The following is a 112398-nucleotide window of genomic DNA, read 5'->3' as shown; positions in this document are numbered from 1 at the left end:
TGCCCCGTGCAGACAATATCCACTGGCTGGGCGGCAGGGATTACGCGCAGCTTCCCGATTATGCGGTGCACTGGGACATTGCGCTGATGCCCTTTGCGCGCAATGCCTCCACCCGCTTCATCAGCCCGACCAAGACACCCGAATACATGGCGAGCGGCCTGCCGGTGGTCTCCACCCCGATCAAGGACGTGGTCGACAGCTATGGCGCGCTCGCCAGCATCCGCATCGCCGACGATGCCGCGGGCTTTGTCGCTGCGTGCGAGGATCTGCTGGCAGCCACCGACGAGGATCGCGCTGCGTGGGTGGCAGAGGCGGGCGCATGCCTGGCCGACAAGAGCTGGGATGGCATGACCGGCCGCATCGCGCAGCAGCTGCATGACGCACTGATCGCCCGCCAGGTCAGCCGCATCGCAACATCGCGCCTGCCTCCGCGCCGGCGGCATTATGACGTGCTGGTGGTCGGCGCGGGCTTTGCCGGTGCAGTGATGGCCGAACGGATCGCGGCGGGATCGGGCAAATCGGTGCTGGTGATCGACAAGCGCGATCATATCGGCGGCAATGCCTATGATCATCGCGACGAGGCCGGGATCCTGGTGCACAGATACGGGCCGCACATCTTCCACACCAACAGCCGCGACATCCTGGACTATCTGTCGCGCTTCACCGGATGGCGGCCCTATGAGCACCGCGTGCTGGCCGATGTCGACGGTCAGCTGGTGCCGATGCCGATCAACCGCACCACGCTCAACAGGCTCTATGGCCTCGACCTCGCCGATGATCAGGCGGCAGCGGACTATCTGCAGTCCGTTGCGGTCGATGTCGGCGAAATCCGCAACTCGCGCGACACGGTGGTCGCGCAGGTGGGCGAGGACCTCTACGCCAAGTTCTTCCAGGGCTATACCCGCAAGCAATGGGGCGTCGATCCCAGCGCGCTCGACAAGAGCGTCGCGGCGCGAGTGCCTGCGCGCACCAACACCGATGACCGCTATTTCACCGACAGCTTCCAGTGCATGCCCGACCAGGGCTATACCGCGATGTTCGGTGCGATCCTCGACCATCCGCAGATCGATATCCTGACCGGGGTCAGCCATGCCGACCTGCCAGACGATATCAGCTGGGACCATCTGGTGTGGACCGGGCCGATCGACGAATATTTCGGCCACGAACTGGGCCGGCTGCCCTATCGTTCGCTGCGATTCGAGCACGAGACCCTGGCGACCGAACAATCGCAGCCGGTGGCGGTGGTCAACTATCCCGATTTCGACACGCCCTATACGCGCATCACCGAATACAAGCATCTGACCGGGCAGGAGGCCCCCGTGACCAGCATCACCCGCGAATATCCCGCAGACGAGGGCGATCCCTATTACCCCATCCCCAATCCGGCGGCGCAGGAGATGTACAGGCGCTATGCCACGCTGGCGCGCGACTGCGAGGACGTGACCTTTGTCGGGCGGCTGGCGACCTATCGCTATTACAACATGGACCAGATCGTCGGTCAGGCGCTGGCGACATGGCGGCGGCTGGATGCGCGCTGGCGGCTCGATGCGCTCGCCCGGCTGGGCGTGGTGGCGGCCGAATGAAGCACGCCGCCGCCCTGGAGCAGACCGCGATCCGCAAGGTCGCGGCCCCTCACCCGGCTGCAAACTGGGTGCGCTGCGCCGATGGCGCGCCCTATTTCCAGACCGAATCGGGTGCGGCCTGGGCACCTGTAGGACACAACGAGGCGATCACCTGGCCCAATATCGAACCGCTTTACGCGCGGCGCGATCCGCAGGCCGTCGATCGGCATTTCGCCATGCTCAAGGCGAGCGGGGTGACCTGCCTGCGGCTGATGCTCGACTACAGCCAGGTGCGCCACCGCCATCTGGAAAGCCGCTGCGGCCGGTTCAGCCCGCAGATGGTGCGGCTGTGGGATGATCTGATCGCGCTGGGCGAACGTCACGACATCCGCTTCCTGCTCACCCCGTTCGACACCTTCTTCATGGCGCGGCGGTGGAAGACGCACCCCTATTCCCACGCCATGGGCGGGCCATGCAAATCGCCGCGCCACATGTTCACCTGCGCGGCCACCCGGGCGGCGATCATCGAACGGATGCGCTTTGCCACCCGCCGCTGGGGCCACAGCCAGGCGGTGTTCGGCTGGGACCTTTGGAACGAGATCGACAGCTTCTACGCCGGCGGCGACATGGCCGCAGCGCACGCCTTTGTCAGCGACCTGTCCGATGCGCTGCGCGCCGAGGAAATCGCGCTGCATGGCCGCGCGCACCTCCAGACGGTCTCGGTCTATTATCCGGTGCTGGTCGAGCGCCCGGCGGTGGGAGATATCGTCTTCCGCCATCCCGGGCTCGATTTCGCCAGCGTGCACCTGTACGAGAAAGGCACGATCGACCAGCCACGCAGCAGCCTGGCACCGGCCGAGGCGACGAAGCGGCTGATGGCTGCGGCGCTGGCGCAGTGCCCGGCGGAGCGTCCGCTGCTCGACACCGAACACGGGCCGATCCACGCGTTCAAGGACCGGCACATCACCCTGCCCGACGATTTCGACACCGATTGCTTCCGCCGCACGCAATGGGCGCATCTGGCGAGCGGCGGCGCGGGCGGCGGCATGCGCTGGCCCTATCGCCATCCGCATGTGCTGATCCCCGCGATGCACGAGGCGCAGGCGGTGCTGGCGCGCTTCCTGCCGCTGATCGACTGGCAGCGCTTCCGCCGCCAGCCGCTGGCCGACCGGCTGAACGCGCGCAGCTTTGACGGGCTGGTGCTGGGATGCGGCGATGACGCGCAGGCCATCGTGTGCCTGATGGGCAGCCGCGCGCAGTGCGGCCATGGCTGCGCGGTGGATATCGCCGGGCTTCTGCCGGGGATCTACACCGTCACGCAGATGAACATGGTGACGGGCGAGCAGGAAACGAGCCAGCTGCAGACCACGACCGATGGCACGCTGACGGTGCTGGCGGGCAGCGGTGCGCCCGATATCGCGCTGGCGGTGGTCCGCTCGGGCGATCCGGACTGACCGATCACTGCCGGAAGGACCGCAAGCTCCCCGGCATCCTGCAGCGCGCTCCCCCGAGCGGCCGCAGGATGCCGGGAAACCGGATCAGGCAAGCATCAGGCCGGCCATGTTCATTTCGCGCGACAGTTTGCGGTTTTCATCCTCGCTCAACCGCTCGCGCAGCGCCGGGAACAGGCTGTCCTCTTCCTCGCGCATATGTTCCTCGAGCGCGCTGCGCAGCTCCCCCAGCGTGGTGACGAAGGCCGGGTTGCCCTTTTCCATATGGTTCAGCTCATAGAGCATCGCCTTGACCTGACCGTGCTCGCGGTTGAGCGCATCGGCGGCCTCGGCGCTCTCACCCCGCCGCAGCATCGGGTAGATCACGTTTTCTTCCTGCATCGCATGCTTGGATATCATGTGGGTCAGGCTGATCATCATCATCGTGCGGCGCTCGGGATGCTCGGGCGAGACCGCCTGCAGCTTGTCGATCACCGCGAGCGTCGCCTTGTGCTCCCTGGCCAGCCCCGCGCACCAGTCATCTGCCATCGCAGTGGGGGCCTGCACCGCCGTCTTGCGGCCGATGTTGGCGATCGCCGCGACACCGGCGGTGAGCAGCAGCCCCTTGATCGAGGTTCCCAGCACCGAACTGCCGTTACGGGGAGCCTGAGTGCGCGAATGAGCCATATGCAATATCCTCGGATGACGTCGCCGAATCGGCAACAGCGTGGCTCCCAGTGTCCCCCGGCAGGGTCGGCCCTGCTCACGCCTATGTTATGGGCCGGGCGAAATGCCGGTCCTAGGCTTGCGGCTTCACTCATCCACCAGAGGGAGCCATCATGGCAGACGAGCGTATCCCGGCAGTCGATGCCGCATCATCAGACGACATGAAGCAGCTGACCGGCAAGGGCGGCGGAGGGGAATCGGGCGGCGGTGCCTATCCCAATCCGCACACCGGCAAGGAGCTGCGCGGCGAAAAACAGGGATTCATCGAAGGTGGCCAGAGCGAAAACCGATATTACGGTCCGAAGGACGCACAGGCCAATTCCGCCAAGGGCGCAGGCCGTGACGATCTGGCCGGTGACAGGGACGGGGACGACACCGCCGTCTGACGAGCCTGTCCTGCCCGCAGCTGCCCTGTGACCGCAGCGGCCATGGCCCCGGAAGGGGATGATCCGCTGGTCTTCACGCAGGACGACAGCCCCGGGATCGAGCGGGTGCGGCGCGGGCGGGGCTTCAGCTATCATGACAGCGCGGGCAAGGTCATCCGCGACAAGGCCACGCGCAGCCGGATCGCGTCGCTGGCGATTCCGCCCGCCTATACCGATGTGTGGATCTGCGCCGATGCCAACGGCCATCTGCAGGCGACCGGGCGCGATGCGCGCGGGCGCAAGCAGTACCGCTATCACCCTGCCTTCCGGGCCCGGCAGGATGCGGCCAAGTTCGCCCGGCTGGCAAAGTTCGGTGCGTGCCTGCCCGCTTTGCGCGCACAGGTCGAAAAGGACATCAGCGCGCGCGGAACCTCGCGCCGCTGCGTCATCGCCACGATCATCCATCTGCTCGACTGCACCGCGATCCGGATCGGTAACGAGACCTATGCCAGGCAGAATCGCTCCTACGGCCTGACCACGCTGACCTGCCGGCATGTCCAGCTCGATGCCTCGGCAATCCGCTTTCGCTTCACCGGCAAGGGCGGGCGCAAATGGGATGTGTCGCTGCGGCACCGCCGGGTCGCCAAGGTGCTGCGCGGGCTGCAGGATCTGCCCGGCCAGCAACTGTTCCGCTATCGCGATGGCGAGGATCTGCGCACCGTGACATCGGACGATATCAATGCCTATCTGCGCGAGATCGGCGGCGAGGCGTTTTCCGCGAAGGACTTTCGCACCTGGTGCGGAACGGTGACCGCGACCGCTGCGCTGTGCGAGCTGCGCCAGCAGGACGCGCCGCCTGCGACCGAAAGCGCGATCCGGCAGGCGGTGGCCACGGCGGCCGATGCCCTTGGCAACACGCCCACGATCTGCCGCCAGTCCTATATCCATCCCAGGGTACTGGACGCCTATCGTGACGACGACCCGATGTTCCGGCGAACCGACCCGGATGCGGCAGAAACGGCCGTGCTCAAGCTGCTGCGACGGCGGAGATAAGGGAACCATCGCGGCTCCCGAGCGTGACTCCCTGCATTACCCCCATCGACAGACCCCAGCCATTGGAGCCGCTTCAGCGTGCGAGACAGCCCTGCGCAAACCACCGACCGGATTGACACCAGCACCGGTGTCACCGCCGCCGCCTCGACCCGCGAACGCCCGATGAGCCTGTTGCTGGATTTCGATGGCACGCTTGCGGAAATTCGCAGCACCCCCGATTCGGTCGCAGTCGACGATGCCATGGCGCAGGCACTGGCAAGCGCCGCGCGGCAGCTCGACGGACGGCTGGCGATCGTCAGCGGGCGGTCGCTCGCCCAGCTTGATGCGCTGCTGCCACCCGGGGTGGCGTCGTGCGTGATCGCCGCCAGCCACGGGCAGGAACTGCGCGTCGATGGCGTGGTGCAGGCGCCCGCACAGACCCGGCTGTTTGCCGACATGGCGTTCGAGGCGACGCTGCACTTCCAGCACACACCCGGCATTGTCATCGAGGAAAAGACCTATGGTCTGGGCGTGCACTACAGGCTGGCGCCCGAGCAGCGCGGTCAGGTCGATGACTGGACGATGGCGCAGGCCGCGCGCTACGACCTCGCCATCCAGCATGGCGACATGGTGTTCGAACTGCGCCTGCGCGGACCCGACAAGGGCGATGCCGTGCGTGCGATCATGGCATTGCCGCGCTTCGGTGGCAGCAGCCCCGTTTTCATCGGCGACGATCTGACCGACATCCCCGCATTCCAGGCAGCGCAGGCCCTGGGCGGTCGCGCAATCAGCGTCGGTCCGCGCACCGCGGCGCATGCCGATATCCAGCTCGACGATGTTGCCGCCGTGCGCACGCTGATTGCGGAGATCACGGCATGAGCGAGGCGATGAACCTGTGGCCGATCGGCAATTGCGAGATTGCAGCGCTGGTCGATGCCAAGGCGTCGATCTGTTGGGGCTGCCTGCCGCGCTTCGATGGCGACCCGGTCTTCTGTTCGCTGCTGGAGCCCAAGGAAGAGCATGGCTTCTGGGACATCGTGCTGGAAAACTGCACCCGCACCGAGCAGCATTACATCCGCAACACGCCGGTGCTGGTCACCCGGATGAGCTGCGATGCCGGCAATGCGATCGAGATCATCGATTTCATGCCGCGTTTCCCCCGCCATGGCCGGATGTTCCGGCCGATGGCGATCGCCCGCATTGTCCGCGTGATCAGCGGAAGCCCGCGCATTTCTGTGCGATTGCGCCCGGCGTTTGGCTGGGGCGAGGGGAAACCGGTCAGCACGTCGGGCTCCAATCACATACGCTATATCCTGGGCGAGCATACCCAGCGATTGACCTGCAATGCCCCGTTGGGCTGGATCAGGGACGAACGCATGTTCAGGGCAGAGCGCGACCTCTATTTCTATTTCGGGCCGGACGAGGGCTTTGATTCCCCTCTCGAAGCCACGCTCGAATCGATGCTCGACGAGACCGTCTCGACCTGGCAGCACTGGGTGCGCGGGCTCAATCTGCCGCTCGAATGGCAGGATGCGGTGATCCGCGCCGCAATCACGCTCAAGCTGTGCCAGTACGAACAGACCGGCGCGATCGTCGCAGCCCTCACCACGTCGCTGCCCGAGCATGCCGATTCGGGGCGCAACTGGGACTATCGCTTCTGCTGGATCCGTGATGCCTATTTCACGGTGCAGGCACTGAACCGGCTGGGCGCGCTCGACGTGCTCGAATCCTACCTGCATTATCTGCGCAACATCGTCGATGCGGCGCGCGGCGGGCATATCCAGCCGCTCTATGGCATCGGCGGCGAAGCGATCCTGACCGAGCATACCATGCCGGCGCTCGATGGCTATCAGGGCATGGGCCCGGTGCGCAGCGGCAACCAGGCCTATGAGCAGATCCAGCACGATGCCTATGGCCAGATCGTGCTGTCGAGCGTCCAGGCGTTCTTCGACCAGCGGCTGCTGCGCAGCGCCACGATCCAGGATTTCGAGGCGCTCGAGGCGGTCGGCCACCGTGCCTTCGCGATGTTCGACCAGCCCGATGCGGGCCTGTGGGAGCTGCGCACCCGCGCGCATGTCCACACCTATTCCGCCGCGATGTGCTGGGCGGCATGCGACCGCCTGGCCAATGCCGCAGGCACCATCGGACGCCCCAAGGTGTCGCAGTTCTGGGCCAACCGCGCCGAGCATATCCGCGCGCACATCGACAGCAACGCCTGGAGCCATGACGGCAACCATTATTCGGCGGTGCTGGGCGAGCGCACGCTCGACGCCAGCCTGCTGCAGCTGCTCGACCTCAAGTTCATCCGCGCCGACGATCCGCGCTTCATCGCGACGCTCGACGCCATAGAGGCAGGGCTGCGCCGGGGCAGCCACATGCTGCGCTATGCCGACGAGGACGATTTCGGCATGCCGGAAACGGCGTTCAACGTCTGCACCTTCTGGCTGATCGAGGCGCTGCACGCCACCGGTCGATACGGCGATGCGCGCGCCCTGTTCGAGGAAATGCTCAGCCGCCGCACCCCGGCCGGGCTGCTCTCCGAAGATATCGACCCCAGCACCGGCGCGCTCTGGGGCAATTACCCGCAAACCTACTCACTGGTCGGGCTGATCCAGTGTGCAGGCCTTCTCTCCCGGCCATGGAATGACGCAAGATGAACCGTCTGATCGCGATATCGAACCGTGTGCAGGCCGCCAATGGCGGCGAAAACAGCAACCGGGGCGGGCTGGCGGTAGCGCTGTCTGCGGCGCTGAGGGAAAGCAACGGCATCTGGTTCGGCTGGTCGGGCGAACAGACCGACGAGTTCACCGGCCAGATCAGCTTTCGCCGCGAGGCGGGCGTCGCCACCGCGACGATCGATCTCGAAGCGCAGGATATCGAGGAATATTACAACGGCTTTGCCAACCGCACCTTGTGGCCGCTGTTCCACTATCGGCTCGACCTGACCGAGATCGCGCGCGATTTTGCCGGGGGCTATGCGCGGGTCAACGAACGCTTTGCCGAGACCGTCGCGCCGCTGATCGAGCCCGACGACCTGATCTGGGTGCACGATTATCATCTGATGCCGCTGGGACGGCGGCTGCGCGAGCGCGGCTTCGAAAACCGGCTGGGCTTCTTCCTGCATACGCCCTGGCCGCCTTCCAGCCTGATGGTGTCGCTGCCCGGCCACCGCGATCTGGTGCAGAGCCTGCTCAGCTATGACGTGATCGGTTTTCACACCGACGAATGGCGCGCGTCGTTCATCGACTATATCAAGACGCATCTGGGCGCGGAAATCCGCGGCGAATATGCGCATCTGGCCGGTCGCACCACCCACCTTCTGATCTGCCCGATCGGTCTCGACACCACCGAATTCACGTCCGCGCTGGGCAGCAAGGCTGCGCGCGAGGCCGAGCAGCGGCTGATCACCAGCGCCGTGGGGCGGCAGGTGATCGTCGGCGTCGATCGGCTGGATTATTCTAAGGGTCTGCAGGAGCGGTTCCTGGCCTATGAGCAGCTGCTGGCGACAAGGCCAGATCTGCGCGAAAAGCTGTTCCTGCTGCAGATCGCGCCGCCTTCGCGCGGCGATGTCGCCAGCTATCAGCAGATTCGTGCCGATCTCAACAGCCTGTCGGGCGGGATCAATGGCGAATATGCCTCGATCGACTGGGTGCCGGTGCGCTATGTCAACAAGGGCTATGCCCGCGAAGAGCTGTTCGGCATCTACCGCGGCTCGCGGGTCGGTCTGGTGACCCCTCTGCGCGACGGGATGAACCTCGTCGCCAAGGAATATGTCGCGGCGCAGGATCCGGAAGATCCCGGCGTCCTGGTGCTGTCGCGCTTTGCCGGTGCCGCCGCGCAGCTCGATACCGCGCTGATCATCAACCCGCACAGCAGCGAGGACATGGCCGATGCCATCGCCCGGGCGCTGGCCATGCCGCTGGAAGAGCGCAAGGAGCGGCACGCCGCGATGCTGAAATCGGTGGTCGAAGAGGATGTCCGCTGGTGGAGCGCGCGTTTCATCGCGGCGCTGACCGAACCCGAACCCAGCGAGAGCCGGCCGCCGCTGACTTTGGCGTCGAGCCAGTCCTGACCTGAGCGCGGCCAAGCCCGGACCGCGCAGCTATCGCCGTACAGCACAGCCTCCCCCAAAAAAATGGCGGCCCCGCAGGGCCGCCAGTGAGTGGAGAAGAAAGCCCCAGGGCCGTTATTGATCCGAAACCGTCCCCGTCGCGCGCGGCTGGCGGTTGGTGCTGGCGCTGCCCCCGGTGGAGCCGGGCTGGGTATCCATCGTGCCGGTCGTCTGGCCCGATGCCGTGCCCCCGGTCATGCCGGAGCCTGCACCCGTGCCGCTGGCGGCCGTACCGCTGCCGTTGCGGCTGAGCATGTCATGATGCTTCTGGACGACCGGCGTCACCTTGGCGGCAAAGGCCTTGAGCCCGGCATCGTCGCCGTTCTGCGCATAGCCCTGATGCAGCGCGAGGGCCTTGCGATGGGCGGTCATCTGCTGCGCCATGTATTCGCGGTCAAACGCCTCGCCGCTGGCCTGTTTCAGCCGATCGAGCATCGCCTGGTGTTCGGCATCCAACCGGGTCGGGACCGGGACGGCAAAATCGCCCTGATCGACCAGCATCTTCATCTCCTGCGAGGAGCGGGTGTGATCTGTCACCATCATCCGGCCGAAATCCTTGACCTGCTGCGACTGGCCATTCTTGCTGGCAAGTTCGCCGGCCTGGATTTCATAGAGATCGGAATTGGCCACCTGCGCGATATAGGTGCCGGTGGGAACCGCCGCCGTTGCCATGTCGGTCTGGCCATCGGTCATCATGCCATCGTCCGTGACGGCGACACCGTCGCCTTCCATCGCGCCGGTGGGCTGGGTTTCGGGCGCATCGCATGCCGCAGCCAGCAGGGCTGCGGACAGTATCATCATGTTTCGCATCGTCACATCCTTTCGGTGGGCTGTCGATGCGGTGTCTTACGTTCGGGGTCGCTTGCGCGAACTTACATAGGCGAGTCTGTCGGCACTTCCGAAGCAGCACGGGCCGCGCGCTGGCGATGCAGCTGCGCAAGCTCGCCCAGCATGTCTGCAAACCCCTGCTGCGAGAGCGGCTTTTCGAAGCGGGCGATGCTCTTGAAGCATCCCGCCATCGGATCGTCGCCATAGCCTGTGCAGAACACGAAGGGGATGCCGTCGCGCTGCAGCTGCTCGGCAAGGGGAAACACCGGCGTGCCGCGCAGGTTGATGTCGAGCACCGCCACATGCGGCACAGGCTGCTGGCGATAGAGTGCGAGAGCAGATTCCAGGGTTGCGGCAGGACCCAGCACCCTGGCGCCGCACAGCGAGAGCCGCCGGGTAAAGTCGTCAGCGATCAGGAAATCATCCTCGACCACGAGCACGCGGCATCCTTGCAGAAGATCGTCCTGGCACCTGCTTCCCATAGACTCCTCCGATAGACTCCTCATGGGTCTGCGGCGACCGGTCACCGCCAACGGTCGCTCATGCGTCATGCAACATACCCGCAAGGCATGCGTACGTTCCCTCGACGACACAGCGACACCCCAGCGGAGATGTGTGCCTTGACGCCTCACGTCACCTATAAATTGCGCGGCTTCGGACCCATGGAATGCGCATCGGAGGACTGGCTGAGCGATCTGGCATCGCGCAACATCCGAACGCTGCCGCCCAGGATTGACCTTCTGCGCCAGGGGGACGGCACCGGGCCGATGCACATCCTGCTCGACGGCTGGGCGATCCGCTACAAGATGCTGGTCGATGGCCGGCGGCAGATCCTCTCGATCCTGTTGCCGGGCGACATCTTCGACATCAACGGATTCATGGCCAAATCGATGGACCATTCGATCGCGTCGCTGACCGGCGTGAAGCTGGCCGTGCTCGACAAGGACGTGCTCGCGACCGCGCGCAGCGACTATCCCGATGTCGAAAAACTGCTGTGGTGCGACATGCACGTCTCTGCCGCGATCCAGCGCGAATGGTCGACCTCGCTGGGCCAGCGCACGGCGCGCGAGCGCATGGCGCAGCTGTTGTGCGAACTGTACACACGCCAGACATCGTCGCATCTGTGCGAGGGCCAGGCTTGCGCCTTCCACCTGACGCAGACCGAGCTCGCCGAAACCCTGGGCATGACCCCGGTCTATGTGAACCGCACGCTGCAGGATCTGCGACGCGAAGGGCTGATCCAGCTCGAAAACCGGACACTGACGATTCACGACCTTCCCAGCCTTGAACAGCTTGCGCTGTTCGATCCCGGTTACCTGAGGATTTGCGAAAGCGACGGCGGGACGGACTTAAACAAGGAGAGAGCCGATGTCCTCTAGCTGGTCAGGCCCTGTCCAGACGCTCAACCACTTTATTGCTACGCTGCCGCTGCTCGTCTGGCGCGCAGAGCGCAGCGGCGCGTGGGTGTGGGCCAGCCCGCGATGGCAGGCGTTCACCGGCCAGAGCGAGGCGGACTATGTCGGCGATGGCTGGCTGGACGCGATTCACCCCGACGACCGCGAGGCAGCGCAGACTGCCTGGCATCTGGCACCCGATCGGCAGAGCTTCGAGGTCGAGTTTCGCGTCCACAACATCGCACAGGACCGCTATTACTGGCACAAGACACGCGCCGGACCGGTGTTCGGCGAAGATGGCACCCTGCTCGAATGGCTGGGCACCTCGACCGATATCGACGACCTCAAGAGATTGCGCGACCAGGAGCGGTCGCTGCTGGGGGAGTTGCAGCACCGCGTGCGCAACATGCTGGGTGTGGTGCGCGCGCTGTCGCGGCGAACGGCGGATCACTCCGCCACGATCGACGAGTTCGTGCTCAAGTTCGACGGACGGCTCAACAGCTTTGCCCGCACCCAATCGCTGTCGACCCGCTCGCCAGCCGGGCAGGTCAACCTTGCCGATCTGGTGTTCGATGAGCTGATGCTGCACCATCTGCAGGACGAGCAGCAGGTCAGCGCCGAGGGACCGGACATCCCCCTGGGGGTCAAGACCGCCAACCTGCTGGGGCTGGCGATCCACGAGCTGGCAAGCCATGCCGTGACGTTCTCGCCCGATTCGCAGACCTTGCCCCGCGTCATCGTACGCTGGGGGATCGATGACAGCGCCGCAAAGCCGATGCTGGCGCTGACCTGGCGGGAGGACGGGCGGACGCTGGACGATCCCGACCAGGCGCTGGCCGCGCTGGCGCGCGATCTGCTCGAACGCGCCCCGCAGTACGAGCTCGATGCCGAAACCCGGCTGGAATCGCGGCCATCCGGGCTGGAGTTCCAGGTGCGGGTGCCGCTGGCGCGCGCGCAGGACCGGGACAGTTGACGCGACCGAACCTGAAGACGGGCCCGGAAGCGCCGCCGCCGAGAATTCTCGCGCCATACCAACCCATGTGATGATGGCGGCGTCCGGGTCGCTCTAGGCGTGGTGCCGACACGGTGCCTGAACCCACCCCCCGACAAGCCTTGACGGCACCGTGTCACTATCGGGGGCATCCTGGAACGAACCGACAAGGACTTTGCAAGCCATGAACCTTGCCAACTGGGCCCGTTATGGACTGGCCGCCACGCTGGCCACCGCCGCAGGCAGTGTCCTCTTCTACAACCGCCAGGCCGATTCCAGGCAGCGCGATGCCGCGCCGGCTCGCTCGGCGCGCCGCGCGCGGCATATCGATGGCTATCGTGTCACCGGCGCGGTCGTCTCGATCCGCGCCACCGCAGAGCAGATCATCGATTGCTGGCAGACCAATGCCGACCTTTGGTCGAAGCTGGAATACCTGCCCTTTCCCGAAGGCAACCAGCCCGATCTGCTGCTGCCGCCTGCCGAATTGCGCGACATGGCATCGCTTCCGATGCTGATCCGCATCGGGACGACGCGCCCGGGCGAGCTGATCGCCTGGCGGTCCGAAGGCGAAGGCTTTGCCGACATGCATGGCCGGCTGAAGCTGACCGACAATGGCACCAAGGGCATGGCTGTCGAGGTCACGATGGCGGTGCGCCCGCCGGACTTTGGCTCGGCGCTCAAGACCGAGGCGATGATGGCCGAGGCGCTGGAGCTGGGCCTGTTGCGGGACCTCAGGCGCCTGAAGATGCTGATCGAGGCGGGCGAGATCGCCACCGCGAAGATGCGCCCCGACGCCGCCTGACACCGGGCCGGCCCCACCACTGAAATTTTGAGGAACTCCCCATGCGAGCAGCCACCTTTCAGGGCAAGGGCGACATCGATGTGCGCCACATGCCCGACCCCAAGATCGTCAATCCGCGCGATGCGATCATCGAAGTCACCTCGACCGCGATCTGCGGATCCGACCTGCATCTGTACGATGGGGTGATCCCCGGCGTGGAGAAGGACGACATATTGGGCCATGAATTCATGGGCCGCGTCGTCGATGTCGGCCGGGAGAGCACGCTCACCATCGGCCAGCGCGTCGTCGTTCCCTTCACCATCTTCTGCGGCCATTGCTTCCAGTGTTCCGAGCAGCGCTACAGTGCCTGCGACAACAGCTGCCCGGTCGAAGATCAGGAGGTGGCGGAAAAGGCCTTTGGCTATCCGCTGGCCGGCATGTTCGGCTATTCGCATCTCACCGGCGGCTATGCCGGCGGGCAGGCCGAATATGTCCGCATCCCCTGTTCCGACGTGCTGCCGCTGGTCGTGCCCGAGGATATTCCCGACGAACGGCTGCTGTTCCTCTCCGACATCCTGCCCACCGGCTGGATGGCGGCACTCAACGCGGAGATTGCGCCGGGCGATACCATTGCCGTCTGGGGCTGCGGCCCGGTCGGACTGTTCACCATCCTCAGCGCCTTCCAGCAGGGCGCCGGGCGGGTGATCGCAATCGATGGCGTGCCGGGTCGGCTCGCCATGGCAGAAACCCTCGGGGCAGAGCCGGTCAACTTCCATGAGACCGACATCCTCGATGCGCTCAAGCAGATGACCGGCGGGGTCGGCCCCGATGCGGTGATCGACGCGGTCGGCATGGAAGCGCACGGCTTTTCGGTCGACAATATCGCCGACAAGATCAAGCAGACGGTCGGGATGGGACAGGACCGCGCGCATGTGCTGCGCCAGGCGATCATGGCCTGCCGCAAGGGCGGACGCGTTTCGGTCCCCGGCGTCTATGGCGGCAAGGCGGACCTGTTTCCGCTGGGCGCGATGATGCAGAAAGGCCTGCAGCTGCGCACCGGACAGACGCATGTGCGCCGCTATACCGGCGAGCTGCTCGAGATGATCGAGCGCGACGTCATCGACCCCAGCTTCCTGATCAGCCACCGCCTGCCGCTCGACGATGCGGCCAGGGGTTATCGCAATTTCCGCGACCATCAGGACGAATGGATCAAGGTCGTTCTGCAGCCCTGATCTGGCCCCTTCCCACCCCCTTCGGAGACCCAATATGGACTATATTTTCGGCGTCATCATCCTGATCCTCGACATTATCGCGATTCTTAGCGTCTGGTCGAGCGGCGCCAGCATGGTGTCCAAGCTGCTGTGGACCTTGCTGATCCTGATCCTGCCGGTGATCGGCCTGATCGCCTGGTATTTCCTCGGCCCCAAGCGCGGGCGGATCTAAACCGCAATCGCGTCCCCGCGGCCTGGCGGCCTCTCGACAAAGGCCGCCAGCGCTCGCCATGCCTGCGCCTTGTCGGCAAAGGAAAGCGTGTACGCCGGGCTGCTGGACGGCAGCGCCACGATGGGCAGATCGCGGCCGCCCAGCAGACGCTGCGCGGTCGCCGCCGATAGCGCACCATTGCAGGCGATCGCGCGCAGATCGGGCAGCCTGTCCACCAGGTTGGCGAGCGGGTTGGCAACCGCCGCGCGGATATCCGCATCCAGGCTCGATTCCCGCCGCGCCGACGCAATGACATCCCACAGCCCGATCCCGCAGCCACGCAGCTGTGCCAGCCGTTCGGGGTAATCCAGCGCCTGCAGCGATTCGCCGGTCGCCGCTTCCATCAACCTCCAGAACTGGTTGCGCGGATGCGCGTAATAGCGTTGCGCCGCCAGCGAGGCCCGGCCGGGCAGGCTGCCCAGCACCAGCAATGTGCAGCGCTGTGGCAGCACCGGGGGAAGACCGGTGACCGCCTCGGGAATCGGTGATGTCATGGACGAACCCTATCCACCCATGCGCCCGCACCCAAGGCAGCAGCCCACACCGGTGCGTGGGACCGGGTCAGGCAAGTGATTCGCATGGCGTAAAAGGCTGGGAATGGATGCCCCCCAAGGATTCGAACCTTGATTAACGGAGTCAGAGTCCGTGGTCTTACCATTAGACGAAGGGGCAATAGAGGCGTGGCAAATAGGCGTGTCGGCAAAACCGGTCAAGACCCAAAAAGCGCCTATCGGGCGGCGCGCTTGCGCGTTCATCGCAAATTGGCTAACCTTGGTCCCAAGTACCGGCGATGTGCGGGCGTTTTGGCTGCGCGGGACCACCGGATGAGAAAAAGAGCAACTTGGCATGGTGGAGCGACCCACACCGTTGCCGCAGCCCGGTCCGCAGGTGACCCCGCCCCAGGATGGCGGATCCGTCTCCGGCAATCAGGCAAAACCCGCCGTGAACGGCCGGAATGCGGCGAGACAGCGAGGCAGACGGCAGGCAGGCGCCGCCGCTGGTCCTTCCGGATCCAAATCCGGCAACACCCCTTCCAGCGCGCAGCCCGCCAGCGGCCCGCGTGCGCGCAGCGCCGACAAGAACGACCGGGGCGGCTGGAATGCCCGCCGCGCCTATGCCGCGATCGACCTTGGCACCAACAACTGCCGCCTGCTGATCGCCAAGCCCGCGGCTGACGGCTTTGTCGTCGTCGATGCCTTTTCGCGCGTGGTCCGGCTCGGCGAGGGCCTGGGCCAGAGCGGACGGCTGAGCGATGCCGCGATGGACCGCGCAGTCGCTGCGCTTTCGATCTGCGCCGACAAGCTGCGCCGCCGCCATGTCGCGCTGGCGCGTTCGGTCGCGACCGAGGCGTGCCGCAAGGCGACCAATGGCCCCGATTTCATCGAGCGGGTGCGGCGCGAAACCGGCATCGTGCTCGACATCATCACCGCCGAAGAAGAAGCACGGCTGGCAGTCTTGGGCTGCCATATCCTGCTCGAGCCCGGCGACGGCCCGGCGCTGATCTTCGACATCGGCGGCGGATCCACCGAACTGGTGCTGGTCGACAGCTCCGGCCCGGTGCCCGATATTCTCGACTGGAAAAGCGTGCCCTGGGGCGTGGTCACCCTGACCGAGACCGAGCGGTTCGATCCCGACGATTCGGTCGAGCGCGCCGCCGCCTATGCGCGGATGCGCACCCGGGTGATGGACGGCTTTGCCGATTTTGCCGCGCGCCTGCCCGATCTGCCCAATGCCGAACGCCGGCTGCTGGGCACCAGCGGCACGGTGACGACGCTCGCCAGCCTGCATCTCGACCTGCCCTGCTACAACCGCGATGCGATCGACGGGCTGATCGTGCCCTCCGAATCGATGCGCGCGATCAGCACACGGCTGGCTGAAATGAGCCTGCAGCAGCGCCGCGACCTGCCGTGCATCGGCAAGGAACGCGCCGATCTGGTGGTCGCGGGCTGTGCGATTCTCGAATCGATTCTCGACATCTGGCCCGCGGTGCGGCTGGGCGTGGCCGATCGTGGCATCCGCGAGGGCATCTTGCGCGCGCTGATGGGCCGCGATGCCCCGCACCCCGTCCCCGGCGTCACCAGCACCAGACAGGAGCACCGCGCATGAGCGGCGACGATAAAGGCAGCGGCGGCGGAAAGGACGGCGGGGGCAAGATCCCGGGCGACAGCCGTCGCAAGGCCAGCGGCCGCTATGGCGATGGCCTCAAGCAGCGGGTGAAGACCGCGCGTGGCCGCACGGCCTCGTCCAACCGCTGGCTCGAACGCCAGCTCAACGACCCCTATGTCCGCAAGGCCAAGGCGGAAGGTTATCGCAGCCGCGCGGTCTACAAGCTGGTCGAGCTCGACGAGAAGTTCGCGCTGGTGCGCAAGGCCCGCCACGTGATCGATCTGGGCATCGCGCCAGGCGGCTGGGCGCAGCTCGTCCGCCGCATCAACCCCAAGGCGGCAGTGGTGGGCATCGATCTGCTGCCGGTCGACCCGATCGAGGGGGTGACCATCTTCCAGATGGATTTCATGGCGGATGATGCGCCCGATCGGCTGATCGAAGCCTTGGGGGCGCAGCCCGACCTCGTCCTGTCCGACATGGCCGCCAACACCGTGGGCCACAAGCAGACCGATCATCTGCGCACCATGGGGCTGGTCGAGGCGGCAGCGCATTTTGCCGTCGAGCATCTGGCCGAGGGCGGAGCCTTCGTTGCCAAGGTGCTGGCAGGCGGCACGGACAACGACCTGCTCGCGCTGCTCAAGCAGCATTTCAAGACGATCAAGCACGCCAAGCCGCCTGCCAGCCGCAAGGGCAGCAACGAATGGTATGTCGTCGCGCAGGGCCGCAAGCGGCGCACGGCAGACACAGGCTCCGAAGAGGAATAACGCCAGCGGGGGCGGGGCAGCACCGTCCGCGGAAGATCGCGCCTGCCCGGCTTGACGCACGTCGGTGTTGCCGCTCTTTTCATCTCCCTGTTGCTGGGAGGGCGTGCCGTGATCAATCGCAACCTGATCGTGCTGGCTTCGATCGTGTTCATCGACATGGCCGGCATCGGGCTGATCGTCCCGGTGATGCCATCGCTGATCCAGACGCTGACCGGCGAGGGCATCGATCGCGCCGCGACCTGGGGTGGCTGGCTGCTGTTCACCTATGCCGCGATGCAGTTCCTCTTCGCCCCCGTCATCGGAGGGCTGAGCGACCGGTTCGGCAGGCGGCCGGTGCTGCTGGGGACACTCGCGCTGCTGGGCGTCGATTACGCGCTGATGGCCGCCGCGCCGAACATTACCTGGCTGTTTTTAGGGCGTCTGGTGTCGGGGATCATGGGGGCCAGCTATGCCGCCGCCAACAGCTGCATCGCCGACAGCATTCCACCTGACCGCCGCGGCGCGGCCTTCGGCATGCTGGGCGGAGCCGGTGCAGCGGGCTTCGTGCTGGGACCGGCGATCGGCGGGCTGATCGGCCAGTTCGGTGACCGGCTGCCGTTCGTCGCCGCAGCCGTGCTGTGCATGCTGGGGGTCCTGTTCGGCCTCGCCAATCTGCACGAGACGCTCGATCCGGCGCGGCGGCGGCGCTTCGATCCGTTCCGCTCCAACCCGTTCGGCACCCTGGCGCGGATGGCGCGGATCCCGCTGGTCATCGGCTGCCTGGCCGCGATCTTCCTGATGCAGCTCGCCAGCCAGTCGCAGCTGTCGGTCTGGGCCTATTACGGCACGGCGAAGTTCGGCTGGACCCCCGCGATCACCGGGATGACGGTGGCCTTGTTCGGCAGCCTGCTGGTGCTGACCCAGGGCGTGCTGTCGGGCCGGATGATCGCGCGCTTCGGCCCGGTGCGCACCGCCACGGTGAGCCTGGCCTTCGCGGTGCCCTCGTTCCTGATCCTCGCCTTTGCACCCAGCACGCCGGTGGTGATTCTGGGCATGATCATCGGGTGCGTTCCGGGCATGTGCTTTCCCGCGATGCAGCAGCTGATGAGCCCGCGCATTTCCGAAGACGCGCAGGGCGAACTGCAGGGCGCGATCGCCAGCGTCATCAGCCTGACCGCGATCATCGGCCCGCCGGTGATGACCGGGGTGTTCGCCGCCTATGCCGACGATTCCGGGCTGCTGTTTCCCGGAGCGCCCTTCATCCTGGCCGCCGCTCTGATGGCAGGCGCGGTCGCCGTGCTGACGATCACGCTCGCGCGTCACGGTCAGGCCCAGGCAAGCGCTTAGCGCAGACAGCAAAAGGCCCCGCTCGCGGCTGCGAACGGGGCCCTTTGTGCTTATACTGCCTGCTGGATCAGAAACGTCCGCGCAGGGTCAGACCGTACGTCCGCGGTTCGGCCAGGAACGCCGAGAAGATCTGGCGACCACCGGGGAACTGCGGATCGACAAACGGCGCACTGGTCGTGCCGGCCTGGAACGGCGTGTTGAACGCAACCTGCGTGTAGTTCACGTCGAACAGGTTCTGCGCCCAGAGCTCGACCGCCCACTTCTGGTCGGGACCGCGGATGCCGACGCGGGCGTTGACCAGCACGAAGCTGGGCTGTTCCTTCTGGCCGAACAGGTCAGAGCCGGTGTTGTAGCCTTCGGTCATGCGGGTATCGACATAGACCAGGCCAGACAGGCCGCTGTCGCCGATATCGGGGGTCCAGGCCATCGAACCGGTGAAGGTGAGTTCCGGTGCGTTCGACAGATTGTCGCCCGGCAGCTTGCGCAGAGCGGGATCGAGCGGTGCACCGTTCTTGTTGCCGACCAGATTGTCGCGATATTCGGTCTTGGCATAGGTGAGACCCGCATTGACGGTGAAGTCGCGCGCCGGACGCACCGATGCTTCCAGTTCGACACCCTGGGCCCGGACACCGTAGCTGACGTCGCCAGCAGCGCAGCGACCGGTCGTGGCGCTGAGATCCCGGTCACCGCCAGCCAGATCGGCGGTGCAGCCATTGACCGTCTGCACCAGGAACACGGTTCCGTTGAAGGTGTTCAGCTGGAAGTTCTCGAACTCCTGACGGAACAACGCGACGTTGATGGTCAGAGGTCCGCTCGAATATTTCGCGCCCAGTTCATAGGCATCGACGAATTCGGGATCGAACTGCAGGCCCTGGACCAGCGCCTGGGCACCGCCGACCGAAGCAAAGGTCGGGATCGGGCTCTTGAGCGCGGAGCGATCCAGGTTGAAGCCGCCTGCCTTGTAGCCGCGCGAGAAGCTGCCATAGAACAGCAGGTCGTCGATGGGCTTCCACGAGAGGACAGCGGTGCCGGTAAATTCGCTTTCCTTGCGGCGATCGTTGATCGAGACACCGTTCAGTTCAGCCGTCGAGTTGCCCTGGCAGGACAGGCCGATGATGCCACCCGCCGTGGCAGCCAGCGCCGGATTGGTCAACAGGCTGCTCAATGCAGCCTGATTCTGCACGCAGGCAGTGTTGTCATTGCTGAAGGTAGCGGTGAAACGCTTGCGCTCGTTGGTATAACGCAAACCCAGCGTCAGATCGAGCTTGTCGGTAAAGTGGATGATGTTGTGCGTGAAGAACGCATAGTTGCGGCTGTTCTGGAAATAGCGGTCGCTGAGCGATCCTCTGTCGTTGATGCTGTCCAGCCGGTCGATCCCGGCATAGATAAGCGGTGAAGCAGCACCGAACAACGCCGGGCGGGCCGCAAGGCATCCTGCCGAACCTGGGGAGTACAGCGCGCCCAACGCGCCCGAAACCAGGCGGCAACTGGCAAATCGGCCATATTGCGAACCAAAGCGCAGGTTGTCGCGCACGGTCAGGTCTTCATCTGCATAATAGGCGCCAACCAGCCAGTCGAGTGCACCGTCGAATGCTTCGCCCTGCAGGCGCAGTTCCTGGCTGAAAGTCTTGAACTGACGGAATTGGGCATCCTCGTCATCGGCGCGGTACAAGATGTCCACAGCACTGTAATCGGTGTCCGATGCCTGGCTGTTCTTGTACTCGCGATAGCCGGTAATCGACGTCAGGCTGGCTCCGCCCATATCCCAGTTCACTTCGAGCGACACACCGCCGTCGGTCGTGCTGCCATCATAGGTCCGGCCACGCGTGACGAAGGTCTGACGATTGAACGGATTGTTGAACGAAGACAGTGGCTGTCCCATGTCGCGCAACACATTGATGATATTATTGCCGTTTGCCTGCAATGGAGTGAGAGGCGTCGACGGCTCGTTGAGATCACCGATCAGCGGGTTGAAGTCACGGCCGAGATAGACCGCGCCGCAGCAGCGCTCGTCACGATTGGTGTAGTCGGCGATGAAGCGGAACGAGACGGTGTCGACCGGCTCCCAGAGCAGCTGACCCTTGACGAAATACCGGTCACGGTTGCCGAGATCGACATTGTTGGTGACGTCCCGCAGGAAGCCGTCGCGCTTTTCGTATACGCCGTCCATACGCGCCGCGAGCGTTTCGCTGATCGGCCCGGTGATGCCGCCGGCAACGCGGATGTTGTCGTAATTGCCATAGGTGGCTTCGCCGAAGCCGCCGAACTCGAATTCAGGCTTTTTCGAATAGACCGAGATCAGACCTGCCGAAGCGTTGCGGCCGAACAGCGTGCCCTGGGGTCCGCGCAGAACCTCGACCCGGTCGATTTCACCCAGTTCGTTGAGGCCGATACCCGAGCGCGAGCGGTAGACGCCGTCGATGAACACCGCGACCGAGCTTTCGAGGCCGGGGTTGTCGCCCACCGTACCGATACCGCGGATACGCGCCGAACCATTGGCTTCGTTGCCGGTCGACGACACGAGCAGCGAGGGGACCACCTGGTTGAGCTGGCGGATGTCATTGGCGCCGGTGTTTTCCAGCGTCTCGGCGTTGACCGCGGATACCGCGACCGGAACATCGGAGAGCAATTGCTCGCGGCCCTGCGCGACGACGACGATCGTGTTGCTGTCATTGGTCTGGTCATCTGCCGCTTCCTGCGCCAGCGCCGGGCTGGTCATGGCCACGAGGCCTGCAGAAAGCATGAAGGACAAACGGCTGGTCTTGCCGAAGCGCTTGGGCATATCTCTCTCCTGATGTTGGTCTTGTATGACGGTCATTTTGCCGTCTTGACGTGAACGTTAGACCAAACTTGCCAGGTTTCCAGCGTTTGCGCGGGGTCCCCACAAAAATGCAGGGGATTGTCGCAAAAACGCAACACCGGTTATCTAGTCGATGTCAGGCCCGCAATTCTGGGGTTTTTTGCAAGTCGAAGGCAAGCGCCTTGCTTTCCGTAGCGACAATCGCCTGCGGCGCAGGCCCCATCACCCCCAGAATGGCCGAATCATCGGCATCCAGCCCGCCGGTGAGCGATCCGAAGGCCGGCAGGATCAGCCGACCCTGGCAGCGCACGAAACAGGGTCGCGAGACGCTGCGCCCGCGCAAACGCACCCTGAGGCGCGGGTGGAAATGCCCGGAAAGCTCAGGAACGCTGGCGTGCGATTCGGCCCGGTGACGCAGCGCCACCCCACCCAGCACGGCCTCTTCTGCCACCCGCCCGCCAAAGCCCCGCTCGAGCGCGCTGTCATGGTTGCCGGTGATCCAGTGCACCGCGACGCGGCGCGACAGCGCTTCGAGCCGCTCGGCGAGGGCCGGGTCGAGGCGAGAAGCACCGTCGCTGTCGTGGAAATTGTCGCCGAGGCACCACAGGCTGGTGGCGCCGGACGCATCCAGCGCGCGCTCCAGCCGGTCGAGCGTGGCGGCGCTGTCATAGGGCGGCAGCATCTGGCCGCGGCGCGCGTACCAGCTCGCCTTTTCGAAATGCAGGTCGGCAACGAACAGCGCTCCTTCGCCCGGCCAGTAAAGCGCCGCGCGATCGACGATGACGAAATCCTGCCCGGCGAACGAAAGGGGAACCATGGACCCGCCATGCCGCAGTCCGGCGAGCGGCGCAAGCCTGAGCATTGGCATCGGGCGGCGGTGTGGATTATGGGCGGGGCATGACCCAATCTCCCGACTATCCAATCACCGTGGCGGCGCTCTATCATTTTGCACGGATCGAAGACCCTGCCGCCGTCCGCGCGCCGATCGAGGCGCTGTGTGCGCAACACGGCCTGTGCGGCACGCTGCTGCTCGCGCACGAGGGCATCAACGGCACCATTGCCGGATCCGCCGTCGGCGTTGCCGCCGCGACCGACCACATCCGCAGCTTGCCCGGCTTTGCTGACATAGAGGTCAAGTATTCCGGCGCGCACGCCGCGCCCTTCCGCCGGATGAAGGTGCGGCTGAAGCGCGAGATCGTGACGATGGGCGTGCCGGACATCGATCCCGTCCACGGCCAGGGCGCCTATGTCGCACCGGCAGACTGGAACGCGCTGATCCGCGATCCGGACACGGTGGTGATCGATACGCGCAACCATTTCGAGGTCGAGCAGGGCAGCTTTGCCGGCGCGGTCGATCCCGGCACCGAACGGTTCAGCGAATTTCCTGCCTGGTTCGATGCCGAAGCCGAAGCGCTGCGCGCCTCGGGCAAGAAGATCGCAATGTTCTGCACCGGCGGAATCCGCTGCGAAAAGGCGACCGCCTATGTTCGCGCCCAGGGCTTCGACAAGGTCTACCACCTCAAGGGCGGCATCCTCAAATATCTCGAGGACGTGCCGCAGGAGGATTCGCTGTTTTCCGGCGGCTGCTTCGTGTTCGACGAACGTGTCGCTCTGGGTCAGGGCCTGGCTGTGCTGGGCGATCCGGTGGCGCCCGAAATGGTCGACCGCCAGCGCAAGCCCCGCAAGCGGGGCCTAGCGGGTCGCGCTGGTCCGGAAGGTGCTGCGGACGAGGCGACCGATCAGGCCTGACAGGCTGCGATAGTTCGCCAGCGCATAGGTCGAACTGCCGGTCAGTTCGCGCGCCAGTCGCCGATGCGCCTCGGGCAGCGCGTGATAGGGCACGCCGGGCAGCAGATGGTGCAGCGCGTGATAGCGCAGACCCACCGGCGCCCACAGTTCGGGCAGCAACCCGGGCGGCGGCACGTTGACGCTGTCGAGATACTGCGCGGTGACGCTCATCACCTCTTCTTCATTCTCCCACAGATGCGCGACCAGCGTGCGCACCTGGTTGAGCACCATCGTGCCCGATGCGACAGCAAGGCCGATCAGGAAGGCACGCAGCGGAATGGTCCCGGCGGCGACCAGGGCGATGAGGCTCATCGCCCAGGCGCTCGCCAGCACTTCGAGCGCCAGCCAGTGGCGGCGCGCCGCGCCTTCGGGCATCACGCGGCGGAAGGCAGGGTTGATCACCAGCCCCGAATAGCGCTCGACCACGATCCGGCGCAGCGGCGGGATCAGCGCCGACAGCGGCGAGAGCACGCCGTAGCGGATGATCAGACCGACAGGGCCGAGCGCGGCCACCGCAACGAACAGCGGCACGGTCCACGGCTTCATCAGCGCGAGCGGCAGATATTCGGGGTCCTTGGCGGTGCCATAGCGGATCCGCTGATGGTGCAGGTTGTGCACCCCTTCGTACATGAAGCTGGGGATCAGCAGCGGAATACCGACCAGAGCGTTCCACCCGGCATTGAACCCGGGGACGGCATCGGGCCGCAGGTGCGTGAGTTCGTGGATGAAGCTACCCGCACGGTATAGTGCCAGCACCGCGACCAGCCCGCACAGCACGGCCAGAGCCACGCCATCGGCGAGGATGGCCCCTGCCAGCGCGCCATAGCCGATCGCGACCGAAGCCAGCATGTCGGCCCAGTAGATGCCCGGCCGTGCCGCGTTGAGATCGCGCGTCAGCGAGGCTGCGGCGCGGATCATCGCCATGTCATCGGGAACCTGGCCGACGACGCGCGCATGGGCGGTGCCCTGCGCAGCAGTGCCGTCGGGTTCGGCGAGGGGGAAAGTGCTAGCCATAAAAATCCTATACTGGTGTCACGCTTAAGCCAGAGCAACGTGGCAGCAACATGGCAACATCTGGCCCGCAATTCCTTGACACAGATCATGTCGCAGCGACAAAAGGCGCGCCGTTCAACAGCGGGCTGACAGGCGAAGGAAACAGTTTTGGCGGACCAGCAACAGATAAGCGTCACGCCCGTCCACGACAAGGCAGGGCTCAAGGCGTTCATCGAAATTGCTTATGAGCTGAATGCGCACGACCCGAATTGGGTCGCGCCGCTGCGCGCCGAAGTGCGGGAGATGTTCAACCCCGCCAAGAACCCCTTCTACGGCCACGCCACCGTCCAGCCGATGATCGCCAGGCGCGGCGGCAAGGTGGTCGGGCGGATTTCGGCGCATATCGATCACCTCGCGCTGACCCAGCCGGCCAGCCAGGGCATGGGCCCAGGCACCGGCAATTTCGGCATGTTCGAAGCAGCGGACGCGCAGGTCGCCCACGCCCTGCTGGCCGCGGCCGAACAGTGGCTGCGCGATCAGGGCATGACCCGCGCGCTGGGTCCGCTCAGCCTGTCGATCTGGGACGAGCCCGGGCTGCTCACGGCCGGTTTCGATTCGCCGCCGATGGTGATGATGGGGCACCACAACCGCGCCTATCGCGGCTGGATCGAGGCGGCGGGCTATACGGTCGCCAAGAAGCTGCTGACCTACGAACTGCCGATCGTCGAGGGCTTTTCCCCGCTGATCCAGCGGATTGTCGCCACCGGCCACCGCAACGAGCGCATCCGCATCCGCAAGGTCGACAAGAGCCGCTTCGACGAGGAATCGGCGATCATCCTGGAGATTCTCAACGAAGCCTGGGGCAAGAACTGGGGCTTCGTGCCGATCACCGATGCGGAGATCGCCTATATCGGCAAGAAGTTGCGCCCGCTGGTGCGCGAAGACCTGATCATGATCGCCGAATATGACGGACGTCCGGTCGCGTTCCTGATGACGCTGCCCGATATCAACGCGGTCATCGCCCCGCTCAAGGGATCGCTGCTGCCGTTCGGCTGGGCCAAGCTGCTGTGGTGGCTGCGCCATACCCGCTCGCCCAGCGTGCGGGTGCCGCTGATGGGCGTGCGTACCGAGCTGCAGAATTCGCGCCTGGCCGCGCAGATGGCGTTCATGATGATCGAGACGGTACGGATCGAGGTCGTGGGCCGCTATGGCGGGGTGCGCGGCGAGCTGGGCTGGGTGCTCGACGACAACCAGGGCATGGTCGCGATCGCCGATGCGATCAACAGCAAGGTGAACCGCGAATATCTGATCTACGAAAAGCCGCTGTGACCCTGAGCGGCATGCGGCCTTCCGTTCAGATCATTGCAACATTCCTGCCGTATCAGCACCCGCCACGGCCCGCCTGACGAATGTTTGACGCCCCTGTTGGCGCCAACTAGACGGGGCACAGACGTTCTGGAGCACTCCTGACATGAAAATTGCGATGATTGGTTCGGGCTATGTCGGCCTGGTATCGGGCGCCTGCTTTGCCGATTTCGGTCATGACGTGGTGTGCGTCGACAAGGATCCGGCCAAGATCGAATCGCTGCTCGCCGGGATCATGCCGATCTACGAGCCCGGGCTGGAATCCCTGGTCGCCAAGAATGTGCGCGCCGGACACCTGTCGTTTTCCACCGATCTGCCGTCGAGCGTGGCTGATGCCGATGCGATCTTCATCGCGGTGGGCACGCCCTCGCGGCGCGGCGATGGCTTTGCGGACCTGAGCTATGTGCGCGACGCCGCGCGCGAGATCGGCGAATCGATTGCCAAGCGCTGCGTCATCGTCACCAAGTCGACCGTGCCGGTGGGCACCGGCGACGAGGTCGAGAAGATCATTCGTCAGACCGCGCCCGATGCCGATTTCGAGGTCGTCTCCAATCCCGAGTTCCTGCGCGAGGGCGCGGCGATCGGCGATTTCAAGCGCCCCGACCGCATCGTCGTCGGCACCGAGGTCGAATGGGCGCGCGGCTATATGCGCGAGATCTACCAGCCTTTGTACCTCAACGAATCGCCGATCCTGTTCACCTCGCGGCGCACGTCCGAGGTGATCAAATACGCCGCAAACGCCTTTCTTGCGACCAAGATCACCTTCATCAACGAGATGGCCGATCTGTGCGAGAAGGTCGACGCCAACATCCAGGACGTCTCGCGCGGCATCGGCCTCGATGGCCGCATCGGGTCGAAATTCCTCCACGCCGGCCCGGGCTATGGCGGCAGCTGCTTCCCCAAGGACACGCTCGCGCTGATGAAGACCGCGCAGGACCATGAAGCGCCGCTGCAGATCGTCGAGGCGGTGGTGCGGGTCAACGACCTGCGCAAGCGCGCGATGGCGCGCAAGGTGATCGCGGCGATGGGCGGCGATGTCGAGGGCAAGCGCATCGCGATGCTGGGCCTGACCTTCAAGCCGAACACCGACGACATGCGCGATGCGCCTGCAATCGTGATCGCGCAGGGGCTGATCGACGCGGGCGCCGAGGTCGTGGCTTATGATCCCGAAGGCATGGAGGCGGCAACGTCGCTGATGCCGGGCGTGACCATGGCATCGGGCACCTATCAAGCGCTCGATGCTGCCGATGGCGCAGTGATCGTCACCGAATGGGACGTGTTCCGCGCGCTCGATCTGCCGCGCGTGCTCAAGACGATGAACGGGAACACGCTGGTCGACCTGCGCAACATCTACAAGCCCGAGCAGATGAAGGCCGCGGGCTTCCATTATGTCAGCGTCGGCCGCTGACCGGCTGAGCAGGGGGCAACAGACAATGGCACGGCGCATCATGGTGATCTTCGGCACCCGTCCCGAAGCGATCAAGCTGTTCCCGGTCATCGCCGCGCTGAACGAGGCTGAAGGGCTCGAGCCGATCGTGCTGGTCACCGGGCAGCACCGCGAAATGCTCGATCAGGTGCTCGAGATTGCAGGGCTGGTCCCCGATCATGATCTGGCGCTGATGCAGCCGGGCCAGAGCCTCGACGAGATCAGCGCGCGGCTGCTGACCGGGATCGGCGGCGTGCTCGACGCGGAAAATCCCGATATGGTGATCGTACAGGGCGATACCGCCACCGCGATGTGCGGCGCGCTCGCCGCCTATTACCGCAAGATTCCGGTGGCGCATGTCGAAGCGGGACTGCGCAGTGGCAATATCTATCATCCCTGGCCCGAAGAGGTGAACCGCAAGATCATCGGCGGTTTTGCCGATCTGCATTTTGCGCCCACCGAAACCGCCGCCAATGCGCTGCGCCGCGAGGCGGTGGCCGACGACAAGATCCTGGTCACTGGCAACACCGTGATCGATGCGCTGCACTGGGTCACCGCGCAGCTCGCGGACGACCCCGCGCGTGCATCGGTGGTTGCGCCGGTCGAGGCGCGCTTTGCCGGCAAAAGGATCATCGGTGTCACCACCCACCGGCGCGAGAATTTCGGCAGCGGCATGGATGACATCGCGCATGCCATCCGCGACCTTGCCGGGCGCGAGGATGTCGCGATCATCTTCCCGGTGCATCTGAACCCGCAGGTGCGCGCCGCGATGCTGCCGATCCTGGGCGGGCTCGATAATGTCGCGCTGCTCGAGCCGCTCGACTATCTCAACTTCACCCGGCTGCTGCAGATTGCCGAGCTGATGCTGACCGACAGCGGCGGGGTGCAGGAAGAGGCGCCGGCGCTCGGCAAGCCGGTGCTGGTGATGCGCGACACCACCGAGCGGCCCGAGGGCGTCGCGGCAGGCACGGCCAGGCTCGTCGGCACCGACCGCGCAACGATCGTCACCGAGGCTACGCGCCTGCTCGATGACGCGTCTGCCTATGCCGCGATGGCGCAGGCGCACAACCCGTTCGGCGACGGCCACAGCGCAGGCCGGATCGCCGATGCCATCGCCCGCTGGTTTGCCACGACCGGATCCGTGCAAGCCGATTGAGTTTCTTTTTCATTGCCGATAGTGCGGATGGCACGGTTCGCGCCCTCAGACGTAATCTCACCACGATCGCCTGTCTTGTTCCGGAAGACTTTTCGCCCATGACCCATCCGATTTGCTCCACCATCTTCTGCGAACAGGACGTGCGCGGCCATGATGGCGGAATGATCGGACGCTGAGCCAGGTCATGTCAGCATTTGCACAACGGTCCGCTGCATGCGGCATGGCGGTCCACCAGGGCACGCCTCCCAACGCCCGGCCGATGATGGCCCGGCAGCGGAGCGATGTATCCGGATGACGCGTCCCACCGCCACCATCAAGCTTGCCACGCGCCAGGTCATCAAGCCCTGGGGTCGCGAGCGGCTGCCTGCGCCATTTTCCAACCCGGGCAGCGACCGGATCGGCGAGATCTGGTTCGAAGCCGAAACCGGGCCCGAGCTTGCGCTGATGGTCAAATACATCTTCACCAGCGAGAAGCTGTCGATCCAGGTGCATCCCGACGATTCGCAGGCCCATACCCGCGGCCGTGCGAGCGGCAAGGAAGAATGCTGGCTGGTGCTCGATGCCGAACCCGGCGCACGGCTGGGGATCGGCACGCTTGGCCCGCTGAACGAGGACGAACTGCGCAGCGCGGCACTTTCGGGCGAGATCGAGGCGCTGATGGACTGGAAACCGGTCCAGCGCGGCGATTTCTACTATATTCCGGCGGGCACGGTGCATGCCATCGGCGCGGGCGTCAGCCTGATCGAGGTGCAGCAGAACGCGGACATCACCTACCGGCTCTATGATTACGGCCGCCCGCGAGAACTGCATCTGGATGAGGGCGTCGCGGTCTCCAGAGCCGCGCCCTATGATGGCAGCCTGCATCGCACGGTGGACTTCGCCGTCGACCAGATGCTGACCGATGGCCCGCATTTCCATCTGGTGCTGACCGGCAGCGGTGCGATCGACCTGCCCGGTCACGGCCCGTTGATGATCGTTCCGATCGACGGAAGGGTCGAGGTGGCAGGCGATGACGGCACGATCACGGCCGAGGCCGGCGAATGCCTGGCGGTGGCGCCCGATACCGTGATTCAGACAAGCCCCGGCGCGCGCCTGCTGGCCGCGCGGGCGTGCAGCGCAGGAACCGCATGACACATATTACCCCTGTCATCCTTTCGGGCGGATCGGGCACCCGGTTGTGGCCGCTGTCGACCGATGCCAGCCCCAAGCAGTTCCTGCCGCTGGCCTCACCCAGGACGATGTTCGCCGATACGCTGGCGCGCACCGCCGATGCGGATCGCTTCGGGCCGGCGCTGATCATCGGTGCAGAACGGCACGCCGCGCTGATGGAGGCGGAACTGGCCCAGCCAGGGTTCGAAGATGCGCGCATCATCCTGGAACCCAGCGCGCGCAACACCGCGCCTGCGATCGCGCTGGCGGCGCTGGCAGCGGGCGGCGGCGATGCCATTATGCTGGTGATGCCGAGCGACCATGTCATCGGCGATCTGCCCGCTTTTCTCGCTGCGGTCGATACCGCATTGCCCGCGGCGGAGGCCGGATGGCTGGTCACCTTCGGCATCACGCCGACGGGCCCTGAAACCGGTTTCGGCTATATCCGCATGGGCGACGACCTGGGCGATGCCGCCGGGGTGCGCAAGGTCGAGCGGTTCATCGAAAAGCCGCCGCGCGACAAGGCCGAAGCGATGCTCGCCGAGGGCAGCCATGCTTGGAACGCGGGCATCTTCCTGATGCGCGCCGACCGTTATCTGGCCGAACTGGCAGCGCATGCGCCCGAGATGGACCGCGCCGCGCGCGCATCGCTCGAGAGCGTCGATCTTTCCGCCCGCTATATCCGCCCGGATGCCGACCAGTTTGCCGCCTGCCCGTCCGATTCGATCGACTATGCGGTGATGGAACGCGCACGGCAGGTGGCGATCGTCCCGGTCGCGTGCGGCTGGTCCGATGTCGGCAGCTGGGATGCGCTGGCCGAGATCGGCACGCGCGATGGCGATGGCAACACGCAGTCGGGCCATATCGTGCTGCTCGACAGCCGCAATACCCATGTCCATGCCGACGGCATCACGGTCACCGCATCGGGCATCGAGGACCTCATCATCGTCGCCAATGGCAGCCATGTGATGATCCTGCCCAAGGGCCGGTCGCAGGATGTGAAAAAGATCGTCGCCGCGCTGCAGGCGGGCGACAAGGCCTAGGCCGAGCCCCAACCCGCGCGGCGCAGCACCGGTTGCATCGCGCGGCTGACCGGGGCGGTCTGGCCCCCCGTCAGGGCTAGCTCCATCCGGCCCGATTGCGCGGATGCCGTCACCACCGCTGCCCGCGCCACCCACCAGCTGCGATGGACCCGGGCACCCTCGGCCTCGCCCAGCAACGCGCAGGCATCGGTCATCCGCATCAGGATGAGATCGCTGCCAAGATCGGTGTGCACCCGCAGATAATGGTCCTCCGCCTCGATCCCCAGCAGGCGACCGGCGCGCAGCCGGTGCGGTAGCTTGTCGGCCAGCAGCGCAGGGATCGCGGGAAGCGCCGGGCCGGGATTCGCTTCGGGCGGGGACGCGATGGCCGCTGGCGCAACCGCTGGCTGCATGATCGGCGGCGGCGCATCCTGGGGCGTGGGCAGACCCTCCGCCTCCGGGGCGGGCCCTGCCGCCGGATCACCCGAACGGGGGTTGGCGAGATAGTTGATCACGGTCATCACCAGCGCAATCAAGAGCACCGCCAGCCAGAACTGCAGCACCACCATCGGCGTGATCATGCCGATGCCGAAGAACATGGCGCTGACCACGATGACGACAAAGCAGTGCGGCACCGACATCAGCAGCGCCACCGCCAGCAACTCCAGCCATCGATGCGCGGACAGCCGCCCCCAATGGCGGACCAGCACGAGCGCGCCCGAGCCGAGCAGCGAACCCGGAACGATCACCGCCGCCCAATAGGCAAGGCGCTGGAGGAACGGCGCGTCCTGGGTTCCCAGCGCACCCAGATAGGCCAGCACCACCGCGGCCACGCTTGCGATCGCCAATCCGCGAAGTGCCTGCGATGACAGCGAAAATGCATTTCGCGAAGCGTGAACGGCTGGAGGCGACAACTCACGCATGGGGCACGGCAACTCGCGTATCTGGGCAAGACAGCGCCGATCTAGCCGGGGCAAAGGGAACGGGTCAATGGCGGCTGGCCCGCCATCACCCAGCAGGAGAGCAGACCCCATGAAAACCCTTGTCGCCATCGCCGCCCTTTCGCTTGCCAGCATCGCCTCGGCACAGGCGCCCACCCCCGCTCCGGCCCCGTCGGCAACCACCGGGACCGCGAGCCTCACCGTGCGCTTCGAGCAGGTCGTCGCCCCCTCTGGCCAGATCCTGATGAGCCTGTTCGACAGCGAAGCTGCGCATGATGCAGGCGGCAAGCCGGTCCGCGTCGGCATGGTCAAGGTCGAAGGCACCAGCGCGATCGTGACCTTCACCGACCTTGCCCCCGGCCGTTATGCGATCAAGACGTTTCACGATGTCGATGGCGACGGCAAGATGAAGACCAACCCGTTCGGCATGCCGCTGGAGCCGTTCGCGTTCTCCAACGGCGCCACGGCACAGGGTGGCCCGGCACTGTGGAAGGCGGCCAGCTTTGATGTGCCCGCCGGTGCCAGCGAAACCCGGATCAGCTTCCAGTGAGCGGCGCCGGCCTGAACCGCCGCGACCTGCTGCTGCGCGGCACGCTTGCCACCGCCGGTGCCCTGGTGCCCGGCTGGGCGAGCGCGGCGCTCGCGGCGACTTCGCCCGCCGCCGCCCCAGGCCTTGCGCCTGCCGCGCTCCCCGACTGGACGCTGGGCGTCGGCGATGTGCTGGGCGATGTCGCGCAGCAGCCGCTGACCCGGCTCCACGGCCGTGCGCCTGATCTGACCGGCACATTGTACCGCAATGGCCCGGCGCGCTTCCGCCGCGGCGCGAGCGCTTCGGGTCACTGGTTCGACGGCGATGGCCTGATCCGCGCCTGGCGCGTGCAAGGCGACAAGGCCAGCCTGGCCGCCCGCTTCGTCGATACGCCCAAGCGCCGGCTCGAGGAAAAGCTCGGGCGGATCGTCCAGCCGGGCTTCGGCACGCCTGCGGGGCCGGGTGCGGTGGTGGCAGGTCCCGATGATACCAACCCTGCCAACACGCATGTCATCGCTACCGGAGGCCGCCTGCTGGCCTTGTGGGAGGCAGGTTCTGCCACCGCGCTCGACCCGCAGACGCTGGCGACGCAAGGCGTGGTCACCTTCCGCGAGGACCTGGCGCAGATGCCGTTCCTGGCGCACCCGCGCATCGAGCCATCGGGCCAGATCTGGAACATCGGATCGGGGGGCAAGAGCGCCTATATCTGGCGGCTGTCGGCCGATGGCCGGTTCGAGGCCGGGCAGGCGATCACGCTTCCGATGGCGAGCTACATGCACGATTTCACCGCGACCGAACGGCATCTGGTGATCCTGTGCCAGCCCTGGGTGTCGGATCAGCTACGGTTGCCGTTCTCGCAGAGCATGAGCTGGCGGCCCGAGCGCGGTTCGCGCGTGCTGGTGATCGACAAGGACGACCTGTCACGTCGCCGCGAATACGAGCTGCCGCCGCTGTTCTTCTTCCACCTCGGCGATGCCTGGGAGGAGGCCGATGGCACCATCCGCTTCGACGGCTGCTTCCACAACGATCCGACGTTCGCGGTGCTGGGCGCGCCGGCCCTCGTCGAGGGGCGGCACGAGCATTCCGAACGGCCGCTGCTGCATCTGGTCAGCCTGCACCCCGATGGCCGGGCCGACATGAAGCCGGCGGGCATCACCGCCGAATTCCTGCGCAGTGCGCCCGAGACCGCAGGGCTGCCGCGGCACCAGACCATCCATGTCGGTGGCTATCGCGCGGACCGGCCGTTCGCGCGCAGCGTCGGCATCTGGGATTGGCGGTCAGGCCGGGAAGACAGCTTCGATTTCGGTGCGCGCCAGCTGGTCGAGGAATTCGTCCCCGCCGGGCGCTATCTGATCGGCACCACGCTCAATCTCGATGCGCGCGCGACCGAGCTGCATGTGTTCGATTCACGCCGCGTGGCCGATGGGCCGATGGTGAGCTGGCGCAGCAGCGTGGCGCTGCCGCTGAGCTTTCACGGCAGCTGGGTCAGCTGAAACAGCAGCGCGCCGATCCGGGCCTGAACGGGTCCGGATCGGCGCGCCTGTGCGTCAGAATTCGCTCCAGTCGTCCTCGTCGGCGGTGGCGCTGAGCGCCAGGTTGCCGACCACCCGCGGCGCTGGCCGCGCCTTGGCGACCGATCGCGAGGCGCGCGAGGGCGCTGCCGAGCGGCTGATGTGCGCCTGTCCCGACCGCAACCGGAAGCGCCCGACCAGGGATGCCAGTTCGTCGGCTTCCGATGCCAGCGTGCGGGCGGCTGCGGTGGTCTGTTCGACCATCGCGGCATTCTGCTGGGTCATCTTGTCCATGTCGTTGACCGAGCTGTTGACGCTGCGCAGGTTGGACGACTGGGTTTCGGCCCCGTCGGCAATCTCGGCGATCAGCGTGCTCACCTCGCCGATCCGGCCCATGATGCGGTCGAACATCTTGCCGGTTTCGGCAACGAGGCCGACGCCTTCCTGCACCTTTTCGGACGAGGCATTGATCAGCGCCTTGATGTCCTTGGCGGCATCGGCGGACCGCTGCGCCAGGCTGCGGACCTCGTTGGCGACCACGGCAAAGCCCTTGCCCGATTCCCCGGCACGCGCGGCCTCGACACCGGCGTTCAGCGCCAGCAGGTTGGTCTGGAAGGCGATGGCATCGATGACATTGATGATCTGGCTGATTTCCTGCGAGCTCTTTTCGATCGCATCCATCGCCTTGACCGCCATGTCGACGACTCGGCCGCCCTCGTTGGCATCCTTGTGAACGGTATCGATCTCGCTGCGCGCGTTCTTGGCGCTGGCAGCCGATTCGCCGACCATGCCGGTGACCTTGTTCATCGCGGTCGATGCACCTTCCAGGCTCGCGGCCTGCGCTTCGGTGCGGTTCGACAGGTCTTCGGAGGCTGCGCGGATTTCCGACGAGCCGTTGTGCACGCTCTGAGCAGAGCTCGACACGCTCGACAGGCTGCTTTCCAGGCCTTCCACGGTGCGGTTGAAGGTCATGCGCAGCGCGTCATATTCCGCCGCAAAGGGTTCGGTGATGGTGTAGGTCATGTCGCCCGAGGCCAGCGCTTCGAGCCCCTTGCCGAGCGCCGAGACGACGTTGGCCTGGTTCTGGTCGGACTGCGCCTTGGCCACGGCCGCATCGCGGAACACGGTGACGGCACGCGCCATGTCGCCCAGCTCGTCGGCGCGGTCGATATTGACATCGACGTCGTTCTTGCCGGCCGCGAGGCTCGCCATGGCGTCGGTCAGGCGGGTGATGGGCAGGGCGATGCTGCGGCTCAGTGCCATGGCGAGCGCGATGGCAATCCCGATCAGCGCGATGCCGCCCACGACCAGCGCGATGACGGCCGAGGTCAGCGCCGAATCCTGCCGCGCCGAGTTGCGCTCGATCGCGGCGAGTTCATGATCGCGAATGTCGCGCAGCGGGAGCACGGCCTTGCTCACGAGAACCGCCTTGCCCGCATCGCGCACGGCCGCGACCGCATCTTCACGGCGACCCTTCTGGGTCCAGCCGATCAGCTTGTCGCCCCAGTTCTTGCGCCAGGCCAGGGTTTCCTTGCGCGATTCCTCGAGCAGCACCTTGTGCTTGGGGTTGGTCAGCAGGGAGTTCAGCTCGCTCGCGGCGGTGTCATACTCGTCACGGCCCTCGTAATAGGACTTCAGGTAGCTGTCGTCACCGGTGACCAGATAGCCGCGGAACTGGCTGTTCTGGCGCAGCAGCGACGTTTCCAGCGTCTGCACCTTGCCGTAGATCAGCTGCGAGTGGTTGTTCTCGTCCGTCGATGACTGGATCATCCACAGATTGACCGCAAACACGATCATCATCAGTGCAGCCGAGCTGCAGATCAGCAAGAAGGACAGGCTGAGCTTCCTTGGAATGTTCAATTTGGTCAGCATGATCAACCCTTTGTGACTTTGACTTGTTGAGTGCTACCCGCGAGCGCGGAAGAGAGGGGGCGAAGCGAACGCATGGAGGCACGCCCCCGGGTGTTGGTGCGGGTGCACCGTCTGCCCGCAAGGCGAACCAAAGTTCGGCGACCACGCGCCGGCCGGCCTTGCAGGCAGATGCGCATCAGAAGAAGAACCGTGCCGATGCAGAGACCGTGCGGCCATACATCGTGCGCGCCATGACCACGCCCGAAGCCGGGATCGCGCCTTCCGACACGCTGGTGATGGCGCGTTCGTTCAGCAGGTTGCTGGCATTGACGCTCAGCTCGACCCGTTCCATCGGACGGAACTGTGCAAACGCCCCGACCGTGGTGAAGGCCGGCAGACGCAGCTGGTTGACGTCCTGGGCAAAGCTGCCGGTGGTGCCGATGACATTGGCGCCGATCGAGAACATGTCGCTGTCATACTGCGGGCGCAGGCCCCACAGCAGCTTGGGCTGGCCGCGCGGAATGTTGCCGACCAGGGCCGGGTTTTCCGCTGCGTCGATTTCCGCTTCGGTATAGGTGGCATGCGCGGTCAGGCTGAACGGGCCGCGGCGGATGCCGCCTTCGAACTCAAGACCATAAGCCTTGTACGAACGGGTGACCGCAGCCAGCTGGGCCAGGCCCGTTGCAGGGTTGGTCGTGATCTGCGCGTTGGTCTCGTCGGTCAGCGCGTAGAAGCCGGTCAGGTTCAGCACGATACCGTCCTTGCGGTACTTCAGCCCGACTTCAGCCTGGCGCAGGGTGTCGTGACCCGCCACGCTGTTGACCAGGGCACCGGTGACGGTGCTGACTGCAGGCGTGAACAGGATCTTGTCCGCCCCGGCCCGTCCGCCGCGGCTGTACCGGGCAAAGACCGCGAACGGTTCAGACACGCGATAGTTGGCGCTCAGCGAGTAGGACACGTAATCGTGGTTGTAGTTGACCGGGAAGGTCACGCCGACAGGCACGAAGGTGACCCGGCTTTCGGGGATCGAGATCGAACCGTTGCCATTGATGTCGAACGGCTTGGTCCCGCTGTCGTTGATGATGCTACCACGCACCCGGACGTTGTCCCAGCGCACCGATCCGCCGATCGCGAACTTGCCCTTGGCAAAGTTGAACGAGCCGAACGGCGCGGTTACCTGATAGTTGAGATCGGTGTTCTTGGTGTTGCCGTTGCCCGTCGGGGTTCCGTACACCAGGACGCCGCCCTGCGTGACCGGAATGCCGGTCGCGGTGGTCAGGTTGAGCGGCACCGACTGGCCGCCGCCGACGGCATCGTGGAAGAAGGTGGTGAAGCCGATTTCCGACACATATTCCTGGCTGGACCGGTACAGGCCTGCCGTCGTGGTGAGATCACCGCCGCCGACATTCCACACCCGGCTGAGGCGCAGGTCGTTGGTCATGTTGCTGACATCGGGGACGTCGGAGTCCGCGATGAACGACAAGGTGAGCAGGCCGTTGCCACTCGGATCGAAGGCCTGGCCGGCGCGCGCGCCCGCAGCATAGGTCAGCCGGGCACCCGGACCGCCGAAGCGGGTCGCAAAGGCCGCTGCGGGGGCGGCTGCCGACGGGAACAGGATGACGCTGCGCAACGACTGGTCGGCATAGCGGAAACGGTTGGTGATCGACCATTCGCCCAGGCTGAACTGCGCGTCAAAGCCCAGCGACTTGGACTTGGCGTGCGTGCCCTGGCTCAGGCTGCCCTGTGTGGGCGTGCCCGACGCGCCCAGCCACAGCGACCGGGGCAGATTGGGCGACAGCAGCGACGATTGCTGGCTGTCGATGCCGCGCGGATCGGTGAAATCGGGATTGGCGTTGGTTCCGGACACCAGCAGCGGGGTGTTGATGAAGCTGGGTGCGCGGTCATCGAGCACCTTGGCATAGACGCGGATATAGCCCGTGTTGAACTGCTTGGTGACGTTGAGCTTCACCTGGCCGCCCCGCATCGAGTTCATGCCGGTTTCGCGCGGACCTTCGCCTTCGCGATAGAAGCCGCCGACATGGAAGCGCCAGCCGTCGCCCAGCTTGGTGCCGTAGTCGAAATCGGTGCGATAGCTTTCGAAATCGACGCCGATGGTGGCCATCACCGATCCGCCTTCGACCTCACCGGTCTTGGAAATCAGGTTGATCACGCCACCCGGCGCGTTTGAGGCAAAGGTGGAAGCCGAGCCGCCACGGATCGATTCGACCTGCGCGACATTGAGGTCGGCGCGCACGAAGATATCGGGAGTCAGCGTCAGCAGATCGCCGAATTCCAGAACGGGAAGACCGTCTTCCTGGATCTGGATGTACTTGCTGCCGTCATTGACCAAAGGCAGGCCGCGCACGGTGTAGCTGTTGCCGGCCTCGCCCGTGCCGGCGTTGACACGGATGCCCGGAATGTTGCGGAAAAGCTCGGCCAGCGACCGCGGAGCGATGCTGATGATGTCGTTTTCCTTGATCGCGCTGGTCGAGGTTGCGCTGTTCAGACGGTCGCGACCGCGGGCCACGCCCGTGGTCACCATATCGCCTTCATCGACGGTCCGGCTCGCTTCCCATGCGGTCTGCGGCTTGGTGTCCTGCGCTGCAGCGGGTGCTGCGATGGCGCACACGGCAATAGCCGTCGCGGAGGTATAAATAGACACGCGATTCTTCAAGAAATTCATGGATTGCCCCTGGTATAAAACTTACCTGTTCGGCCTATTTGATTCCGATTAAAGCGTGGTTAACGGCTGTTCAGCTGCGCCTTAACTGTCCGCGGCAACGACGTTTTGGCAGCAAATCCAATGGCCTGGCATCACCATGTTGGACCGGGCGCCTGGCAGCGTTTTTCAAGCAAAACCGCCCGGGTTCCGCAGCATGCGGCCCGGGCGGCGTTGCAGGTTCAAGCTGGCGCGGCAGCAATCAGAAGAAGAAGCGCGCCGAGGCAGAGATCGAACGACCGAACAGCGGCCGCGCCATGACCACGCCCGATGCCGGGATGGCGCCTTCCGAAATGCCGGTGATGGCGCGCTCGTTCAGCACGTTGTTGGCATTGATGCTCAGTTCGACGCGCTCCATTGGACGGACCTGCGCAAACAGGCCGACGGTGGTGTAACCCGGCATCCGCAGCTGGTTCACGTCCTGGCTGAAGCTGTCGGTGACGCCGATGATGTTGGCGCCCACGGTGAACGTGTCGGTATCGTACTGCGGCGTCAGGCCGAACAGCAGCTTGGGCTGGTTGCGCGGAATGTTGCCTTCAAGCGCCGGGTTCTCGGCGCTGCGGATCTCGGCCTCGGTGAAGGTCGCGTGCGCCGTGATGCTGAACGGACCACGACGGAAGCCGCCCTCGAACTCGAGACCATAAGCCTCATAGGCGCGGGTGACCGAGTTGAGCTCGAGCTGACCGGTGACCGGGTTGGTGAGGATCTGCGAGTTGGTGTCGTCGGTCTTGGCGTGGAAACCGGTGAGGTTCAGCACCAGACCGTCCTTGCGATACTTAAGGCCGATTTCGGCCTGCCGCACGCTGTCGTCCCCTGCCCCGCTGTCGAGCAGCGCCCCGGTCGACCGGTCGAGCGCGGCGGTGAACAGGATCTTGTCCGCCGCGGCCCGGCCGCCCAGGCTGTAGCGTGCGAACATCGCGAACGGTTCTGACACGCGATAGTTCACGCTGACCGAATAGGACAGGTAATCGTGGCGATAGTTCACCGGCTGCGTCACGCCGACCGGCACGAACGAGACCAAGGTTTCGGGCGCCGAAATGACCCCGTCACCGTTCATGTCGAACCGCCGCACGGCGCCATCGTTCATGATGTTGCCCCGCGCGCGGCTGTTGTCCCAGCGGACCGAGCCGCCCAGCGCCACCTTGCCCTTGGCAAAGTTGACCGAGGCGAAAGGCGCGGTGGTGGTATAGGTGACATCATTGTCGCGGATGTTGCCCGCAGCGCCCGGGCCGCCGAAGTTGCGGTAGCCGCCTTCGGTGACCGGCACGCCGGCGGCGGTGAACAGGTTGAGCGGCACGGCCTCGCCGCCGCCCACGACGTCCTGGAAGAAGGTCGCAAAGCCGATTTCAGAGACGAACTTCTGGCTCGAGCGATAGAGACCCGCGGTCGTCGTCAGGCTGCCGCCACCGATGTCCCAGACGCGGCTGATGCGGAAGTCGTTGGTCATGTTGCTGACATCGGGGGCATCGTTGTCCGAGTAGAACGACAGCGCGGCCAGGCCATTGCCGCCAGCGGCGCTGAACGCCTGGCCGGCACGCGGTCCCGACGCATAGCGGAAGGTCGCACCCGCCCCGCCGAAACGCGTGGCAAACTGACCGGCAGGCGCAGCGGCGGAGACCACCAGAGTGGTGTTGCGCGTCGACTGGTCGGCATAGCGGAAGCGGTTGGTGAACGACCATTCGCCCAGGCTGTACTGCGCATCGAAGCCCAGCGACTTGGCCTGAACCTCGACACCGTTGGTGAAATTGCGCCGCCGAACCGCGCCCGAGGAGCCCAGCGTCAGGACCACCGGCAGATTGGGCGACAGCAGCGAATCGGTGCGGCTGCTGACCCCCTGCGGGTCGGCGAACGACGGGTCGGCATTGGTGCCCGTGATCAGCAGCGGCGTGCCGGTAAAGGTCGGGACCCGGTCATCGAGCAGCTTTCCGTAAACGCGGATGTAGCCGCCATCGAACTGCTTGGTGACGTTGAACTTCACCTGGCCGCCGCGCGATGCATTGAAGCCGGTTTCGCGCACGCCTTCGCCTTCGCGATAGAAGCCGCCGACATGGAAGCGCCAGCCGTCGCCCAGACGACCGCCGTAGTCGAAATCGGTACGATAGCTTTCGAAGTCGACACCGACGGTGGCCATGATCGACCCGCCTTCGACCTCACCGGTCTTGGAGATAAGGTTGATCACGCCGCCCGGCGCATTCGAGGCGAAGGTGGAGGCCGAGCCGCCGCGAATCGATTCGACCTGGCCGACGTTGAAGTCCGCGCGGACGAACAGGTCGGGCGTCAGGCGCATCAGGTCGCCGAATTCCATCACCGGCAGGCCATCTTCCTGAATCTGGATATACTTGCTGGCGCCATTCACCATCGGCAGGCCGCGCACGGTATAGTTGTTCTGCGCTTCGCCAGCGGCTGCCTCGACGCGAATGCCGGGGATGTTGCGGAACAGTTCAGCGAGCGACCGTGGCGCCAGACGGATGATCTCTTTTTCCTTGATCGCGCTGGTCGAGGTCGCGCTGTTCAGACGATCGCGGCCGCGCGCCACGCCGGTGGTGACCATGTCGCCTTCATCGACGGTGCGGCTGGCTTCCCATGCGGTCTGCGGTTCGGACTCCTGCGCGAAGGCCGGGCCCGAGATCGCGCACATTGCCAGAACGGCGACAGACGCACAGGTCAACTTCGTGGAATTCAGAGTATTCATTTGGCGCCCCCAATAGACAGTGTTTGGTCGGGGCGGCCCACTAGGGTCGGTCACTTAATGCGAAGTTAAATTCGTTTACGGCTGCATCGCCCCGCACAAGAACTGCGCTTGGGGACTTGGACAGATGGCCGAAAGACATTGAATATCAGTGATTTGAGTTGGTACTTGGCGGACGTCAGGGAGGGTAGGTCATCCCGATCCACGTTTCGCAAACGGTTGCATATCGTTGAATTTGCAGGATTTCACCACGCGCCCAAAACGCTATCGACCATAGCTTTTTTTGCGATCGGCGCCTAAAATGTGCAGGAATATCGTCGTCCGATCGCGGCGGGGCCGATGCGCAGATGTCGCTCGCGGGGCAAGGTGGCGGGGTTGCTGCCCGAATGATTCGCCCCGCAGCCGCGAGGCACTGGCGCGGAGCATCGCTCGCGGCTGGTGAATGCTCCATCCAGGCCCGCAGGTTTCCGCCGCGCCCGAGGCGATGTTAACTTCTTGTTTACGCTGACTGCCTAGTTTTTGGGGGAACGGTCGGGTGTCCTTTGCCGACTTATCCGTTGGCGAGAACCATGACTGCATTAGCGTATCAGATCCTTCCCGAAATTGCCGGTCAGACCCGCCAGGCCAACCCCGTTGGCGCCCCCTTGCCCTCGCTTCTGCCGCAGGGCGACGGCCGGGCCGAACTGGTCCGCCAGGCTGCGGTCTGCCGCTCGCTCGGATCCGACTTTGTCGCCGAGGTGCTGGAAGCGGCATCACGGCAGCTCCACAATGCGCCGATGACCGAGGCGGTGATCGCCAGCTGGCCGGGCGACCGCGCCGCAGCAGCGATCGCCATGCGGCTCAACGGTGCGCTGCACGCGATTGCACGGCGCGGCACTGTCGCCGACCTGTCGGCCCTGTACCGTGCCGAACATCAGGCCTTCGACCGCGCCATCGTCGCAGCGCTCGAAGCGTCCGATGGGTTCATCATCGAATGGCTGCGCGACCCGACCCAGACCAACGAGGTGGGCCGCTCTGCCGCGCTGATGGCGGCGCTGATGGTGGCCGCGGATCGCTTCGGCCTTCCCTTCGAGCTGAACGAGCTGGGAACGAGCTGCGGCCTGAACCTCAACCTGGGGCGTTACAGCTTTGATCTGGGCGGCACCGCGGTCGGGCAGCCGGGCTCGGCCCTGCACATCACCCCGCAGTGGCATGGACCCCAACCCAAGGCGGCACCGGTCGAGATCGCGTCCGCCTGCGGGGTCGATCGCCACCCGCTCGATGCCCGCAATGCCGATTCCTGCGAGCGCCTGCTCGCCTTCATCTGGGCAGACCAGCACAACCGCACCCGCCGCCTGGAACGCGCGCTCGAGATCGCGCGCGCCCATCCCCCCCGGATCGACGAGGGCGAGGCGATCGGCTGGATCACCGACCGGCTGGCCGCACCGCAACCGCGCGGCGTGTGCCGCGTGGTCTTCCACTCGATGTTCCGGCAGTATCTGCCCGGCCCCGAACAGATCAGGCTCGGCGAGCTGATCCAGGCTGCAGGCGAACGGGCGACATGCGATCAGCCGCTCGCCTGGGTCAGTCTGGAATGGACGCCCGATCGCAGCGAGGTTCAGCTGATGCTGACCTGCTGGCCCGATGGCCAGTCGCGGCTGCTGGCGACCTGCCACCCCTACGGCGAATGGATCCGCTGGCGCTGACCGGCCCGGACAGCATCGCTGCCGCCCGGGGCCTGGCCTTCGGGTAATCGGGCTGCTGATCAGGCCGCGGTGACGACCTCGAGGGCGACCGCAATGTTCCCGCGCACGGCATGCGAATAGGGGCACACGGTGTCGGCTTCGGCCACCAGAGCTTCGGCATCGGCCTGCTCCACGCCCGGCAGCGAGATGCTGAGCGTCACCGCCAGGCCAAAGCCCTTGTCTTCGCGCGGTCCGATGCCGACCGTCGCGCTGACGCTGGCATCGGCGGGCACCTTGGCATGCTGGCCCTGGCTGCTGACGAACTTCATCGCGCTGAGGAAGCAGGCAGCATAGCCCGCAGCAAACAGCTGCTCGGGGTTGTTGCCCTGCCCGTTGCCGCCCAGCTCCTTCGGGCTGGCGAGCGCAACGTCCAGCGCGCCGTCATCGGTGCGAGCACGGCCATCACGGCCTCCGGTGGCGGTGGCGCGGGTCGAATATGCGATCTTGGTCATGGTCTTGGTCCTTCTGGTCTGGATGGAAATTGTCTGGGTTGGAGGAAAGATCAGCGGTCAGTCGGCAAAGGCGACGCGCAACTGCTGCGCACCCTGTGCGATGGCCGCGCGGGCTGCCCGGGTGTCAGCCAGCGGGTTCAGCATCACGAAATCGTGCATGGTGCCGTTATAGCGCGTCGATGTGACAGCCACGCCTGCCTGCAGCAGCTTGCGTCCGAAAGCCTCGCCTTCATCGCGCAGCAGGTCGTTCTCGGCCACGATGATCGTGGTGGCGGGAAGCCCGGCGAGCTGCTCGGTGGACGCCTTCAGCGGAAACGCCATCACCTCATTGCGACGGTCGGCCTGAAAGTTGGCACCCAGGAAATAGTCCATCGCCTTGCGGGTCAGGAACGGGCCGTTGCCATAGGTCTGATACGAGGCGTTGTCCGAGACATCATCGGTGACCGGGTAGAACAGCAGCTGGTGCGCGATCTTCGGCCCCTTGCGCTGCTCGGCCATCAGGCTGACCGCGATCGCCATGTTGCCGCCGGCGCTGTCGCCAGCGACAGCCAGCCGAGATCCGTCGATGTTCAGCGCAGCACCATGCGCAGCAACATGGGCCAGCGCGGCATAGGCCTGTTCGTTGTTGACCGGATAGCGCACCTCGGGGGCATTGTCATATTCGACGAACACCACCGCAGCCCGGGCCTGCACCGCAAGCTCGCGGATCAGGTGATCATGGGTGTTGCGGTCGCCCATCACCCAGCCGCCGCCGTGATAATAGAGGACCGCCGGCAATGCCCCTTCGGCCCCTTCCGGACGGACGATGCGGACGCGCACGGCTCCGGTCGGCCCGATCTTCCACACCAGATCTTCGGTCGTGGTGGGGGCAGAGGCCGCAATCTTCTCGGCCTGCACCGTGGCCAGCACCTTGCGCGCATCGGCGTAGGAAAGGTCGTACAATGGCCTGGCCTTGGCGGCCGCATCGGCAAACGCGCTGGCAGCAGGTTCGAGCGGCTGGGCATGCACCGGCGACACCGCCAGCAGAGCGACGGACGCGGCGAGAATGGCTTGGATCGAGGTCTTCAACATGGCAGGGCTCCTTATAGATCGATAACGATTAGATCGTGTGCGATCTATCTAGGATATCGTCAGCCCCTCGTCAACCCTTGCGATTAAATCGCGAGCGATTTATATTGGGCCCATGACAACCACCGATCCCGTCGCCGATCAGGCCAATCCGCTCGACCAGTTCCTGTGCTTCTCGGTCTATGCCGCAGGCCTGGCGTTCAACCGAGTCTACAAGCCCCTGCTCGACCGGTATGGCATCACCTATCCGCAGTATCTGGCCATCGTCGCGCTCAGCGACCGTGATGGCCAGAAGGTTAGCGAACTGGGCGAGAGGCTGTTTCTCGAATCGAACACGCTGACACCGCTGATCAAGCGCCTGGAAACCGCCGGGCTCGTCTCGCGCACCCGGGACACCCAGGACGAGCGTGTCGTCAGGGTCAGCCTCACCGAGCAGGGACGCACGGTTGCAAGCGAGGCGCTGGCCTGTGTGCCTGCCGATGTCCTGCGGGCGACAGGAATGTCGCGCAAAGACCTGGCACAGCTGAACGAGGCGATGACCAGGCTGGGGACCACACTGCGCCAGGCGGGCTAATCCCCCACCTCGCGCGGCTGCTGAGCGATGGCTGACGCTATCGTGGCGCTCAGGGCTGCGGCGCGGGGGCGCAGCGGGCCACGTCTCCGGCCTGACATGCCGCCACGTCCGCTTCCCATTTCTTGCGGGCTTCGGCTGCCGCTCGGACCTCCGCCTGATACCGCGCTTCTGCCGCCGCAAACGCGCGCTGGCGTTCTTCGTAGACGCGCTGCTTCTCTTCGAAAATGCGCTGTTCCTCGGCGTTCTTGCGCAGCTGCGCCTCGGCCATCTGCGCCTGCTGGGCATTGACGGCCCGCAGCTCCTCGTCGGCCTTGGCGATGGCCAGCCGCCGTTCAGCCTCGGCCTGAGCAGCGGCGGCCGCCCGTTCTGCCTGATCACGCTGGCGCAGCTCCACCGCCACCCTGTCGGCCTCTGCCGCGCGCGCATCCGGCACCCGTGCCGCAGATACAGGCGCTGCGACGGTTCTGGCGGGTGCGCCACTTGCGCCCGGCAGGTCCGCCATGTTCATCGTCAATGGATAGGATCCGGCAGGGCTCCAGCTGACATCAACCAGCTTCCAGTTGCTGCCATTGGAGGAGCGGGTCGATGCCATCAGCTCTTCGAGCTCCTGGGCGCTCGGGCGGGTATAGCAGGTCTGGCCCAGCACTGACTCGCCCGTCTGCGCCTTGACCGCCTGGGCAAACGCGCCGGTCAGCGCCGCGTCGGTGACAAGATATCCTTCGGCGGGCGCGTTGAGCGCATAATAGAAGCCGGACGACAGGAACATGCTGTTGCCGCCCGCGCCCACCGAGATTCCCTGGCAATAGACCGGCACATAGCTCGACTGGGCCGTGGCGGGTGATGCCGCCATGCCCATGCCTGCAACCATGATCATCAATGCGGCGATGCGGGCAAGTGTCACTGGCTGTGCTCCGGTCGAGGGCATGCCTGGTCGGATCACGCACCGCCCAAGTAAAACAATCGCTTGGCCGGGCTCAACCGTTGCCATGCCATCGGGTTTTCATTATCCCTATGCGCCAGGGTCGTCAATGTAACTGGCAAGGTCTCGAGGCTGCAAGGTTCTCGAAGGGGGGGATGCATGGACGATCCACATGGCACAGGATGCCCGTGCTGCGGCCACGCCTCCGCACCGGATGGAACAGGCGATGCGGTGAGTCGCCGCACGATCATGACCGCACTGGCAGCGCTTCCCGCGACGGTGGCAAGTCCCGGATGGGCGCAGGATCTGCTCGATCCGACCCGTCTGCGCAGCAGCCGGGTGGGGGCCGATGCCTTGCCGAGCCGATCGAACCGTCCCCCCGGATGGGTCGGTCCCGATTATGCCAGCAGCATGGCCAGCGCCGTCACCAGCGCGATCCTGTCGCTGGTCCGCGCTTATGGCAACACAGCCGACCAGATCGGCAAGCTTCAGGCGGAGGAAAAGCAGCTTACCGACAAGCTGAACGAGGCGATCCGGAACAAGGCGGCGATCCTCGACGAATATCGCCAGGGCCTGTTCTGCTCTGGCTGCGGACGCACCAAGTCCGACATCATTTCGAAGGGGGAGCAATTCCCCCATTCGGGCCAGTCGATCATCAAGCCCACGCCGGAGCAGATCGCCGCCAAGGAGCGCGAGCTGCAGCAGGGCATCGACCGGCTCGCCCAGCAATTGAGCGAGGCCAAGGCCAAGCTCGCCAAACTGTCCCCCGACATCGACGCGATCCGCAGCCAGCTGTTCGAGGGCATGGGGCTCTGGCGGACGGCCACCAGCATGGAGCGCGGCATCCTGCGGCAGGAATTCGCCTTCGACGCGCAGGATTATGTCCAGCAGCGCACCGTGATCAGCCGTCAGATCGATACGGTGATCAAGGAAGCGGCCGTCGCCCAGACCATCCCCGCGCTCCAGGCCTGCATCACGGACGCCAGGACATGGGCCGATGCGCTGGACAAATGCGAAGATCGGCTCACCCGCGACCGGGCGACACTGAACACGGGCCTGACCAATAACGACAATACCGCCCAGCGCCAGACCGCCAATGTGCAGAGCGTCGCCAATGAGGTCGCGGCCAAGATCACCGCCTTCGGGCTGGCCGGTTATCTCAACATCCTGACGACGTTGATGGGCAGGGGCACCGACGGCAGCAGCATCGCCGGCGCAGGCTATACCTTTCGCATGGGCAAATACGACCCGGCGGGCTTTGGCGAGATCCTGCCGCGGGTGGCGGAGTTCATCTCGCGCGCCAGCAGCCTGATCATCGGCACCGCCCCTGGCTATAACACGTCCGCGAGCCAGGAACTGGCGCGCCTTGACCGGGCACTGGGGCAGATGGAACCCAGGCTGGCCGCGGCCGTCGAGCTCCGCCGCCAGCAGGAAGCCGCCGCCGCACTTGAGCGCCAGCAGGAGGAAGCGCGCCGCCAGGCCGAAGCCCAGGCGCGCGAACTGGAGCGACAGCAAAGCCCGCTCCCGGGATCGGGCAGCTAAGCGATGGGACCAGCGATGAAATCCAGGGTCAGTCCCGGGCGCGGTGTTGCAGCCGTAATAGCATTCGGGCTTTCTGTAGCGATGCTGCCCAGCCCCGCGCTTGCCCTGCAGGGTACCAACGATGTCCAGGTCGAGGCATCCAAGCAGCTTCTGTCCGAAGATCGCTACATCGAGGCGCTGGCCGTGGCCAAGGATGCGCTGCGCGTCGACCCGAACGACTATCGCGCCAGCTATTATGTTGCCATGGCCTATATGGGCCTGAAGCAATATGACACCGCCGAGGCCCAGGCCAATCAGGCGCTGATGCAGGCCCCCGCATCGGCGCGCGCATCGGTGGAGAAGCTGGTCTTCACCATCCGGTCGCTGAAACAGGGCAACCAGGACGTGAGTGCGGCCGATGCCGCGCTGGCAGAAGGGCTGATCGGCAAGGCGGCCCGGCTCTACGAAGACAGCTGGGCAGCGGGACGCAATGCGCCCGATTATGGATTCAAGGCCGCGGAACTTTATGCCGATCGCCTCAGCCAGCCGGTCGATGCAGCGCGGGTCCTGCGCCAGATCCGGGAATCGCTGCCTGGCAGCGCGTCTGCCGAGACAGCCGAGACTCAGCTCAAGACGCTCCAGCCGGTCTTGCGTCAGATTGCCACCGCCCAGGTCAGGGAGGCTGCGCAGTTATCGCTGGCAGACGCCCGGCCGGTGCTGCGCGCGGCGGCGGATGCGGACCCGGGCTTTGCCGAGATCTATCGCACCCAGGCGCAACTTGCCGCTGCCTCGGGTTCTGCCAGCGAACTGGAATTTTCGCTCAAGGAACTGGCTCGCCGCAACCTGGTGGACCTGGAATTTCTCGCCGCCTTGCCCGGAATGGCCTCCTTGCTGGAAGATCCCGGCTTTGTCCCGCAGTTGACCGACATCATCGGTGCAAGTCAGACCGAAATGCTCCGCACCGCGGCGTCGCCGAGAGGCCGGTTGGCCTTTCTGGCGCGCCTCGCGCGAGACGGAAAGCTGACGCTGTTCATGGGCGCCCGCCAGGTCAAGGGGACCAGCGACTATAGGCTGTGGTCGCGGCGCAAGGTCTCGTCGGTTCAGCCGGGGCCGTCGGCCTGTGACATCATCGTTGGCCTGTCCGATCAGATCGGAGCGAGCGCAGACGCCTATGCCTATATGCCCGCCAACAGGATCATCGATCTGCGCCCCGCCAACGCACGCGCGGTGCGCAAGGGGCCTGTCGTCGAGCTCGGGCCGACCAGCGACGGCTGGCAGATGACCGCCTTGACCTTGGGGGATGCAGGCGAATTGGCGCAGCCGGTAGCGGCCGCGCTGGAGCAATTGCATGCAGCCTGTCCCAGGCCGGCACCAAAGAAGCGCTGAGTGCGCGCCGACACCGACATATTTATACCCGGGTGATATTGACAATAATATTGTCCGGGTATAAATGCCCCCTCCTCAGAAGGAGGAAACCACATGTCGACGTTCACGGCCTTTTACGATGGGCAGCAGATTGCATCGGGTGAGCGCGCCGAGGTGGAACGGACAATCCGCGATTGGCTGTGCGCTCATGATGGCGCGGTCCTGGTGTTCGATGACCAGACCGGTCGGGTCACCGATCTCGACTATCGCGAGGTTGCGCCGCAGGGCGCTGGCCGCCCCAGGCTGGGGGTGAAGGCCCGCGAGGTCACACTGCTGCCGCGCCACTGGGAATGGTTGGCGCAGCAGCCTGGCGGGGCGTCGGCCGCGTTGCGGCGCCTTGTCGAGGAGGCCAGTCGGCGGGGGCAGACCGATCGCGAACGCATCGATGCGGCCTATCGCTTCATGCAGGCGGCCTGCGGCGATCTGCCGGGCTATGAGGAGGCCCTGCGCGCGCTCTATTCGGCCAGGCACAACGATCTTTTCGCGGTGGTCGAGCAATGGCCCGGTGACATGGCACGCTATGTCGGCAGGCTACTTGATCGCGAGGCGGACGGATCAGGAAACGCGCCGGACGCATAATGCATCGGCGCTGTCAGGGGTGGCTGGGAGGCGCGCCCTGAGGCGCGATCAGGCTGGCGTGCCTGAATGACTGGTGCGGTCAAGAAGACTCGAACTTCCACGGGCTTTCGCCCACAACGACCTCAACGTTGCGCGTCTACCAATTCCGCCATGACCGCACAGTCCAGCAATTCGCGAGGCAGAAACCGGGGACTGAGCCCCCCTGCCCGCGTGGCAGGCTGCGCCATTAGCAAAGCGGCAGGCCCATAGCAACAAGCGATTATCGATGGCGGGACAACGCCCGGCGGCCGGATCAGCGGCGCTTGGCCCAGGCAATCTCGGCGGATGTGGCAGAGCGCGGGACATCGACCATCGCCTGGCGGAAATCGGCCTTCTGCCCCGGCTCCAGCCGATCGACCGGCGGGTTGATGATCCAGTTGAACACCACCCGGTTCTGCGCGTCCCGCAGCACCACCAGCATCGGCGGCACATCCTGCGCACGCTGGCTGAGGTTGCGGATCGTCCCCGAAGCGCTGAAATATTCGGTGCCGTTGGGCAACGTGCGCCGTTCCTGCTTGTCGGGCGGGAAATCGATCTTCAGATCGGGCTCCACTTCGGCAAAGGGCAGGCTGTAATCGGTGATGAAACCGGGCAGGCCGAAGGTCTGGATCGCCACCGCCGCGCCCGATGCGACCACGGCAAAGGCTATGGCGCCGATCATCCAGTATTTCGCGGGGTTGCGGCGTGGCCGGAAGGGCGGTTCGTGGCTGAAGCTGCTGGGCCGGTCGGCCAGGGATTCATCGGCATAGCTGGCCACGATCGGGCGGCTGCCCGGCGCAGGGCGCGGCAGCGGCGGCAGATCCGGCGCGGCGCTGCCATCGTTGCCAGTATCGGTATCCGGCGATGCTGCGACAACCGGTGCCGCGACCGGTGGCGGCGATGCTGCCGGCGCAGGGGCGGGAGCGGGGGCAGCAGCGGCTGTGGCTGCCGGCACCGAGGAGGGGGATGGCGTGGGCGCCGGGTCCTGCACGGCCTGGGGTGCAGGCTGGGCCGCGGGTTCCGCGAGCACCGGATCGGCTGGCGGCGGCGGCAATTCCGGCCCGTGCTGGAACCAGCTATGGCCGCACTTGGCGCACCGCACCGATCGGCCATCGAGCCCAATGGCACTGTCCGGGACCGCATAGCGGGTGTTGCACGCGGGGCACGCAATAATCATGGCGTTTCTAACCACGCCGGGCGAATCGCCGCAAGGGGCTTACAAGCCTCGTCACGGCATGCCCGCCCTTTTTCCACCACTGTTTGCGCGCTATGGCGTTTTTTCAACGGCTTGGGATCAAGGGAGGCAGAGCGCACATGGCACAGCACGGCGCGATGCGCATTCCGATTGCCTGTCTGCCCCGCGGCGCGCTATCGCCGCAGCATGAGCGGCGCCAGCATGGATAGCATCGTCCAGTTCGAGAATGTCGGGCTGCGCTATGGCACCGGGCCAGAGGCGCTTTCCGACCTGTCGTTCACGCTGTTTTCCGGCCAGTTCTACTTTCTGACCGGACCGTCAGGCGCGGGAAAATCGTCGCTGCTGCGGCTTTTGTACCTGGCGCAGCGCCCCAGCCGGGGGCTTGTCCGGCTGTTCGGCAGCGACCTCATGACGCTGGATCGCGAGCGTCTGCCTGGCTTTCGCCGCCGGATTGGCGTGGTATTCCAGGACTTCCGGCTGGTGCCGCACCTTTCGGCCTTCGACAACATTGCCCTGCCCTTGCGCATCGCGGGCATGCGCGATGCCGACATCACCACCCCGGTGCGCGAGATTCTCGACTGGGTCGGGCTCAATGCCCGCGGCGATGCGTTGCCCGCCACGCTTTCGGGCGGCGAGCAGCAGCGCGTGGCGATTGCGCGTGCAGTGATCACCCGGCCCGATATCCTGGTCGCCGACGAGCCAACCGGCAATGTCGATCCCGACATGGCGGTCAAGCTGCTGCGATTGTTCGAGGCGCTGAACCGGATGGGCACGACGATCATCGTTGCCACCCACGACATCCATCTGATGACCCGGATCAAGCGCGCGCAGATGATGCGGCTGGAGGCCGGGCGCCTGTCCGACCCCACCGGCGCGCTGCGCTATCCGCCCCGCCCCGCAGACCTCACCGGCTGGGTGGGCGAGCAAGGCTGATGTTGGGCTCGTTTTTCCCCACCGGCCATGATCGCCGGCTGATCCCGCAGGCGCGGCTGACGGGCCCGATGCCGTGGGTGATCGCGGTCATGCTGTTCCTGACCCTGCTGGCGACCGCAGCCGCGCTGGCGCTGGGCAGCGCCGCGCAGCAGATCAACGCCGATCTGGCCGGACGCGCCACCGTACAGATCGTCAACGCCGATCCGCAGGCGCGCCAGCGCCAGGCCGTGGCGGCCGAAGCGGTCCTGCGCTCCGATAAATCGGTGGCCGTGGTGACTCAGGTGAGCGAAGCTGAGGTTCGCAATCTGCTTGCCCCCTGGCTCGGAAGCGGCGCGGTGAGCGACGACATCCCCCTGCCCGCGCTGATCGATGTCGATTTTGCCGGCAAGGCCGATGCGGCGGTGCTCGCCCGGTTGCGCCAGGCGCTGCGCGGCGCGGCGCCCGATGCGCGGATCGACGCGCATGGCCAGTGGCTGCGCCCGGTGTTCGAACTGATCGCGACACTGCGCTGGCTGGCGATCGGTCTGGTGGCGATGCTCGCGCTCGCCAGCATCGCCTCGGTCATGCTGTCGGCGCGCAGCAGCTTCGCCGCGCATGCCGAAACCATCGATATCATGCATCTGCTGGGCAGCACGCATCAGCAGATTGCGCGGCTGTTCCAGCGGCGGATCGCACTCGACGCTGCCTTGGGCGGTCTGATCGGCTGCCTGCTTGCCGCGCCGGTGCTGTGGCTGCTCGGCCATACCGCAGCGCGGCTCGATTCCGGGCTGGTGGCCGCCGGGTCTTTCGGTCCGCTCGACTGGCTGCTGCTTGCAACCGTGCCGATTGCCGGTATTGCGCTGGCAGTGTTCACCGCGCGCGTCACCGTCCTGCGCGCGCTCAGGAAGAAATTGTGATCGTCCGCATTTTGTCATCGGTACTGCTGGCCTGGATCCTGGGCTTTGCCTGGTTTGCGATCCTGCTGCCGCAACCCCTGGGCGACCAGAAGACCGACGCCGTGGTCGTGCCGACCGGCGGCCCGCTGCGCATCGATCGCGGCCTGGAAGCCCTGCGCAACAAATGGGCCGACCGGATGCTCATTTCCGGCGTGGATCGCGATGTCCGCCCGGCCGAGCTCAGCGCGCAATATCCGGGCTCTGTCGCGCTATTTGACTGCTGTGTCGACCTGGGCTTTCGCGCCTATGACACGCGCTCGAACGGACTGGAAACCGCGCGCTGGGCCAAGCAGCGCAAGATCGGTTCGGTCAGGCTGGTCACCACCGACTGGCACATGCGCCGTGCCGAATACGAGCTGCGGCGGTCGCTGCCCGAAGGCATCCTGATCTATACCGATGCCGTGGCGAGCAAGCCCGGCCTGATGACGCTGTGGCGCGAGTACAACAAGCTGGTGCTGCGCTGGCTGGCAGGGCTGTTCGGGGTGTGATGGCAGTGTTGCAGACCCTTCTGGCCGTGTTCCGGTCGATCCTGTTCACGATCGCCTTTTACGGTGGATCGGTGCCGATCGTGATCGTCGCGTTCATCGTGCTGCCCTTCTCACGCCACCGGTTGCAGGGCATGGCGCGCGGATGGGGCATGTACCATTACTGGTGCGCATGGGCGTTCCTCGGCATCCGCGTCCGCATCGAAGGGCCGCTGCCGCAGGGCCAGGTGCTCTACGCGATCAAGCACGAAAGCTTCTTCGAGACGATCGAATTGCTGCGCATCTTCAACCGGCCCGCGGTCGTCGCCAAGATCGAACTGTCGCGGATCCCGTTGTGGAGCCAGATCGCGCGCACCTATGGCATGATCTTCATCGATCGCGCGGGCGGCGCGGTTGCGCTGCGCAACATGATGACCGAGGTGCGCCGCTTTGTTGCGGAGGGTCGCTCGATCGTGATCTATCCCGAAGGCACCAGCACCCCGCCGGGCGAGCAGCCGCCGCTGCAGGCGGGCTTTGCCGGGCTGTACAAGCTGGCCAAGCTGCCGGTGGTGCCGATTGCGCTTGCCACCGGGCACCTCTATCCCCGCCGCGGGTTCATCAAGCGGCCCGGCACCGTCATCTACCGTTTTGGCGAGGTGATACCTGCAGGGCTTCCGCGCGAGGAGATCGAGGCCCGGGTGCACGCCGCGATCAACGTGCTGAACGATCCGGCACGCCTCGAAAACTCGAACTAATTATTTGATATAACTAGATAATCTCGCCGGACAGGCGCTGGCAGATCAGGTCGAGCTGGTCGAGATTGCCATAGCGCACCGTCACGCTGCCGCTGCGCTGATTGGCCTCTGCGGTAATCTTGACCTTGAGGCCCAGCAAATCCTCCAGATGCCGCTCGACCGCTGCGATATCGGCATTGCTCGCCGAATCTCCGCCCGCTGGCCGGGCGCGTGCGGGGCCTTCCGGCTTGCCCGAACCCTCGCTGCGCGCGCGGCGCACCAGCTTTTCGACTTCGCGCACCGAAAGCCCGCGATCCACCACCTCGGCCGCGATGCTCTCGGCATCGGCGACGTTGATCAGGGCTCGGGCGTGGCCCATGCTGAGGCTGCGATCAGCGACCATCTTGAGCACCGGCTGCGGCAGCGCGAGCAAGCGCATCAGGTTGGCAATATGGCTGCGCGACTTGTCGACCATCCGCGCGACCTCGACCGGCGAATAGCCCTGATCCCCCACCAGCCGCTGATAGGCCTCGGCCTCTTCGACCGGGTTCAGATCCTCGCGCTGGATATTCTCGATCAGCGCCAGGGCAAAGGTATCGGGATCGCTCAGTTCGCGGATGATGGCGGGGATCTCGTGCAGACGGGCACGCTGCGCCGCCCGCCAGCGGCGTTCGCCCGCAACGAGCTCATAGCCGCCACCCTTGCGCGGGCGCACGATCACCGGCTGGATCACCCCACGCTGCGAGATCGACCGCGCGAGATCGTCGAGCGCTTCTTCGTCAAAATAGCGGCGCGGCTGGCCCGGGTGCGGGCGAATGTCGGCAAGCGGCAGAGAGCGCAATCCGGTAACGGCACCTGCCGGCGCTTCGCTGCCTGCCTCGCGCCGGACCAAAGGCTCCTCGCGGCCCGCCTCACCCAGCAGCGCGTTCAGCCCACGCCCGAGCCCTGTCGGTCGCTTGCGGCCGATCGCCTTGGCCATGTCGGGCAGATCGCTGGGGTCCTGGGCCATCAGGCGGCTTCCTCTTCCATACGGGGCATGCGGGAAATGAACTCGCGGGCAAGCGCGATATAGGCTTCGGACCCGACGCAGCGGTGATCGTAGATCAGCGCCGGCATGCCGTGGCTGGGCGCCTCGGACAGGCGGACGTTGCGCGGGATGACCGTATCGAACACCAGCTTGCCCAAGACAGCCCGGACATCGTCCGACACCTGATCGGTCAGCCGGTTCCGCCGGTCGTACATTGTCAGGACCACGCCAATGATCGAAAGGTCGGGGTTGAAGCGCTGCTGCACCCGCTCGACGGTCTGCAGCAACTGGCTCAGCCCTTCCAAGGCAAAGAACTCGCACTGCAGCGGCACCAGCACCTGATCGGTCGCGACCAGAGCATTGAGCGTGAGCAAACCGAGCGATGGCGGGCAATCGATCAGGCACACCTGCCAGCGCCCCGGCGGCGCACCGTCCATGGGCGTCTTGAGACGATGGGTGCGGTGCTCGAGATCGACCATCTCGATCTCGGCACCCGACAGGTCGACCGTGGCTGGCACGATATCCAGCCCCGGTATCTGTGTCGGCACGCAGCATTGCGCCAGCGAGCAACTGTCGGTCAGCAGATCGTAGCTCGAATATTCGCGATCGTTGCGCGCGATGCCCAACCCCGTCGAGGCATTTCCCTGCGGGTCGAGATCGATGAGCAGCACAGACAACCCGGTCGCGGCGAGCGCGGTGGCCAGGTTGATCGCGGTCGTGGTCTTGCCCACCCCACCCTTCTGATTCGCAATCGCGATGCGGATCATGATCTGCTCCTGTGTCGGCGTGTCGGCCGATGGCGTGCTGGTTGTGGCCTTGCGAGCGGTGTTGCGCGACCAGTTCCGACTAAAATCGCCGCATCGGGATCGGTCAGGCTCTGTTCCACGTGAAACACATGCTGCCATGCTGATGACACGCTTTCCAGTTCTGCGCGCGCATTTCGTCCCTTGGGCAGCAACCAGCGCGTCTTTTCTGTGGAAAAGCGCTCGGCGCCCTCGATCAGGCGGGGCAAGGGGGCAAATGCCCGCGCCGAGATATAATCGGCTGCGACCGTTTCGACGCGATCCAGCGCCGCGCCCGCCACCGTCACCCGATCCTCAAGCCCAAGATGCGCAATGGCGCGCTCGAGATAGGCAATCCGAAGCGCGCGCGATTCGACCAGCATCACCCGGCAAGGGGCCATCAGCGCGATGACCAGCCCCGGAAAGCCTGCTCCGCTCCCCAGATCGATCCACAGCTCATCGGCTTGCGGCGCGGCAAAGCGCAGCAGCTGCGCGCTGTCCAGAATATGGCGCTGCCACATCATCGCCAAGGTGGAGGCCGAGACGAGATTCTGATGCTTGGCCTCGTCGGCGACGAACGCCACCAGCTGATCGAGCGCGGCCATTGTTTCACGTGAAACACCGGGCTGCGCGGCGATCCAGGCGCGGCCACCGTCTTCGCTATCGATGATGTCGGTCATCAGGCGGCGCGCTTGCGGGCATGAACCAGGATCGCCGCCAGAGCCGCCGGAGTCACACCGCGTACCCGCCCGGCCTCGGCAAGCGTTTCGGGCTGCGCCAGCGAAAGCCGCTCGACCATCTCGTTCGACAGGCCTGTGATGGCGCGGTAATCGATGGCACCGCCCAGCACGACCCGCTCGTTGGCGCGCAGGTCACGCAGCTCGGCATCCTGGCGGGCAAGATAGGGCGCATAGACCGCATCCTCTTCGATCTCTGCGCGCAGGTCATCGTCCATGCCATCCAGCGCCTCTCCAACCAGCGGCGCGATCGATTCGAGCGAAATCGCCGGGAAGCGCAGCCAGTCGTAAAGGCTCTGCCGACTGCCATCGGCCTTAACCGGCAGACCCAGTGCAGCGAGGTCCGCACAGCTCGCCTGCAGTTCGAGAGCCGATGTCAGCCGTGCCTTGTCTGCCTGCCTCTGTTCGAACCACGCTTGCCGCTCTGCACCAACCGCGCGATTGCCAATGGCCATCGCGGTCAATCGATCCGACGCGTTGTTGGCGCGCAGCCTCAGCCGATACTCGGCGCGCGCGGTAAGCATGCGATACGGCTCGGTCACCCCCTGCAGCACCAGATCGTCGATCATGACCGCCAGATAGCTGCTGGCCCGGTCGGGCAATGCAATCTCGCATCCCAGAACAGCGCCGGCAGCGGCCATGCCCGCGACCAGGCCTTGCGCGGCCGCTTCCTCGTACCCGGTGGTGCCATTGATCTGCCCTGCGCAATACAGGCCGGGAATCGCGCGCACCTCGAGCCGGTGGTCGAGCGCGCGCGGATCGATATGGTCATATTCCACCGCATAGCCCGGCACGACGATGTCGGCGCGCTCCAGCCCCGCCATCGAACGGACGAAGGCCAGCTGCACATCGGTGGGCAACGAGGTCGAGATACCGTTGGGATAGACCAGAGGCGTATCCAGACCTTCGGGCTCCAGAAACACCTGATGGCCATCGCGATCCCCGAAGCGGTGGATCTTGTCCTCGATCGACGGGCAATAGCGCGGACCCTGCGCGCCGATCGCACCGCTGAACAAGGGCGACCGATCGAGGTTTGCGCGAATGATATCGTGGGTCTGCTGGCTGGTTCTGGTCATCGCGCAGAACAGCTGCGGAACAGTGCGGCGCTCGGTCAGCGGCGACATCGTCCAGCCTTCGGCATCGCTTGGCTGCTCGTCGAGCCTGGCCCAATCGATCGTTCGGCCATCGATGCGCGGCGGCGTGCCGGTCTTGAGCCGCGCCATCGGCAGTTCGGCTGCGCGCAGCTGCTGGGCCAAGCGGCTCGCACCGGGCTCGCCGATACGTCCGCCTTCCAGCCGCTCCTCGCCGCGGAACAGCCGTCCGCCCAAGAAGGTACCCGTCGCCAGAACGACCGCGCCCGCTGCGATCGCACTGCCATCGGCCAGATCGACCCCCGTGATGGCACCCCCCGTCAGCCGCAGCGCCGCCACTTCGCCTTCGATGATCGACAGGTTCGGCTGCGCCGCCAGCATGGTCCGCACCGCTGCCTTGTACAGCTTGCGATCAGCCTGCACGCGCGGTCCCTGCACGGCACTGCCCTTCGAGCTGTTGAGCATGCGATAGTGGATCGCGGCCGCATCCGCGGCACGTGCGATCAGCCCGTCGAAGGCATCGACCTCGCGCACCAGATGCCCCTTGCCGAGGCCACCGATCGCGGGGTTGCACGACATCGCGCCGATCGCCTCGCGCGTGAAGCTGACCAGAGCGACGCGCGCGCCCATCCGGGCGGCCACGGCCGCTGCCTCGCATCCGGCATGACCGCCGCCGACAACCAGAACATCAAATTGCTGCATGCACGCGCCCATAGCGCAATTGCCGGATTCGGTCGAGAGGTTGGTCGCTCGGTTCGGCCGCTCCTGTCCTGCCTCCACGGAGACCAAGACTATTTGCCGATGCAGAACGCTCCGAACAAGGCATCGAGCATGTCCTCGACATGCGTCCGGCCCAACAACTGATCCAGCGCCAGACGCGCCAGGCGAAGCGATTCCGCCCGCAGCAATGGATCGTCCATGGCTACTGCCTGATCGACGGCGTCGGCGCACTGCACCAGCAAAGCATGCTGGCGAGCGTTTAACGCGACCTCGCCTGCACCGGGCAGCAATGTCCGGGCGGTGATCACAAGATCATCGATCAGCGCCTGCAGCCCTTCCCCCGTCTGCGCCGACACACGCTGCCGGGCCGAGCGCTTTGTTTCACGTGAAACACCTTGGCGATCGATCTGAGTCTCAATCTCCCACAGCGCCGGATGTTCGGGCCCCTCACCTTCGGGCCCCAGCCACAGAACGATATCCGCTCCGGCCATGGCTGTGCGGGCCCGTTCGATACCGATGGTTTCGATCGCCTCGGCGCCCTCGTCGCGAAGTCCCGCGGTATCGGTGAGCACGAACGGCACGCCCTGCAGCGCCACCGGCGCCTCGATCACGTCGCGCGTCGTCCCCGCGATATCCGATACGATCGCCGCCTCGCGCTGGAGCAAGGCGTTGAGCAAGGTCGACTTGCCGCTATTGGGTGGGCCGGCCAGCACCACGCGGATGCCATCACGCAGACGCTCGGCGCGGGGCCGGGCCAGCGCCGCGCGGATGTCCGCAGCCAGCGCATTTGCCCCCTGCCCCACCATGTCCGCGACATCGGCATCGACATCGTCTTCGTCCGAAAAATCGAGATCGGCCTCGACCAGGGCAGACAGGCGCAACACATCATGGCGCCAGGTTTCCACCTGGCGCGAGAGATGGCCGCTCGCCATGCGGATCGCCGCGACCCTTTGCGCTTCGGTTTCGGCAAACAGCAGATCGGAAAGCCCCTCGGCTTCGGCGAGATCGATCCGCCCGTTCTGAAAGGCGCGGCGGGTGAATTCACCCGGCTCGGCCAGGCGCAATCCGGGCAGCGCTGCCAGCGCCGCCTCGACAGCGCGGACAACGGCCCTGCCGCCGTGCAGATGCAGTTCGCCCAGATCCTCGCCGGTCGCGGTATGAGGACCTGGAAACCACAGCACGACACCCCGGTCGAGGAGGTCGCCCGTTTCGGGGTGACGCAGGCTGCGCAAGGAGGCGCGGCGCGGCGCTGGCAACGCGCCGCACAAGGCTTGCAGCGCAGGACCTGCCCGCACACCACTGATACGGATGATGGCCAAGGCGGCGGGCGGCGCGCCGCTCGACAGCGCGTAGATCGTTTCGCCCGCCTGCATGGTTCAGGGAAGGATCAGTCCGACGACTTGGGCTTACCGCTGGCGCCCGAAGCCGCGGCGTCCATGATCTGCTGAAAGAAGCGCAGACCCATCTCGCCCATCGGCGCGATGTTCTTTGCAATATTCTGGAGCTGGTCGACGTTGCTGGTGCCCTTCATCGCATTGACGACACCGTCGACATAGGTGCGGTTGACATCGGACACGTCGGGCAGCCCCATGAAGCGGCGCATTTCTTCGGGGGAGCAATCGACTTCGATATTCACTTTCATGGCATTCTACCTTGTTGCAGCGCAAAGGCCCCCAAGCCCCAGTTTTACGCTTATCTGCAGTGGCAAAGTGGGTATAAATGCGCGCCAAAGCAATCGAATTGATGATGGAGAGCAAAATGGGTTCGACGCACAGCATTCAGACCTTCGACCACGACGCCAGCTTCAACGCCTATGTGGCAGAACCTGAAGGCACCCCCAAGGCCGCGATCATCGTCATCCAGGAGATCTTCGGGGTCAACGAAGGCATCCGCCGCAAGTGCGATGGCTGGGCGGCGCAGGGCTATCTGGCGGTAGCGCCCGACCTGTTTTGGCGGATCAAGCCGGGAATCGAACTCGATGCCGATGTCGAAGCCGAGCTGCAGGAAGCGTTCGGCTATTTCGGCCAGTACGATCCCAATGACGGGGTCAAGGATATCGAAGCAACCATCCGCGCGATCCGCGCTGGCGTCGGCGGGCTGAGCGGCGTCGCCAAGGTCGGCGCGGTCGGTTACTGCCTGGGCGGCAAGTTGGCCTATATGGTCGCAGCCCGCACCGATGTGGATGCCAGCGTCGGCTATTACGGCGTGATGATCGACCAGATGCTCGACGAATCGCATTCCATCGCCAACCCGCTGATGCTGCACATCCCGACGGCCGATCATCTGGTGGGTCCCGAGGCGCAGGCCGCAGTGCACGCCGGGCTTGATGACCACCCCCGCGTGACGCTGCACGATTATGAAGGGCTCGACCACGGCTTTGCCGCAGAAATGGGCAACCGCCGTGACGAGGCCGGCGCGCAACTCGCTGACGGTCGCACCGCTGCCTTCTTCGCAGAGCATCTTGCATGAGCGCGGCGCACGCAGGCGTGGCTGCCTGGCATGATTATATGCATGGCGGCTCGACCCCCGAAAAGCTGGGCGCGATGCTCGCGAACGACGCGGTATTCCACTCGCCCGTTGTCCACACCCCGCAGGAGGGCAAGGCCAAGGTCTTCGCCTATCTCCACGCTGCAGCGCATGTGCTCGGCAACGACAGCTTCCACTATGTCCGCGAGATCGTGGACGGCGATACCGCGATGCTCGAGTTCGCGCTGGTGCTCGATGGCATCCAGGTCAACGGCGTCGACATCATCCGCTGGAACGACGCGGGCCAGATCGAGGACTTCAAGGTCATGGTCCGCCCGATGAAGGCGATGAACAAGGTCTGGGAAAAGATGGGCGAGATGCTGGCCAAGGCGGGCTGAGCGTGGGATCGCGCATGCGCTGCGACCGATCCGGTTGAACCGGATCGGTTACCTGCCATCCAGGATATACGCGACGATCGCCGCTCGCTCCCTTGCATCCTTCAATCCGAAGAACCCCATCTGGTTCCCCGGTGCGACGGCGTCCGGATCGGTCAGGAAGCGGTCGAGCAGTTGCGGCGTCCAGCGCGGGTTGCTTGCTGCGAAATCCTTGAAAGCCTTGGAATAATCGAAGTTAGCATCGCCAGCGACCGAACGCGCACCCAGCCTGTGCAGATTGGGCCCGCTCAGCCCCTTGTCACCCCTGGCCACCGAATGACAGCTGTAGCAGCGCTGAAATGCGCGTTCACCGCTCTGGTTCGTTGCTTGCGCAAGGGCAGGTGCGGAAAGCAGCAGCGACGCCAAACCAAGCCAGCGGATCATTGTACGTCCGTACGGATGACCATCAGCCGCTCGGTGCCCGATTCGGGCAGGAACACTTCGCCTTTCCGTCCGAGAATCTGGCGGACGTTCGCCCCCTCGCCGCTGCCGGGATAGCGCGCGGTGAACGTCTGCGTTTTCGGATCGAAGACGCGGGTGGAATTGTCCCCGAAATCGCTGACCCACACCTTGTCGCGCTCGTCGACATAGACCGCATAGGCCTTGGGCGCGTCGCCGGGCAGCTTCCAGGTCTTCCAGCTCTTGGTCGACGGGCGGTAGCGATAGAGTTCGCCGCTGTTCCAGCCGGTGATCCACAGATCGCCCTTGCTGTCCGCCCAGACCCGGCGCAGCCCGGCGCCGGGCGTCGGTGGCTCGATCACGCTGATCTGGCCGCTCGCGCTGTCGATCCGCGCCAGATGGCTGCCGGCGAGCGACACATACCAGACGGTACCATCGGGCGCAGTGGCGATGCCATAGGGTCCACGCCCCTTGGGGTCCTTCCACACATCCAGCTTGCCGGTGGCGGCGTCGATGCGGCCATAGATGCCGTTCTGGCCGGTGAACCAGTGCACGCCCTGGCCGTCAAATGCGCCGGTGTTGAGATTGGTATAACCAGTGTCCGCCGGCAGCGCCCAACGGTCGATCTTGCCGTTGGCGGGGTTGTAGCGGACAATCGCGTTCTGCCCGCCATCGGTGATCCAGGCCATGCCGTCCGGCCCCTGGATGACGCCATGCGGCGCCGATTCCGGCCCCAGCGGGACCTGCACGACCTGGCCGCTCACGGGATCGAGGATGCCCAGCGCTCCCTGGCGCTGCGCAGTGTACCAGATCTTGCCATCGGGTGCGGGCGCAACGTCGTGCGGGCGCGATCCCTTGGGCAGTTCGAACAGCTGGATGTTGCGGCCGATTTCAGCGGATGCGGCGATTTGCGCGCGTTCCTTTGCCGAGGCAGGAAGGGTTGTGGCCATGGTCAAGCCCATGGCGATCCAGAACAGCCGTTTCATGCAAAAATCCTCCCATGCGGTGCCGTGATCCTATCAGGGATCGAACACCGGATGGGAGGAAATGTTGCGCGAAAAGACTTAGCTGAACAACGTCACCACCCCGACACCGGGATCGACAAAGCCGTCGTAGATCATCTTGCCGGCGACATAGAGGATCACGGCGAGGCCGATATAGGCGATCCAGCGATAACGCTCGATGTACTTGGCGATGAAGTTCGCAGCGATGCCCATCAGCGCGACCGAGAGGATCAGGCCGACGATCAGGATGCCGGGATGCTCGCGCGCTGCGCCGGCAACGGCGAGCACGTTGTCGAGGCTCATGCTGACGTCGGCGACAGCCACCGCCCAGGCGGCTGCGGCAAAGCTCTTGGCAGGCTTGACCCCGCTATGCTCGTCCCCCTCGATTTCGGGGGATCCGCCCGATGCGCCCGCCGGCTGGAGTTCGCGGTACATTTTCCACGAAACCCACAGCAGCAAAAGGCCGCCGGCGAAAATGAGGCCGACGATCTGCATCAGCTGGGTGACGACCAGCGCGAACGCGATGCGCAGCACCAGAGCGGCGATGATGCCGATCATGATCACCTTGCGGCGCTGATCGGCAGGCAGGCCCGCCGCCAGCGCGCCCACGACAATGGCATTGTCGCCCGCCAGCAGCACGTCGATCATCAACACCTGGCCAAAGGCTGCCAGCGCAGCCGGAGAGCCGATATTGGCAAAATCGTTTACGATGTGATTCCACAGTTCCATCATGTCAGGTGTCGCAGCCCTTCAGGATTACTGGTTCATGGAGTCGAAGAAGTCTTCGTTGGTCTTCGAATCCTTCATCTTGTCGAGCAGGAACTCCATCGCGTCGATGGTGCCCATCTGCATGAGGATGCGGCGCAGCACCCACATCTTCGACAGGATATCCTTCTCCACCAGCAGTTCCTCCTTGCGGGTGCCGGACTTTCCGACATCCAGTGCAGGGAAGATACGCTTGTCGGCGACCTTGCGATCCAGAACGATTTCGCTGTTGCCGGTGCCCTTGAACTCTTCGAAGATCACTTCGTCCATGCGGCTGCCGGTATCGATCAGCGCGGTGGCGATGATCGAGAGCGAACCACCTTCCTCGATGTTGCGCGCAGCACCGAAGAAGCGCTTGGGACGCTGCAGCGCATTGGCGTCGACACCGCCGGTCAGCACCTTGCCCGACGAGGGGACAACGGTGTTGTAGGCACGGCCCAGACGCGTGATCGAATCGAGCAGGATGACGACATCCTTCTTGTGCTCGACCAGACGCTTGGCCTTTTCGATCACCATTTCGGCAACCTGGACGTGGCGCTGTGCAGGCTCGTCAAAGGTCGAGGAAATGACCTCGCCCTTCACGCTGCGCTGCATGTCGGTGACTTCTTCCGGGCGCTCGTCGATCAGCAGCACGATCAGGAAGACTTCGGGATGGTTGTCGGTGATCGCCTTGGCGATGTTCTGCAGCAGAACCGTCTTACCCACGCGCGGCGGCGCGACGATCAGCGCGCGCTGGCCCTTGCCCTGCGGCGAAACGATGTCGATGACGCGCGCCGACTTGTCCTTGACGGTCGGGTCGAGCGTGTCGAGGCGCAGCTTCTCGTCAGGATAGAGCGGGGTCAGGTTGTCGAAATTGACGCGGTGACGCACGACATCGGGATCGTCGAAATTGACCGCGGTCAGCTTGGTCAGCGCGAAATAGCGCTCGCCATCGCGCGGCGCGCGGATCTCGCCTTCGACCGTGTCACCGGTGCGCAGGCCGAAGCGGCGCACCTGGTTGGGGGAGACGTAGATGTCGTCGGGCCCGGCGAGATAATTCGCCTCGGGACTGCGCAGAAAACCGAAACCATCGGACAGCACCTCGATGGTGCCCAGACCCATGATCTGCTCGCCGTCTTCGGCCAGTTCCTTGAGGATCGCGAACATCAGGTCCTGGCGGCGGAGCGTCGATGCGCTCTCGACGCCCAGCTCCTCTGCCATGGTGACGAGTTCGGCGGGGGTTTTCTGCTTGAGTTCTTTAAGGTGCATGGGGTGCAGGAATCCGTGATGTGGGTGCCGCAAAAATTCAAAACGGCAGGTATGGGAAGATGTTCGAAAGCGCCCGACCGGTAATCCGGCCAATAGGAAATGGGTCGTCGAAAGGTCCCGGACGGGACGCAAGCGAGATAAGCCCCGGCTTGGGCAAAGTCAATCCGCGCTGCGATGGGGTGAGTGGGGGGCTCCTGGCTTAGTAAACCTCCGCTCACCCTGAGCAGCGGGCGCAGCCCGCGTCGTCGAAGGGCCCGCTAAACCGATAGCGTGGGCGCGGGGCCTTCGACAGGCTCAGGCTGAGCGGATGTGGTTAGGCCAAAAACGCCGCCGTCAGAAAGGCTTCACGATCACCAGAATGACGATGACAGCCGCGGCAATGCCGGGCACTTCGTTGATCAGCCGCAGCTGCTTGCCGGTCAGCTTGCGCTCGCCCCTGGCGAGCTTGCGCGCATAGCCGATCATCCAGCCGTGATAGCCGCTGAGCAGGAGCACGAACAACAGCTTGGCGTGCATCCAGCCCGAGGTCCACCAGCCGCCCTGCGTCGCCAGGATCAGCCCCAGCACCCACACGATGATCATCGAAGGGTTGAGGATGATCGTCTTGAGCTTGGACTCGCGGTCGATCCAGCGGGTCGCCTCTTCCGATCCATGCTCGGCCTCCTGATGATAGACCAGGAAGCGCGGCATCATGAACAGGCCCGCCATCCAGAAGATGACGAAGATGAGGTGCGCCGCTTTGAGCCAGAGATAGAGCATTGAGAAAACGTAATCCGCTGTCAGGAGGAGCTCGTTCATGGTGCCAGGCCGTGTGTACGGGCAGCCTGGGCCGCCCGCTGGTGTGGCAGCGCGATTATGCGCCCTGCTTCACCAGTGTAAGCAGTGCGTGAACATGTTCAATGGGCGTCTGCTGCAATATGCCATGGCCCAGGTTGAAAATATGCGGCCGTCCCTCGAAGGTGCGGATGATGTGCCGGACCGCGCTTTCCATCTGCTCGCCGCCTGCGAGCAGCGCCAGCGGGTCGAGATTGCCCTGCACCGGCAGATGCGCGGGGATGTTGGCCGCGGCCCAGACAGGGTCGATCGTCTCGTCGAGGCCCAGCGCATCGACGCCGGTCTCGCGCGCATAGGCGGCGAGCTTTTCGCCCGCGCCCTTGGGAAACCCGATCACCGGAATGCCGGGTCGCGCCTCGTGGATCGCGGCGGCGATCCGGGCATTGGGCGCAATGACCCAGCGCTCGAACTGCGCAGGCGCCAGCGATCCCGACCAGCTGTCGAAGATCTGCACCGCATCGACGCCTGCATCGATCTGGCCGATCAGATAGCCGATGGTGACATCGACGATCGCATCGATCAGCGCCTGAAAGCCTGCGGGATCGCGATAGGCATATTCTCGGGTGGCGTGCTGGTCCTTGCTGCCCTCGCCGTTGACCATATAGGTCGCGACCGTCCAGGCAGACCCTGCAAAGCCCAGAAACGCCTTCTCAGGCGCAAGATCGGCTTTCACCAGGCGCACGGTCTCGTAGATCGCGTTGAGCCGCTCAGGGACCGGCACCAGGCTCTCCAGCGCATGATCGATGAGCTTGGGCGACAGATGCGGCCCCTCGCCCACCAGGAACTGCAGATTCTGTCCCATCGCATAAGGCACGATCAGAATGTCGGAGAACAGGATCGCGGCATCCATCTCGAACCGGCGCAGCGGCTGCAGCGTGATCTCGGCAGCGGCGGGGCTGTCATAGACCAGTTCCAGAAAGCCGCCCTTGTCAGCCCTCAGCGCGCGATACTCGGGCAGATAGCGCCCGGCCTGTCGCATCATCCACATCGGTGGCACGTCGGCCACCTTGCCTGCCAGGCAGTCGAGCAATGGTGCGTTGCGCGTCGTCATCTCAGCTGTGTCCCCACCCATCTTTATTCTTTTATCCTTTATATAAGGAATCTGTTGAAGAAGGCCGCTTGATAACCGGCATGACGCACTCTTGCCTCATGTATCGACAGATTGACAGTCGGCAAGTGAGCCTCTTGCGCTGAGTCGGCAAAATTATCCCGCCTTTCAACAGCCTGTGGGTAACCTTGTCCCGTGTGGACAAATCCCGGGACGAGAGTCCGGCCAGGGGGGAGCAAATCCATCCCCGGTTTTGCCCACAACATCATGCCTTGATTTATCCCCGCTCTGCCCACAGACCATGCGCATGAGCCGCTTTCACCTCCATCTGCTGTCGGATTCCACCGGCGAAACGCTGGAGAACATCGCCAAGGCCGCGCTGGCGCAGTTCGATGCGGTCGAGATCATCAAGCACTTCTGGCCGATGGTGCGGTCCGAAACGCATCTCGACCGGATTCTGGACGAGGTCGCGGCCAATCCGGGGCTGGTGCTGTTCACTCTGGTCAATCCCGATATCCGCGCCAAGCTGGAACGCCGCTGCCGGGTGCTGGGCTTGCCGATGGTGCCCGCGCTCGATGCCGTCACCGATGCCCTGTCGAACCTGCTTGGCCAGGCGGCCAAGGCGCGCCCGGGCCGTCAGCATGTACTCGATGCCGCATATTTCGCGCGGGTCGAGGCGATCCAGTTCACCATCGCGCATGATGACGGGCAGAACTGGGAAAATTGGGAAACCGCCGAGATCGTGCTGGCCGGCGTTTCGCGTTCGTCGAAGACGCCGACCTCGATCTATCTGGCCAACCGGGGATACCGGACCGCGAACATTCCGATCGTGGTGGAATCGCCGCCGCCCCCTGCCCTGTTCATGCTCAAGCACCCGCTGGTCGTGGGGCTGACGACCAATCCGGAACGGCTGATCGCGGTGCGCAGAAACCGCCTGTTGTCCTTGAACCAGGCCCCCGAAACCGACTATGTGAACGACGAGAAGGTGAAGGCCGAGCTGGCCTTTGCGCGGCGCATGTTTGCGGATAATGGTTGGCCGGTCATCGATGTGACCCGCAGGTCGATCGAGGAAACGGCGGCGGCGATCATCAACCTGTTCAACGAGCGCGAAGCCGCGCGCGAGAGCAGGGCAAGGTCGGGGCTGCAACCCAGCTTGACCACCGACAAAGCATAAGGACGAAGTGAAATGCTGATACTCGCATCGCAAAGCGCCTCGCGCCGGGCCATGCTCGATGCTGCCGATGTCCCCTTTTCGGTGGTCGCGGCGCATATCGATGAATCGGCGATCCGCGCTTCGCTGCACGCCGACGGCACGTCGCCGCGCGATATTGCCGATGCCCTGGCCGAGGCCAAAGCCATGCGCGTGGGCACGCGCCGCATCGAGGCGATGGTGCTGGGCTCCGACCAGATCCTGGAAACCGCATCGGGCGAGATGCTGAGCAAGCCGCAGACTCCCGAGGATGCGATCCGCCAGCTCGAGACGCTGTCGGGCAAGGCACACAAATTGTGGAGCGCTGCGGTGATCGTCGAGGGCGGTCGTCCGATCTGGCGGCATGTCGACAAGGCGGTGATGCACGTGCGCCCGCTGGGCAGCGCCTTTGTGCGCAATTATGTGGAAAAGCACTGGGAAACCATCGGATACACGGTGGGCTGCTACGAGATCGAAGGCGCGGGAGCCCAGCTTTTCAGCCATATCGAAGGCAATCACTTCACCGTTCTGGGAATGCCGCTGCTGCCGCTGCTCGGCTTCCTGCGCGAACGCGAACTGATGCCCAGCTGATCGGCGCTGCGTGACCCAGTCTGGAACCCCTTATGCCGAGGTGATCGGCGATCCGATCGCGCACAGCAAATCCCCGCTGATCCACGGCTTCTGGCTGAAGGCGCTGGGGCTGGAGGCGGACTATCGCGCCACCCATGTCACGCCAGAAGCCCTCGGCGATTATATCGCATCGCGCCGCGACGATCCGCTCTGGCGCGGCTGCAATGTCACCATCCCGCACAAGCTCGCGGTGATGGAGCATGTCGCCGATCCAGGCGATGTGCGCACCAGCATCGGCGCGATGAACACCATCGCCCGCGATGCCGAGGGCGCATTGTTCGGCACCAATACCGATGCAGGCGGCTTCTACGCGCCCTTGGGGCAGAGCGATTTTGCCGGAGCCGATGTCGCGGTGATCGGTGCGGGCGGTGCGGCGCGGGCGGTGCTGTTTGCCCTGTCGCGGATGGACGTCGCCAGCGTCACCATCCACGCCCGCAGCCCCTTGAAGGCCATGGGTCTGCTCGCCGCGTTCGGGCTCAAGGGTCAGGTGCGCGGCATGGCCGATGCGCTGGGCGAGGTCGATCTTCTCGTCAACACCAGCCCCCTGGGCATGAAGGGGTTCGATCCGCTCGAGATCGACCTGTCGCCGCTGCCCGACAGCGCGCTGGTTTATGACATCGTCTACAATCCGCTCGAAACCGGGCTGCTCAAGGCGGCGCGTGCCCGCGGGCTGGAGACGGTTGACGGGCTGGAGATGCTGATCGGCCAGGCGGCGCTCGCCTTCGAGATCTTCTTCGATGCCGCCCCGCCGCGCGCCCGCGATGACGAGCTGCGCGCACTGCTGACCGCATGACCGCGCACGTCAAGCGGCTGCCCCCCCATCACCGACACCGCCCGATGGTGCTCGGGCTGACCGGGTCGATCGGCATGGGCAAATCCGCGGTGGCCAGGATGCTGCGCGCCGAGGGCGTGCCGGTGTTCGATGCCGATGCCGAAGTGCACCGGCTGCAGGGTCCTGGCGGCGCGTTGCTGTCCAGAATCGAGGCGGCATTTCCCGGGACCACCGGGCCGCAGGGGGTGGACCGCGCAAAGCTGGGCGCGGCGGTGTTCGGCAATCCGGCGGCACTCAGAACGCTCGAACATATCGTCCATCCCGCCGTCGGCCGTTCGCGCGCGGCGTTCGTCCGCGCCAACCGGGCCCGGCGGATCATCGTGTTCGATATCCCCTTGCTGTTCGAGAAGGGCGGAACGCAGAATGTCGACGGCATCGTCGTGGTGTCCGCCGCATTGTGGCAGCAGCGCAAGCGGGTGATGGCGCGCGCAGGCATGACCGCGGCGCGGCTGCGGCACATCCGCCATCTGCAGATGGCCGACCATCACAAGCGTGCCCATGCCGACTGGGTGATCCCCACCGGCGGCACCCTGCTGGCCACGCGACAGGCGGTGCGAAAGCTGCTGGGGAATTTGCGCTCGTCTCTTGCGCGATGATCAAATCGGTCCAATAGTAGTTGGAATGAGAGAGATCATTTTCGATACCGAAACCACCGGCCTGTCCCCCGACGAAGGACACAGGATGGTGGAAATCGGGTGTATCGAGATGGTCGGCCGGATGGCCACGGGCCGCACCTTCCACGCCTTCTACAATCCCGAAATGCCGATGCCGCCCGAAGCCGAGCGCGTGCACGGGCACAGCGACGCCTTTTTGGCCGACAAGCCGTTGTTTGCCGCCGGAGTCGAGGATCTGCTCGAATTTCTGGGCGACGCGGTGCTGGTCGCGCACAATGCCGGGTTCGACATGCGCTTCCTCAACGCCGAACTCGCGCGCACCGGCCATCCTGCGATTCCGATGAGCCGGGTGGTCGATACCGTTGCGATGGCGCGCTCGCGCTTTCCTGGATCGCCTGCCAGCCTTGATGCCTTGTGCAAGCGGTTCGGGGTCGACCGCAGCCACCGCGTGCTGCACGGCGCGCTGCTCGACGCCGAACTGCTGACGCAGGTCTATATCGAGCTTACCGGTGGCCGGCAGATCGGCCTGGGCCTCGCCGACGATGCGGCCACCGATGGTGTGCAGGTCTCTGGCCGGCCGCGCCTGATCCCGCTGGAACAGCGTCCGCACCGCCTGCCCCGTCCGTTTGCCGCCAGCGAGGCGGAGCTGGCCGCACATCGCGAATTTCTGGGCAAGATCAAGCAGCCACTCTGGCTGTCCACGCGTTAACCTGTTTGTGCAACCTTCAACGAAAGGAGGTCATTTCCCGAAGCTCATACCATCCTCGGCGCATGAACGCCGGGGCATATCTGTCCGGCCCGTCGTGGCATCCCCGCGACTGGTCCTAGTCATGGAGAACATCATGGACATTCGTATTTCAGGTCACCAGGTCGATACCGGCGAAGCCCTCAAGGTGCATGTTGCGGATCGGCTCAATGCGATTGTCGAAAAGTATTTTTCCAAGGCCATATCCACCCATGTGACCTTCGGGCGAGGGCCTCACGACCAGTTCCAGTGCGACATCGTCACGCATGTGATGCAGGGCCTGATCCTCAAGGGCCACGGCCTGGCCCATGACGCGCATGTTTCCTTCGATGGCGCCGCCGAAAAGATCGACAAGCAGCTGCGCCGCTACATGGGCCGCCTGAAGGGGCGCCACGAGCAGGTTCAGCATGCCGCGCGCGAAGAAGAAGCCGCCTATACGGTGTTCGACAGCGGCAGCGAGGAAGAGGTTGTCGGCGATGCGCCCGTCGTGATTGCCGAAACGCGGGTCGATGTTCCCGAAGCCACCGTGTCCGATGCGGTGATGATGCTCGATCTGCGCAACACCAATGCGCTGTTTTTCAAGAACACCGGCACCGGGCGGCACAACATGGTCTATCGCCGCCAGGATGGCTCGATCGGCTGGGTCGAACCCCAGGCGTGATCCGATAAAATTCTGCGGCGCTGTGCGCCAGGGCATCGCGCGACTTGGTTTTTTGCGCGATCTGGTGCATGGGCGCCGCAGCAACACGTCGGCGGGAGAAGGACAGGGCCTCTCCCGGCAGGACCGACGATCATTGGATGACCATTCGAGCGCGCCGGTTCCGCAACGATCGGGAGCGGCGCGACAGAATCGAGAATTTTGATAATCATGGCGTGGTTCGAACTCGACAAGCAGGCGGTGCTGACCTCGGCGCGCGTCGCCGACAAGCACCAGGCGCTGGAGCTGGCGGCCGAGCAGTTCGGCCATTGCTATGGGTTGGATGCCGAGCAGGTGCTCGCCTGTCTGCTCGAGCGCGAGCAGCTGGGCTCGACCGGCTTTGGCCGCAGGGTCGCCATCCCGCATGGCAAGCTGGAAGGGCTCGACCATTCGGTGGCGGTGCTGCTGCGGCTGGGCAAGCCGATCGAGTTCGGATCGATCGACAATCTGCCGGTCGATCTGGTGATCGCGCTGCTGTCGCCGCTGGCTACCGGCGCAATGCATCTGCAGGCGCTGGCGCATATCTCGCGGCTGACCCGTGACGAAAAGACGCTGGCCAAGATCAAGGGCGCCGATGATCCGGATGCGATCTACGCGCTGGTGACCGCCGAGCTGGACCGTGACGCTGCCTGATCCGGCGTCTGCAGCCGGGACCGTCGAAGCGGCAGGCGAAGGCACGGGCGAGGGCGCGCATTTTCGGGCGCTCGAACGGCTTTATGCCGCAGCATCGATCAACCGGCTGTTTCCTTCGCGGCTGACGATTACCGGGGCTGGCCGCGCGCGGATCGATTTCGATGTCACGCAGGAGCATTTCCACGCAGCAGGCGCGGCGCACGGCACGCTCTATTTCAAGATGCTCGACGATGCAGCCTTCTATGCCTGCAACGCGCTGGTGACCGATCGTTTTCTGCTGACGACCGCCTTCAACCTCCATTTCACCGCGCCGGTGCGCGCGGGACCGGTGTATGCCGAGGGCCATTGGGTCAGCGGCAAGCGCCGGGTGTTTGTCGGCGAATCGCGCCTGGTCGACAGCTACGGCGAGGAAATCGCGCGCGGCACGGGCACCTTCATGCGCTCGCATATCGGGCTTTCAGGGCTGGCGGGCTATTCGGGCCCCGTCCAGGACAGCCCCGGATGATCGAACCCCGGCTGGCGGCGCACGTGCGGATCGGCGCGCTGCAACGGCTGACGGCAGCAGCGGGCGGGTTTGCGACCGTATTGGCCAAGGGCGATCCGGTTTCGGGCATCATCCTGATCGCGCGCACGGTGCGGGGGCGCGACAATGCCCTGCTGGAAGGCATGATCGCGTTCGACGGCAGCACCGATTGGCAGGAGATCTGGGCGGATGACGAGGCGACGGTCGCGCGTAAGGGGACTCAGGCCGAATACATCGCCCGCAGGCGCGCCCGGGACGGCGATTTGTGGGTCATCGAACTGGATGTCGCCAGCCGCGCACAGTTCGACGCGATAATCGGTGAGGCGAGTTGACTCGCACAGCCGCCTGCTAGAGGGGCCCGTTCACCGATAAACGCGCAGGCGGTCCGGCCGGTTCCATGGCTTTTTACAAAAGGCGACGAACCGAGGGCAAGCACGCAGACGGGGGGTAACCCGCCGGAACCGGTCGACAGATCCATGATCTGCCCGATCCGTGTCCCGGTCATGGTGATCCACCGCACAGTCAAAGAATTTGATGAGTACGATCCTCAAGGCCGCCAGCATGGCCGCCGTGGCAATCTATTCGATTGCTACCCTCACCTTCACCGACGCATCAGCCGCCTTTGCATCGCCGCTGACTGCCGAAACGATCCAGCCGGTTCCCGCCCAGACGAGCGAAGTTGCTGTTTCCAGTGCGCCTGACGCCGCTGTCGAAACCTCCGCGCAGGCCGAAACCGCTCCCCTTCAGATCGACACCCAGAGCGCCCAGCCGCCGCTCAAGGCCGACAGCCTGGCGCAGCTCGTGTCGATGCACGATGTTCCCGCCGACCTGGACGAAGAGACCCGGTGCCTTGCCGGCGCGGTCTATTTCGAATCCAAGGGCGAAACGCTCAATGGCCAGCTCGCGGTCGCAAAGGTCGTGATCGCCCGGCGCGATTCGGGCCGCTTTGCCAGCAGCCTGTGCGGTGTCGTCTATCAGCCCAGCCAGTTCTCGTTCGTTCGTGGCGGACGCATGCCCGCCATTCCCGCGAGCAGCGTCGACTGGAAAGAGGCCGTGGCCATTGCGCAGATCGCGATGAAGGATGCCTGGGACAGCCCCGTCGAAGGCGCGCTGTTCTTCCATGCACGCCATGTTTCGCCGGGCTGGCGCATGCAGCGCCTCGCCGCGGTCGACAATCACGTCTTCTATCGCTGATCCTCTCTCCCCGGCCCGATTGCCAGGGGTGGATGGACAGGCTGCAGCATAGTCCTTTGGGTCGCAAAGGACTGAGGCGGGCGCACCTGGTGCGTCCGCCTCGATCTTTTGTGCGCCCGGCGCGGCTATCACGTCAGCCTTGATCGATCCTCACGAGGCGCGAAAGCACACGGGGCTGAGCTTCAGTGAACCCTGACGCATAACAGAAAAGGACCGACAGCTTGGGGGCTGTCGGTCCAGTCGGGTTCTACCAAGGGTTGGTAAACGGGTGAAATCAGCTGCCGACGGCGATGCGCTCGCCCGGCTTGAAGCTTTCGCCGGCTTCGGCGCGGGCAATTAGCGTGACCATGGCGCGCTGGCCGCTGGCCATGGTCTGGGTGACGCAGTTGCGGTGATCGATCTGCTCACGCAGCGGACCGCGCGGGGAGCCGCCGCAGACCTTGGTCGAGGCAGCGCGCAGCCGGGTCTTGAGCGTGTTGGCGCCTTCGGGCGTGGTGAGATCGAGATCGACAAAGGGAACTTCGACGCTGCGGACCACGCGGCCACCAGCGGCCTGCTCGGTGTGGACCGGATTGGCCTGGACAGCGGCGGAAAACAGGATGGCCGAGGCGGTCGCGGCGGCCAGGGTGCGGGTAGCGATGGGGGCAAGAGCACGGGCGAACATGGGGTGGGGTCCTTTCGATGGGGCAAGCAAACTGAAACGTGGACCGGTCCTGCTGGCAAGGGTCCCTGCAGGACCGGTCTTGTTGTCGTTTGCCGCCGATGTCCCGGCCTGGGGAGCTATGGAGCATCGGCGACATCATCTGGATAGGCCGCCCACGGGCCCGCGTCGCCCCGCGCTCGACAAGGGCGCGGGCCACGTCGCTCAACGACTACAGCTGTCGACGAACGACAGAGCGGTATCGACGAGTGTTACAAGTGCAAAGAAACTGTCATCGAATCGGTAACTTCTTTCCGCAGTGACGCTACGGAAAGGTCATGGCATCGGGCGGGCGCTCCGAGAGCCGGAAGGCGCCCCGATGTGGTTCCACGTGGAACGCGGTCAAATCAGTCCGGCAAGCGGGCTGGAGGGATCGGCATATTTGCGCGTCCCCATGCGCCCGGCAAGATAGGCATCGCGCCCCGCTTCCACCGCCAGCCGCATCGCGCGTGCCATGCGGATCGGATCCCTGGCCTCGGCGATCGCGGTGTTCATCAGCACGCCGTCGCAGCCCAGCTCCATCGCGATTGCAGCGTCGGAGGCTGTGCCGACACCGGCGTCGACCAGCACCGGCACCTTGGCGTTTTCGATGATCAGCCGGATGGTGACGCGGTTCTGGATGCCCAGGCCCGATCCGATCGGCGCGCCCAGCGGCATGATCGCCACCGCGCCTGCATCTTCCAGCCGCTTGGCGCCGATCGGGTCATCGACGCAATAGACCATCGGCTTGAAGCCCTCCTTGGCCAGGATCTCGGTCGCGCGCAGTGTCTCGTGCATGTCGGGGTACAAGGTCTTGGCCTCGCCCAGCACCTCGAGCTTGACCAGATCCCAACCGCCCGCCTCGCGCGCCAGCCGCAGGGTGCGGATCGCATCCTCGCCGGTGAAGCAGCCTGCGGTGTTGGGCAGATAGGTGATCTTCTTGGGATCGATGAAATCGGTCAGCATCGGGGCATTGGGATCGGACACATTGACCCGGCGGACGGCGACAGTGACGATCTCGGCGCCCGAGGCCTCGACCGCGGCTGCGTTCTGCGCAAAGTCCTTGTACTTGCCGGTGCCGACGATCAGCCGCGATCGGAAGGTGTGGCCGGCCACGGTCCAGCTGTCATCAGCCGGCGCATGGTCGCCGCCGCCGACAAAATGGACGATTTCCAGCCGATCACCGTCCTGGACAAGCACGTCGCCCAGTGTCGAGCGCGGCACGATCTCCAGATTGCGCTCCACCGCGACCTTCGCGGGGTCCAACCCCAAGGTCCCGACAAGCGCGGCAATGCTTTGCGCGGCGGTAACACGGCGGGGTTCGCCATTGATATGGATGCTGATCTGGGCGGAGGTGTGGGGAGCGGTGCTGTTCATAGGCCGCGACTCTTGGCGCGGATCGCGGGGCAAGGGCAAGCCCCAATGTTGCAACCGGGCTTCGGTTTAACGCTGCCTTGCGGCGCGATAGTTGAGCAGATGCGCGATGCTGAGTGTTGCCACGCCCACCAGGGTCAGGCTGTATTCGAACGCGCCGCCGTGCGGAACCGTCATCGCAGCGAGCATCGCTCCGATGCCGACCACACCGATCGCCAGCGGCAGCCGTGCACCATGCCGCCGGAGGCCATGGCCCAGTGCCAGCGCGGCCATGATCGCGGCCAGCACGAAGCCGATCTCGTGGACCCAGGGGGAAAGGAACAGCCCGCTTAGCGAGGCGAATCCGGCGACCAGCCAGATGCCTGCAGCGCAATGCACCATGCACAGCGCCGACAGCGCAATCGCGGCCGAATCGAGCTGGCCGGACCGGGTGATACGAGACAACATGCCGCGCATATAGGTGATATGATATCATTGCGCAATCGGCGATAACTATGGCCCGGGAGAAACATCGCCGGGTGCGCCGCAAAAAACCCCTTGCAAGCCAGGGTGCGCCATCCGAAATGCAGCAGGCCATGACCAGCCTTTCGCAAGCCCATCCTTCCACCCTGCCACCGCAGCGTCGCACCGCGCCCGATGCCATTGCCCTGTGGCTTTTTGGCGTCGCGCTGCTGGTGTTCTGCATGGTGGTGGTCGGCGGGATCACCCGGCTGACTGAATCGGGCCTGTCGATCACCGAATGGAATGTGGTCACCGGGACACTGCCGCCGCTCAGCGAAGCGGCCTGGGTGGCGGAGTTCGAGAAGTACAAGCTGATCCCGGAATATACCGAGGTCAACGCTGGCATGACGCTGGCCGAGTTCAAGAACATCTATTTCTGGGAATATGTGCACCGCCTGCTGGGGCGACTGGTCGGGGTCGCGTTCGCCTTGCCCTTCGCCTGGTTCGCGATCCGTCGCGCGATTCCGCAAGGCTATGGCTGGCGACTGACCGCGCTGTTCGCGCTCGGCGGGCTGCAGGGCGCGATCGGCTGGTGGATGGTCGCCTCGGGCCTGTCGGAGCGGACCGACGTCAGCCATTTCCGCCTCGCGGTGCACCTGCTCAACGCGCTGTTCATCATGGCCGGACTGGTGTGGACCGCGCTCGACCTCAAGGCGCTCGCGCGCGATCCCGCTGCCCGTCCGGCGCGGATGACCGGGCTCGCCTTTGCAACGATTGTCGTGCTGTTCGTGCAGCTGCTGCTGGGCGCGTGGGTCGCCGGGCTGAACGCGGGCTATGCGGCCAACAGCTGGCCGCTGATGAACGGATCGTTCGTCCCGGTCGACGTCGACTGGTCGAACGGCGTGATCCACGCGCTGACCTATGATCCCTTCCTGCTGCACTTCCTCCACCGCTGGTGGGCCTTTGCGGCGGTCGCGGCCCTGGTGGTGATGGCGCGCGCGGTGCGCAAGGTCGATCGGCGCGCGTCGCTGGCCATCCACAGCGCCTTTGGCGTGCAGGTGCTGCTGGGAATCGCCACGGTCATGACCAGCGTCGATCTCAACCTCGCAGTGCTGCACCAGGCCGTGGGCGCGATCCTCGTCGCCACCGTAGCCTGGGGGGCGCATCGGCTGGGCCAGGGTCCGGCACGGGATTCCCGCGCTGCATGATCGGCGATTCGGTCAGCGAGACCAGCGACATCCGTCTGGTCTATTGCCCCTTCTCCGACGAGGAAGAGGCGCGGACGATCGCTCGCACCATCGTGCGCGAACAGCTGGCCGCCTGTGCCAATGTGCTGTCGCCGTCGCTCTCGATCTATCATTGGGAGGGCGAACTCGCCGAGCAGCCCGAGGTGCCGGTGCTGTTCAAGACCGCGCTGCCTCAGTGCAAGGCGCTGGTCGCGCGGATCGTCCATCTGCACAGCTATGACGAGCCGGCGGTGCTGGTGCTGCCGGTCGAATATTGCCCGCCCAGCTTCCGCTCGTGGGTGCTGGGCCAGACCCTGGCCACCGATTGATGGTCTGGGCGGCGGTCCTGCTGCTCGCCACCCCCGGCGCTGCCACCGCCCCCTGCCCTGCTCCCGTCCTGACCTTCGCGCCGCCGCTGGATGCGCCGATGGTCGTGCAGCGCCGTATTGAGCGCGAGCTGGCCGATGGCCTGTTCGTGCATGAATCGAGCTACCGGCTGACCTTTTCCAGGGCCGGGCGCGGTTACCGGCTGCACTGGCAGCAGCTGCAGGAGCGATCCGATGGCCCGCCTGCGCTGCTGCGGCTGCTCGAGCTGCAGGAGCGCAGCGTGGCGGGCGAGTCGTTCGATGTCACGCTCGACGAGAGCGGCGCGGTGCTGGGCATCAGCGAATCGCCCGAATCCGCCGGGCGGCTGGCAGCGGCGATCGGCCGCCTGCGCGCCGATCCGGCGCTGGATGCCCGCCCCGCGGCGCAGCGAGCCCAGATCCATGCGCTGCTCGACCGGCTCGCGGCGTTGCCCCCGGCAGAGCGGCTGGAGCTGCAGCGGGCGCGGCTGGAACGACCGGTGATGCTGGCCGGGCGGCCGTGCACCAGCGGGCAGGTCGAGGCGGCTGGCGGCACCATCTATCGCGTGCTGCGCGAATCGGGCGATGCGCTGCAGCTTTCGGCTACGCACGAATCGGTGCGCGAAGGGACATCCGGGCTGGCGGTGACAGATGCGATCACGCTGTCGCGCACGACCGGGCTGGTCACGCGGTTCGACCGGCACACCGTCACCACCGTGGCAGGGACGGCCCGCCATGCGCGCGAATCCTTCCGTCTGGAGAGCATGCCGGACGCGCGATAATTATGGTGGTATCTTGATACCTCTTGCAAATCGCCCCAATTTGCTTGACTAAATCACCCTCCATCGTCATTAGCCGCGCTTCGCTCAGGCGCTGCATCTGCTGGCCTGTCGTATCAAGAAACGCTGTCAGCCGATCGCAGGCCTGCCCCATGAGGGTCCGGTTCTGAAGCGGGTGACGTTTTGGAAGGTTGAAGGCCATGAAGGCTTTGCTCAAGACCACCAAGTCGATCAAGCCGGCTGAAGTGGAAAAGAAGTGGCATATTATCGATGCCGACGGACTGGTGGTTGGCCGCGTTGCGGTGATCATCGCCAACCTGCTGCGTGGCAAGCACAAGCCCAGCTACACCCCCCATGTCGATTGCGGTGACCATGTCATCGTCATCAACGCGGGCAAGGTTCAGCTGACGGGCAACAAGCGCGCCAACAAGGTCTATTACAAGCACACCGGTTACATCGGTGGCATCAAGGAAGTGACCGCCGCCAAGGTGCTGGACGGCCGCTTCCCCGAGCGCGTGCTGGAAAAGGCTGTCGAGCGCATGGTTCCCCGTGGTCCGCTGGGTCGCCAGCAGATGCGCAACCTGCACCTCTTCACCGGAACCGAACATCCGCACGCAGGCCAGCAGCCTGAAGTGCTCGATGTTGCCTCGCTCAACCGCAAGAACAAGGTGGGTGCATAATGTCTGATACCGTGCAATCCCTGTCCGACCTCAAGGACATCGCCGCCGACATCGAAACCCCGGGCGCACCCGCGGTCAAGGTTTCCAACGCGCCGCTGCGCGAGCAGGAACTGGACAAGCAGGGCCGTGCCTATGCCACCGGTCGCCGCAAGGACGCCGTGGCTCGCGTGTGGCTGAAGCCCGGCACCGGCAAGATCATCATCAACAAGCGCGACCAGGAAGTGTATTTCGCACGTCCGACCCTGCGTCTGGTGATCAACCAGGTGTTCGACATCACCGACCGCAAGGGCCAGTATGATGTCATCTGCACCGTCAAGGGTGGTGGTCTTTCGGGCCAGGCCGGCGCCGTCAAGCACGGCATCAGCCAGGCGCTGAGCAAGTTCGAACCCGCGCTGCGCAGCACGGTCAAGTCGGCAGGGTTCCTGACCCGCGACAGCCGCGCCGTCGAGCGCAAGAAGTACGGCAAGGCCAAGGCGCGCAAGAGCTTCCAGTTCTCGAAGCGCTGATCTGGCTGTTGCGCCGCTGCCTTCCGGGGTTTGGCGCACACCGGCTTTGAACACATACGGGGTGATCGCCCCCATGATGGTGCCCTTGCGGTGCGGTTCATGGGCCAGCGGTCACCCCGTTGTGCGTCTGGCGGGTGCAAAACCGCACAGCAATGCTTGCGCACTGCCTGCGCAGCCGCTAATGGCGACGGCCTGCCCGCACAGGAGTGTAGCTCAGCTGGTAGAGCGTCGGTCTCCAAAACCGAATGCCGGGGGTTCGAGTCCCTCCACTCCTGCCAGCGGCCACCACGTGACACTCCCCATCCGGGGGAGTTGCCCCCCATTGAATCCCCTTGCTTCTGCGGACTTGCGCGGTTATGGGGCTGTCTTTCTCCGACAGGGTGCATATATCGTGTTTCAGCCGGGCAAGGCTGGCGGCGATGTGCCTGCAACAGCAGATGCGCCCGTAAATCGGAAACAGGAAAGTTGAAGGCCATGGCCACCGAACGGAAGAAGACCAGTCCCGGCGAATTCGTGAATCAGGTTAAGACTGAGGCATCGAAGGTTGTCTGGCCGACCCGTCAGGAAACCGTGACCACCGCGATCATGGTGTTCATCCTGATGACGATCCTGGCGATCTTCTTCCTGGCCGTCGATTCGGTCTTTGGTGCCATCGTCAAATGGCTGCTCACGCTGGCGTGATCGCGCCCCCTGCTTGTTGAAAGAGAGTTGAATGTCGCGCTGGTACATCATTCACGCTTATTCCGGCTTTGAGAACAAGGTCCGCGACGCGATTCTCGCCGATGCCGAGCGCATGGGCCTGTCGGCTCTGGTCGAACAGGTCGAGGTGCCTACCGAAACCGTGACCGAAGTGCGTCGCGGCAAGAAGGTGCAGACCGAGCGCAAGTTCTTCCCCGGCTATGTCCTGGCCAAGCTGGCGATGACCGATGACGTCTATCACGTCGTCAAGAACACGCCCAAGGTCACTGGCTTCCTGGGCCCCAACGGCAAGCCGCAGGCGATCAGCGATGCCGAGGCTGCGCGCATCCTGAACACCAAGGAAGAAGCCGCCAACGCACCGCGCGCCCGCATCGACGTCGATTACGAAATCGGCGATTCGGTCAAGGTGCTCGAAGGTCCGTTCGCGAGCTTCAACGGCATCGTCGAGGAGCTCGATTTCGACAAGGCCCGCGTCAAAGTCTCGGTCTCGATCTTCGGTCGTGCCACGCCCGTCGATCTCGATTTCGAGCATGTCGAACTGGCAAAGTGAGTTTTACCCTCTCCTGTTGCGGGTGAGGATAAAAAGTGCGGGAGGCTGGCCTCAAACCAGCTGTTTGACCGCTTAATTTGAGGGCAACCGCCCGATAGAATGAAGGAGTGCCATCGTGGCCAAGAAGATTGAAGGCTATATCAAGCTGCAGGTGCCTGCCGGCTCTGCAAACCCCTCTCCGCCGATCGGCCCGGCTCTGGGTCAGCGCGGCGTGAACATCATGGAATTCTGCAAGCAGTTCAACGCTGCCACGCAGGAAATGGAAAAGGGTACGCCCCTTCCGACCGTGATCACCGTTTATGGTGACCGCAGCTTCACGTTCGTCACCAAGACCCCGCCTGCCAGCTATCTGATCAAGAAGGCTGCCAACCTGAAGAGCGGCTCCAAGCTGCCCGGCAAGGAAAGCGCCGGAACCATCAAGCGTTCGCAGCTGGCGGAAATCGCCCAGGCGAAGATGGCCGACCTCAATGCCAACGACATTGAAGCGGCAACGAAGATTATCGAAGGCTCGGCGACGTCGATGGGCCTTGAAGTGGTGGAGGGCTGAGTATCATGGCAAAAGTGACCAAGAAGGCAAAGGCCCTCGCCGCCAAGCTCGACGCTGAAAAGCTGTACGGCGTGGATGAAGCCATCAAGACCATCAAGGAACTGGCGACCTCGAAGTTCGACGAAACCATCGAGGTTGCGCTGAACCTGGGCGTTGACCCGCGTCATGCCGACCAGATGGTCCGCGGTGTCGTGTCGCTGCCCTCGGGTACCGGCAAGGACGTTCGCGTCGCCGTGTTCGCACGCGGTGACAAGGCTGAGGCGGCTCTGGCCGCTGGCGCCGAGCGCGCAGGCGCCGAAGACCTGATGGAAGAGATCCAGAACGGCAAGATCGATTACGACCGCATCATCGCCACCCCCGACATGATGGGTGTGGTCGGTCGTCTCGGCAAGCTGCTGGGTCCCAAGGGCCTGATGCCGAACCCCAAGCTGGGCACCGTGACGCCGAACGTCGCTGAAGCGGTCAAGGCTGCCAAGGGCGGCCAGGTCGAATTCCGCGTCGAAAAGGCCGGTATCATCCATTCGGGCATCGGCAAGGCGAGCTTCTCGGACGAGGCGCTGCGCGCCAACTTCGATGCGTTCGTCGAGGCGATCATCCGCGCCAAGCCTTCGGGCTCGAAGGGCAAGTATCTGCGCAAGATCTCGGTCAGCTCGTCGATGGGCCCCGGCCTGAAGGTCGACGTGTCGCAGGTTCACGCCGGCTGAACGTAACAAATTGCTGCTAAGCCCATTTGAGGGGCCGGGGGGAACCTCGGCCCCTTTTTGGTGTCTGGCTTGGACAGACCCTTCTTCCTGCGCCGGAGCACCCTTCATGACCCTCGATCTGCACATCACGCTGACCTATGACATGGATGTGCCGACCGACATCCTGCTGCAGGTGGAGGCCGCCGCCATTCCCGAACAGCGGATCGAATGGGCGCATATCGAGGCATCGCGGTGCGACCATTTCGTGCGCGTGGCAGCGCTCGACGGGATCGGCGATCGCATCTGGCTGCGCACCAGCGGGCGGCTGAGCATCGATTACCGCGCGCGGATGACCGTGCTGCGCGATCTTGCCGATGTCGCTACCCTGCCGCAGATGCCGCTGCACCTGCTGCCGGGCGAGACGGTGCAGTATCTGTTCGATTCGCACTACTGCCCCGCGACCAAGTTCCACAGCTTCGTCGATACCGAGTTCGGCGAGCTCACCGGAGGCGCGCGAATCGCCGCGATGCGCGACTGGATCGCCGAGCATTTCGTCTATCAGCCGGGCAGTTCGGACGGCACCACCACTGCGCTCGATAGCTTCGTGATGCGCCAGGGCGTGTGCCGTGATTATGCGCATGTGATGATCGTGCTCGCGCGCGCCTGCTCGATCCCCGCGCGCTTTGCCAGCGTCTATGCCCCGGGCGTGTCGCCGCCCGATTTCCATGCCGTGGCCGAAGTCTTCCTCGCCGATCCGTCGGGCGAGGGCGGGGCGTGGCACCTCATCGACCCCACGGGCATGGCGACCGCCGCCGACATGGTGAAGATCGGCGTCGGCCGCGACGCGCTTGACGTCGCTTTCCTCACCGCTTTCGGCACCGTCGAACTGGTCGAGCAGAATGTCAGCGTGATGCAGGTCGACTGACCCGCATCAGCCTTTTCCGTCTTTTTACTGGGTCAGGTCCGCACGCCAACCCTGCGCCGGTGCGGGTCGGCGTTCACCCGTCGTTTCTGCCGCATCGACCAGTCGCCCCAGCAACTGCTGGCCGAAGCGCCAATCGCCCAGACCCGATTCGGCATTGATGTGCCCGGCCCGGCCTGCATCGATATGATCGGCTCCCCAGAAGCTCGCCAGGCGATAGGCGCGGTCGGGGGTGATAAAAGGATCATCCCGGCTGCTGACCAGCAGGCTGGGGAAGGGGAGTACCCCCCGGGCGGAGGGGGCAAAGCCACAGAGGCGCGGGTCGATCGGCGCATTGTCCACTTCGGGTGGCGCAACCAACAAAGCTCCGACCACCGGGCCATCGCTGCGGGGACGCTCCAGCGCCGCCCACCAGGCGACGGCGTGGCAGCCCAGCGAATGCGCGACCAGCACGATCGGACCTTCGGTCTGGCGGATGGCAAGATTCAGCCGATTGACCCAGGCATTGCGATTGGGCGTATGCCAGTTGCCCATGTCGACGCGATGGCAGTTCACCCACTGCCGCTCCCAAAGCGTCTGCCAGTGCTGAGGTCCGCTGTTGTCGAGCCCGGGTACGGTGAGAATTGTCGGGTTGGTCATCGAATGGGTACGTAATCCAGTCATGGTGGCACCTTTCGTTTCGTGTACGCTGCCGGGGAGACCGCAGGAGCGCTCGCCGCGACATCATCAAGAGCGCGGCGATAGCATGATAATAACTCAACCATAATGATAGACAATGTGATTGCGATCACTGGAATGGCCATTGCGCCGGGCCGAAAGTGCGACACCGCTTGACTCCAGGGTCATCGCTGCTATGTGCCGCCCCTGACCGGAACGGCCGCAGGGCTCGACCGATCGCCGTCCGAGACAGTTGGTGCGGGGAATTTGCCCCGCTTAATGTCCAGCCTAGACGGGGAACTGTTTTTCACTGCTCCTGATCTGATCGGGACAGACGCTGCCATTTTAGCCTCTCCTGCACTGGACGAGGCAACGGCTCGGCAAACACCCCCACGGACTGATCTGCAGAGTTCTTCCTCGTCAGGAGGAAGGTCGCTGCGCAATGAACCGGGCGTACCGGCAGGCCGTGCAAGCGGCTTTTCGATGCGCTCATGTGGAAGGAGACCAGCATGGATCGTGCTGATAAGAAAGCCGCTGTTGCTTCGCTGAACGCAACCTTCGGTGAAGCCGGTGTGGTGGTGGTGACCCGTAATCTGGGTCTGACCGTTGCCAAGTCGACCGAGCTTCGCACGAAGATGCGCGCAGAAGGCGCCAGCTACAAAGTCACCAAGAATCGCCTGGCCAAGCTGGCTGCGGTGGGCACTCCCTATGAGTCCATCGCCGACCTGCTGACCGGTCCGATTGCCCTTGCTACCTCGGCCGATCCGGTCGCGGCAGCCAAGGTTGCGGTGAACTTCGCCAAGGACAATGAAAAGCTTGAGATTGTCGGCGGCGCAATGGGCGACGTTGTTCTGGATGCCGAAGGTGTGAAGGCGCTTGCCTCGATGCCCTCGCTCGACGAACTGCGTGCCAAGATCATTGGTCTCGTCAATGCCCCGGCAACCAAGGTTGTCCAGGTCATTCAGGCACCTGCCGGGCAGCTCGCCCGCGTGTTCGGTGCCTATGCGGCCAAGGAAGACGCATAAGCTTTTCAAACTTTGCCGCAGTCGCGCCCGGTGGGTCGAGGTGGCACCTATCATGATTTAGAACTGGAGACTTAAAATGGCAGATATCGCAAACCTGGTCGAAGAACTCTCGAAGCTGACCGTTCTGGAAGCCGCTGAACTCTCGAAGGCCCTGGAAGAAGCATGGGGCGTTTCGGCCGCTGCTGCTGTGGCTGTTGCTGCACCCGCTGGCGGTGCCGCTGCACCGGCTGCTGAAGAGCAGACCGAATTCGACGTGATCCTGACCGGCGACGGCGGCAAGAAGATCCAGGTCATCAAGGAAGTCCGCGCCATCACCTCGCTCGGCCTGACCGAAGCGAAGACCCTGGTGGAAAGCGCTCCCAAGGCGATCAAGGAAGGCGTCAGCAAGGCTGAAGCCGAAGACATCAAGGCGAAGATCGAAGCAGCCGGCGGTACCGTCGAGCTCAAGTAATCGCCTTTCCTGCGGCTTCGTGTCGCGGGGATGGAAAAAAGGGCGGTCTGCTTCGCGCAGGCCGCCCTTTTTCGTGTCTGGGGGTGGGGGAGTTCACGCGAAGCCGCGAAGTGGAAGACATCACCAATCCGTCCTCCGGCGAAAGCCGGAGCCCAGGGCGATATGGCACGACAGCCTGCCTTGTCGTCACCCCCGCGCAGGCGGGGGTCCCGCAACTGCGCTACCGTCTAGGCAGAAGCGGGATTCCCGCTTTCGCGGGAATGACGGGACCATGCTCGGACGTCAGCTGCGCAGCAGCTCGTTGATGCCGGTCTTCGAACGCGTCTGTGCGTCCACTGTCTTGACGATCACCGCGCAATAGAGCGACGGGCCGGGCGTGCCATCGGGCAGCGGCTTGCCGGGCATCGCGCCGGGGACAACCACCGAGTACGGCGGAACCTTGCCATAATGCACTTCGCCGGTCGCCCGGTCGACGATCCGGGTCGACGCGCCCAGATATACACCCATCGAAAGCACCGCGCCCTCGCCGACGATCACGCCTTCGGCCACTTCCGAGCGCGCACCGATGAAGCAGTTGTCCTCGATGATCACCGGGCCCGCCTGCAGCGGCTCGAGCACGCCGCCGATGCCCACGCCGCCCGAGATATGCACGTTGCGGCCGATCTGCGCGCAGCTGCCCACGGTGACCCAGGTATCGACCATCGTGCCTTCACCGACATAGGCGCCGATGTTGACGAAGCTGGGCATCAGCACCGCGTCCCGGGCGATGAAGGCTCCACGGCGCACGATCGATCCGGGGACAGCGCGGAAGCCCGCGGCCTTGAAATCATCTGCCGACATGCCGTCGAACTTACTGGGCACCTTGTCCCACCAGTGCGCGCCGCCGGGCCCGCCGCTGATCTCGGCCATCGGGTTCAGCCGGAACGAGAGCAGCACCGCCTTCTTGAGCCACTGGTTGACCTGCCAGCCGCCGTTGCCATCGGGTTCGGCGACGCGTGCTGCGCCGCTGTCGAGCAGCGCGAGCGCCTCGGCGACGTCCTTGCCCGTGGCGCTGCCGGGGCTGGTGTCGAGGCTGTCACGGCCATCCCAGGCGGCTTCGATGCGGCTTTGAAGGGTATCGGTCATCCTGCAGTCTCCTGTGTCAGCGCCGCGAGCCAGTCGCCCAGCGCGGGAATTTCATGGTCGATAAAGCTGTGATCGGCGTCGTGCGTGCCGCCTTCGGATCCGTTGTTGATCCACACCGTGGTCATGCCCAGCTGCTTGGCAGGCTTGAGATTGCGCGCCATGTCCTCGACAAACACCGCGCTGGCAGGATCGATGTCGAGCGCCGAAATCAGGCTGGTGTAGGCCGCCTCGTGCGGCTTGGGCTGGTAGGCGGTGGCGTGGATGTCGTGGATCGCCTCGAAATGATGCGCCAGCTCCAGCCGATCGAGCACGCGCCCGGCATAATCGACATCGCCGTTGGTGAAGATAAGCTTGCGCCCCGGCAGCCGCGCCAGCCCGGCCGAGGTGACGGGGCAGGGGGCCACCCGATCGAGATCGATGTCGTGGACATAGTCCAGGAACTCGTGCGGGTCGGTGCCGTGCTCCAGCATCAGCCCGGACAGGGTGGTGCCGAAGCGGTAGAAATAGTCCTTCTGCACCTTGAGCGCAGCCTCGCGGTCCAGCCCCAGCCGCTCGCTGACATAATCGGTCATCCGCACATCGATCAGCGCGAACAGGTTCGTCTCCGCCGGATAGAGCGTGTTGTCGAGATCGAAGATCCAGGTGCGGATATGGTCGAAAGGGGCGCGCATAGGGTTTTGCGCCTAGACGCGCAGCGGCGCGTCGGCAAGCTGCCATTCGGCCAGAACGCCGGCATCGGGCTCGCAGGCGATGCGCATGGCGCGCTCTGCAGCGAGGCGCGGCGGGTCGAGCTGCGCCAGCGCCCATATCGCCGCGCCGCGCACCACGGGTTCGCCATCGTCCAGCAGCGCGACGACAGGCGCGACCAGCGCCATATCGCCGCTATTGCCCGCCGCTACAGCCGCATTGCGCACCATCCGCACCCTGCCGCTGCGCTTGATCGGGGATCCGGCGAACACGGCGCGGAACTGCGCATCGTCGAGCGCGAGCAGATCGGCGAGCGACGGCGCGGCCAGCTCTGCGCGCGGCAGGAACGCCTGGTTGCGGTGCGCGGCGTCGGCAAACTTGTTCCACGGACACACCGCGAGGCAATCGTCGCAGCCATAGACATGGTTGCCGATCCCGCGGCGGAGGTCGGCGGGAATGGGGCCTGCGTGCTCGATCGTCAGATACGAGATGCAGCGGCGCGCATCGAGCCGGTAGGGCGCGGGGAACGCGTCCGTCGGGCAGATATCCTGGCAGGCGGTACATGATCCGCAGCGGTCCTGCCCCTTGCCGCTCGGCTGCAGCTCCAGCGTGGTGTAGATCGCGCCGAGGAACAGCCAGCTGCCGTGGCTGCGGCTGACGAGGTTGGTGTGCTTGCCCTGCCAGCCGAGACCCGCCGCCATCGCCAGCGGCTTTTCCATCACCGGTGCGGTATCGACGAACACCTTGACCCCCGTTGATTCCGGACCATCGTCGCTCGCCTCGACCAGCCAGCGTGCCAGTGCCTTGAGCGCGGTCTTCACCGTCTTGTGATAGTCGCCGCCCTGCGCATAAACCGATATCCGCCCGCGATCGGGATGCTGCGCCAGCGCGAACGGGTCGCGCCCCGGCGCATAGCTCATCCCCAGCATGATCACCGATCGCACGTCGCTCCACAGCACCTGCGGATCGGCGCGCTGGTCGCTGCGCGCCTCCATCCACAGCATGTCGCCATGGCAGCCGTCTGCCAGCCAGCGCTGCAGCCGCTCGGCTGTCTGCGGCCCCAGGCTGGCAGGCGCGATGGCGCAATCGGCAAAGCCCATCCGGGCCGCCTCCTGCGCGATCGCCGCTTCAAGGTTTTTCTTGCCGCTAACCATGTTTGTCCGCTACCCGATTAACGCCCGGCCACCAATACCGGTGGCCCTTCCATCGACACTGTTTGCCCAAGGATATCGCGTGACCGCCAATGCCATCGAAGCGCGCGGCCTGGTCAAGATATTCGGGCGTCAGCGCGCGGTCGACGGCGTCGACCTGACCGTTCCTGCAGGAAGCATCTTCGGCATATTGGGCCCCAATGGCGCAGGAAAGACCACCACCTTGCGGATGCTGCTGGGCATCGTCGACCCCGACGAGGGGACGCGCACCCTGCTGGGCACCGACCGTCCGCTCGATGTTGCACGGCGCGTCGGCTATCTGCCCGAAGAGCGCGGCCTGTATCCTTCGATGAAGGCCTATGACGCGATCGCCTTCATGGGCGCGCTGCGCGGACTGCCGCTTGCCGAAGGGCGCAAACGCGGGCGGGCGATGCTCGAGGAGCATGGCCTGGGCAAGGCGGCGGACAAGGAGGTGCGCACGCTGTCCAAGGGCATGGCGCAGACCGTCCAGCTGCTCGGCACCCTGGTACACGATCCCGAGCTGATCGTGCTCGACGAGCCGTTCTCCGGCCTCGATGCGCTCAACCAGGCCAAGCTCGAACGGATGATCCGCGCGCAGGCCGACCGGGGCGTCACCGTGATCTTCTCGACGCACGTCATCGCGCATGCTGAACGCTTGTGCGAGCGCATCGCGATCATCGCCGGGGGCAAGGTGCCGTTCACCGGATCGGTCTCGGACGCGCGCGACCGGCTGCGTCCGCAGGTGCGGCTCGAGACGCGCACGCTCGACGGGCCGTGGCGCGCGGCTTTGCCCGCCGACGCCGCACCCGAGGGCCATTTCTGGCACTTCACCCTGCCCGAAACCGGGGTCGAGCCGCTGCTGCGCGCGCTGATCGAGGGGGAGGCGGGGATCCAGTCGCTGTCGATCGAGCGGCCCGGGCTGCACGATGCCTTTGTCGCCATTGCCGGGGCGGATGCGGCGCGCCAGCTCGAAGCCGATCAGCAGGAGGCCGCCGATGCCTGAACTTCTGCGCGCGGCCTGGGTGATCGCCCGGCGCGATTTTGCCGCGATCATCTTTTCCAAGGCGTTCTTCTTCTTCCTGCTGGGGCCGGTCTTTCCGCTCGCGATCGGTATCGCGGCGGGCAGCATCGGCGGCCAGGTGGCGCGCGATATCGACCGGCCCAGCTTTGCGCTGGTGATGGCCGAAGGCGACACGCAGGCGGTGCTCAAGGCGCGCACCGCGCTGGCGCAGCAACTGGGCGAAACGCGGGTGCCGATGCTGGCCGCGGTGAAAACCGATGACCCGCAAGGCGTGCTTGATTCAGGCAATGACAGCCGCTTTCTCGGCGTGCTCACCGGCAGCCTGGCCAGGCCGCAGCTGATCGGCACCGAGGGCGAGATCATCCGCTGGAAGGGACCGCTCGAGCTGCTGGTCGAACGCGCGCGGGCAGGGGGGGCAGCAGCGCCCGCCACGCTCGATACGCGCACCGTGGCGCAAAGTGCCGGGTCGCAGGAGCAGGGGCGGCTGATGACCGCGCAGGTCGGCCAGGCGTTGCTGGTGCTGCTCACCATGCTGCTCGCAGGCATGGTGCTGTCCAATCTGGTCGAGGAAAAAACCAACAAGATCATCGAGATCCTGGCCGCTGCCGTCCCGATCGATGCGATCTTCCTGGGCAAATTGTTTGCGATGCTGGGCATGGCGCTGATCGGCATCGCCTGCTGGACGGTGCTGGCATTGGGCGCGATCCTGCTTGCGGCCAACGGCCTGCCCGCACTGCCGACGCCCGCCACCGGCTGGCCGTTGTTCCTGGCGCTGGGTGTCGCCTATTTCGCGATGGCCTATCTGCTGCTCGGCTCGCTGTTCCTCGGCATCGGCGCGATGGCGAGCACGGTGCGCGAGGTGCAGACCTTGTCGATGCCCGCCACCATGGGGCAGCTGCTGTTCTTCTTCCTCGCCTCCTATTCGGTCACGCGGCTGGGCGAGCCGATCGAGCTGGTGGCGGTGGTGTTCCCGTTCAGCTCGCCCTTTGCGATGCTGGCGCGCGCGTCGCAGCAGGATGTGCTGTGGCAGCATCTGCTGGCGCTCGGCTGGCAGGCGTTGTGGGTGCTGCTGCTGATCCGCTTCGGGGCGCGGCTGTTCCGTCGCAATGTGCTCAAATCGGGCGGCGGCAAGCGCGGGCTGATCGCGGGGCTGTTCGCCAAGTCCTGACAGTCTAAGTCCTGACAGCCCAAGTCCTGCCAGCCCAAGACCCTGACAGCAAAAGGGCCGCAACGGGATTTCCCGCGCGGCCCCATGAGAAGGTCCTGAGACCTCGTCAGTACATATGCTGGCCGCCGTTGATCGACAGCGTCGATCCGGTGACGAAGGCGGCTTCCTCGGCGGTGAGGAAGACCACACCGCGCGCGATTTCCTCGGCCTGGCCCAGCCGTCCGACCGGAATCTGCGCGACGATCTTGTCCATCACGTTCTGCGGAATGGTCGAGAGCATTTCGGTGGCGATATAGCCCGGCGCGATCGCGTTGGCGGTCACGCCATAGCGCGCGCCTTCCATCGCCAGCGACTTGGTAAAGCCGTGGATGCCCGACTTGGCGGCGGCATAATTGACCTGGCCGATCTGGCCACCCTGGCCGTTGACCGAGCCGATATTGACGATGCGGCCCCAGCCGCGGGTGCGCATGCCGGGGAAGCAGGCCTTGGCCATGTTGAAGCAGCCGGTCAGGTCGACGCGGATCACCTCGTCCCACTGTTCCCAGGTCATCTTCATCATCGTCGCATCGCGGGTGATGCCGGCGTTGTTGACCAGGATATCGACCGGGCCGTGATCGGTCTCGATCTTGGCGACGGCATCGAGGCACTGCTGGTGATCGCCGACATCCCATTTCTGCACCGCGATTCCGGTGCGGTCGGCAAAGGCATTCGCGGCATCGTCATTGCCGCCATAGCTGGCGACGACATGCGCGCCCGCATCCTTCAGAGCCAGGCTGATCGCCTCGCCAATGCCGCGTGTTCCGCCGGTTACAATCGCGATTCGGGCCATCCTTAGTCTCCTGTGTTGCCCATGAATCAGGGCTTTCGCGGCCACACTAGGAAGGCGGCGCAATCAAGACAAGTTGACGCTTGCGAAAAGCGTGCGCGGCGACATTTTGTGGCATTGCAACCAGCGCATACGAAAAAGGGCGGCGCCATCGGCACCGCCCCTGTTCGATATTGCTGGCTGGCTGCAGCGCTTACTTGGTGCGCAGGCGCACCGGCAGGAACTGCGGCTGGCCGGCGCGACGCTGGACGCGCAGCAGCACGGCCTCGCGGTTGGCGGCGCGCGCTTCGGCGATCACCCGATCGACATCGGCCGAGGTCACCACCGGACGGTTGTTGATCGACAGGATCACGTCACCACGGCGGATGCCCTTGGTGGCAGCATCACCCGAAGGATCGACCGCGGCCACCACGACACCCTTGAGCTCAGGCGGAACGCCGATCTGACGCGCGATCTGCGGCGTGAGTTCAGTCACCGCCATGCCCAGTGCCTGGCGGGTGGCCTGTTCGCTGTCCTGCTCGTCCTGGTCGGAGAAGTCTTCGGCGGCTTCCGGGTTGAAGTTCTGCGCTGCCAGCTCTTCCTCGCTCGGGCGCTTGCCGACAGTGGCGGTCACCGTCAAACGCTCGCCATTGCGGACCAGCACGATCGGGATGCGCTTGCCCGGCGCGGTGTTGGCGACGATGAACGACAGCGTCTGCTCGGGGGTGACATCCTTGCCATCGACCGAGACCACGACGTCGCCTGCCTTGATTCCGGCCTTCTCGGCGGCTTCGCCGGGCTCGACGCGCTGCACGAACTCGCCGCGCTTCTTGGGCAGGCCAAGGGAGGCCGCCAGGTCGTCGGTCAGCGGGTTGATGCCGATGCCCAGATAGCCGCGCTCGATCGCCGCACCGCTGCGCAGCTTCTCGACGATCGGCGCTGCGACTTCGGCGGGGATCGCAAAGCCGATGCCGACACTGCCGCCGGTGGGCGAGATGATGGCGTTGTTGATGCCGATGACATTGCCGTTGAGGTCGAACATCGGGCCGCCCGAATTGCCCCGGTTGATCGCGGCATCGGTCTGCAGATAGCGGTCATAGGCGCCGCCCTGGCCGGTGTTGCGATAGACCGCCGAGATGATTCCCGAGGTCACCGTGCCGCCAAGGCCGAACGGGTTGCCGATGGCGATGATCCAATCGCCGACGCGGGTCTTGGTCGAATCACCAAAGCGCACGAACGGGAAGGGCTTGGTGCCCGAGATCTTGAGCACCGCGAGGTCCGACTGCGGATCGCGGCCGATCAGCCGGGCGGGGTATTCGGTGCCGTCGGGCATGGTCACGGTGATCGATTCGACCGAGGCGTTGCCCTCGGCGGCGATCACGTGGTTGTTGGTGACGACATAACCGTCAGCCGAGATGATAAAGCCCGATCCCAGCGACTGTGCCTCGCGGGTGCCGCCACCGCCGCCTTCGGGCGCGCCGAACAGGCCGCCGAACGGGGTTCCGGCAAAGGGATTGTTGGGCACGCGCACGCGCTGCCGGGTGGAGATGTTGACCACCGCGGGTTGCAGCTGTTCGGTCAGGTCGGCAAAGCTCATCGGCGCGCCGGGGCGCGGGGCCGCGGCCATCATCGCGCTCTGGTCGTTCTGGGCAACCTGTGCGCCGAGCGGCTGGCCGGTGGCGAGCACCACGGCGCTGCCACCAAGCAAAAGGGCTGACGTCACTGCATAGGCATATCGCACGTATATATCCTCTTCATCTCTCAAGACGCGTCCACCAGCCTGCCCCAGACCGCCGCATCTGCGGCGCAAACGATGGCAGTTCCGGTTTGCAATCCACGCCTGAACGCAGATTGAATGGTGCGGCGCGCGTTACCCGCGCCGCACAGATTCAGCGATTTCCCCGACCCTGGAATTCCCGCAGATACTCGTTGTTCGGCGACAGGATGATCGAGGTTTCGCCCGATCCGCCCAGGAACGTCCGCTCATAGCTCTGCATGGCACGATAGAATTCGTAGAACGAGGCATCCTTGCCGAAGCTGTTGGCATAGGTACGCGATGCGGATGCATCGGCCTCTGCCCGGATGATCTGCGCGTTCTTTTGACCCTGCGCGGTGATGGTGCGGGCTTCCTGCTCGCGCGCGGTGCGCATCCGCTGGAAGGCGCTCTGCAGCGGCGTGCCCTGCGGCAGGTCGGCGCGCTTGATCTGCACATCGACGATCTGCGCGCCGTACTGCGCGGCAATCCGGTCAAGGCCTGCCTGGATGCGGTCCATGATGCCGCCGCGCTCGGGGCTCAGCAGCGCGGCAAACTGGCGCTTGCCCAGCTCGTTGCGCAAGGCCGAGCCCAGGATCGGGCGCAGTTCGGCGGCGACGCGCTCGACGCTGCCGGCAGAAACGTACATCCGCTCGGGGTCGACGATGCGGAAGCGGGCATAGGCATCGACCTCCAGCCGCAGCTGGTCGGTGGAGAGCACCTGCTGCTGCTCCATTTCGACCGCGATGACGCGCTTGTCGATCCAGACGATCTGCTCGGCAAACGGAATGCGCGCGATCAGACCGGCGCCGGTCTGGCCGAACTCCTCATTCTCGCGATAGACGTTGAAGGTGCGCACCGGCTGGCCGAAGCGAACGATCACCGCCTGCTTGGTTTCGGGCACGATCGCCACCGAACTCGCCAGCACGATCAGCACCAGCGCCAGCAGGCCGAGCAGCAGCATCGGGCGTTGCATCAGACTGTTCATCAGCGTGTCCCTCCCTGCTGGGCGGGGGTTTGCGGCGGGGTTTCCTGCACCTTCTTGCGCAGCTCGGGGAGCGGCAGATACGGGGTCACGTTGCCCGGTTCGATGATCGTCTTGTCAAGCTTGGACAGCACGCGCTCCATGGTCTCGTAATACATGCGCCGACGGGTCACATCGGGCGCGAGGCGATATTCCTCGTACACCTTGTCGAACGCAGCAGCTTCGCCCTGTGCGGCAGCGGTCAACTGCTGGGCATAGGCGCGCGCCTCGTTGAGATAGGTCTGCGCTTCCTGCTGCGCGGCGGACACCGCCTTGAACGCCTCGTTCACCGCTTCGGGAGGGTCGGCCTTCTTGATCGCGACGCCCTGCACCTGGATGCCCGAGCGATAGCCGTCGAGCAGCTCCTTCATCCGCTGCTCGACCTTCTGCTCGACCTCGATGCGGCCGGGGCCGATGGCATCGTCCAACGTCACTTCGGCAACACTGGCGCGCATCGCGGCTTCCGCCGCCTCGCGGATCGTGGCTTCGGGATCGGCCAGCTGGAACAGGTAGAGCGTCGGGTCCTTAATCGTCCAGCGCACCGAATAGGCCAGATCGACCAGGTTCTGGTCGCCGGTCAGGATCAGGTTTTCCTGCGTGCCGGCGGCGGGAATGTCGATGGTGCGGATGTTCTGCACATCCACCGCGTCGAACGATTCGAGCGGCGAGGGCAGGGTCAACGCGATACCGGGTTCCAGCGTGCGCGAATACGATCCCAGGAACGAGACGACGCCGCGCTCTTGCGGGCCGACACGGTGAATGCTGGTGAGGAGCAGCCACAGCACGAAGATCAGGCCGATGGCGATCGGCAGATAGCTCTTGCCGTTGGGCCGCTTGGGCAGGCCGCCAAAGCCGCCGCCACCAAAGCCGCCGCCGCCACCGCCGCGCCGCTTGAACAGCTCTTCGATGTTCGATGTCTTGCGACCGCCCGGCGTGCTGTTGCCAGCCGGTTGCCATGGGTTGCGCGGGCCGCCGCCCTCATTGCCGCCGGAGCCGGAATCGCCCGAGCCGCCCGAACCTCCCGATCCGTTGCCCCAGGGGCTATTATTGGCCATCGTCAATATGCGGGGAAACCAGCCGGTCAGTCTTGTCATGCTGTCTTTATAGGGCGTGAATGCGCAAAAAACAGGGGTTACATGCGCATCTGTTTTGCGTGGACGCGCATTTCGTCTAGGCGGAGGGCATGCAGGCGCCGGCGTGGGGGCAGCAAGGCTTGCCTGACGATGGTGCGCCGCATTATGCGCTAAGGGGACTTATGGCAGAGCTGAACGATATCGCAGCCGCAGCAGCGGCCGCCAGCGAGGGCAGGGCAAGCGCGGTCAAGCTGCGCGAAGGCGGCGTGGTGTCGCTGGTGCTGGATGTCGCCGGGCTCGATTCCCTGGCGCGCGATCGGATGGAAATCGCGCTCAAGGGCACATTGCTGAAGCTCGAAGGCGTGACCAAGGTGCAGGTGGCGATGACCGCCGAACGCCGTCCGCCGCGGCTGATCGCGGTCGGATCGGGAAAGGGCGGGGTCGGCAAATCGACCTTCTCGGCCAATCTGGCGGTCGCGCTGCACCGCGCCGGGCGCAAGGTCGGGCTGGTCGATGCGGATATCTACGGGCCCAGCCAGCCCCGGCTGTTCGACTGCGAGGATGTGAAGCCCACAGCGCGCGACGAAAAGCTGGTGCCGGTGCCCAATGATTATGGCGTTCCGCTGCTCTCGATGGGCCATATCGTGCCGCAGGGCCAGGCGATTGCGTGGCGCGGACCGATGGCGGGCAAGGCGCTCGACCAGCTGATCAATGCCCACTGGGGCGATGTCACCGACATCATCGTCGACCTGCCCCCGGGCACCGGCGATGTCCAGCTGTCGATGCTGCAGAAGCACAAGCCGGCGGGCGCGGTGATCGTGTCCACCCCGCAGGATCTGGCGCTGATGGACGCGGTGCGCGCGATCAGCCTGTTCGAACAGGGCAGCGTCCCGATCATCGGCCTGATCGAGAACATGGCGGGCTATGTCTGCCCGCATTGCGGCGAATTGTCCGATCCGTTCGGCATCGGCGGCGCGGAAGCGGCGGCCAAGTCGATGAACCTGCCGTTCCTAGGCCGCGTTCCGCTCGACATGGTGATCCGCCGGTCCAGCGATGCGGGCGTTCCGCCGGCATCGGGCGAGGGGCTGATTTCGGACAGCTTTGCCGCCATCGCTGGGCGTATCTCGACCTGGATCGACAATCGGTTCGGATCGGCAAGCTAGCCATGGTGCAGATCACGCGGCGCGGGCTGCTGGTCACGGCGGCCGCGGGCACGGGCCTCACCATTGCGTGGGCGCTGTGGCCGCGTCGCTATGACAATCCGCCCGCATGGATCGGCGACGAGGCGGTGTTCGGCGCATATCTGCGCATCGCTGCAAACGGCACGGTGATCGTCAGCAACCCGCACTGCGAAATGGGCCAGGGGGTGGGCACCGTGCTGGCGCAGATCGTCGCGGAAGAGCTGGGCGCGGACTGGCGCACGATCGCGCTGGAAGCCGCGCCGCCCGCACCGGTGTTCGCCAACACGCAGCTCGCCAGCGAATGGGCACCCCTGTTACTGCCCCCGGTGCTGGGGCTGAAGCCTGACGAGAACGACATCCTGGTCCGGCGCTGGGCAACGATGCGCGATTTTGTTGTGACCGCAGGCGATACCGAGATCACCGCCTACGAGCCTGGCTATCGCGCCGCAGCCGCCACCGCGCGTTCCTTGCTCTGCCAGGCGGCGGCGGACCGCTGGGGCGCGGCGGTAGAAGAGACCGACACGCGCGACGGCTTTGTCGTGTGGGGCAACGAGAAGCTGCGCTTTGCTGAGCTCGCCGCCGAAGCGGTGGATTATCCGGTGCCCGATCCTGCACCCTTGCGCACCACCTTGCCCGGCAATGTCCGCGCCGAACCGATTGGCGATGCGCCGCCGTTCGCGCGGCTCGATCTGCCCGGCAAGGTCGATGGCAGCGCCAGCTTTGCCGGAGACATCCGCCTGCCCGACATGGTCTATGCCGCGATCCGCCAGGGTCCGGTGGGCGTGGTGGCTTTGGTCAGCGTCGACCGCAAGCCCGCCGACGGCATCACCGGGCTGATCGATATCCTCAAGGGCGACGATTGGGTCGCGGCAGTCGCGACCAGCTGGTGGGCGGCCGACAAGGCGGTCCGCACTCTGCGCCCGCGGTTTCGCCATATCGGCAATCGGCGCAGCGGCCATGACATCGCCGAATTGCTCGACAAGGCGCTCGATGGTCCCGAAAAGGGCGGGCGCAACGGCTATCGCCTGATCGCGCGGGGCGAGGAGGATGCTGGCTTTACCGCCGGAAAAGGGCTGGCGGCACGCTATGCCATCGCCGCCGCGCCGCATGCCACGCCCGAGACCGGCGCGGTCACCGCGCGCTTTGCCAACAACCGGCTGGAATTGTGGGTGGCGAGCCAGGCGCCGCAGGTCGCGCGCCGCCGTGCCGCTGCGGCGCTCGGCATTCCAGCCGCCAATGTCCAGATCTACCCGATGCCCGCAGGCGGATCGTTCGACCGGCGGCTCGATGACGATCTGGTCGCGGCCGCGGCCGTGCTGGCGCGCGACCTTCGCCGCCCGGTGCAGCTGATCCGCTCGCGCCAGGAAGAGGCGGTGCGCGATCCGGTGCGCACCCCGGTCGCCGCGCGCGTCGCCGCGCTCACCGATGCGCAGGCCAATATCACCGCGCTGTCGGTCAAGATCGCCTGCCCGCCCAGCGCGCGCGAATTCGCGCGGCGACTGTTCAACGATAGCCATGGCACTGCCGCGATCGATGCGACCAGCGGCGATGCGGACTTGATGGCGGTGTCGGGCGCGATGGTGCCGTATGACATCGCGAATCTGGCGATCGATCATTATCCGGTGCGGATCGATATTCCCACCGGGCGCTGGCGCGGCAATTCGGCGAGCTATGGCGTGTTCGTCACCGAATCGTTCATCGACGAACTCGCAGGCCGCGCCCGCCGCGAGCCTCTGTCCTACCGGGTGCAGATGCTGGGGCAGAATATTCGCCTTGCCAACTGCCTGACGCGCGTGGCGGGGCTGGCCGAATGGGATGGCGGGCTCGACAACAGCGGCCAGGGCGTGGCCTGCTGCAGCTGGAACGGCGCGCATATCGCGGTCATCGCCAGCGCGTCGCGCGCCAGTGATGGAGCCGACGGAAGCGCCGCGCGAAGCGGCTTTCAGGTCGAGCGGCTGTCGGCGGTGGTCGATGCCGGACGCATCATCAATCACGACATAGCCTTGCAACAGATCGAGGGCGGCATGATATTCGGCCTTGCCATGGCAATGGGGTGCGCGACCGGCTGGTCCGACGGCTATCCCGACGCCCGCACCTTGAGAGACCTTTCCTTGCCGCTACTGGCCGACATTCCGGAGATCCGCGTGGACTTTATCGAAAGCCAGGAGCCGCCCGCGGGGCTGGGCGAGATCGGCGTGCCTGCCGTCGCGCCGGCGATCGCCAATGCGCTGGCCTCTGCCACGGGCCTGCGTCTGCGCCAGCTGCCCTTGCTGTCAGGTGGCCTGTGAGCGAGATCGAGATATCGATGTCGGGCATGACCCCGCCCGCCGATCACCCGGCCATCGTGCAGCCGCGCGTCGGCGTGCTGCTGATCAACTTAGGCACCCCGGCGGCCCCCACCACCAAGGCGGTGCGCGACTATCTGGGCGAGTTCCTCTCCGACAAGCGCGTGGTCGAAATCCCCGCGATCGTCTGGCAGCCGCTGCTGCGCGGGGTGATCCTCAACACCCGCCCGCAGAAATCGGCCGCCGCTTATGCCGAGGTCTGGACCGACCAGGGTTCGCCGCTCGCGGTCTACTCGCGTCGCCAGGCCGAGGCGCTGAAGACCCGGCTGGGCGACAAGGTGCTGACCGATTACGCGATGCGCTATGGCCAGCCGTCGATCGAATCACGGATCAAGGCGATGAAGGACGCCGGGTGCGATCGCATCCTGCTCGCGCCGCTCTATCCGCAGTATTCGGGCGCGACCACCGGCACCGCCAACGACAAGGCGTTCGAGGTGCTGCAGGCGATGCGCTGGCAACCCGCGATCCGCACCCTGCCGCCCTATCACGATGATCCGGCGCATATCGATGCGCTCAAGCGCAATGTCGAGCATGCCATCGCCTCGCTCGATTTCGAACCCGAAGAGATCGTCACAAGCTTCCACGGCATGCCGCTGCGCACGCTGCATCTGGGCGATCCCTATCACTGCCAGTGCCGCAAGACCGCGCGGCTGCTGTCCGAGGCGATGGGGCGCAATCTTGTCGTCTCGTTCCAGTCGCGCTTCGGCCGCGCCAAATGGCTCGAGCCTGCGACCGACGCCACGCTCGAGGCGCTGGGCAAGAAGGGCGTCAAGCGCATCGCGGTGATCGCGCCGGGCTTTTCGGTCGATTGCCTCGAAACGCTCGAGGAACTGGCGATCCAGGGCCGCGAGCAGTTCGAGCACGCGGGCGGCGAAAAGTTCGCGTACCTGCCCTGTCTCAATGCCAGCACCGAAGGCATGGACATGCTCGAAACCCTGATCCGCCGCGAACTGGGCGGCTGGATTTAACCATCTCTCCCCTCCCGGCTGCGGGAGGGGTGGCTGAGCCAGAGGCGAAGACGGGGTGGGGCTGCATCGTCCGTCACGCTCCCGGCCCACCCCGGTTCAGCAAGCTGAACCTGCCCCTCCCGCCAGCGGGAGGGGAGAGAAGGGGTGCTGGCCATGGCCCATTCGCTTCGCTAGACACCCGGCATGACAGACCCTTCCATCAGCTTTCTCGATCGGGCCGATCGGCCGCGGATCGTCTATCAGCACCGCCGCGCCAGCGCCGCGCGCGCGGCTGCGCCGACGCTCGTCTTCCTGCCCGGCTATGCCAGCGACATGACCGGCACCAAGGCGCTGGCGCTGGACGCGTGGGCAGCGGGGCAGGGCCTGGCGATGCTGCGCTTCGATTATGCCGGGTGCGGCGCGAGCAGCGGTGCTTTCGAGGACCAGGCCCTGGCAGATTGGCTGGGCGATGTGCTGGCGCTGCTCGACACCGTGGCCAGCGGGCCGGTGGTGCTGATCGGGTCGTCGATGGGCGGCTGGCTCGCGCTGCTCGCAGCGCTGGCGCGTCCGCAGCGCGTGGTTGGCCTGGTCGGCATCGCCGCCGCGCCCGACTTCACGATGTGGGGCTTTTCCCAGGAAGAGAAGATGACCATCCTCACCGAAGGGCGGCTGGAGCGGGCGAGCGCATACGGCCCCGAGCCGATGGTCACCACCCGCCGCTTCTGGCAGTCGGGCGAGGGCAACCGCGTGCTGATCGGCGAGATCGCGTTCGATGGCCCGGTGCGGCTGATCCACGGCCAGGCCGATGCCGATGTGCCGTGGCAATATGCGCTGGAAACGCAAAAGCAGCTGCGCAGCACCGATGTGCAATTGCTGCTGATCAAGGATGGCGACCACCGCCTGTCGCGCGACGCCGATATTGCGCTGCTGATCCAGACGGTGGGCAATCTGCTCGGGCAGATCGGGCAGGGCTAGACCAGCTTGGTCTCGCGCACGATCGGACGAGGACGGTGGTTCTCGTCCAGGGCGACGAAGGTGAACAGCCCGCTGGTGACACGCACCTCTTCCGCGTCGCGGCCGCGTGTCGCGATCACGTCGAGCCGAATCGCGATCGAGGTGCGGCCGACGCGTTCGACCTCGCCATAGATCGAGATGATGTCGCGCAGCAGGATCGGCGCAAGGAACTGCATCGTCTCGATGGCGACGGTCGCACACGGCCCCTGCACCTCGTGCCCGGCGATGATGCCGCCTGCGATATCCATCTGCGCCAGCACCCAGCCGCCGAAGATATGGCCGTTGGAATTGATGTCTGATGGTGCGGGTACGACGCGCAATATGGGCTCGCGGCCCGCGGCCAGCGTCCCGGTCAGTTCAGCCATGGATCAGTCCCCCCTCAAGGTGCGTCGGGATCGAGCGCGTCATCGATCGATTCGTCGTGGCCGGTGCCGCTGGAGAGGAAGACCAGCCCCATCAGCGCCGCGGTCAGCATCATGGTAAAGCCCACGCCCAACGCTGCGGCAATATACAGATGGATCGACACCGTGCCGTGCAGCAGGAAAAGCCCCGCCAGGGTCAGCACCACCGCCAGACCGGTGACGCCCCCCATCCAGCCCATGACCCGCCAGTAACGGCGCCAGGCAAAGCGGGCATAATCGGGATCATCGAGATTGGAAAAGCGTGGCATGACGGCGATATAGGTGCTGCGCGCTTTTCTTTCCAAGCATTTCGTGGGACCATCGCGCAAGCTTGAGTCGCCATGGCGGCCTGCATGCATGCGGTACCGCCGATCAAGGTGACCGGGCCTTGCCAAGGAGAGCGCATGCCATGACCATTGCCACCATCCTGTCGAACCGCGACGGCACCGTGCACCAGTGCACCTGCGATGCCACGGTGCGCGATGCCGCCAATCTGCTGGCGGAACGGCGAATCGGCGCCCTGCCGATCGTGCGCGATGGCGAGGTCGTCGGCATCTTTTCCGAACGCGATCTGGTCTATCGGCTGAACTCGGATGGCCCCGGCATTCTCGACCAGCCGGTCGAGCAGGCGATGACCGCGCCGCCGATCACGGTGACCCCCGACACCCCGGTGATGTCCGCGCTGTCGCTGATGACCCGCAGGCGGATTCGCCATCTGCCGGTGGTCGAGGGCACGACGCTGATCGGCTTCGTCTCGATCGGCGATCTAGTGAAATACCGCATCGACAAGATCGAAAGCGAGGCGGCAGCGCTCAGGGATTATATCCAGAGCGTGTGAGGCGTTTTCAGGTCTAGCCAAAGGCTCGTCATTCCCGCGAACGCGGGAATCCCGCTTCATTTTGTCCTGAGCGGCATAGCGGGACCCCCGCCTTCGCGGGGGTGACGATGTGGGAGCCTGAGCTGGGTAGCGCGACTCGCTAACGCATCAACCCGCCCAGCAGGTTTCGCGCGAAGCGGCCGAGGCCGGGGAAGCCGAACGCCTTGCCGAGTTCGGTCGCGACCGTGCCCACGGCCGCACCGGCGGCGGTGGAGACGGGCTTGGCGCTGCTTTTCTTGCCGCGAATCGCCCCTGCGATCACCGCGCCGGCCGAAGCGGCGGCCGCGCCTGCCGCGGCATTGCCCGCCTTGGCCCAGATCGATGTCGTCTTGCGCGGCGACTTGGCGACCTCGTCCTTGCCCTTCGCTTCGACCTCCTCGGCAACGGCTGCGGCATCGGCGGCCTTTTGCGCCAGCACCTCCATCGCCGATTCGCGCTCCGCCCGCGTGTCGTACTTGCCGTCATAGGGCGAGACCGACTGGATGATCGCGCGCTCCTTCGGCGTCAGCGGCCCCAGCCGCGAGCGCGGCGGCCGGATCAGCGTGCGCTGGGTGATCGATGGCGACCCGTCCTCGAGCAATGTCGAGACCAGAGCCTCGCCGGTCTTCAGCTCGGTGATCGCGGTCTCGACATCGAGATCGGGGTTGATGCGGAAGGTATCTGCCGCAGCCTTGATCGCCTTCTGGTCGCGCGGGGTAAAGGCGCGCAGCGCGTGCTGCACCCGGTTGCCGAGCTGGCCAGCGACCTTCTCGGGAATATCGATCGGGTTCTGGGTGATGAAATAGACGCCCACGCCCTTCGAGCGGATCAGGCGCACGACCTGCTCGATCTTCTCCTCCAGCGCCTTGGGCACGTCGTCGAACAGCAGATGCGCCTCGTCGAAGAAGAAGACGAGCTTGGGCTTCTCGGGATCACCCACCTCGGGCAGCGTCTCGAACAGCTCGGACAGCAGCCACAGCAGGAAGGTGGCATACAGCTTGGGGCTCTGCATCAGCTTGTCGGCGGCGAGCACGTTGATATAGCCTCGCCCCTGATCATCGCAGCACAGGAAATCGTCGATCTCCAGCGCCGGCTCGCCAAAGAACTGGCCGGCGCCCTGGCTTTCGAGCTGGAGCAGTTGGCGCTGGATGGTGCCGACGCTGGCCTTGGTGACATTGCCGAAGCGCGCAGACAGATCGGCCGCATTCTCGGCTGTATAGGCGAGCACCGACTGCAGATCGGCCAGATCGAGCAGCAGCAGCCCCTGTTCGTCGGCATAGCGGAAGGCGATGTTGAGCACGCCCTCCTGCGTGTCGTTCAATCCCATCAGCCGCGCGAGCAGCAGCGGTCCCATCTCGCTGATCGTGGTGCGGATCGGGTGGCCCTGTTCGCCATACAGATCCCAGAAGATCGCCGGATTGTCCGAATAGGCAAAGCCCTCCAGCCCGATTTCGGCGGCGCGCGCGACCAGCTTCTCGTGTGCCTTGTGCGTCGGCGACCCGGGCATCGCGATCCCGGCCAGATCGCCCTTCACGTCCGCGACGAACACCGGAACGCCTGCCGCAGAAAAGCTCTCGGCAATGCCCTGCAATGTTACCGTCTTGCCGGTACCGGTGGCGCCTGCGACCATGCCGTGGCGATTGGCACGCGCGAGCCCCAGGTTTTGCCGCTCGCCCCCGCCCAGACCCAGAAAGATATCGGACATGGCCATGCGCTCCCCTGATGCAAATATCGTGCATCGCTATAGCCGGGGCGCGAAGCTCAAGTCGAGGGATCAGCGTTGTAAACTGTCATCCCGGCGGACCGAGCGGCGAGCGATGCCTGGTGTCATGGGTCTTAGCCACCATGGTCCGCCAGAAAGGCCTCGACCGCCTCGGAAAACCGTTCGGGCTGGTCCAGCTTGATGAAGTGGCGGCTGCCATCGATCCGCTTCAGCGTCACCCCGGCGAGACCCGCATAAGCCCCGGCATAGAGGCTGTCGACATAGGCGACGGGACCCACCACGGTGTCATGGGGGTAAAGCACGGTCACCGGGGTCTGGATGCGGGCCAGTTCAGGGCGGATGTCAGTAAGCAGGACATCGTGGAACAGCTGCGCGGTCACGCGATAGTCTGCCTGCGCGCTCCATTGCATCACCTGCTTGCGGCCCTCGGGCGTGGCGGACATCGTCGCCAACATCGGATCATCCGGATTTTGCGGTTGCGGCCCTGCCGCCAGTGCGGCCTTGAGCAGGGCATCGGCCTGCGGACGCACCGCATCGATCGTCGCCAAGGGCGAAAAAATCAGGCCGATGAATGGCAGGCTATCCTCGATCAACACCCGGCCCAGCAGACCGGGGTAGCGCGCAGCGATCATCGCGGCAGTCAGCCCGCCCATGGAATGACCGATGATTGCTGGCTTTTCGAGCCCCGAATCGCGGATATAGCCCGCCAGGTCATCGACGAACGGCTCCAGCACCGGGCCGCTGGCATTGGCGGCCGCATCATCGCCAAAGCCTCGTATCTGCACCAGATGCAGGCGATACCGTCCCTTGAGCTGCTCGGCCGTCCTGTCCCAGACACGGCGCGGGCTGGCGAGGCCGGGGATGAGGATGACATCGGGGCCATTGCCGATCACGCTCACGGTCAAGCGGGCTCGTTCGGCAGGCGCGGTGGGGGCAGGGGGCGCTGTTTCGGACATCCGGCCAAAGGCCGGCATAGCGAGCGCGGCCGACAGGGCTGCCGCCGCAAGAGCAGCGCGCAAAAGGGTCTTCATGACAGGCTCCTTCGTTTTCGATAGCGGGAAGACAGGCGCGCGCCGCCAGAGTCAGTCGCGCAGGAAGATCGCCTCGATCGGCAGTTCGAACAGATCGGCAATGCGGAAGGCGAGTGGGAGCGAGGGGTCGTACTTGCCGGTCTCGATCGCGTTGATGCTCTGCCGCGAAATCTCCAGCGCGTCGGCGAGGTCGCCTTGCGTCCAGTCACGCTCGGCGCGCAGCACCTTCAGGCGGTTCTTCATGCCCGCCACCGCACGACCGGTGCGGCCACGCCCAGCATGCCGAACCAGATCGCCCCCATCCATTGCGGCCCGGTCTCCAGCACATCGAACACCTGCAGGAACTGCCAGACGGTGACGACGGCCAGCGTCAGCGCGGTGGCGAGCAGCGTCTGCTTGACCATCAGCAGCCGCTGATATTCGTCATCCGCCTCGACCAGCAGCCGGAAGATCGCCCAGAAGACGCCGATGATCGGGAAGGCACTGATCAGCGCGAGCCCGATGAGCGTGCCCTGGCCATGGTCACCGCCATTGTTGGCAAACAGCAGGCTTCCGGTCAGGATCGCCATATAGGCCCCCATGAACAGCAGCAGCCGCGCGGTATAGCGGCGCATATAGCCGGGCATTTTGGCGCGCGATTTCATGTCAAGCTCCCTCGATTCGATGTAAAGGGACATTGTCTTTTTGAATTCGAGATGTCAAGGGTCCTTGATAAAAGGATTGGGACGCTTGTCGTTTTCGGGATGGGGAGGGGCGGCTCAACTCCCCCCTAGTGACTCGCCGCCTGATCCCCGCTATACTCGCGGCATGGCGAGCATCGGCACGACAGCCACGACTAGCACCACTCCGGGCAACCGGGGGCGGGTGGTCGCGGGCTGATTGCGCGATTGCCAGCCACCCGGGTGCGGGTGGCTTTGGCGTCGGGCCCCACGCACTTCCTCACATCACGGACGCCGGGAACCCCTTTTGGGCTGCGCCGGATTGTGCCATGGCGCAGCATCACGCGACAGGAAAGACAATGCGATGGTCCAGCTTCTGAAGATCAGCCTGCCCGATGGCTCGGTGCGCGAAATGCCCGAGGGATCGACTCCGGCAGATGTCGCCGCCGCGATCGGCCCGGGCCTTGCCAAGGCGGCGATCGCCGCGCGGGTCGATGGCGAATTGCGCGATATCACGCGGCCGTTCACCGGCGATGCGCAGCTGGCTTTGGTCACGGCAAAGGACGAGGCCGACGCGCTGGAGCTGGCGCGGCACGATTTCGCGCATATCCTGGCCGAAGCGGTGCAGACCCTGTTCCCGGGCACGCAGATCACCTTCGGGCCCTCGACCGACGACGGTTTCTATTACGACTTCGCGCCGAAGGAGCGTCCGTTCACCGACGAGGACCTGCCCGTCATCGAGGCCGAGATGCGCCGCATCATCGCCGCCAACAAGCCCTTGCGCCGCGAAGTGTGGGAGCGCGACGCGCTGATCGCGCGCTGGGCGGAGCAGGGCGAGACGTTCAAGGCCGAATGGGCCGCCGAGCTGCCGCAGGGCGACGAGATCACCGTCTACTGGTCGGGTGACGACTGGATGGACATGTGCCGTGGGCCCCATCTCGCCTCGACCGGTCGTCTTGATCCCCAGGCCTTCAAGCTGACGCGGGTATCGGGCGCGTACTGGCGCGGCGATCAGCGCAATCCGCAATTGAGCCGCATCTATGGCACCGGCTGGCTCAACAAGAAGCAGCTCGAAGCGCATCTGGTGCGGCTCGAGGAAGCGGCCAAGCGCGACCATCGCAAGATCGGTGCAGAGATGGACCTGTTCCACCTTCAGGCCGAAGCGCATGGATCGGTGTTCTGGCACCCGCGCGGCTTCGTGATCTATCGCGCGCTGGAGGCGTACATGCGCCGCAGGCTGGATGCCGCCGGGTATCTGGAGGTGAAGACCCCGCAGGTGATGGACGCGCGCCAGTGGGAGCAGTCCGGGCACTGGGGCAAGTATCGCGAGAACATGTTCGTCATCCCCGACGAGGTGCCCAATACCGAGGACGAGGGCCCGGTGGTGTCGAACGACGCCGCCTGGATGGCCTTGAAGCCGATGAACTGCCCCGCGCATGTCCTGATCTTCCGCCAGGGCATCAAGAGCTATCGCGACCTGCCGCTGCGCCTCGCTGAAATGGGCTGCTGCCACCGCAACGAGCCGCACGGCGCGCTGCACGGGCTGATGCGCGTGCGCCAGTTCACGCAGGACGATGCGCACATCTTCTGCCGCGAGGACCAGCTGGTCGACGAGATCAGCAAGTTCTGCGATCTGCTCGATGTCGTCTACAAGGATCTGGGCTTTGGCGATTATGCCATCAAGCTCGCGCTGCGCCCCGAAAAGCGGTTCGGCTCGGATGAAATGTGGGACTGGTCCGAACAGTCGATGCGCGATGCCGTCGCCGCGACGGGACGCAACACCGAAGAATGGGGCTGGGAAGAGCTGCCCGGCGAAGGCGCGTTCTATGCGCCCAAGCTGGAATTCCACCTCACCGACGCCATCGGCCGCACCTGGCAGGTCGGCACGATCCAGACCGACACCGTGCTGCCCGAGCGATTGGACGCCGGCTATATCGCCGAGGATGGCAACCGCCACCGCCCGATCATGCTGCACCGCGCGATCCTGGGCAGCTACGAGCGGTTCATCGGCATCCTGATCGAGCATTATGCGGGCAAATTCCCGCTCTGGCTCGCGCCGGTGCAGGCGGTGGTCGCGACGATCGTGTCCGATGCCGACGATTACGCGCGCGAAGTCGTTGCGGCGCTTCAGGCGGCGGGAATCCGCGTCGAGGAGGATCTGCGCAACGAGAAGATCAACTACAAGGTGCGCGAGCATTCGGTGGGCCGGGTGCCCAACATCCTGGTCGTCGGCAAGCAGGAGGCCGAAAAGCGCACCGTGGCGCTGCGCCGCCTGGGCGAGCAGCAACAGCAGTTCCTCAGCCTCGATGAGGTGGTGGCAATGCTTAAGAGCGAGGCGCTGCCGCCCGATCTCAAGGGCTGAGATCAGCACATCATCCGAATGCAAAAAGCCCCCGGTTCCAGACACGGAACCGGGGGTTTTTTGTGGCCGCGCTATGCGGTCTTAAGCGCCAAGAAAAAGGGCGCGATGGCCGAAACCACCGCGCCCCGATCCTCTCCCATGAAGGGAATAGGTTGGACTTAGAACTTCACGCGCACGCCCAGACGGATCTGGTAGAGCGACGGGATCGACACCAAAGCCTCGTTCGGCAGGGTGACCGTGTTGTAACGGTACTGCGCGCAGCTCGCGCCGCCCGCGGTGGGCGTTGCGCACGATGCGGTCACCAGCGGAGCGGTCTGCGGGAAGGCCACCTGACGCAGCGAGCCCCAATCCTTGTTGATCATGTTCAGCACGTTTTCGATATCGGCAAACACCGAAAGCTTCGATCCGAACAGCAGCGGCAGTTCTTGTTCGACGTGAAGGTCGATCTTGAAGAAGTCAGGCGACTGCTGCGTGTTCTTGGGGATCACCCGTCCACGATACTTCTCGAGGCCAAGGCCGGCGACAGCCGCGTCGAACGCTGCCTGGACGGCAGGCGTTGCGAACGTCACGCGCGGGTCGACACCTGCGGTCGGGATGTACAGCAGGGCGCGCTGGGCATTGCCCACTGTTCCCAGCAGGGCCAGACGGCCGCCGCTGTTGTCGTCCATGGTGATGCTGTACGGACGGCCCGAACGATATTCGCCGAACAGGCTGAAGCGGGTCTTGTGCTCGTCATCGAACAGCGCCTTGTTGAAGTCGAAACCGAACTTCCACTGGTCCTTGATCTGGTAGATCGAGGTGCCATAGGCAACGGTGTTGCCATCAAAGAACGCGTTGTTGCCATAGAGCGAGTTTGCGGTGGCAGACGTCAGCGCGTTCTCGTCCTTGATGTCCGAACGGGTGTAGCTACCCGAGATGGTCAGGCCGAAGTCGAACGCCTTTTCGAACCGCGCCGCACCAATCCACGAGCGACCGCGCGTCGAGTTGGTCATCAGCAGGTCCTGGTTGGTCGATGCTGCACCGACCACGCCGTAGCGCAGGCGACCATCGGGCAGGGTGCCGATGGGACGCGAGCGCAGATCGACCCAGTCATAGCCATAGATCTGCTGACCGTAGAGACCGGTGATGCCGAACAGCCAGCCATCGCCCAGCGGGCCGAGATCGGCTTCATAGTCGACGCCCAGAGTGACGCGCAGGTTGCGGGCGACCTTGAGGTCAGGATCGATGGCGTTGACCGGAGCCGCCGCGAGCGATGCAATGTTGGTAGCCAGGAAGCCTCCGACAGCCGGTGCGATCGAGTTTCCGGCCACTCCGTTCAGGGCGCCCGAGCAGATCGCTGCAGCGTTGGTCGCAGTCACGTTGCAGCCTGCTGCCGACGTGTTGCGCTGGATATCGAGCTGGTTGGTCAGCTGGCCGGTGTTCGAGAAGCTGTTCGACACGAACACGTCAGGCGTACCGCCGGCAAAGATGCCGGCACCGCCATTGATGACCAGACGCTCGGTCGGCTTCCAGGTGAAGCCGATGCGCGGCTGCACGACACCGCGACCGTTGAAGGTCTCGATGTTGGTGATGCCGGTGCGCTGGAGGAAGTTCGGGTTCAGCGGCGGACGCGTCGGGTTGTTGAACAGGTCGTAGCGGAAGCCGTAGGTCAGCTGCAGCGTGTCGGTGACCTGCCAGTCGTCCTGGATCGCGAAGGTCCAGTTCTGAGTATCGAACGAAGCAGCTGCGTCGTTCGGATCGAGGCTCGGCACCGCGTTGCCATAACGCAGGCGACTGGCGCGCCGGTTCTGGAAGTCGGCGATCGAGTCGAAATACAGGTTGCCCAGCGAGTTCTGCAGGAACAGGTTGAACACGCTGATTTCGGTATAGCCGACCAGCAGCTTGAGCGCGTGGTCGCCCACGGTCAGCTTCTGGGTGAAATCGATCGAGAGGTTCTCGGTGTTCAGGTCGTTGGCCTGACGTGAAATATCAGGACCGAAGAACACGCGCGAGCCACCGCAGGTCAGGCTGGTGTTGCCCGGAATGTTGATCGAGTTCGGGTCAAGGCAGACTTCGAACTGACCAAACTCGCGGCCACCGAAAGGCGTCTGGTCGCGATTGTAATCGCGATAGGATGCGCGGAATTCGGTCGAATAGTTGCTGCTCCATTCGCTGTTCAGCTGGAACACGCCGGTGTTCACCTCTTCGAGCAGCTCATAGCCGTTCGAGCGCAAGCCGATGGCGAACGGCACGGTATCGAAGGTGTTCTGCTGGAACTGGCGGTTGCCGACGTTGCGGATGTAGGTCAGCGATGCACGATGGCCATCGGTGATGTTCCAGTCGAGCTTGCCGATGAACTTTTCATCTTCCTCGATGCCGTTCTGCAGGATGCCCAAAGTGTCATAGTTGTAGACGCTCTGCGCAATCGCGCTGACCTGATCGATCTGGGCCAGTGTGACACCGGGGACCTGGCTGCCGAAGCCTGGGCCGACGCCGATGTTGAACGGGGTCGATTCCTCGGTCTTTTCGTACGCGAACATGAAGAACAGCTTGTCCTTGATGATCGGGCCGGAAATGTTGCCGCCATACTGCTTCGAATCGAAGTTCAGGTTGACGTTGCGGGCACGGGTCTGGTCGCCGGTCAGGCTGTCGTCGGTATAGGTGAAGAAGCCGCCGCCATGGAAGCTGTTCGAACCCGAACGGATCACGACGTTGATCGAACCGCCCTGGAAGTCGCCTTCGGTGACGTCATAAGGAGCGACCTTGACCGAGAACTGCTCGATCGCGTCGAAGGGGACCGGACCGCGGTTGGTCGGCAGGCCGCCGTTGTTGAGGCCGAAATCGTCCGAGAACTGCACGCCGTCAACCGAGAAGCGGTTCAGACGGCCGTTGTTGCCCGCGATTTCGATGGTGCGCGAGTTGGTCAGGTCCATCGTGACGAACGGGTCACGGCGGGCAAGGTCGCGGATGTCGCGGTTGACCGAGGCAGCGCCGTCGATTTCTTCGCGGCCAAGCGAGGTGATCGGGCCCTTGCTGGTTTCCAGCGCGCCGCGAACCGACGACGCCGACACGACGATGACGGCCTGCGACTGCAGGTCGATCGGCAGACGCAGCGGCTGGCCTGCCTGCAGGAAGATGTCGGTGATCGACGACTGCTCGTAACCATCGGCATTCACTTCAATGACGAACGGACCGCCGATGCGCAGGCCGTTGGCGTTGAAGTTACCCTGTGCGTCGGTGGTCGAGCTCGACACGGTGCCCGACGGGGTGTGGATCACGCGAACCTGTGCGCCTGCCAGCGGTGCACCGTCGCCGGTGACGGAACCACGGATCGCCGAGGTCGTTTCCTGGGCGTGGGCCGGGGCTGCCATGACGGTAGCCAGCGAGAGCGCAGCCGCACTGGCTGCGAGATAATAGCGAATATGCATGTGTCTTTCCCCGTTTCTTGCCGCCCTGTGGACACTGGCGGCGATGAAAGCGCTCTCACAAATCAAGAGATGAGCGGCGCACTAGTCGGCGCTAAGGACACAAAAGCGAAAACAATGTGAAAGATATGTGACAGTTATAAGTCAAGATATGACAGCTGCGCCGGAATCGCCGGGCGGCTAACGTAAACCTTTGAATTATCAATATAAATGGGTCCGTTTTCGGCCTGGCACGCGCGATGCTGCGCGCGGGCGCGATAGGGCTTCATGACGTTTTGTTCGCAACTGCGGCATAAATGACACGCTATTGCGCGGGGTGCCTGTCATAAATGTGTTGCACTGCAGCGAAGCAAGCCGCCCCGATGCGAGTCGCGCAACCAATCCATAGAAAAAGGGCGCGAAGACCAGCTCCGCGCCCATTTTCAGACTCTTCGAGGTGCGATTGTCTGCCCGTCAGGCGGCGTCGCCCGCCTCGATCTTGTCCTTGGCGGCAAACACCTGGATCGGGTCCTTGCGGCCCTCGACCACGTCCTTGTCGACCACGATCTCAGCCACGCCCTTCATGCCGGGGAGCTCGAACATGGTGTCGAGCAGCATCGCCTCGACGATCGAGCGCAGGCCACGCGCGCCGGTCTTGCGCTCGATGGCCTTCTTGGCGATCGCCTCGAGCGCGTCATCGGTGAAGCTCAGCTCCACGTCTTCCAGCTCGAACAGCTTCTGATACTGCTTGATCAGCGCGTTCTTGGGTTCCTTGAGGATCTTCACCAGCGCGGTGATATCCAGGTCCTCGAGAGTCGCGATCACCGGCAGACGGCCGACGAATTCGGGGATCAGGCCGAACTTGAGCAGATCCTCAGGCTCGGTCTTGGTCAGCATCTCGCCAGTCTTGCGTTCCTCGGGCGCGGCGACATGCGCGCCGAAGCCGATCGACTTGCCCTGCAGGCGGTCACCGATGATCTTTTCCAGACCCGCAAACGCCCCGCCGCAGATGAACAGGATGTTGGTGGTGTCGACCTGCAGGAACTCCTGCTGCGGATGCTTGCGCCCGCCCTGCGGCGGTACCGAAGCGGTCGTGCCTTCCATCAGTTTGAGCAAAGCCTGCTGCACGCCTTCGCCCGAGACATCGCGCGTGATCGAGGGATTTTCGGCCTTGCGGCTGATCTTGTCGATCTCGTCGATATAGACGATGCCGCGCTGGGCCTTCTCGACGTTGTAGTCGGACGCCTGGAGCAGCTTGAGGATGATGTTCTCGACATCCTCGCCGACATAGCCGGCCTCGGTCAGCGTGGTTGCATCGGCCATCGTGAACGGCACGTCGAACGTCTTGGCAAGCGTCTGTGCGAGCAGGGTCTTGCCGCAGCCGGTGGGGCCGACGAGCAGGATGTTCGACTTGGCGAGTTCGACCTCGCCCGATCCCTTGCCCGAATGGTTGAGGCGCTTGTAGTGATTGTGCACCGCGACCGAAAGCACGCGCTTGGCGCGGTCCTGGCCGATGACATAATCGTTGAGGACATCGCAGATCTCCTGCGGCGTGGGCACGCCGCCATCCTTCTTGCCGGCAAGACCGGCCTTCGATTCCTCGCGGATGATGTCGTTGCACAGCTCCACGCATTCGTCGCAGATGAACACCGTGGGTCCGGCGATCAGTTTGCGCACTTCATGCTGCGATTTGCCGCAGAAAGAGCAGTACAGGGTGCTCTTCGAATCGGAACCGCTCAGCTTGGTCATAGCTCTTCCTTCTGTTCCGGCGCCTTCTTGCCCGGAACGTGACGTTTCAGCCTAATGCCTAAAATGCGAAATTCAACACGCAACACCGATGCATGGCACCGGTGCTGCGATGAACCCCACAGCGGATAAGGCTGCAGCGCACCCGTGATAGGGTGCAATCCTTGTCAATTCCCTGCTTCGTCGGACGGAGCGGGGCGTTTTTCCATGACGTGATCGACCAGGCCGAATTCCTTGGCCTCGTGCGCTTCGAGGAAGGTATCGCGGTCCATCGCCTTTTCGATGGTCGCCAGATCCTTGCCGGTGAACTGCACGTACAGGTCGTTCATGCGCTTGCGGATGCGCAGGATCTCGCGCGCCTGGATCTCG

Annotated in this window: 112 protein-coding genes and 3 tRNA genes (2 of these 115 only partly in view); 66 read left to right on the top strand and 49 right to left on the bottom strand. The window is 65.0% G+C overall.

The window, feature by feature from the left end:
* Both glf and LI72_RS15725 read left to right on the top strand, forming a co-directional pair.
* A protein-coding gene (gene glf / locus LI72_RS15730; RefSeq protein ID WP_052129997.1) for a UDP-galactopyranose mutase crosses the window boundary here: on the top strand, nucleotides 1-1583 show its 3' portion. The gene continues 757 nt to the left of window position 1, outside the view; the window shows 1583 of its 2340 coding nt (coding positions 758-2340); the start codon falls outside the window, past its left edge; it ends in the stop codon at nucleotides 1581-1583.
* Entirely contained in the window at nucleotides 1580-3016 is a 1437-nt protein-coding gene (locus tag LI72_RS15725) for a hypothetical protein (RefSeq protein ID WP_052129995.1), read from the top strand. The genes glf and LI72_RS15725 overlap by 4 nt, the downstream gene beginning before the upstream one ends.
* Nucleotides 3017-3100: 84 nt before the next feature.
* Here the strand turns inward: LI72_RS15725 and LI72_RS15720 are convergent, their stop codons facing one another.
* Nucleotides 3101-3679 (bottom strand): hemerythrin domain-containing protein, encoded by a 579-nt coding sequence (locus LI72_RS15720; RefSeq protein WP_081985100.1) that lies wholly within the window; start codon nucleotides 3677-3679, stop codon nucleotides 3101-3103.
* Nucleotides 3680-3831: 152 nt separating this feature from the next.
* On the opposite strand from LI72_RS15720, the gene LI72_RS15715 reads away from it, so the two are divergent.
* The 5 genes from LI72_RS15715 to LI72_RS15695 all read left to right on the top strand — a co-directional run bounded on the left by LI72_RS15715 (nucleotide 3832) and on the right by LI72_RS15695 (nucleotide 9187).
* Nucleotides 3832-4104 carry a hypothetical protein gene (locus tag LI72_RS15715; RefSeq protein ID WP_033926864.1) on the top strand — a complete coding sequence of 91 codons (273 nt, stop codon included), beginning with the start codon at nucleotides 3832-3834 and terminating at the stop codon, nucleotides 4102-4104.
* 27 nt (nucleotides 4105-4131) lie between these two features.
* A complete protein-coding gene (locus LI72_RS15710) occupies nucleotides 4132-5136 on the top strand; it encodes a DNA topoisomerase IB (RefSeq protein WP_081985098.1) in 1005 nt (334 codons plus the stop codon).
* A gap of 78 nt (nucleotides 5137-5214) precedes the next feature.
* Nucleotides 5215-5994: a trehalose-phosphatase gene (gene otsB, locus LI72_RS15705; RefSeq protein ID WP_052129993.1), complete on the top strand. Its 780-nt coding sequence runs from the start codon at nucleotides 5215-5217 to the stop codon at nucleotides 5992-5994.
* The gene (locus tag LI72_RS15700; protein WP_033926862.1) at nucleotides 5991-7772 is read left to right on the top strand and encodes a glycoside hydrolase family 15 protein; all 1782 of its coding nucleotides are present in this window, start codon (nucleotides 5991-5993) and stop codon (nucleotides 7770-7772) included. Before otsB ends, LI72_RS15700 begins: the two co-directional genes overlap by 4 nt.
* Nucleotides 7769-9187: an alpha,alpha-trehalose-phosphate synthase (UDP-forming) gene (locus LI72_RS15695; protein ID WP_033926861.1), complete on the top strand. Its 1419-nt coding sequence runs from the start codon at nucleotides 7769-7771 to the stop codon at nucleotides 9185-9187. The genes LI72_RS15700 and LI72_RS15695 overlap by 4 nt, the downstream gene beginning before the upstream one ends.
* 114 nt (nucleotides 9188-9301) lie before the next feature.
* On the opposite strand, the gene LI72_RS19160 is transcribed toward LI72_RS15695, so the two are convergent.
* Together LI72_RS19160 and LI72_RS15685 are read right to left on the bottom strand one after the other, a co-directional pair.
* Nucleotides 9302-10027 carry a DUF4142 domain-containing protein gene (locus tag LI72_RS19160; protein WP_052129991.1) on the bottom strand — a complete coding sequence of 242 codons (726 nt, stop codon included), beginning with the start codon at nucleotides 10025-10027 and terminating at the stop codon, nucleotides 9302-9304.
* Nucleotides 10028-10098: 71 nt separating this feature from the next.
* Nucleotides 10099-10536 carry a response regulator gene (locus tag LI72_RS15685; protein WP_052129987.1) on the bottom strand — a complete coding sequence of 146 codons (438 nt, stop codon included), beginning with the start codon at nucleotides 10534-10536 and terminating at the stop codon, nucleotides 10099-10101.
* A gap of 180 nt (nucleotides 10537-10716) precedes the next feature.
* On the opposite strand from LI72_RS15685, the gene LI72_RS15680 reads away from it, so the two are divergent.
* The 5 genes from LI72_RS15680 to LI72_RS19675 all read left to right on the top strand — a co-directional run bounded on the left by LI72_RS15680 (nucleotide 10717) and on the right by LI72_RS19675 (nucleotide 14663).
* Nucleotides 10717-11433: a Crp/Fnr family transcriptional regulator gene (locus LI72_RS15680; protein ID WP_052129984.1), complete on the top strand. Its 717-nt coding sequence runs from the start codon at nucleotides 10717-10719 to the stop codon at nucleotides 11431-11433.
* Entirely contained in the window at nucleotides 11423-12421 is a 999-nt protein-coding gene (locus LI72_RS15675) for an HWE histidine kinase domain-containing protein (RefSeq protein ID WP_033926860.1), read from the top strand. Before LI72_RS15680 ends, LI72_RS15675 begins: the two co-directional genes overlap by 11 nt.
* 202 nt (nucleotides 12422-12623) lie before the next feature.
* Nucleotides 12624-13241 carry a hypothetical protein gene (locus LI72_RS15670; RefSeq protein ID WP_033926859.1) on the top strand — a complete coding sequence of 206 codons (618 nt, stop codon included), beginning with the start codon at nucleotides 12624-12626 and terminating at the stop codon, nucleotides 13239-13241.
* Nucleotides 13242-13282: 41 nt separating this feature from the next.
* On the top strand, nucleotides 13283-14452 hold the full coding sequence (locus LI72_RS15665; RefSeq protein WP_033926858.1) for a zinc-dependent alcohol dehydrogenase: 1170 nt from the start codon (nucleotides 13283-13285) through the stop codon (nucleotides 14450-14452).
* A 34-nt stretch (nucleotides 14453-14486) separates the two neighbouring features.
* On the top strand, nucleotides 14487-14663 hold the full coding sequence (locus tag LI72_RS19675) for a PLDc N-terminal domain-containing protein (protein WP_081985093.1): 177 nt from the start codon (nucleotides 14487-14489) through the stop codon (nucleotides 14661-14663).
* On the opposite strand, the gene LI72_RS15660 is transcribed toward LI72_RS19675, so the two are convergent.
* Both LI72_RS15660 and LI72_RS15655 read right to left on the bottom strand, forming a co-directional pair.
* On the bottom strand, nucleotides 14660-15196 hold the full coding sequence (locus LI72_RS15660) for a DNA-deoxyinosine glycosylase (protein ID WP_033926857.1): 537 nt from the start codon (nucleotides 15194-15196) through the stop codon (nucleotides 14660-14662). The two genes, LI72_RS19675 and LI72_RS15660, sit on opposite strands and share 4 nt — an antisense overlap.
* A 104-nt stretch (nucleotides 15197-15300) precedes the next feature.
* Nucleotides 15301-15374 (bottom strand) — tRNA-Gln (locus LI72_RS15655).
* A 270-nt stretch (nucleotides 15375-15644) separates the two neighbouring features.
* On the opposite strand from LI72_RS15655, the gene LI72_RS15650 reads away from it, so the two are divergent.
* The 3 genes from LI72_RS15650 to LI72_RS15640 all read left to right on the top strand — a co-directional run bounded on the left by LI72_RS15650 (nucleotide 15645) and on the right by LI72_RS15640 (nucleotide 18898).
* A complete protein-coding gene (locus LI72_RS15650; protein WP_052130047.1) occupies nucleotides 15645-16808 on the top strand; it encodes a Ppx/GppA phosphatase family protein in 1164 nt (387 codons plus the stop codon).
* A complete protein-coding gene (locus LI72_RS15645; protein ID WP_081985091.1) occupies nucleotides 16805-17572 on the top strand; it encodes an RlmE family RNA methyltransferase in 768 nt (255 codons plus the stop codon). Before LI72_RS15650 ends, LI72_RS15645 begins: the two co-directional genes overlap by 4 nt.
* Nucleotides 17573-17680: 108 nt before the next feature.
* The gene (locus LI72_RS15640; protein ID WP_052129983.1) at nucleotides 17681-18898 is read left to right on the top strand and encodes a TCR/Tet family MFS transporter; all 1218 of its coding nucleotides are present in this window, start codon (nucleotides 17681-17683) and stop codon (nucleotides 18896-18898) included.
* A 67-nt stretch (nucleotides 18899-18965) separates the two neighbouring features.
* Here LI72_RS15640 and LI72_RS15635 read toward each other — a convergent pair whose 3' ends face one another.
* Both LI72_RS15635 and pdeM read right to left on the bottom strand, forming a co-directional pair.
* A complete protein-coding gene (locus LI72_RS15635) occupies nucleotides 18966-21680 on the bottom strand; it encodes a TonB-dependent receptor (protein WP_033926856.1) in 2715 nt (904 codons plus the stop codon).
* A 154-nt stretch (nucleotides 21681-21834) separates the two neighbouring features.
* Nucleotides 21835-22515 (bottom strand): ligase-associated DNA damage response endonuclease PdeM, encoded by a 681-nt coding sequence (pdeM, locus tag LI72_RS15630; RefSeq protein WP_033926955.1) that lies wholly within the window; start codon nucleotides 22513-22515, stop codon nucleotides 21835-21837.
* Between the two features lie 80 nt (nucleotides 22516-22595).
* Between pdeM and trhO the strand changes: the two genes are divergently transcribed.
* Nucleotides 22596-23447, top strand: a complete 852-nt coding sequence (trhO, locus tag LI72_RS15625) for an oxygen-dependent tRNA uridine(34) hydroxylase TrhO (RefSeq protein ID WP_081985131.1) — start codon at nucleotides 22596-22598, stop codon at nucleotides 23445-23447.
* On the opposite strand, the gene LI72_RS15620 is transcribed toward trhO, so the two are convergent.
* Nucleotides 23391-24500 carry a fatty acid desaturase family protein gene (locus tag LI72_RS15620; protein ID WP_033926855.1) on the bottom strand — a complete coding sequence of 370 codons (1110 nt, stop codon included), beginning with the start codon at nucleotides 24498-24500 and terminating at the stop codon, nucleotides 23391-23393. The two genes, trhO and LI72_RS15620, sit on opposite strands and share 57 nt — an antisense overlap.
* Before the next feature lie 147 nt (nucleotides 24501-24647).
* On the opposite strand from LI72_RS15620, the gene LI72_RS15615 reads away from it, so the two are divergent.
* The 6 genes from LI72_RS15615 (at nucleotide 24648) to LI72_RS15595 (ending at nucleotide 30618) form a co-directional block, all read left to right on the top strand.
* Nucleotides 24648-25808 carry a hypothetical protein gene (locus LI72_RS15615; protein ID WP_033926854.1) on the top strand — a complete coding sequence of 387 codons (1161 nt, stop codon included), beginning with the start codon at nucleotides 24648-24650 and terminating at the stop codon, nucleotides 25806-25808.
* Nucleotides 25809-25950: 142 nt separating this feature from the next.
* Nucleotides 25951-27252, top strand: coding sequence for a UDP-glucose dehydrogenase family protein (locus LI72_RS15610; protein WP_033926853.1), 1302 nt, complete (start codon nucleotides 25951-25953; stop codon nucleotides 27250-27252).
* Between the two features lie 25 nt (nucleotides 27253-27277).
* Nucleotides 27278-28426, top strand: a complete 1149-nt coding sequence (gene wecB / locus LI72_RS15605; RefSeq protein WP_033926852.1) for a non-hydrolyzing UDP-N-acetylglucosamine 2-epimerase — start codon at nucleotides 27278-27280, stop codon at nucleotides 28424-28426.
* Nucleotides 28423-28602: a hypothetical protein gene (locus LI72_RS20085; RefSeq protein ID WP_156139643.1), complete on the top strand. Its 180-nt coding sequence runs from the start codon at nucleotides 28423-28425 to the stop codon at nucleotides 28600-28602. The genes wecB and LI72_RS20085 overlap by 4 nt, the downstream gene beginning before the upstream one ends.
* 115 nt (nucleotides 28603-28717) lie before the next feature.
* Complete coding sequence (locus tag LI72_RS15600) at nucleotides 28718-29557, top strand: class I mannose-6-phosphate isomerase (RefSeq protein ID WP_033926851.1); 840 nt, start codon at nucleotides 28718-28720, stop codon at nucleotides 29555-29557.
* Nucleotides 29554-30618 (top strand): mannose-1-phosphate guanylyltransferase/mannose-6-phosphate isomerase, encoded by a 1065-nt coding sequence (locus LI72_RS15595; protein ID WP_081985088.1) that lies wholly within the window; start codon nucleotides 29554-29556, stop codon nucleotides 30616-30618. Before LI72_RS15600 ends, LI72_RS15595 begins: the two co-directional genes overlap by 4 nt.
* Here the strand turns inward: LI72_RS15595 and LI72_RS19155 are convergent.
* Nucleotides 30615-31445, bottom strand: a complete 831-nt coding sequence (locus LI72_RS19155; protein WP_052129979.1) for a LytTR family DNA-binding domain-containing protein — start codon at nucleotides 31443-31445, stop codon at nucleotides 30615-30617. The two genes, LI72_RS15595 and LI72_RS19155, sit on opposite strands and share 4 nt — an antisense overlap.
* 184 nt (nucleotides 31446-31629) lie before the next feature.
* Between LI72_RS19155 and LI72_RS15585 the strand changes: the two genes are divergently transcribed.
* Together LI72_RS15585 and LI72_RS15580 are read left to right on the top strand one after the other, a co-directional pair.
* Complete coding sequence (locus tag LI72_RS15585; RefSeq protein WP_033926850.1) at nucleotides 31630-32088, top strand: DUF2141 domain-containing protein; 459 nt, start codon at nucleotides 31630-31632, stop codon at nucleotides 32086-32088.
* Nucleotides 32085-33560 (top strand): carotenoid oxygenase family protein, encoded by a 1476-nt coding sequence (locus tag LI72_RS15580; RefSeq protein WP_231562496.1) that lies wholly within the window; start codon nucleotides 32085-32087, stop codon nucleotides 33558-33560. The genes LI72_RS15585 and LI72_RS15580 overlap by 4 nt, the downstream gene beginning before the upstream one ends.
* Before the next feature lie 54 nt (nucleotides 33561-33614).
* Here LI72_RS15580 and LI72_RS15575 read toward each other — a convergent pair whose 3' ends face one another.
* From LI72_RS15575 to LI72_RS15565, 3 genes are all read right to left on the bottom strand, one after another.
* A complete protein-coding gene (locus LI72_RS15575; protein ID WP_231562495.1) occupies nucleotides 33615-35450 on the bottom strand; it encodes a methyl-accepting chemotaxis protein in 1836 nt (611 codons plus the stop codon).
* A gap of 175 nt (nucleotides 35451-35625) precedes the next feature.
* Nucleotides 35626-38091: a TonB-dependent receptor gene (locus LI72_RS15570; protein WP_331378710.1), complete on the bottom strand. Its 2466-nt coding sequence runs from the start codon at nucleotides 38089-38091 to the stop codon at nucleotides 35626-35628.
* Between the two features lie 259 nt (nucleotides 38092-38350).
* Complete coding sequence (locus LI72_RS15565) at nucleotides 38351-40840, bottom strand: TonB-dependent receptor domain-containing protein (RefSeq protein ID WP_033926848.1); 2490 nt, start codon at nucleotides 40838-40840, stop codon at nucleotides 38351-38353.
* Nucleotides 40841-41406: 566 nt separating this feature from the next.
* On the opposite strand from LI72_RS15565, the gene LI72_RS15560 reads away from it, so the two are divergent.
* Nucleotides 41407-42522 carry a DUF2332 domain-containing protein gene (locus LI72_RS15560; RefSeq protein WP_052129970.1) on the top strand — a complete coding sequence of 372 codons (1116 nt, stop codon included), beginning with the start codon at nucleotides 41407-41409 and terminating at the stop codon, nucleotides 42520-42522.
* Between the two features lie 59 nt (nucleotides 42523-42581).
* Here the strand turns inward: LI72_RS15560 and LI72_RS15555 are convergent, their stop codons facing one another.
* The gene (locus tag LI72_RS15555; RefSeq protein ID WP_033926847.1) at nucleotides 42582-43013 is read right to left on the bottom strand and encodes an organic hydroperoxide resistance protein; all 432 of its coding nucleotides are present in this window, start codon (nucleotides 43011-43013) and stop codon (nucleotides 42582-42584) included.
* Between the two features lie 57 nt (nucleotides 43014-43070).
* A complete protein-coding gene (locus LI72_RS15550; protein ID WP_033926846.1) occupies nucleotides 43071-44084 on the bottom strand; it encodes an alpha/beta hydrolase in 1014 nt (337 codons plus the stop codon).
* A 112-nt stretch (nucleotides 44085-44196) separates the two neighbouring features.
* Here LI72_RS15550 and LI72_RS15545 point away from each other — a divergent pair, with 112 nt between their 5' ends.
* Nucleotides 44197-44655, top strand: coding sequence for a MarR family winged helix-turn-helix transcriptional regulator (locus LI72_RS15545; protein ID WP_033926845.1), 459 nt, complete (start codon nucleotides 44197-44199; stop codon nucleotides 44653-44655).
* A gap of 49 nt (nucleotides 44656-44704) precedes the next feature.
* Here LI72_RS15545 and LI72_RS15540 read toward each other — a convergent pair whose 3' ends face one another.
* Entirely contained in the window at nucleotides 44705-45556 is an 852-nt protein-coding gene (locus LI72_RS15540; protein WP_156139642.1) for a hypothetical protein, read from the bottom strand.
* 267 nt (nucleotides 45557-45823) lie between these two features.
* On the opposite strand from LI72_RS15540, the gene LI72_RS15535 reads away from it, so the two are divergent.
* The 3 genes from LI72_RS15535 (at nucleotide 45824) to LI72_RS15525 (ending at nucleotide 49099) form a co-directional block, all read left to right on the top strand.
* Entirely contained in the window at nucleotides 45824-47116 is a 1293-nt protein-coding gene (locus LI72_RS15535) for a hypothetical protein (protein ID WP_033926843.1), read from the top strand.
* An 81-nt stretch (nucleotides 47117-47197) separates the two neighbouring features.
* Complete coding sequence (locus LI72_RS15530; protein ID WP_033926842.1) at nucleotides 47198-48481, top strand: tetratricopeptide repeat protein; 1284 nt, start codon at nucleotides 47198-47200, stop codon at nucleotides 48479-48481.
* 93 nt (nucleotides 48482-48574) lie between these two features.
* Nucleotides 48575-49099 carry a DUF2239 family protein gene (locus LI72_RS15525; protein ID WP_033926841.1) on the top strand — a complete coding sequence of 175 codons (525 nt, stop codon included), beginning with the start codon at nucleotides 48575-48577 and terminating at the stop codon, nucleotides 49097-49099.
* 71 nt (nucleotides 49100-49170) lie between these two features.
* Here the strand turns inward: LI72_RS15525 and LI72_RS15520 are convergent.
* Both LI72_RS15520 and LI72_RS15515 read right to left on the bottom strand, forming a co-directional pair.
* Nucleotides 49171-49257: transfer RNA gene (locus tag LI72_RS15520), tRNA-Leu, on the bottom strand.
* A gap of 134 nt (nucleotides 49258-49391) precedes the next feature.
* Nucleotides 49392-50294 carry an MJ0042-type zinc finger domain-containing protein gene (locus LI72_RS15515; RefSeq protein ID WP_033926840.1) on the bottom strand — a complete coding sequence of 301 codons (903 nt, stop codon included), beginning with the start codon at nucleotides 50292-50294 and terminating at the stop codon, nucleotides 49392-49394.
* A 219-nt stretch (nucleotides 50295-50513) separates the two neighbouring features.
* On the opposite strand from LI72_RS15515, the gene ftsE reads away from it, so the two are divergent.
* From ftsE to LI72_RS15495, 4 genes are read left to right on the top strand one after another with little or no spacing between them, the layout of a single operon-like run.
* Nucleotides 50514-51245, top strand: a complete 732-nt coding sequence (gene ftsE / locus LI72_RS15510) for a cell division ATP-binding protein FtsE (RefSeq protein WP_033926948.1) — start codon at nucleotides 50514-50516, stop codon at nucleotides 51243-51245.
* Nucleotides 51245-52141 carry a cell division protein FtsX gene (locus LI72_RS15505; RefSeq protein WP_033926839.1) on the top strand — a complete coding sequence of 299 codons (897 nt, stop codon included), beginning with the start codon at nucleotides 51245-51247 and terminating at the stop codon, nucleotides 52139-52141. Before ftsE ends, LI72_RS15505 begins: the two co-directional genes overlap by 1 nt.
* Entirely contained in the window at nucleotides 52138-52668 is a 531-nt protein-coding gene (locus tag LI72_RS15500; RefSeq protein WP_033926838.1) for a YdcF family protein, read from the top strand. The genes LI72_RS15505 and LI72_RS15500 overlap by 4 nt, the downstream gene beginning before the upstream one ends.
* Complete coding sequence (locus LI72_RS15495) at nucleotides 52668-53399, top strand: lysophospholipid acyltransferase family protein (protein WP_033926837.1); 732 nt, start codon at nucleotides 52668-52670, stop codon at nucleotides 53397-53399. Before LI72_RS15500 ends, LI72_RS15495 begins: the two co-directional genes overlap by 1 nt.
* Before the next feature lie 13 nt (nucleotides 53400-53412).
* On the opposite strand, the gene LI72_RS15490 is transcribed toward LI72_RS15495, so the two are convergent.
* The 6 genes from LI72_RS15490 to LI72_RS15465 all read right to left on the bottom strand — a co-directional run bounded on the left by LI72_RS15490 (nucleotide 53413) and on the right by LI72_RS15465 (nucleotide 59377).
* Nucleotides 53413-54387 (bottom strand): ParB/RepB/Spo0J family partition protein, encoded by a 975-nt coding sequence (locus LI72_RS15490; RefSeq protein ID WP_081985083.1) that lies wholly within the window; start codon nucleotides 54385-54387, stop codon nucleotides 53413-53415.
* A complete protein-coding gene (locus LI72_RS15485; protein WP_033926836.1) occupies nucleotides 54387-55172 on the bottom strand; it encodes a ParA family protein in 786 nt (261 codons plus the stop codon). The genes LI72_RS15490 and LI72_RS15485 overlap by 1 nt, the downstream gene beginning before the upstream one ends.
* Nucleotides 55169-55867, bottom strand: coding sequence for a 16S rRNA (guanine(527)-N(7))-methyltransferase RsmG (rsmG, locus tag LI72_RS15480; RefSeq protein WP_033926835.1), 699 nt, complete (start codon nucleotides 55865-55867; stop codon nucleotides 55169-55171). Before rsmG ends, LI72_RS15485 begins: the two co-directional genes overlap by 4 nt.
* Complete coding sequence (mnmG, locus tag LI72_RS15475) at nucleotides 55867-57717, bottom strand: tRNA uridine-5-carboxymethylaminomethyl(34) synthesis enzyme MnmG (RefSeq protein WP_033926946.1); 1851 nt, start codon at nucleotides 57715-57717, stop codon at nucleotides 55867-55869. The genes rsmG and mnmG overlap by 1 nt, the downstream gene beginning before the upstream one ends.
* Before the next feature lie 89 nt (nucleotides 57718-57806).
* Nucleotides 57807-59108, bottom strand: a complete 1302-nt coding sequence (gene mnmE / locus LI72_RS15470) for a tRNA uridine-5-carboxymethylaminomethyl(34) synthesis GTPase MnmE (protein ID WP_033926834.1) — start codon at nucleotides 59106-59108, stop codon at nucleotides 57807-57809.
* A 14-nt stretch (nucleotides 59109-59122) separates the two neighbouring features.
* Complete coding sequence (locus LI72_RS15465; RefSeq protein ID WP_033926833.1) at nucleotides 59123-59377, bottom strand: DUF6489 family protein; 255 nt, start codon at nucleotides 59375-59377, stop codon at nucleotides 59123-59125.
* A gap of 116 nt (nucleotides 59378-59493) precedes the next feature.
* Here LI72_RS15465 and LI72_RS15460 point away from each other — a divergent pair, with 116 nt between their 5' ends.
* Both LI72_RS15460 and LI72_RS15455 read left to right on the top strand, forming a co-directional pair.
* Entirely contained in the window at nucleotides 59494-60204 is a 711-nt protein-coding gene (locus LI72_RS15460; protein WP_033926945.1) for a dienelactone hydrolase family protein, read from the top strand.
* Nucleotides 60201-60599, top strand: coding sequence for a nuclear transport factor 2 family protein (locus tag LI72_RS15455; RefSeq protein ID WP_033926832.1), 399 nt, complete (start codon nucleotides 60201-60203; stop codon nucleotides 60597-60599). The genes LI72_RS15460 and LI72_RS15455 overlap by 4 nt, the downstream gene beginning before the upstream one ends.
* A gap of 48 nt (nucleotides 60600-60647) precedes the next feature.
* Here LI72_RS15455 and LI72_RS15450 read toward each other — a convergent pair whose 3' ends face one another.
* The 6 genes from LI72_RS15450 to hemE all read right to left on the bottom strand — a co-directional run bounded on the left by LI72_RS15450 (nucleotide 60648) and on the right by hemE (nucleotide 65957).
* Nucleotides 60648-60908: a c-type cytochrome gene (locus LI72_RS15450; protein ID WP_156139640.1), complete on the bottom strand. Its 261-nt coding sequence runs from the start codon at nucleotides 60906-60908 to the stop codon at nucleotides 60648-60650.
* 107 nt (nucleotides 60909-61015) lie between these two features.
* A complete protein-coding gene (locus LI72_RS15445) occupies nucleotides 61016-61984 on the bottom strand; it encodes a Vgb family protein (protein WP_231562494.1) in 969 nt (322 codons plus the stop codon).
* 114 nt (nucleotides 61985-62098) lie between these two features.
* Nucleotides 62099-62770 (bottom strand): TerC family protein, encoded by a 672-nt coding sequence (locus LI72_RS15440; RefSeq protein ID WP_033926829.1) that lies wholly within the window; start codon nucleotides 62768-62770, stop codon nucleotides 62099-62101.
* 24 nt (nucleotides 62771-62794) lie between these two features.
* Nucleotides 62795-64051, bottom strand: coding sequence for a transcription termination factor Rho (rho, locus tag LI72_RS15435; protein WP_033926828.1), 1257 nt, complete (start codon nucleotides 64049-64051; stop codon nucleotides 62795-62797).
* Nucleotides 64052-64384: 333 nt separating this feature from the next.
* Nucleotides 64385-64849: a CopD family protein gene (locus tag LI72_RS15430; RefSeq protein ID WP_197051935.1), complete on the bottom strand. Its 465-nt coding sequence runs from the start codon at nucleotides 64847-64849 to the stop codon at nucleotides 64385-64387.
* 55 nt (nucleotides 64850-64904) lie between these two features.
* Nucleotides 64905-65957, bottom strand: coding sequence for a uroporphyrinogen decarboxylase (gene hemE, locus LI72_RS15425; RefSeq protein ID WP_443018127.1), 1053 nt, complete (start codon nucleotides 65955-65957; stop codon nucleotides 64905-64907).
* 283 nt (nucleotides 65958-66240) lie between these two features.
* Between hemE and LI72_RS15420 the strand changes: the two genes are divergently transcribed.
* The 10 genes from LI72_RS15420 to LI72_RS15375 all read left to right on the top strand — a co-directional run bounded on the left by LI72_RS15420 (nucleotide 66241) and on the right by LI72_RS15375 (nucleotide 72990).
* Nucleotides 66241-67107, top strand: coding sequence for a pyruvate, water dikinase regulatory protein (locus tag LI72_RS15420; protein WP_033926944.1), 867 nt, complete (start codon nucleotides 66241-66243; stop codon nucleotides 67105-67107).
* 12 nt (nucleotides 67108-67119) lie between these two features.
* Entirely contained in the window at nucleotides 67120-67713 is a 594-nt protein-coding gene (locus LI72_RS15415; protein ID WP_081985080.1) for a Maf family protein, read from the top strand.
* Between the two features lie 10 nt (nucleotides 67714-67723).
* Entirely contained in the window at nucleotides 67724-68545 is an 822-nt protein-coding gene (gene aroE, locus LI72_RS15410; protein WP_033926825.1) for a shikimate dehydrogenase, read from the top strand.
* Nucleotides 68542-69180 (top strand): dephospho-CoA kinase, encoded by a 639-nt coding sequence (coaE, locus tag LI72_RS15405; RefSeq protein WP_197051934.1) that lies wholly within the window; start codon nucleotides 68542-68544, stop codon nucleotides 69178-69180. The genes aroE and coaE overlap by 4 nt, the downstream gene beginning before the upstream one ends.
* 25 nt (nucleotides 69181-69205) lie before the next feature.
* Nucleotides 69206-69907, top strand: coding sequence for a DNA polymerase III subunit epsilon (dnaQ, locus tag LI72_RS15400; RefSeq protein ID WP_033926823.1), 702 nt, complete (start codon nucleotides 69206-69208; stop codon nucleotides 69905-69907).
* Nucleotides 69908-70040: 133 nt separating this feature from the next.
* Nucleotides 70041-70604, top strand: a complete 564-nt coding sequence (gene hpf, locus LI72_RS15395; protein WP_033926942.1) for a ribosome hibernation-promoting factor, HPF/YfiA family — start codon at nucleotides 70041-70043, stop codon at nucleotides 70602-70604.
* A gap of 207 nt (nucleotides 70605-70811) precedes the next feature.
* A complete protein-coding gene (locus LI72_RS15390) occupies nucleotides 70812-71273 on the top strand; it encodes a PTS sugar transporter subunit IIA (RefSeq protein ID WP_033926822.1) in 462 nt (153 codons plus the stop codon).
* On the top strand, nucleotides 71260-71778 hold the full coding sequence (locus LI72_RS15385) for a PaaI family thioesterase (protein WP_081985078.1): 519 nt from the start codon (nucleotides 71260-71262) through the stop codon (nucleotides 71776-71778). Before LI72_RS15390 ends, LI72_RS15385 begins: the two co-directional genes overlap by 14 nt.
* Nucleotides 71775-72128 (top strand): DUF1491 family protein, encoded by a 354-nt coding sequence (locus LI72_RS15380; RefSeq protein WP_052129967.1) that lies wholly within the window; start codon nucleotides 71775-71777, stop codon nucleotides 72126-72128. Before LI72_RS15385 ends, LI72_RS15380 begins: the two co-directional genes overlap by 4 nt.
* A 202-nt stretch (nucleotides 72129-72330) precedes the next feature.
* Complete coding sequence (locus LI72_RS15375; protein WP_033926821.1) at nucleotides 72331-72990, top strand: cell wall hydrolase; 660 nt, start codon at nucleotides 72331-72333, stop codon at nucleotides 72988-72990.
* A 274-nt stretch (nucleotides 72991-73264) separates the two neighbouring features.
* Here the strand turns inward: LI72_RS15375 and LI72_RS15370 are convergent, their stop codons facing one another.
* The 3 genes from LI72_RS15370 to LI72_RS15360 form a co-directional block, all read right to left on the bottom strand.
* Nucleotides 73265-73654, bottom strand: coding sequence for a UrcA family protein (locus LI72_RS15370; protein ID WP_033926820.1), 390 nt, complete (start codon nucleotides 73652-73654; stop codon nucleotides 73265-73267).
* A gap of 378 nt (nucleotides 73655-74032) precedes the next feature.
* Nucleotides 74033-75046 carry a sulfur carrier protein ThiS gene (gene thiS / locus LI72_RS15365; RefSeq protein WP_081985076.1) on the bottom strand — a complete coding sequence of 338 codons (1014 nt, stop codon included), beginning with the start codon at nucleotides 75044-75046 and terminating at the stop codon, nucleotides 74033-74035.
* Nucleotides 75047-75112: 66 nt separating this feature from the next.
* Entirely contained in the window at nucleotides 75113-75490 is a 378-nt protein-coding gene (locus tag LI72_RS15360; protein WP_231562493.1) for a MerC domain-containing protein, read from the bottom strand.
* A 116-nt stretch (nucleotides 75491-75606) separates the two neighbouring features.
* On the opposite strand from LI72_RS15360, the gene LI72_RS15355 reads away from it, so the two are divergent.
* The 11 genes from LI72_RS15355 (at nucleotide 75607) to LI72_RS15305 (ending at nucleotide 82423) form a co-directional block, all read left to right on the top strand.
* The gene (locus LI72_RS15355; protein ID WP_443018126.1) at nucleotides 75607-76692 is read left to right on the top strand and encodes a COX15/CtaA family protein; all 1086 of its coding nucleotides are present in this window, start codon (nucleotides 75607-75609) and stop codon (nucleotides 76690-76692) included.
* Complete coding sequence (cutA, locus tag LI72_RS15350) at nucleotides 76689-77039, top strand: divalent-cation tolerance protein CutA (RefSeq protein ID WP_033926818.1); 351 nt, start codon at nucleotides 76689-76691, stop codon at nucleotides 77037-77039. The genes LI72_RS15355 and cutA overlap by 4 nt, the downstream gene beginning before the upstream one ends.
* Nucleotides 77039-77836, top strand: a complete 798-nt coding sequence (locus LI72_RS15345; protein ID WP_033926817.1) for a hypothetical protein — start codon at nucleotides 77039-77041, stop codon at nucleotides 77834-77836. Before cutA ends, LI72_RS15345 begins: the two co-directional genes overlap by 1 nt.
* 197 nt (nucleotides 77837-78033) lie before the next feature.
* Nucleotides 78034-78513 carry a 50S ribosomal protein L13 gene (rplM, locus tag LI72_RS15340; protein ID WP_033926816.1) on the top strand — a complete coding sequence of 160 codons (480 nt, stop codon included), beginning with the start codon at nucleotides 78034-78036 and terminating at the stop codon, nucleotides 78511-78513.
* Entirely contained in the window at nucleotides 78513-79019 is a 507-nt protein-coding gene (gene rpsI / locus LI72_RS18725; RefSeq protein ID WP_037478071.1) for a 30S ribosomal protein S9, read from the top strand. Before rplM ends, rpsI begins: the two co-directional genes overlap by 1 nt.
* 202 nt (nucleotides 79020-79221) lie before the next feature.
* Nucleotides 79222-79297: transfer RNA gene (locus tag LI72_RS15330), tRNA-Trp, on the top strand.
* A gap of 196 nt (nucleotides 79298-79493) precedes the next feature.
* On the top strand, nucleotides 79494-79700 hold the full coding sequence (secE, locus tag LI72_RS15325) for a preprotein translocase subunit SecE (RefSeq protein ID WP_033926815.1): 207 nt from the start codon (nucleotides 79494-79496) through the stop codon (nucleotides 79698-79700).
* Between the two features lie 31 nt (nucleotides 79701-79731).
* A complete protein-coding gene (nusG, locus tag LI72_RS15320; RefSeq protein ID WP_017671657.1) occupies nucleotides 79732-80268 on the top strand; it encodes a transcription termination/antitermination protein NusG in 537 nt (178 codons plus the stop codon).
* 115 nt (nucleotides 80269-80383) lie between these two features.
* A complete protein-coding gene (gene rplK / locus LI72_RS15315; protein ID WP_033926814.1) occupies nucleotides 80384-80815 on the top strand; it encodes a 50S ribosomal protein L11 in 432 nt (143 codons plus the stop codon).
* Nucleotides 80816-80820: 5 nt separating this feature from the next.
* Complete coding sequence (gene rplA / locus LI72_RS15310) at nucleotides 80821-81519, top strand: 50S ribosomal protein L1 (protein WP_033926813.1); 699 nt, start codon at nucleotides 80821-80823, stop codon at nucleotides 81517-81519.
* A 106-nt stretch (nucleotides 81520-81625) separates the two neighbouring features.
* Nucleotides 81626-82423: a transglutaminase-like domain-containing protein gene (locus LI72_RS15305; protein ID WP_033926812.1), complete on the top strand. Its 798-nt coding sequence runs from the start codon at nucleotides 81626-81628 to the stop codon at nucleotides 82421-82423.
* A 24-nt stretch (nucleotides 82424-82447) separates the two neighbouring features.
* Here the strand turns inward: LI72_RS15305 and LI72_RS15300 are convergent, their stop codons facing one another.
* On the bottom strand, nucleotides 82448-83083 hold the full coding sequence (locus tag LI72_RS15300; protein WP_033926811.1) for an RBBP9/YdeN family alpha/beta hydrolase: 636 nt from the start codon (nucleotides 83081-83083) through the stop codon (nucleotides 82448-82450).
* Nucleotides 83084-83586: 503 nt separating this feature from the next.
* Between LI72_RS15300 and rplJ the strand changes: the two genes are divergently transcribed.
* Nucleotides 83587-84102, top strand: coding sequence for a 50S ribosomal protein L10 (rplJ, locus tag LI72_RS15295; protein ID WP_033926936.1), 516 nt, complete (start codon nucleotides 83587-83589; stop codon nucleotides 84100-84102).
* Nucleotides 84103-84178: 76 nt separating this feature from the next.
* Entirely contained in the window at nucleotides 84179-84553 is a 375-nt protein-coding gene (gene rplL / locus LI72_RS15290) for a 50S ribosomal protein L7/L12 (protein ID WP_033926810.1), read from the top strand.
* A 282-nt stretch (nucleotides 84554-84835) separates the two neighbouring features.
* On the opposite strand, the gene dapD is transcribed toward rplL, so the two are convergent.
* Genes dapD through queG form a run of 3 tightly spaced genes read right to left on the bottom strand, consistent with a single transcriptional unit; the run spans nucleotide 84836 to nucleotide 87519 of the window.
* Nucleotides 84836-85678: a 2,3,4,5-tetrahydropyridine-2,6-dicarboxylate N-succinyltransferase gene (gene dapD / locus LI72_RS15285; RefSeq protein WP_033926809.1), complete on the bottom strand. Its 843-nt coding sequence runs from the start codon at nucleotides 85676-85678 to the stop codon at nucleotides 84836-84838.
* Nucleotides 85675-86349, bottom strand: coding sequence for a pyrimidine 5'-nucleotidase (locus tag LI72_RS15280; protein WP_033926808.1), 675 nt, complete (start codon nucleotides 86347-86349; stop codon nucleotides 85675-85677). Before LI72_RS15280 ends, dapD begins: the two co-directional genes overlap by 4 nt.
* A 12-nt stretch (nucleotides 86350-86361) precedes the next feature.
* Nucleotides 86362-87519 carry a tRNA epoxyqueuosine(34) reductase QueG gene (queG, locus tag LI72_RS15275; RefSeq protein WP_033926807.1) on the bottom strand — a complete coding sequence of 386 codons (1158 nt, stop codon included), beginning with the start codon at nucleotides 87517-87519 and terminating at the stop codon, nucleotides 86362-86364.
* A 79-nt stretch (nucleotides 87520-87598) separates the two neighbouring features.
* Here queG and LI72_RS15270 point away from each other — a divergent pair, with 79 nt between their 5' ends.
* The gene (locus LI72_RS15270; protein ID WP_081985074.1) at nucleotides 87599-88540 is read left to right on the top strand and encodes an ABC transporter ATP-binding protein; all 942 of its coding nucleotides are present in this window, start codon (nucleotides 87599-87601) and stop codon (nucleotides 88538-88540) included.
* Nucleotides 88533-89726 carry an ABC transporter permease gene (locus LI72_RS15265; protein ID WP_033926934.1) on the top strand — a complete coding sequence of 398 codons (1194 nt, stop codon included), beginning with the start codon at nucleotides 88533-88535 and terminating at the stop codon, nucleotides 89724-89726. Before LI72_RS15270 ends, LI72_RS15265 begins: the two co-directional genes overlap by 8 nt.
* A gap of 106 nt (nucleotides 89727-89832) precedes the next feature.
* Here the strand turns inward: LI72_RS15265 and phbB are convergent, their stop codons facing one another.
* From phbB to hflK, 4 genes are all read right to left on the bottom strand, one after another.
* Nucleotides 89833-90555: an acetoacetyl-CoA reductase gene (gene phbB / locus LI72_RS15260; RefSeq protein ID WP_033926806.1), complete on the bottom strand. Its 723-nt coding sequence runs from the start codon at nucleotides 90553-90555 to the stop codon at nucleotides 89833-89835.
* Between the two features lie 190 nt (nucleotides 90556-90745).
* Nucleotides 90746-92272 carry a Do family serine endopeptidase gene (locus LI72_RS15255; RefSeq protein ID WP_197051933.1) on the bottom strand — a complete coding sequence of 509 codons (1527 nt, stop codon included), beginning with the start codon at nucleotides 92270-92272 and terminating at the stop codon, nucleotides 90746-90748.
* 148 nt (nucleotides 92273-92420) lie between these two features.
* Nucleotides 92421-93248: a protease modulator HflC gene (gene hflC, locus LI72_RS15250; RefSeq protein WP_443018129.1), complete on the bottom strand. Its 828-nt coding sequence runs from the start codon at nucleotides 93246-93248 to the stop codon at nucleotides 92421-92423.
* A gap of 23 nt (nucleotides 93249-93271) precedes the next feature.
* The gene (hflK, locus tag LI72_RS15245) at nucleotides 93272-94402 is read right to left on the bottom strand and encodes a protease modulator HflK (protein WP_033926804.1); all 1131 of its coding nucleotides are present in this window, start codon (nucleotides 94400-94402) and stop codon (nucleotides 93272-93274) included.
* Nucleotides 94403-94764: 362 nt separating this feature from the next.
* Here hflK and LI72_RS15240 point away from each other — a divergent pair, with 362 nt between their 5' ends.
* From LI72_RS15240 to LI72_RS15225, 4 genes are all read left to right on the top strand, one after another.
* The gene (locus LI72_RS15240) at nucleotides 94765-95544 is read left to right on the top strand and encodes an Mrp/NBP35 family ATP-binding protein (protein WP_231562500.1); all 780 of its coding nucleotides are present in this window, start codon (nucleotides 94765-94767) and stop codon (nucleotides 95542-95544) included.
* A 2-nt stretch (nucleotides 95545-95546) separates the two neighbouring features.
* Nucleotides 95547-97850 (top strand): molybdopterin cofactor-binding domain-containing protein, encoded by a 2304-nt coding sequence (locus tag LI72_RS15235; protein ID WP_052129965.1) that lies wholly within the window; start codon nucleotides 95547-95549, stop codon nucleotides 97848-97850.
* 26 nt (nucleotides 97851-97876) lie between these two features.
* Nucleotides 97877-98875: a ferrochelatase gene (hemH, locus tag LI72_RS15230; protein WP_033926931.1), complete on the top strand. Its 999-nt coding sequence runs from the start codon at nucleotides 97877-97879 to the stop codon at nucleotides 98873-98875.
* 183 nt (nucleotides 98876-99058) lie between these two features.
* Nucleotides 99059-99829 carry an alpha/beta fold hydrolase gene (locus LI72_RS15225; RefSeq protein ID WP_033926802.1) on the top strand — a complete coding sequence of 257 codons (771 nt, stop codon included), beginning with the start codon at nucleotides 99059-99061 and terminating at the stop codon, nucleotides 99827-99829.
* Here LI72_RS15225 and LI72_RS15220 read toward each other — a convergent pair.
* Together LI72_RS15220 and LI72_RS15215 are read right to left on the bottom strand one after the other, a co-directional pair.
* Nucleotides 99826-100233 (bottom strand): acyl-CoA thioesterase, encoded by a 408-nt coding sequence (locus tag LI72_RS15220; protein WP_033926801.1) that lies wholly within the window; start codon nucleotides 100231-100233, stop codon nucleotides 99826-99828. The two genes, LI72_RS15225 and LI72_RS15220, sit on opposite strands and share 4 nt — an antisense overlap.
* A gap of 14 nt (nucleotides 100234-100247) precedes the next feature.
* Nucleotides 100248-100538, bottom strand: a complete 291-nt coding sequence (locus tag LI72_RS15215) for a hypothetical protein (protein WP_033926930.1) — start codon at nucleotides 100536-100538, stop codon at nucleotides 100248-100250.
* A 140-nt stretch (nucleotides 100539-100678) separates the two neighbouring features.
* Between LI72_RS15215 and LI72_RS15210 the strand changes: the two genes are divergently transcribed.
* Entirely contained in the window at nucleotides 100679-101107 is a 429-nt protein-coding gene (locus LI72_RS15210; protein WP_033926800.1) for a CBS domain-containing protein, read from the top strand.
* A gap of 139 nt (nucleotides 101108-101246) precedes the next feature.
* Here the strand turns inward: LI72_RS15210 and LI72_RS15205 are convergent, their stop codons facing one another.
* From LI72_RS15205 to LI72_RS15190, 4 genes are all read right to left on the bottom strand, one after another.
* Nucleotides 101247-102830 carry a helicase HerA-like domain-containing protein gene (locus tag LI72_RS15205; RefSeq protein ID WP_033926929.1) on the bottom strand — a complete coding sequence of 528 codons (1584 nt, stop codon included), beginning with the start codon at nucleotides 102828-102830 and terminating at the stop codon, nucleotides 101247-101249.
* A gap of 131 nt (nucleotides 102831-102961) precedes the next feature.
* Nucleotides 102962-103879, bottom strand: a complete 918-nt coding sequence (locus LI72_RS15200) for an alpha/beta fold hydrolase (RefSeq protein WP_231562492.1) — start codon at nucleotides 103877-103879, stop codon at nucleotides 102962-102964.
* 51 nt (nucleotides 103880-103930) lie between these two features.
* Complete coding sequence (locus tag LI72_RS15195; protein ID WP_033926799.1) at nucleotides 103931-104122, bottom strand: helix-turn-helix transcriptional regulator; 192 nt, start codon at nucleotides 104120-104122, stop codon at nucleotides 103931-103933.
* A complete protein-coding gene (locus LI72_RS15190) occupies nucleotides 104119-104523 on the bottom strand; it encodes a hypothetical protein (protein WP_052129962.1) in 405 nt (134 codons plus the stop codon). Before LI72_RS15190 ends, LI72_RS15195 begins: the two co-directional genes overlap by 4 nt.
* A 379-nt stretch (nucleotides 104524-104902) precedes the next feature.
* Here LI72_RS15190 and thrS point away from each other — a divergent pair, with 379 nt between their 5' ends.
* Nucleotides 104903-106900, top strand: a complete 1998-nt coding sequence (gene thrS, locus LI72_RS15185; RefSeq protein ID WP_033926798.1) for a threonine--tRNA ligase — start codon at nucleotides 104903-104905, stop codon at nucleotides 106898-106900.
* 158 nt (nucleotides 106901-107058) lie between these two features.
* Here the strand turns inward: thrS and LI72_RS15180 are convergent, their stop codons facing one another.
* From LI72_RS15180 to clpP, 3 genes are all read right to left on the bottom strand, one after another.
* Nucleotides 107059-110307, bottom strand: a complete 3249-nt coding sequence (locus LI72_RS15180) for a TonB-dependent receptor (RefSeq protein ID WP_033926797.1) — start codon at nucleotides 110305-110307, stop codon at nucleotides 107059-107061.
* A gap of 450 nt (nucleotides 110308-110757) precedes the next feature.
* Nucleotides 110758-112032, bottom strand: coding sequence for an ATP-dependent Clp protease ATP-binding subunit ClpX (gene clpX, locus LI72_RS15175; RefSeq protein WP_033926796.1), 1275 nt, complete (start codon nucleotides 112030-112032; stop codon nucleotides 110758-110760).
* A gap of 164 nt (nucleotides 112033-112196) precedes the next feature.
* Nucleotides 112197-112398: the 3' portion of an ATP-dependent Clp endopeptidase proteolytic subunit ClpP gene (gene clpP, locus LI72_RS15170; RefSeq protein WP_017671688.1), read on the bottom strand. It continues 425 nt past the right edge of the window; the window shows 202 of its 627 coding nt (coding positions 426-627); its start codon lies off the right edge, out of view; it ends in the stop codon at nucleotides 112197-112199.

Source organism: Sphingomonas sp. 35-24ZXX, assembly GCF_000786215.1.
Classification (GTDB): Bacteria; Pseudomonadota; Alphaproteobacteria; order Sphingomonadales; family Sphingomonadaceae; genus Blastomonas.
This window is presented reverse-complemented; position numbering and strand designations above follow the sequence as displayed.

Coding starts and splice junctions, on each gene's coding strand:
- LI72_RS15725 (WP_052129995.1), top strand. CDS start 1,580: ATGAAGCACGCCGCCGCCCTGGAGCAGACCGCGATCCGCAAGGTCGCG.
- LI72_RS15720 (WP_081985100.1), bottom strand. CDS start 3,679: ATGGCTCATTCGCGCACTCAGGCTCCCCGTAACGGCAGTTCGGTGCTG.
- LI72_RS15715 (WP_033926864.1), top strand. CDS start 3,832: ATGGCAGACGAGCGTATCCCGGCAGTCGATGCCGCATCATCAGACGAC.
- LI72_RS15700 (WP_033926862.1), top strand. CDS start 5,991: ATGAGCGAGGCGATGAACCTGTGGCCGATCGGCAATTGCGAGATTGCA.
- LI72_RS15695 (WP_033926861.1), top strand. CDS start 7,769: ATGAACCGTCTGATCGCGATATCGAACCGTGTGCAGGCCGCCAATGGC.
- LI72_RS19160 (WP_052129991.1), bottom strand. CDS start 10,027: ATGATGATACTGTCCGCAGCCCTGCTGGCTGCGGCATGCGATGCGCCC.
- LI72_RS15685 (WP_052129987.1), bottom strand. CDS start 10,536: ATGGGAAGCAGGTGCCAGGACGATCTTCTGCAAGGATGCCGCGTGCTC.
- LI72_RS15680 (WP_052129984.1), top strand. CDS start 10,717: ATGGAATGCGCATCGGAGGACTGGCTGAGCGATCTGGCATCGCGCAAC.
- LI72_RS15675 (WP_033926860.1), top strand. CDS start 11,423: ATGTCCTCTAGCTGGTCAGGCCCTGTCCAGACGCTCAACCACTTTATT.
- LI72_RS15670 (WP_033926859.1), top strand. CDS start 12,624: ATGAACCTTGCCAACTGGGCCCGTTATGGACTGGCCGCCACGCTGGCC.
- LI72_RS15665 (WP_033926858.1), top strand. CDS start 13,283: ATGCGAGCAGCCACCTTTCAGGGCAAGGGCGACATCGATGTGCGCCAC.
- LI72_RS19675 (WP_081985093.1), top strand. CDS start 14,487: ATGGACTATATTTTCGGCGTCATCATCCTGATCCTCGACATTATCGCG.
- LI72_RS15660 (WP_033926857.1), bottom strand. CDS start 15,196: ATGACATCACCGATTCCCGAGGCGGTCACCGGTCTTCCCCCGGTGCTG.
- LI72_RS15645 (WP_081985091.1), top strand. CDS start 16,805: ATGAGCGGCGACGATAAAGGCAGCGGCGGCGGAAAGGACGGCGGGGGC.
- LI72_RS15635 (WP_033926856.1), bottom strand. CDS start 21,680: ATGCCCAAGCGCTTCGGCAAGACCAGCCGTTTGTCCTTCATGCTTTCT.
- pdeM (WP_033926955.1), bottom strand. CDS start 22,515: ATGGTTCCCCTTTCGTTCGCCGGGCAGGATTTCGTCATCGTCGATCGC.
- trhO (WP_081985131.1), top strand. CDS start 22,596: ATGACCCAATCTCCCGACTATCCAATCACCGTGGCGGCGCTCTATCAT.
- LI72_RS15620 (WP_033926855.1), bottom strand. CDS start 24,500: ATGGCTAGCACTTTCCCCCTCGCCGAACCCGACGGCACTGCTGCGCAG.
- LI72_RS15610 (WP_033926853.1), top strand. CDS start 25,951: ATGAAAATTGCGATGATTGGTTCGGGCTATGTCGGCCTGGTATCGGGC.
- wecB (WP_033926852.1), top strand. CDS start 27,278: ATGGCACGGCGCATCATGGTGATCTTCGGCACCCGTCCCGAAGCGATC.
- LI72_RS15600 (WP_033926851.1), top strand. CDS start 28,718: ATGACGCGTCCCACCGCCACCATCAAGCTTGCCACGCGCCAGGTCATC.
- LI72_RS15595 (WP_081985088.1), top strand. CDS start 29,554: ATGACACATATTACCCCTGTCATCCTTTCGGGCGGATCGGGCACCCGG.
- LI72_RS15585 (WP_033926850.1), top strand. CDS start 31,630: ATGAAAACCCTTGTCGCCATCGCCGCCCTTTCGCTTGCCAGCATCGCC.
- LI72_RS15575 (WP_231562495.1), bottom strand. CDS start 35,450: ATGCTGACCAAATTGAACATTCCAAGGAAGCTCAGCCTGTCCTTCTTG.
- LI72_RS15565 (WP_033926848.1), bottom strand. CDS start 40,840: ATGAATACTCTGAATTCCACGAAGTTGACCTGTGCGTCTGTCGCCGTT.
- LI72_RS15560 (WP_052129970.1), top strand. CDS start 41,407: ATGACTGCATTAGCGTATCAGATCCTTCCCGAAATTGCCGGTCAGACC.
- LI72_RS15555 (WP_033926847.1), bottom strand. CDS start 43,013: ATGACCAAGATCGCATATTCGACCCGCGCCACCGCCACCGGAGGCCGT.
- LI72_RS15550 (WP_033926846.1), bottom strand. CDS start 44,084: ATGTTGAAGACCTCGATCCAAGCCATTCTCGCCGCGTCCGTCGCTCTG.
- LI72_RS15545 (WP_033926845.1), top strand. CDS start 44,197: ATGACAACCACCGATCCCGTCGCCGATCAGGCCAATCCGCTCGACCAG.
- LI72_RS15535 (WP_033926843.1), top strand. CDS start 45,824: ATGACCGCACTGGCAGCGCTTCCCGCGACGGTGGCAAGTCCCGGATGG.
- LI72_RS15530 (WP_033926842.1), top strand. CDS start 47,198: ATGCTGCCCAGCCCCGCGCTTGCCCTGCAGGGTACCAACGATGTCCAG.
- LI72_RS15525 (WP_033926841.1), top strand. CDS start 48,575: ATGTCGACGTTCACGGCCTTTTACGATGGGCAGCAGATTGCATCGGGT.
- LI72_RS15515 (WP_033926840.1), bottom strand. CDS start 50,294: ATGATTATTGCGTGCCCCGCGTGCAACACCCGCTATGCGGTCCCGGAC.
- ftsE (WP_033926948.1), top strand. CDS start 50,514: ATGGATAGCATCGTCCAGTTCGAGAATGTCGGGCTGCGCTATGGCACC.
- LI72_RS15505 (WP_033926839.1), top strand. CDS start 51,245: ATGTTGGGCTCGTTTTTCCCCACCGGCCATGATCGCCGGCTGATCCCG.
- LI72_RS15495 (WP_033926837.1), top strand. CDS start 52,668: ATGGCAGTGTTGCAGACCCTTCTGGCCGTGTTCCGGTCGATCCTGTTC.
- LI72_RS15490 (WP_081985083.1), bottom strand. CDS start 54,387: ATGGCCCAGGACCCCAGCGATCTGCCCGACATGGCCAAGGCGATCGGC.
- LI72_RS15485 (WP_033926836.1), bottom strand. CDS start 55,172: ATGATCCGCATCGCGATTGCGAATCAGAAGGGTGGGGTGGGCAAGACC.
- rsmG (WP_033926835.1), bottom strand. CDS start 55,867: ATGACCGACATCATCGATAGCGAAGACGGTGGCCGCGCCTGGATCGCC.
- mnmG (WP_033926946.1), bottom strand. CDS start 57,717: ATGCAGCAATTTGATGTTCTGGTTGTCGGCGGCGGTCATGCCGGATGC.
- mnmE (WP_033926834.1), bottom strand. CDS start 59,108: ATGCAGGCGGGCGAAACGATCTACGCGCTGTCGAGCGGCGCGCCGCCC.
- LI72_RS15465 (WP_033926833.1), bottom strand. CDS start 59,377: ATGAAAGTGAATATCGAAGTCGATTGCTCCCCCGAAGAAATGCGCCGC.
- LI72_RS15460 (WP_033926945.1), top strand. CDS start 59,494: ATGGGTTCGACGCACAGCATTCAGACCTTCGACCACGACGCCAGCTTC.
- LI72_RS15455 (WP_033926832.1), top strand. CDS start 60,201: ATGAGCGCGGCGCACGCAGGCGTGGCTGCCTGGCATGATTATATGCAT.
- LI72_RS15445 (WP_231562494.1), bottom strand. CDS start 61,984: ATGGCCACAACCCTTCCTGCCTCGGCAAAGGAACGCGCGCAAATCGCC.
- LI72_RS15440 (WP_033926829.1), bottom strand. CDS start 62,770: ATGATGGAACTGTGGAATCACATCGTAAACGATTTTGCCAATATCGGC.
- rho (WP_033926828.1), bottom strand. CDS start 64,051: ATGCACCTTAAAGAACTCAAGCAGAAAACCCCCGCCGAACTCGTCACC.
- LI72_RS15430 (WP_197051935.1), bottom strand. CDS start 64,849: ATGAACGAGCTCCTCCTGACAGCGGATTACGTTTTCTCAATGCTCTAT.
- hemE (WP_443018127.1), bottom strand. CDS start 65,957: ATGGGTGGGGACACAGCTGAGATGACGACGCGCAACGCACCATTGCTC.
- LI72_RS15420 (WP_033926944.1), top strand. CDS start 66,241: ATGAGCCGCTTTCACCTCCATCTGCTGTCGGATTCCACCGGCGAAACG.
- LI72_RS15415 (WP_081985080.1), top strand. CDS start 67,120: ATGCTGATACTCGCATCGCAAAGCGCCTCGCGCCGGGCCATGCTCGAT.
- coaE (WP_197051934.1), top strand. CDS start 68,542: ATGACCGCGCACGTCAAGCGGCTGCCCCCCCATCACCGACACCGCCCG.
- dnaQ (WP_033926823.1), top strand. CDS start 69,206: ATGAGAGAGATCATTTTCGATACCGAAACCACCGGCCTGTCCCCCGAC.
- hpf (WP_033926942.1), top strand. CDS start 70,041: ATGGACATTCGTATTTCAGGTCACCAGGTCGATACCGGCGAAGCCCTC.
- LI72_RS15390 (WP_033926822.1), top strand. CDS start 70,812: ATGGCGTGGTTCGAACTCGACAAGCAGGCGGTGCTGACCTCGGCGCGC.
- LI72_RS15380 (WP_052129967.1), top strand. CDS start 71,775: ATGATCGAACCCCGGCTGGCGGCGCACGTGCGGATCGGCGCGCTGCAA.
- LI72_RS15375 (WP_033926821.1), top strand. CDS start 72,331: ATGAGTACGATCCTCAAGGCCGCCAGCATGGCCGCCGTGGCAATCTAT.
- LI72_RS15370 (WP_033926820.1), bottom strand. CDS start 73,654: ATGTTCGCCCGTGCTCTTGCCCCCATCGCTACCCGCACCCTGGCCGCC.
- thiS (WP_081985076.1), bottom strand. CDS start 75,046: ATGAACAGCACCGCTCCCCACACCTCCGCCCAGATCAGCATCCATATC.
- LI72_RS15360 (WP_231562493.1), bottom strand. CDS start 75,490: ATGTTGTCTCGTATCACCCGGTCCGGCCAGCTCGATTCGGCCGCGATT.
- LI72_RS15355 (WP_443018126.1), top strand. CDS start 75,607: ATGCAGCAGGCCATGACCAGCCTTTCGCAAGCCCATCCTTCCACCCTG.
- cutA (WP_033926818.1), top strand. CDS start 76,689: ATGATCGGCGATTCGGTCAGCGAGACCAGCGACATCCGTCTGGTCTAT.
- LI72_RS15345 (WP_033926817.1), top strand. CDS start 77,039: ATGGTCTGGGCGGCGGTCCTGCTGCTCGCCACCCCCGGCGCTGCCACC.
- rplM (WP_033926816.1), top strand. CDS start 78,034: ATGAAGGCTTTGCTCAAGACCACCAAGTCGATCAAGCCGGCTGAAGTG.
- rpsI (WP_037478071.1), top strand. CDS start 78,513: ATGTCTGATACCGTGCAATCCCTGTCCGACCTCAAGGACATCGCCGCC.
- secE (WP_033926815.1), top strand. CDS start 79,494: ATGGCCACCGAACGGAAGAAGACCAGTCCCGGCGAATTCGTGAATCAG.
- nusG (WP_017671657.1), top strand. CDS start 79,732: ATGTCGCGCTGGTACATCATTCACGCTTATTCCGGCTTTGAGAACAAG.
- rplA (WP_033926813.1), top strand. CDS start 80,821: ATGGCAAAAGTGACCAAGAAGGCAAAGGCCCTCGCCGCCAAGCTCGAC.
- LI72_RS15305 (WP_033926812.1), top strand. CDS start 81,626: ATGACCCTCGATCTGCACATCACGCTGACCTATGACATGGATGTGCCG.
- LI72_RS15300 (WP_033926811.1), bottom strand. CDS start 83,083: ATGACTGGATTACGTACCCATTCGATGACCAACCCGACAATTCTCACC.
- rplJ (WP_033926936.1), top strand. CDS start 83,587: ATGGATCGTGCTGATAAGAAAGCCGCTGTTGCTTCGCTGAACGCAACC.
- rplL (WP_033926810.1), top strand. CDS start 84,179: ATGGCAGATATCGCAAACCTGGTCGAAGAACTCTCGAAGCTGACCGTT.
- dapD (WP_033926809.1), bottom strand. CDS start 85,678: ATGACCGATACCCTTCAAAGCCGCATCGAAGCCGCCTGGGATGGCCGT.
- LI72_RS15280 (WP_033926808.1), bottom strand. CDS start 86,349: ATGCGCGCCCCTTTCGACCATATCCGCACCTGGATCTTCGATCTCGAC.
- queG (WP_033926807.1), bottom strand. CDS start 87,519: ATGGTTAGCGGCAAGAAAAACCTTGAAGCGGCGATCGCGCAGGAGGCG.
- LI72_RS15265 (WP_033926934.1), top strand. CDS start 88,533: ATGCCTGAACTTCTGCGCGCGGCCTGGGTGATCGCCCGGCGCGATTTT.
- phbB (WP_033926806.1), bottom strand. CDS start 90,555: ATGGCCCGAATCGCGATTGTAACCGGCGGAACACGCGGCATTGGCGAG.
- hflC (WP_443018129.1), bottom strand. CDS start 93,248: ATGCTGCTGCTCGGCCTGCTGGCGCTGGTGCTGATCGTGCTGGCGAGT.
- hflK (WP_033926804.1), bottom strand. CDS start 94,402: ATGACAAGACTGACCGGCTGGTTTCCCCGCATATTGACGATGGCCAAT.
- LI72_RS15240 (WP_231562500.1), top strand. CDS start 94,765: ATGACCGCCGAACGCCGTCCGCCGCGGCTGATCGCGGTCGGATCGGGA.
- LI72_RS15235 (WP_052129965.1), top strand. CDS start 95,547: ATGGTGCAGATCACGCGGCGCGGGCTGCTGGTCACGGCGGCCGCGGGC.
- hemH (WP_033926931.1), top strand. CDS start 97,877: ATGACCCCGCCCGCCGATCACCCGGCCATCGTGCAGCCGCGCGTCGGC.
- LI72_RS15225 (WP_033926802.1), top strand. CDS start 99,059: ATGACAGACCCTTCCATCAGCTTTCTCGATCGGGCCGATCGGCCGCGG.
- LI72_RS15220 (WP_033926801.1), bottom strand. CDS start 100,233: ATGGCTGAACTGACCGGGACGCTGGCCGCGGGCCGCGAGCCCATATTG.
- LI72_RS15215 (WP_033926930.1), bottom strand. CDS start 100,538: ATGCCACGCTTTTCCAATCTCGATGATCCCGATTATGCCCGCTTTGCC.
- LI72_RS15210 (WP_033926800.1), top strand. CDS start 100,679: ATGACCATTGCCACCATCCTGTCGAACCGCGACGGCACCGTGCACCAG.
- LI72_RS15205 (WP_033926929.1), bottom strand. CDS start 102,830: ATGTCCGATATCTTTCTGGGTCTGGGCGGGGGCGAGCGGCAAAACCTG.
- LI72_RS15200 (WP_231562492.1), bottom strand. CDS start 103,879: ATGAAGACCCTTTTGCGCGCTGCTCTTGCGGCGGCAGCCCTGTCGGCC.
- LI72_RS15195 (WP_033926799.1), bottom strand. CDS start 104,122: ATGAAGAACCGCCTGAAGGTGCTGCGCGCCGAGCGTGACTGGACGCAA.
- LI72_RS15190 (WP_052129962.1), bottom strand. CDS start 104,523: ATGAAATCGCGCGCCAAAATGCCCGGCTATATGCGCCGCTATACCGCG.
- thrS (WP_033926798.1), top strand. CDS start 104,903: ATGGTCCAGCTTCTGAAGATCAGCCTGCCCGATGGCTCGGTGCGCGAA.
- LI72_RS15180 (WP_033926797.1), bottom strand. CDS start 110,307: ATGCATATTCGCTATTATCTCGCAGCCAGTGCGGCTGCGCTCTCGCTG.
- clpX (WP_033926796.1), bottom strand. CDS start 112,032: ATGACCAAGCTGAGCGGTTCCGATTCGAAGAGCACCCTGTACTGCTCT.